Source organism: Brevibacillus sp. NRS-1366 (assembly GCF_050467985.1).
In genome coordinates this window covers 1-110,372 of record NZ_JBITPN010000016.1, presented here as the reverse complement: position 1 = coordinate 110,372, position 110,372 = coordinate 1, and the positions used below count along the sequence as shown (strand labels likewise).

Annotated in this window: 125 protein-coding genes and 16 tRNA genes (1 of these 141 running past the window's edge); 34 read left to right on the top strand and 107 right to left on the bottom strand. The window is 47.5% G+C overall.

Going from position 1 to position 110,372, the window contains the following annotated elements:
* The 7 genes from ACIFQN_RS08655 to ACIFQN_RS08625 all read right to left on the bottom strand — a co-directional run.
* Nucleotides 1-253: the 5' portion of a hypothetical protein gene (locus tag ACIFQN_RS08655; protein ID WP_429832604.1), read on the bottom strand. It extends 26 nt beyond the left edge of the window; only the first 253 of its 279 coding nucleotides appear in the window; its start codon is at nt 251-253; its stop codon lies beyond the left edge, outside the window.
* Nucleotides 254-292: 39 nt separating this feature from the next.
* Complete coding sequence (locus tag ACIFQN_RS08650) at nt 293-802, bottom strand: hypothetical protein (protein ID WP_429832603.1); 510 nt, start codon at nt 800-802, stop codon at nt 293-295.
* Between the two features lie 22 nt (nt 803-824).
* On the bottom strand, nt 825-1,607 hold the full coding sequence (locus tag ACIFQN_RS08645) for a CPBP family intramembrane glutamic endopeptidase (protein WP_429832602.1): 783 nt from the start codon (nt 1,605-1,607) through the stop codon (nt 825-827).
* Nucleotides 1,608-1,628: 21 nt separating this feature from the next.
* Nucleotides 1,629-2,162 (bottom strand): hypothetical protein, encoded by a 534-nt coding sequence (locus ACIFQN_RS08640; RefSeq protein ID WP_429832601.1) that lies wholly within the window; start codon nt 2,160-2,162, stop codon nt 1,629-1,631.
* 41 nt (nt 2,163-2,203) lie between these two features.
* The gene (locus tag ACIFQN_RS08635; protein WP_429832600.1) at nt 2,204-2,398 is read right to left on the bottom strand and encodes a transcription initiation factor TFIIIB; all 195 of its coding nucleotides are present in this window, start codon (nt 2,396-2,398) and stop codon (nt 2,204-2,206) included.
* Nucleotides 2,399-2,432: 34 nt separating this feature from the next.
* Entirely contained in the window at nt 2,433-2,636 is a 204-nt protein-coding gene (locus ACIFQN_RS08630) for a hypothetical protein (protein ID WP_429832599.1), read from the bottom strand.
* Nucleotides 2,637-2,749: 113 nt separating this feature from the next.
* Nucleotides 2,750-3,157 (bottom strand): hypothetical protein, encoded by a 408-nt coding sequence (locus tag ACIFQN_RS08625; RefSeq protein WP_429832598.1) that lies wholly within the window; start codon nt 3,155-3,157, stop codon nt 2,750-2,752.
* Nucleotides 3,158-3,431: 274 nt separating this feature from the next.
* Between ACIFQN_RS08625 and ACIFQN_RS08620 the strand changes: the two genes are divergently transcribed.
* Nucleotides 3,432-4,562, top strand: coding sequence for a tyrosine-type recombinase/integrase (locus ACIFQN_RS08620; RefSeq protein WP_429832597.1), 1,131 nt, complete (start codon nt 3,432-3,434; stop codon nt 4,560-4,562).
* Nucleotides 4,563-4,713: 151 nt separating this feature from the next.
* Here ACIFQN_RS08620 and ACIFQN_RS08615 read toward each other — a convergent pair.
* From ACIFQN_RS08615 to ACIFQN_RS08605, 3 genes are all read right to left on the bottom strand, one after another.
* A tRNA-Val gene (locus ACIFQN_RS08615) sits at nt 4,714-4,789 on the bottom strand.
* A 32-nt stretch (nt 4,790-4,821) separates the two neighbouring features.
* A tRNA-Ile gene (locus ACIFQN_RS08610) sits at nt 4,822-4,898 on the bottom strand.
* A 343-nt stretch (nt 4,899-5,241) separates the two neighbouring features.
* On the bottom strand, nt 5,242-5,835 hold the full coding sequence (locus ACIFQN_RS08605; RefSeq protein ID WP_429832596.1) for a phosphatidylglycerophosphatase A family protein: 594 nt from the start codon (nt 5,833-5,835) through the stop codon (nt 5,242-5,244).
* Nucleotides 5,836-6,006: 171 nt separating this feature from the next.
* On the opposite strand from ACIFQN_RS08605, the gene ACIFQN_RS08600 reads away from it, so the two are divergent.
* Nucleotides 6,007-6,711 carry an alpha/beta hydrolase gene (locus tag ACIFQN_RS08600; RefSeq protein WP_429832595.1) on the top strand — a complete coding sequence of 235 codons (705 nt, stop codon included), beginning with the start codon at nt 6,007-6,009 and terminating at the stop codon, nt 6,709-6,711.
* A 2-nt stretch (nt 6,712-6,713) separates the two neighbouring features.
* Here the strand turns inward: ACIFQN_RS08600 and ACIFQN_RS08595 are convergent, their stop codons facing one another.
* Entirely contained in the window at nt 6,714-6,872 is a 159-nt protein-coding gene (locus ACIFQN_RS08595; RefSeq protein ID WP_429832594.1) for a hypothetical protein, read from the bottom strand.
* Between the two features lie 147 nt (nt 6,873-7,019).
* Here ACIFQN_RS08595 and ACIFQN_RS08590 point away from each other — a divergent pair, with 147 nt between their 5' ends.
* The 4 genes from ACIFQN_RS08590 (at nt 7,020) to ACIFQN_RS08575 (ending at nt 9,264) form a co-directional block, all read left to right on the top strand.
* On the top strand, nt 7,020-7,529 hold the full coding sequence (locus ACIFQN_RS08590) for a 2'-5' RNA ligase family protein (protein WP_429832593.1): 510 nt from the start codon (nt 7,020-7,022) through the stop codon (nt 7,527-7,529).
* Nucleotides 7,530-7,604: 75 nt separating this feature from the next.
* A complete protein-coding gene (locus ACIFQN_RS08585; protein WP_429832592.1) occupies nt 7,605-8,063 on the top strand; it encodes a GNAT family N-acetyltransferase in 459 nt (152 codons plus the stop codon).
* A gap of 93 nt (nt 8,064-8,156) precedes the next feature.
* On the top strand, nt 8,157-8,735 hold the full coding sequence (locus tag ACIFQN_RS08580) for a TetR/AcrR family transcriptional regulator (protein ID WP_429832621.1): 579 nt from the start codon (nt 8,157-8,159) through the stop codon (nt 8,733-8,735).
* 106 nt (nt 8,736-8,841) lie between these two features.
* Entirely contained in the window at nt 8,842-9,264 is a 423-nt protein-coding gene (locus ACIFQN_RS08575; RefSeq protein ID WP_429832591.1) for a DUF3995 domain-containing protein, read from the top strand.
* A gap of 129 nt (nt 9,265-9,393) precedes the next feature.
* Here the strand turns inward: ACIFQN_RS08575 and ACIFQN_RS08570 are convergent, their stop codons facing one another.
* Nucleotides 9,394-10,239, bottom strand: a complete 846-nt coding sequence (locus ACIFQN_RS08570) for a PHP domain-containing protein (RefSeq protein WP_429832590.1) — start codon at nt 10,237-10,239, stop codon at nt 9,394-9,396.
* A gap of 109 nt (nt 10,240-10,348) precedes the next feature.
* On the opposite strand from ACIFQN_RS08570, the gene ACIFQN_RS08565 reads away from it, so the two are divergent.
* Nucleotides 10,349-10,711: a hypothetical protein gene (locus ACIFQN_RS08565; protein WP_429832589.1), complete on the top strand. Its 363-nt coding sequence runs from the start codon at nt 10,349-10,351 to the stop codon at nt 10,709-10,711.
* On the opposite strand, the gene ACIFQN_RS08560 is transcribed toward ACIFQN_RS08565, so the two are convergent.
* Together ACIFQN_RS08560 and ACIFQN_RS08555 are read right to left on the bottom strand one after the other, a co-directional pair.
* Entirely contained in the window at nt 10,681-11,637 is a 957-nt protein-coding gene (locus ACIFQN_RS08560) for an MBL fold metallo-hydrolase (protein ID WP_429832588.1), read from the bottom strand. The two genes, ACIFQN_RS08565 and ACIFQN_RS08560, sit on opposite strands and share 31 nt — an antisense overlap.
* Entirely contained in the window at nt 11,634-12,383 is a 750-nt protein-coding gene (locus tag ACIFQN_RS08555) for a YitT family protein (protein WP_429832587.1), read from the bottom strand. The genes ACIFQN_RS08560 and ACIFQN_RS08555 overlap by 4 nt, the downstream gene beginning before the upstream one ends.
* A gap of 358 nt (nt 12,384-12,741) precedes the next feature.
* On the opposite strand from ACIFQN_RS08555, the gene ACIFQN_RS08550 reads away from it, so the two are divergent.
* On the top strand, nt 12,742-14,061 hold the full coding sequence (locus ACIFQN_RS08550; protein ID WP_429832620.1) for a hemolysin family protein: 1,320 nt from the start codon (nt 12,742-12,744) through the stop codon (nt 14,059-14,061).
* 243 nt (nt 14,062-14,304) lie between these two features.
* On the top strand, nt 14,305-16,770 hold the full coding sequence (locus ACIFQN_RS08545) for a UvrD-helicase domain-containing protein (RefSeq protein WP_429832619.1): 2,466 nt from the start codon (nt 14,305-14,307) through the stop codon (nt 16,768-16,770).
* Between the two features lie 230 nt (nt 16,771-17,000).
* Here ACIFQN_RS08545 and fabI read toward each other — a convergent pair whose 3' ends face one another.
* The 3 genes from fabI to ACIFQN_RS08530 all read right to left on the bottom strand — a co-directional run bounded on the left by fabI (nt 17,001) and on the right by ACIFQN_RS08530 (nt 18,843).
* Complete coding sequence (gene fabI, locus ACIFQN_RS08540) at nt 17,001-17,774, bottom strand: enoyl-ACP reductase FabI (RefSeq protein ID WP_429832586.1); 774 nt, start codon at nt 17,772-17,774, stop codon at nt 17,001-17,003.
* Nucleotides 17,775-17,890: 116 nt separating this feature from the next.
* A complete protein-coding gene (locus tag ACIFQN_RS08535; protein ID WP_429832585.1) occupies nt 17,891-18,046 on the bottom strand; it encodes a hypothetical protein in 156 nt (51 codons plus the stop codon).
* 74 nt (nt 18,047-18,120) lie between these two features.
* Nucleotides 18,121-18,843: a ZIP family metal transporter gene (locus ACIFQN_RS08530; protein ID WP_429832584.1), complete on the bottom strand. Its 723-nt coding sequence runs from the start codon at nt 18,841-18,843 to the stop codon at nt 18,121-18,123.
* A 235-nt stretch (nt 18,844-19,078) separates the two neighbouring features.
* Between ACIFQN_RS08530 and ACIFQN_RS08525 the strand changes: the two genes are divergently transcribed.
* Nucleotides 19,079-19,696, top strand: a complete 618-nt coding sequence (locus tag ACIFQN_RS08525; protein WP_429832583.1) for a MerR family transcriptional regulator — start codon at nt 19,079-19,081, stop codon at nt 19,694-19,696.
* Between the two features lie 304 nt (nt 19,697-20,000).
* Here the strand turns inward: ACIFQN_RS08525 and ACIFQN_RS08520 are convergent, their stop codons facing one another.
* Nucleotides 20,001-20,723 (bottom strand): TerC family protein, encoded by a 723-nt coding sequence (locus ACIFQN_RS08520; RefSeq protein ID WP_429832618.1) that lies wholly within the window; start codon nt 20,721-20,723, stop codon nt 20,001-20,003.
* A gap of 100 nt (nt 20,724-20,823) precedes the next feature.
* Between ACIFQN_RS08520 and ACIFQN_RS08515 the strand changes: the two genes are divergently transcribed.
* From ACIFQN_RS08515 to ACIFQN_RS08505, 3 genes are all read left to right on the top strand, one after another.
* A complete protein-coding gene (locus tag ACIFQN_RS08515) occupies nt 20,824-21,345 on the top strand; it encodes an ADP-heptose synthase (protein WP_429832582.1) in 522 nt (173 codons plus the stop codon).
* Between the two features lie 204 nt (nt 21,346-21,549).
* Nucleotides 21,550-22,029, top strand: a complete 480-nt coding sequence (locus ACIFQN_RS08510) for a chemotaxis protein CheW (RefSeq protein ID WP_429832581.1) — start codon at nt 21,550-21,552, stop codon at nt 22,027-22,029.
* Nucleotides 22,030-22,283: 254 nt separating this feature from the next.
* Nucleotides 22,284-22,514: a M23 family metallopeptidase gene (locus ACIFQN_RS08505; RefSeq protein ID WP_429832580.1), complete on the top strand. Its 231-nt coding sequence runs from the start codon at nt 22,284-22,286 to the stop codon at nt 22,512-22,514.
* Nucleotides 22,515-22,575: 61 nt separating this feature from the next.
* Here the strand turns inward: ACIFQN_RS08505 and ACIFQN_RS08500 are convergent, their stop codons facing one another.
* The 7 genes from ACIFQN_RS08500 to ACIFQN_RS08470 form a co-directional block, all read right to left on the bottom strand.
* Complete coding sequence (locus tag ACIFQN_RS08500; protein ID WP_429832579.1) at nt 22,576-23,244, bottom strand: hypothetical protein; 669 nt, start codon at nt 23,242-23,244, stop codon at nt 22,576-22,578.
* A gap of 49 nt (nt 23,245-23,293) precedes the next feature.
* A complete protein-coding gene (thpR, locus tag ACIFQN_RS08495) occupies nt 23,294-23,890 on the bottom strand; it encodes an RNA 2',3'-cyclic phosphodiesterase (protein WP_429832617.1) in 597 nt (198 codons plus the stop codon).
* Nucleotides 23,891-24,014: 124 nt separating this feature from the next.
* Nucleotides 24,015-24,503: a hypothetical protein gene (locus ACIFQN_RS08490; protein ID WP_429832578.1), complete on the bottom strand. Its 489-nt coding sequence runs from the start codon at nt 24,501-24,503 to the stop codon at nt 24,015-24,017.
* Between the two features lie 150 nt (nt 24,504-24,653).
* Nucleotides 24,654-25,616 carry a hypothetical protein gene (locus ACIFQN_RS08485; RefSeq protein WP_429832577.1) on the bottom strand — a complete coding sequence of 321 codons (963 nt, stop codon included), beginning with the start codon at nt 25,614-25,616 and terminating at the stop codon, nt 24,654-24,656.
* An 82-nt stretch (nt 25,617-25,698) separates the two neighbouring features.
* Nucleotides 25,699-26,499 carry a 5'/3'-nucleotidase SurE gene (gene surE, locus ACIFQN_RS08480; protein WP_429832576.1) on the bottom strand — a complete coding sequence of 267 codons (801 nt, stop codon included), beginning with the start codon at nt 26,497-26,499 and terminating at the stop codon, nt 25,699-25,701.
* A gap of 105 nt (nt 26,500-26,604) precedes the next feature.
* Nucleotides 26,605-27,030: a DUF533 domain-containing protein gene (locus tag ACIFQN_RS08475; RefSeq protein ID WP_429832616.1), complete on the bottom strand. Its 426-nt coding sequence runs from the start codon at nt 27,028-27,030 to the stop codon at nt 26,605-26,607.
* A gap of 108 nt (nt 27,031-27,138) precedes the next feature.
* Nucleotides 27,139-28,956: an ABC transporter substrate-binding protein gene (locus tag ACIFQN_RS08470; RefSeq protein WP_429832575.1), complete on the bottom strand. Its 1,818-nt coding sequence runs from the start codon at nt 28,954-28,956 to the stop codon at nt 27,139-27,141.
* 136 nt (nt 28,957-29,092) lie between these two features.
* Between ACIFQN_RS08470 and ACIFQN_RS08465 the strand changes: the two genes are divergently transcribed.
* Nucleotides 29,093-30,316, top strand: a complete 1,224-nt coding sequence (locus tag ACIFQN_RS08465) for an MDR family MFS transporter (protein WP_429832574.1) — start codon at nt 29,093-29,095, stop codon at nt 30,314-30,316.
* A gap of 7 nt (nt 30,317-30,323) precedes the next feature.
* Here ACIFQN_RS08465 and ACIFQN_RS08460 read toward each other — a convergent pair whose 3' ends face one another.
* The 5 genes from ACIFQN_RS08460 to ACIFQN_RS08440 all read right to left on the bottom strand — a co-directional run bounded on the left by ACIFQN_RS08460 (nt 30,324) and on the right by ACIFQN_RS08440 (nt 35,847).
* Nucleotides 30,324-31,121 (bottom strand): ABC transporter ATP-binding protein, encoded by a 798-nt coding sequence (locus tag ACIFQN_RS08460; RefSeq protein WP_429832573.1) that lies wholly within the window; start codon nt 31,119-31,121, stop codon nt 30,324-30,326.
* Nucleotides 31,114-32,046, bottom strand: a complete 933-nt coding sequence (locus ACIFQN_RS08455; RefSeq protein WP_429832572.1) for an ABC transporter permease — start codon at nt 32,044-32,046, stop codon at nt 31,114-31,116. The genes ACIFQN_RS08460 and ACIFQN_RS08455 overlap by 8 nt, the downstream gene beginning before the upstream one ends.
* Nucleotides 32,047-32,074: 28 nt before the next feature.
* On the bottom strand, nt 32,075-33,124 hold the full coding sequence (locus ACIFQN_RS08450; RefSeq protein ID WP_429832571.1) for an ABC transporter substrate-binding protein: 1,050 nt from the start codon (nt 33,122-33,124) through the stop codon (nt 32,075-32,077).
* A 92-nt stretch (nt 33,125-33,216) separates the two neighbouring features.
* A complete protein-coding gene (locus ACIFQN_RS08445; RefSeq protein ID WP_429832570.1) occupies nt 33,217-34,227 on the bottom strand; it encodes an ABC transporter substrate-binding protein in 1,011 nt (336 codons plus the stop codon).
* A 297-nt stretch (nt 34,228-34,524) separates the two neighbouring features.
* The gene (locus ACIFQN_RS08440) at nt 34,525-35,847 is read right to left on the bottom strand and encodes a hemolysin family protein (RefSeq protein WP_429832569.1); all 1,323 of its coding nucleotides are present in this window, start codon (nt 35,845-35,847) and stop codon (nt 34,525-34,527) included.
* Nucleotides 35,848-35,987: 140 nt separating this feature from the next.
* On the opposite strand from ACIFQN_RS08440, the gene ACIFQN_RS08435 reads away from it, so the two are divergent.
* The 7 genes from ACIFQN_RS08435 (at nt 35,988) to ACIFQN_RS08405 (ending at nt 43,750) form a co-directional block, all read left to right on the top strand.
* Nucleotides 35,988-37,652, top strand: a complete 1,665-nt coding sequence (locus ACIFQN_RS08435) for a DNA repair helicase XPB (protein ID WP_429832568.1) — start codon at nt 35,988-35,990, stop codon at nt 37,650-37,652.
* Between the two features lie 52 nt (nt 37,653-37,704).
* The gene (locus ACIFQN_RS08430; RefSeq protein ID WP_429832567.1) at nt 37,705-38,274 is read left to right on the top strand and encodes an RNA polymerase sigma factor; all 570 of its coding nucleotides are present in this window, start codon (nt 37,705-37,707) and stop codon (nt 38,272-38,274) included.
* Nucleotides 38,255-39,649, top strand: coding sequence for a hypothetical protein (locus ACIFQN_RS08425; RefSeq protein WP_429832565.1), 1,395 nt, complete (start codon nt 38,255-38,257; stop codon nt 39,647-39,649). Before ACIFQN_RS08430 ends, ACIFQN_RS08425 begins: the two co-directional genes overlap by 20 nt.
* A gap of 181 nt (nt 39,650-39,830) precedes the next feature.
* Complete coding sequence (locus ACIFQN_RS08420; RefSeq protein ID WP_429832564.1) at nt 39,831-40,310, top strand: DUF6530 family protein; 480 nt, start codon at nt 39,831-39,833, stop codon at nt 40,308-40,310.
* A gap of 1 nt (nt 40,311) precedes the next feature.
* On the top strand, nt 40,312-41,520 hold the full coding sequence (locus ACIFQN_RS08415; RefSeq protein ID WP_429832563.1) for an MFS transporter: 1,209 nt from the start codon (nt 40,312-40,314) through the stop codon (nt 41,518-41,520).
* A 17-nt stretch (nt 41,521-41,537) separates the two neighbouring features.
* Nucleotides 41,538-42,680, top strand: a complete 1,143-nt coding sequence (locus ACIFQN_RS08410) for an AAA family ATPase (protein ID WP_429832562.1) — start codon at nt 41,538-41,540, stop codon at nt 42,678-42,680.
* Between the two features lie 11 nt (nt 42,681-42,691).
* Complete coding sequence (locus ACIFQN_RS08405; protein WP_429832560.1) at nt 42,692-43,750, top strand: vWA domain-containing protein; 1,059 nt, start codon at nt 42,692-42,694, stop codon at nt 43,748-43,750.
* Between the two features lie 83 nt (nt 43,751-43,833).
* On the opposite strand, the gene ACIFQN_RS08400 is transcribed toward ACIFQN_RS08405, so the two are convergent.
* From ACIFQN_RS08400 to ACIFQN_RS08340, 13 genes are all read right to left on the bottom strand, one after another.
* Entirely contained in the window at nt 43,834-44,094 is a 261-nt protein-coding gene (locus ACIFQN_RS08400; protein WP_429832615.1) for a DUF2573 family protein, read from the bottom strand.
* A gap of 120 nt (nt 44,095-44,214) precedes the next feature.
* Nucleotides 44,215-45,306: a threonine aldolase family protein gene (locus ACIFQN_RS08395; RefSeq protein WP_429832559.1), complete on the bottom strand. Its 1,092-nt coding sequence runs from the start codon at nt 45,304-45,306 to the stop codon at nt 44,215-44,217.
* 266 nt (nt 45,307-45,572) lie between these two features.
* Nucleotides 45,573-46,544, bottom strand: coding sequence for an ABC transporter ATP-binding protein (locus ACIFQN_RS08390; RefSeq protein WP_429832557.1), 972 nt, complete (start codon nt 46,542-46,544; stop codon nt 45,573-45,575).
* Entirely contained in the window at nt 46,516-47,520 is a 1,005-nt protein-coding gene (locus ACIFQN_RS08385) for an ABC transporter ATP-binding protein (RefSeq protein ID WP_429832614.1), read from the bottom strand. The genes ACIFQN_RS08390 and ACIFQN_RS08385 overlap by 29 nt, the downstream gene beginning before the upstream one ends.
* Before the next feature lie 2 nt (nt 47,521-47,522).
* Nucleotides 47,523-48,671 carry a M20 peptidase aminoacylase family protein gene (locus tag ACIFQN_RS08380; RefSeq protein WP_429832556.1) on the bottom strand — a complete coding sequence of 383 codons (1,149 nt, stop codon included), beginning with the start codon at nt 48,669-48,671 and terminating at the stop codon, nt 47,523-47,525.
* 5 nt (nt 48,672-48,676) lie between these two features.
* Nucleotides 48,677-49,792 (bottom strand): o-succinylbenzoate synthase, encoded by a 1,116-nt coding sequence (gene menC, locus ACIFQN_RS08375; RefSeq protein ID WP_429832555.1) that lies wholly within the window; start codon nt 49,790-49,792, stop codon nt 48,677-48,679.
* Nucleotides 49,793-49,829: 37 nt separating this feature from the next.
* Nucleotides 49,830-50,744 carry an ABC transporter permease gene (locus ACIFQN_RS08370; RefSeq protein ID WP_429832554.1) on the bottom strand — a complete coding sequence of 305 codons (915 nt, stop codon included), beginning with the start codon at nt 50,742-50,744 and terminating at the stop codon, nt 49,830-49,832.
* Nucleotides 50,745-50,759: 15 nt separating this feature from the next.
* Nucleotides 50,760-51,674, bottom strand: a complete 915-nt coding sequence (locus ACIFQN_RS08365) for an ABC transporter permease (protein ID WP_429832553.1) — start codon at nt 51,672-51,674, stop codon at nt 50,760-50,762.
* 98 nt (nt 51,675-51,772) lie between these two features.
* The gene (locus ACIFQN_RS08360) at nt 51,773-53,296 is read right to left on the bottom strand and encodes an ABC transporter substrate-binding protein (protein ID WP_429832552.1); all 1,524 of its coding nucleotides are present in this window, start codon (nt 53,294-53,296) and stop codon (nt 51,773-51,775) included.
* A 91-nt stretch (nt 53,297-53,387) separates the two neighbouring features.
* Nucleotides 53,388-54,227 carry a MurR/RpiR family transcriptional regulator gene (locus ACIFQN_RS08355; protein ID WP_429832551.1) on the bottom strand — a complete coding sequence of 280 codons (840 nt, stop codon included), beginning with the start codon at nt 54,225-54,227 and terminating at the stop codon, nt 53,388-53,390.
* 243 nt (nt 54,228-54,470) lie between these two features.
* Nucleotides 54,471-54,902, bottom strand: a complete 432-nt coding sequence (locus ACIFQN_RS08350; RefSeq protein ID WP_429832550.1) for a small multi-drug export protein — start codon at nt 54,900-54,902, stop codon at nt 54,471-54,473.
* Nucleotides 54,903-54,986: 84 nt separating this feature from the next.
* Nucleotides 54,987-55,982: an ABC transporter permease gene (locus ACIFQN_RS08345; RefSeq protein WP_429832549.1), complete on the bottom strand. Its 996-nt coding sequence runs from the start codon at nt 55,980-55,982 to the stop codon at nt 54,987-54,989.
* Nucleotides 55,948-56,907 (bottom strand): ABC transporter ATP-binding protein, encoded by a 960-nt coding sequence (locus tag ACIFQN_RS08340; RefSeq protein WP_429832548.1) that lies wholly within the window; start codon nt 56,905-56,907, stop codon nt 55,948-55,950. The genes ACIFQN_RS08345 and ACIFQN_RS08340 overlap by 35 nt, the downstream gene beginning before the upstream one ends.
* 129 nt (nt 56,908-57,036) lie before the next feature.
* Here ACIFQN_RS08340 and ACIFQN_RS08335 point away from each other — a divergent pair, with 129 nt between their 5' ends.
* Complete coding sequence (locus tag ACIFQN_RS08335; RefSeq protein WP_429832547.1) at nt 57,037-57,825, top strand: GDSL-type esterase/lipase family protein; 789 nt, start codon at nt 57,037-57,039, stop codon at nt 57,823-57,825.
* On the opposite strand, the gene ACIFQN_RS08330 is transcribed toward ACIFQN_RS08335, so the two are convergent.
* The 9 genes from ACIFQN_RS08330 to ACIFQN_RS08290 all read right to left on the bottom strand — a co-directional run bounded on the left by ACIFQN_RS08330 (nt 57,817) and on the right by ACIFQN_RS08290 (nt 66,988).
* A complete protein-coding gene (locus ACIFQN_RS08330; RefSeq protein ID WP_429832546.1) occupies nt 57,817-59,052 on the bottom strand; it encodes an MDR family MFS transporter in 1,236 nt (411 codons plus the stop codon). The two genes, ACIFQN_RS08335 and ACIFQN_RS08330, sit on opposite strands and share 9 nt — an antisense overlap.
* A gap of 346 nt (nt 59,053-59,398) precedes the next feature.
* Entirely contained in the window at nt 59,399-60,247 is an 849-nt protein-coding gene (locus ACIFQN_RS08325; protein WP_429832545.1) for a YtnP family quorum-quenching lactonase, read from the bottom strand.
* A 71-nt stretch (nt 60,248-60,318) separates the two neighbouring features.
* Nucleotides 60,319-60,615 carry a hypothetical protein gene (locus ACIFQN_RS08320; protein ID WP_429832613.1) on the bottom strand — a complete coding sequence of 99 codons (297 nt, stop codon included), beginning with the start codon at nt 60,613-60,615 and terminating at the stop codon, nt 60,319-60,321.
* Nucleotides 60,616-60,783: 168 nt separating this feature from the next.
* Nucleotides 60,784-62,787 carry an FAD-dependent oxidoreductase gene (locus ACIFQN_RS08315; RefSeq protein ID WP_429832544.1) on the bottom strand — a complete coding sequence of 668 codons (2,004 nt, stop codon included), beginning with the start codon at nt 62,785-62,787 and terminating at the stop codon, nt 60,784-60,786.
* Nucleotides 62,788-62,933: 146 nt separating this feature from the next.
* Nucleotides 62,934-63,404: a hypothetical protein gene (locus tag ACIFQN_RS08310; protein WP_429832543.1), complete on the bottom strand. Its 471-nt coding sequence runs from the start codon at nt 63,402-63,404 to the stop codon at nt 62,934-62,936.
* An 81-nt stretch (nt 63,405-63,485) separates the two neighbouring features.
* Nucleotides 63,486-63,800 (bottom strand): hypothetical protein, encoded by a 315-nt coding sequence (locus tag ACIFQN_RS08305; RefSeq protein ID WP_429832542.1) that lies wholly within the window; start codon nt 63,798-63,800, stop codon nt 63,486-63,488.
* 226 nt (nt 63,801-64,026) lie between these two features.
* Complete coding sequence (locus tag ACIFQN_RS08300) at nt 64,027-65,505, bottom strand: LCP family protein (protein ID WP_429832541.1); 1,479 nt, start codon at nt 65,503-65,505, stop codon at nt 64,027-64,029.
* Nucleotides 65,506-65,834: 329 nt separating this feature from the next.
* Nucleotides 65,835-65,972 (bottom strand): hypothetical protein, encoded by a 138-nt coding sequence (locus tag ACIFQN_RS08295; RefSeq protein ID WP_429832540.1) that lies wholly within the window; start codon nt 65,970-65,972, stop codon nt 65,835-65,837.
* A 56-nt stretch (nt 65,973-66,028) separates the two neighbouring features.
* On the bottom strand, nt 66,029-66,988 hold the full coding sequence (locus tag ACIFQN_RS08290) for a carbohydrate kinase family protein (protein ID WP_429832539.1): 960 nt from the start codon (nt 66,986-66,988) through the stop codon (nt 66,029-66,031).
* Between the two features lie 211 nt (nt 66,989-67,199).
* On the opposite strand from ACIFQN_RS08290, the gene ACIFQN_RS08285 reads away from it, so the two are divergent.
* The gene (locus ACIFQN_RS08285; protein ID WP_429832538.1) at nt 67,200-68,420 is read left to right on the top strand and encodes an MFS transporter; all 1,221 of its coding nucleotides are present in this window, start codon (nt 67,200-67,202) and stop codon (nt 68,418-68,420) included.
* A 292-nt stretch (nt 68,421-68,712) separates the two neighbouring features.
* On the opposite strand, the gene ACIFQN_RS08280 is transcribed toward ACIFQN_RS08285, so the two are convergent.
* The 7 genes from ACIFQN_RS08280 to ACIFQN_RS08250 form a co-directional block, all read right to left on the bottom strand.
* On the bottom strand, nt 68,713-70,782 hold the full coding sequence (locus ACIFQN_RS08280) for a YecA family protein (RefSeq protein WP_429832537.1): 2,070 nt from the start codon (nt 70,780-70,782) through the stop codon (nt 68,713-68,715).
* A gap of 81 nt (nt 70,783-70,863) precedes the next feature.
* Nucleotides 70,864-71,136 carry a hypothetical protein gene (locus tag ACIFQN_RS08275; RefSeq protein ID WP_429832536.1) on the bottom strand — a complete coding sequence of 91 codons (273 nt, stop codon included), beginning with the start codon at nt 71,134-71,136 and terminating at the stop codon, nt 70,864-70,866.
* Entirely contained in the window at nt 71,133-72,146 is a 1,014-nt protein-coding gene (locus ACIFQN_RS08270; RefSeq protein ID WP_429832535.1) for a hypothetical protein, read from the bottom strand. Before ACIFQN_RS08270 ends, ACIFQN_RS08275 begins: the two co-directional genes overlap by 4 nt.
* A gap of 252 nt (nt 72,147-72,398) precedes the next feature.
* Nucleotides 72,399-73,958, bottom strand: coding sequence for a YcdB/YcdC domain-containing protein (locus ACIFQN_RS08265; RefSeq protein WP_429832534.1), 1,560 nt, complete (start codon nt 73,956-73,958; stop codon nt 72,399-72,401).
* A 118-nt stretch (nt 73,959-74,076) separates the two neighbouring features.
* Entirely contained in the window at nt 74,077-75,024 is a 948-nt protein-coding gene (locus ACIFQN_RS08260; RefSeq protein WP_429832533.1) for a 3'-5' exoribonuclease YhaM family protein, read from the bottom strand.
* Nucleotides 75,025-75,043: 19 nt separating this feature from the next.
* Entirely contained in the window at nt 75,044-75,574 is a 531-nt protein-coding gene (locus ACIFQN_RS08255; RefSeq protein WP_429832532.1) for a YkvA family protein, read from the bottom strand.
* Nucleotides 75,571-76,197 carry a DedA family protein gene (locus tag ACIFQN_RS08250; protein WP_429832531.1) on the bottom strand — a complete coding sequence of 209 codons (627 nt, stop codon included), beginning with the start codon at nt 76,195-76,197 and terminating at the stop codon, nt 75,571-75,573. The genes ACIFQN_RS08255 and ACIFQN_RS08250 overlap by 4 nt, the downstream gene beginning before the upstream one ends.
* A gap of 273 nt (nt 76,198-76,470) precedes the next feature.
* On the opposite strand from ACIFQN_RS08250, the gene ACIFQN_RS08245 reads away from it, so the two are divergent.
* The gene (locus ACIFQN_RS08245; RefSeq protein WP_429832530.1) at nt 76,471-76,995 is read left to right on the top strand and encodes a DUF2062 domain-containing protein; all 525 of its coding nucleotides are present in this window, start codon (nt 76,471-76,473) and stop codon (nt 76,993-76,995) included.
* Between the two features lie 44 nt (nt 76,996-77,039).
* Here ACIFQN_RS08245 and ACIFQN_RS08240 read toward each other — a convergent pair whose 3' ends face one another.
* Nucleotides 77,040-77,261, bottom strand: coding sequence for a hypothetical protein (locus ACIFQN_RS08240; protein ID WP_429832529.1), 222 nt, complete (start codon nt 77,259-77,261; stop codon nt 77,040-77,042).
* A 91-nt stretch (nt 77,262-77,352) separates the two neighbouring features.
* Complete coding sequence (gene nadE / locus ACIFQN_RS08235) at nt 77,353-78,105, bottom strand: NAD(+) synthase (protein ID WP_429832528.1); 753 nt, start codon at nt 78,103-78,105, stop codon at nt 77,353-77,355.
* Between the two features lie 132 nt (nt 78,106-78,237).
* On the opposite strand from nadE, the gene map reads away from it, so the two are divergent.
* Both map and ACIFQN_RS08225 read left to right on the top strand, forming a co-directional pair.
* On the top strand, nt 78,238-78,984 hold the full coding sequence (gene map, locus ACIFQN_RS08230) for a type I methionyl aminopeptidase (RefSeq protein ID WP_429832527.1): 747 nt from the start codon (nt 78,238-78,240) through the stop codon (nt 78,982-78,984).
* A 364-nt stretch (nt 78,985-79,348) separates the two neighbouring features.
* Nucleotides 79,349-79,495 carry a hypothetical protein gene (locus ACIFQN_RS08225; RefSeq protein ID WP_429832526.1) on the top strand — a complete coding sequence of 49 codons (147 nt, stop codon included), beginning with the start codon at nt 79,349-79,351 and terminating at the stop codon, nt 79,493-79,495.
* Nucleotides 79,496-79,507: 12 nt separating this feature from the next.
* On the opposite strand, the gene ACIFQN_RS08220 is transcribed toward ACIFQN_RS08225, so the two are convergent.
* The 7 genes from ACIFQN_RS08220 to ACIFQN_RS08190 form a co-directional block, all read right to left on the bottom strand.
* Nucleotides 79,508-79,717 carry a hypothetical protein gene (locus ACIFQN_RS08220; protein ID WP_429832525.1) on the bottom strand — a complete coding sequence of 70 codons (210 nt, stop codon included), beginning with the start codon at nt 79,715-79,717 and terminating at the stop codon, nt 79,508-79,510.
* Nucleotides 79,718-79,744: 27 nt separating this feature from the next.
* Nucleotides 79,745-80,134, bottom strand: a complete 390-nt coding sequence (locus ACIFQN_RS08215) for a hypothetical protein (protein WP_429832524.1) — start codon at nt 80,132-80,134, stop codon at nt 79,745-79,747.
* 170 nt (nt 80,135-80,304) lie between these two features.
* A complete protein-coding gene (locus tag ACIFQN_RS08210) occupies nt 80,305-80,472 on the bottom strand; it encodes a hypothetical protein (protein ID WP_429832523.1) in 168 nt (55 codons plus the stop codon).
* A 12-nt stretch (nt 80,473-80,484) separates the two neighbouring features.
* Nucleotides 80,485-80,841, bottom strand: a complete 357-nt coding sequence (locus ACIFQN_RS08205; RefSeq protein ID WP_429832522.1) for a hypothetical protein — start codon at nt 80,839-80,841, stop codon at nt 80,485-80,487.
* Between the two features lie 177 nt (nt 80,842-81,018).
* Nucleotides 81,019-81,228: a hypothetical protein gene (locus ACIFQN_RS08200; protein ID WP_429832521.1), complete on the bottom strand. Its 210-nt coding sequence runs from the start codon at nt 81,226-81,228 to the stop codon at nt 81,019-81,021.
* The gene (locus tag ACIFQN_RS08195; RefSeq protein ID WP_429832520.1) at nt 81,206-81,562 is read right to left on the bottom strand and encodes a hypothetical protein; all 357 of its coding nucleotides are present in this window, start codon (nt 81,560-81,562) and stop codon (nt 81,206-81,208) included. Before ACIFQN_RS08195 ends, ACIFQN_RS08200 begins: the two co-directional genes overlap by 23 nt.
* Entirely contained in the window at nt 81,562-81,798 is a 237-nt protein-coding gene (locus ACIFQN_RS08190; RefSeq protein ID WP_429832519.1) for a hypothetical protein, read from the bottom strand. The genes ACIFQN_RS08195 and ACIFQN_RS08190 overlap by 1 nt, the downstream gene beginning before the upstream one ends.
* Before the next feature lie 149 nt (nt 81,799-81,947).
* On the opposite strand from ACIFQN_RS08190, the gene ACIFQN_RS08185 reads away from it, so the two are divergent.
* The 3 genes from ACIFQN_RS08185 to ACIFQN_RS08175 all read left to right on the top strand — a co-directional run bounded on the left by ACIFQN_RS08185 (nt 81,948) and on the right by ACIFQN_RS08175 (nt 84,775).
* Nucleotides 81,948-82,442 carry a DinB family protein gene (locus ACIFQN_RS08185; RefSeq protein WP_429832518.1) on the top strand — a complete coding sequence of 165 codons (495 nt, stop codon included), beginning with the start codon at nt 81,948-81,950 and terminating at the stop codon, nt 82,440-82,442.
* Between the two features lie 697 nt (nt 82,443-83,139).
* Nucleotides 83,140-84,168 (top strand): LLM class flavin-dependent oxidoreductase, encoded by a 1,029-nt coding sequence (locus tag ACIFQN_RS08180; protein ID WP_429832516.1) that lies wholly within the window; start codon nt 83,140-83,142, stop codon nt 84,166-84,168.
* Nucleotides 84,169-84,181: 13 nt separating this feature from the next.
* Nucleotides 84,182-84,775: a TetR/AcrR family transcriptional regulator gene (locus tag ACIFQN_RS08175; protein ID WP_429832515.1), complete on the top strand. Its 594-nt coding sequence runs from the start codon at nt 84,182-84,184 to the stop codon at nt 84,773-84,775.
* Nucleotides 84,776-84,848: 73 nt separating this feature from the next.
* Here the strand turns inward: ACIFQN_RS08175 and ACIFQN_RS08170 are convergent, their stop codons facing one another.
* A complete protein-coding gene (locus ACIFQN_RS08170) occupies nt 84,849-85,025 on the bottom strand; it encodes a hypothetical protein (protein WP_429832514.1) in 177 nt (58 codons plus the stop codon).
* 148 nt (nt 85,026-85,173) lie between these two features.
* Nucleotides 85,174-85,524, bottom strand: coding sequence for a PspC domain-containing protein (locus ACIFQN_RS08165; protein ID WP_429832513.1), 351 nt, complete (start codon nt 85,522-85,524; stop codon nt 85,174-85,176).
* Between the two features lie 173 nt (nt 85,525-85,697).
* Here ACIFQN_RS08165 and ACIFQN_RS08160 point away from each other — a divergent pair, with 173 nt between their 5' ends.
* Nucleotides 85,698-85,937 (top strand): hypothetical protein, encoded by a 240-nt coding sequence (locus ACIFQN_RS08160; RefSeq protein ID WP_429832512.1) that lies wholly within the window; start codon nt 85,698-85,700, stop codon nt 85,935-85,937.
* Nucleotides 85,938-86,017: 80 nt separating this feature from the next.
* On the opposite strand, the gene ACIFQN_RS08155 is transcribed toward ACIFQN_RS08160, so the two are convergent.
* The 4 genes from ACIFQN_RS08155 to ACIFQN_RS08140 all read right to left on the bottom strand — a co-directional run bounded on the left by ACIFQN_RS08155 (nt 86,018) and on the right by ACIFQN_RS08140 (nt 89,574).
* Complete coding sequence (locus tag ACIFQN_RS08155) at nt 86,018-86,644, bottom strand: flavin reductase family protein (RefSeq protein ID WP_429832511.1); 627 nt, start codon at nt 86,642-86,644, stop codon at nt 86,018-86,020.
* 18 nt (nt 86,645-86,662) lie between these two features.
* Nucleotides 86,663-87,823: a homogentisate 1,2-dioxygenase gene (locus ACIFQN_RS08150; RefSeq protein WP_429832510.1), complete on the bottom strand. Its 1,161-nt coding sequence runs from the start codon at nt 87,821-87,823 to the stop codon at nt 86,663-86,665.
* 308 nt (nt 87,824-88,131) lie between these two features.
* Nucleotides 88,132-89,025, bottom strand: a complete 894-nt coding sequence (locus tag ACIFQN_RS08145) for an RluA family pseudouridine synthase (RefSeq protein WP_429832509.1) — start codon at nt 89,023-89,025, stop codon at nt 88,132-88,134.
* A gap of 51 nt (nt 89,026-89,076) precedes the next feature.
* The gene (locus ACIFQN_RS08140; RefSeq protein ID WP_429832508.1) at nt 89,077-89,574 is read right to left on the bottom strand and encodes a hypothetical protein; all 498 of its coding nucleotides are present in this window, start codon (nt 89,572-89,574) and stop codon (nt 89,077-89,079) included.
* Nucleotides 89,575-89,690: 116 nt separating this feature from the next.
* Here ACIFQN_RS08140 and ACIFQN_RS08135 point away from each other — a divergent pair, with 116 nt between their 5' ends.
* The gene (locus tag ACIFQN_RS08135) at nt 89,691-90,218 is read left to right on the top strand and encodes a GNAT family N-acetyltransferase (RefSeq protein ID WP_429832507.1); all 528 of its coding nucleotides are present in this window, start codon (nt 89,691-89,693) and stop codon (nt 90,216-90,218) included.
* A 26-nt stretch (nt 90,219-90,244) separates the two neighbouring features.
* Here ACIFQN_RS08135 and ACIFQN_RS08130 read toward each other — a convergent pair whose 3' ends face one another.
* From ACIFQN_RS08130 to ACIFQN_RS08110, 5 genes are all read right to left on the bottom strand, one after another.
* Nucleotides 90,245-90,943 (bottom strand): MBL fold metallo-hydrolase, encoded by a 699-nt coding sequence (locus ACIFQN_RS08130; RefSeq protein ID WP_429832506.1) that lies wholly within the window; start codon nt 90,941-90,943, stop codon nt 90,245-90,247.
* Nucleotides 90,940-91,581 carry a TetR/AcrR family transcriptional regulator gene (locus ACIFQN_RS08125; protein WP_429832505.1) on the bottom strand — a complete coding sequence of 214 codons (642 nt, stop codon included), beginning with the start codon at nt 91,579-91,581 and terminating at the stop codon, nt 90,940-90,942. The genes ACIFQN_RS08130 and ACIFQN_RS08125 overlap by 4 nt, the downstream gene beginning before the upstream one ends.
* Nucleotides 91,582-91,760: 179 nt before the next feature.
* The gene (gene tpx / locus ACIFQN_RS08120; RefSeq protein ID WP_103109947.1) at nt 91,761-92,282 is read right to left on the bottom strand and encodes a thiol peroxidase; all 522 of its coding nucleotides are present in this window, start codon (nt 92,280-92,282) and stop codon (nt 91,761-91,763) included.
* 86 nt (nt 92,283-92,368) lie between these two features.
* Nucleotides 92,369-92,902 carry a hypothetical protein gene (locus ACIFQN_RS08115; RefSeq protein ID WP_429832504.1) on the bottom strand — a complete coding sequence of 178 codons (534 nt, stop codon included), beginning with the start codon at nt 92,900-92,902 and terminating at the stop codon, nt 92,369-92,371.
* A gap of 49 nt (nt 92,903-92,951) precedes the next feature.
* Nucleotides 92,952-93,386, bottom strand: coding sequence for a gamma-glutamylcyclotransferase family protein (locus ACIFQN_RS08110; protein ID WP_429832503.1), 435 nt, complete (start codon nt 93,384-93,386; stop codon nt 92,952-92,954).
* 166 nt (nt 93,387-93,552) lie between these two features.
* On the opposite strand from ACIFQN_RS08110, the gene pyc reads away from it, so the two are divergent.
* Both pyc and ACIFQN_RS08100 read left to right on the top strand, forming a co-directional pair.
* The gene (gene pyc / locus ACIFQN_RS08105; RefSeq protein WP_429832502.1) at nt 93,553-96,999 is read left to right on the top strand and encodes a pyruvate carboxylase; all 3,447 of its coding nucleotides are present in this window, start codon (nt 93,553-93,555) and stop codon (nt 96,997-96,999) included.
* Nucleotides 97,000-97,047: 48 nt separating this feature from the next.
* Nucleotides 97,048-97,722, top strand: a complete 675-nt coding sequence (locus ACIFQN_RS08100; RefSeq protein WP_429832501.1) for a hypothetical protein — start codon at nt 97,048-97,050, stop codon at nt 97,720-97,722.
* A gap of 60 nt (nt 97,723-97,782) precedes the next feature.
* Here ACIFQN_RS08100 and ytfJ read toward each other — a convergent pair whose 3' ends face one another.
* The 14 genes from ytfJ to ACIFQN_RS08030 all read right to left on the bottom strand — a co-directional run bounded on the left by ytfJ (nt 97,783) and on the right by ACIFQN_RS08030 (nt 106,844).
* The gene (ytfJ, locus tag ACIFQN_RS08095) at nt 97,783-98,241 is read right to left on the bottom strand and encodes a GerW family sporulation protein (RefSeq protein WP_429832500.1); all 459 of its coding nucleotides are present in this window, start codon (nt 98,239-98,241) and stop codon (nt 97,783-97,785) included.
* 103 nt (nt 98,242-98,344) lie between these two features.
* Nucleotides 98,345-99,010 carry a DUF2953 domain-containing protein gene (locus ACIFQN_RS08090; protein WP_429832499.1) on the bottom strand — a complete coding sequence of 222 codons (666 nt, stop codon included), beginning with the start codon at nt 99,008-99,010 and terminating at the stop codon, nt 98,345-98,347.
* 64 nt (nt 99,011-99,074) lie between these two features.
* Nucleotides 99,075-99,746 carry a 3D domain-containing protein gene (locus tag ACIFQN_RS08085; protein WP_429832498.1) on the bottom strand — a complete coding sequence of 224 codons (672 nt, stop codon included), beginning with the start codon at nt 99,744-99,746 and terminating at the stop codon, nt 99,075-99,077.
* A complete protein-coding gene (locus tag ACIFQN_RS08080) occupies nt 99,747-100,043 on the bottom strand; it encodes an S-layer homology domain-containing protein (protein WP_429832497.1) in 297 nt (98 codons plus the stop codon).
* A gap of 162 nt (nt 100,044-100,205) precedes the next feature.
* Nucleotides 100,206-100,853: a spore cortex-lytic enzyme gene (gene sleB, locus ACIFQN_RS08075; RefSeq protein ID WP_429832496.1), complete on the bottom strand. Its 648-nt coding sequence runs from the start codon at nt 100,851-100,853 to the stop codon at nt 100,206-100,208.
* A 101-nt stretch (nt 100,854-100,954) separates the two neighbouring features.
* Nucleotides 100,955-101,305 (bottom strand): stage V sporulation protein AE, encoded by a 351-nt coding sequence (gene spoVAE / locus ACIFQN_RS08070; protein ID WP_429832495.1) that lies wholly within the window; start codon nt 101,303-101,305, stop codon nt 100,955-100,957.
* A gap of 14 nt (nt 101,306-101,319) precedes the next feature.
* Nucleotides 101,320-102,324 (bottom strand): stage V sporulation protein AD, encoded by a 1,005-nt coding sequence (gene spoVAD, locus ACIFQN_RS08065; RefSeq protein WP_429832494.1) that lies wholly within the window; start codon nt 102,322-102,324, stop codon nt 101,320-101,322.
* Nucleotides 102,325-102,327: 3 nt separating this feature from the next.
* Entirely contained in the window at nt 102,328-102,801 is a 474-nt protein-coding gene (gene spoVAC, locus ACIFQN_RS08060; protein ID WP_429832493.1) for a stage V sporulation protein AC, read from the bottom strand.
* A 16-nt stretch (nt 102,802-102,817) separates the two neighbouring features.
* A complete protein-coding gene (locus ACIFQN_RS08055; protein WP_429832492.1) occupies nt 102,818-103,678 on the bottom strand; it encodes a DUF421 domain-containing protein in 861 nt (286 codons plus the stop codon).
* A 73-nt stretch (nt 103,679-103,751) separates the two neighbouring features.
* Complete coding sequence (locus tag ACIFQN_RS08050; RefSeq protein ID WP_429832491.1) at nt 103,752-103,958, bottom strand: DUF1657 domain-containing protein; 207 nt, start codon at nt 103,956-103,958, stop codon at nt 103,752-103,754.
* A gap of 150 nt (nt 103,959-104,108) precedes the next feature.
* A complete protein-coding gene (locus ACIFQN_RS08045; protein ID WP_429832490.1) occupies nt 104,109-104,315 on the bottom strand; it encodes a small, acid-soluble spore protein, alpha/beta type in 207 nt (68 codons plus the stop codon).
* 95 nt (nt 104,316-104,410) lie between these two features.
* Entirely contained in the window at nt 104,411-105,535 is a 1,125-nt protein-coding gene (locus tag ACIFQN_RS08040; protein WP_429832489.1) for an MGDG synthase family glycosyltransferase, read from the bottom strand.
* Nucleotides 105,535-106,122 carry a YkoP family protein gene (locus tag ACIFQN_RS08035; RefSeq protein ID WP_429832488.1) on the bottom strand — a complete coding sequence of 196 codons (588 nt, stop codon included), beginning with the start codon at nt 106,120-106,122 and terminating at the stop codon, nt 105,535-105,537. The genes ACIFQN_RS08040 and ACIFQN_RS08035 overlap by 1 nt, the downstream gene beginning before the upstream one ends.
* 71 nt (nt 106,123-106,193) lie before the next feature.
* Complete coding sequence (locus tag ACIFQN_RS08030) at nt 106,194-106,844, bottom strand: TerC family protein (RefSeq protein ID WP_429832487.1); 651 nt, start codon at nt 106,842-106,844, stop codon at nt 106,194-106,196.
* Between the two features lie 212 nt (nt 106,845-107,056).
* On the opposite strand from ACIFQN_RS08030, the gene ACIFQN_RS08025 reads away from it, so the two are divergent.
* Nucleotides 107,057-108,223: a sensor histidine kinase gene (locus ACIFQN_RS08025; RefSeq protein ID WP_429832486.1), complete on the top strand. Its 1,167-nt coding sequence runs from the start codon at nt 107,057-107,059 to the stop codon at nt 108,221-108,223.
* Nucleotides 108,224-108,572: 349 nt separating this feature from the next.
* On the opposite strand, the gene ACIFQN_RS08020 is transcribed toward ACIFQN_RS08025, so the two are convergent.
* The 14 genes from ACIFQN_RS08020 to ACIFQN_RS07955 form a co-directional block, all read right to left on the bottom strand.
* Nucleotides 108,573-108,646, bottom strand: a tRNA-Gly gene (locus tag ACIFQN_RS08020).
* A gap of 12 nt (nt 108,647-108,658) precedes the next feature.
* Nucleotides 108,659-108,746 (bottom strand) — tRNA-Leu (locus ACIFQN_RS08015).
* A 26-nt stretch (nt 108,747-108,772) separates the two neighbouring features.
* Nucleotides 108,773-108,849, bottom strand: a tRNA-Pro gene (locus tag ACIFQN_RS08010).
* 50 nt (nt 108,850-108,899) lie between these two features.
* A tRNA-Arg gene (locus tag ACIFQN_RS08005) sits at nt 108,900-108,976 on the bottom strand.
* 6 nt (nt 108,977-108,982) lie between these two features.
* Nucleotides 108,983-109,058: transfer RNA gene (locus ACIFQN_RS08000), tRNA-Gly, on the bottom strand.
* A gap of 15 nt (nt 109,059-109,073) precedes the next feature.
* A tRNA-Leu gene (locus tag ACIFQN_RS07995) sits at nt 109,074-109,160 on the bottom strand.
* A gap of 20 nt (nt 109,161-109,180) precedes the next feature.
* Nucleotides 109,181-109,256 (bottom strand) — tRNA-Lys (locus tag ACIFQN_RS07990).
* A 14-nt stretch (nt 109,257-109,270) separates the two neighbouring features.
* A tRNA-Tyr gene (locus tag ACIFQN_RS07985) sits at nt 109,271-109,355 on the bottom strand.
* 8 nt (nt 109,356-109,363) lie between these two features.
* Nucleotides 109,364-109,439: transfer RNA gene (locus ACIFQN_RS07980), tRNA-Thr, on the bottom strand.
* 107 nt (nt 109,440-109,546) lie between these two features.
* A tRNA-Asp gene (locus ACIFQN_RS07975) sits at nt 109,547-109,623 on the bottom strand.
* Between the two features lie 76 nt (nt 109,624-109,699).
* Nucleotides 109,700-109,776, bottom strand: a tRNA-Met gene (locus ACIFQN_RS07970).
* 143 nt (nt 109,777-109,919) lie between these two features.
* Nucleotides 109,920-109,995 (bottom strand) — tRNA-Val (locus ACIFQN_RS07965).
* A gap of 128 nt (nt 109,996-110,123) precedes the next feature.
* Nucleotides 110,124-110,200 (bottom strand) — tRNA-Glu (locus ACIFQN_RS07960).
* Nucleotides 110,201-110,279: 79 nt separating this feature from the next.
* Nucleotides 110,280-110,352, bottom strand: a tRNA-Thr gene (locus ACIFQN_RS07955).
* Nucleotides 110,353-110,372 lie beyond the last annotated feature (20 nt).

Below are 110,372 nucleotides of genomic sequence, written 5' to 3'. Positions count from 1 at the left end.
CTTCATTTCGGTAGAAGCCATTTCTCTTCTGGACACACTCATGTAAATACTGCTCTCTAAGCTTTTTAATCTCTTCTAATATGTCTTTGTCGCTCAACATCTCAATCTCATTCCAATCAAAGCCAAACACATAATCTGAGTGTGTTTCGTTAAATACGTACAGGCCATATGTGTGACCATCTTGGTCAATGCCAAATTCATCCACCTTGACGATTTTATTATATTCCACATATACAGTCGTAAGCTGCTCCATATGTATTTCTCCTTTCTTCAGATCAAATCGCTGCTTTATTCAAACAGTTACCAGCCAGATTTCATGCTCATCTAAAAGTTTATGCTTTTCTTTTCTATAGAGTTCACGAAAATAGTTTAATCTCCTATGTCCTTCAATTAAATGATATGGCCTGCCCATATCTGAATAGCGATCATTTTGAAGTACTATAATAGGGACATTCCATGTTAAGTTGGTTAGCATGTATTTTTTTAGCCAAGAATTATTATATGGATCATAAAGTTGATAACCCCATCTATCAAGAATCGGATTACCATCAAATGAGTTCACATCATGATAAATCTTATCTATTTTCCATTTTTCTCTAGTAAAAATCATCTTATCAAAACCCAAGAATGAATACCTATCTAAGTCTGTATAGTGTCTATGAATCCAGTTTTCAAAAACACATTCAGGAACGTTTGGAAGATAATCTCGTACACGATCATAATATAGTGGAAATTCTTCTTTATTGAATGTATCGTTATTGATAGGCCTCAATTTCCCTATTAATGAGTAGCTTCTGCTCATGCAAAAATCACATCCAATCAACTTACCTTTTTATTTGGATTCTTAGCTCAACACCCCGTAAAATTTGAATACAGACTATCACTGTCAACATAAAGTAGAATAACGAAGTTATTAAGCTACCTTCAATGCCGTAGACTCCACCATGAATCAAATGGTTCTGAGATAAATCTGTTTTAAACAAAATCATCTCATCACGCCAAATGCCCAAAATTCCAGAAGTGAAATTCCAAGCAAAATGAAAGCCTACTGGAAGCCAGATTGCTCCAGATTTTTCTCTCATGTATGAATACAATAGTCCAGCAAAAAACAATGTAACTATTGCAATTAAGCCAACTCCCGGTCTAGTAAGATGAAATGCAGCGAAAAGGCCAGAGCTAACTATAGAGGATGCTATTTCACCAAACTTATACTTTAGAAGTCCATAAATGTATCCTCTAACAAAAATCTCTTCTGACAAAGCGACAATTAAACATGTGACTGTCCAAATTAGAATTGCTTTAGTATTAAAAGTGATTCCTGTTATTTTATGCCCACCAAAGAAATAAATCATGGTAAAAATAACAATGAGTGCTAGAGATCCTCCCAGCAGTCCTTTTAAGAAATCATAAATCAACCTATTTTTAATTAATCCTATTGACCAGCGCTTTCTTTCAAAAACTAAGTAGCTTACTAAAGAAGCAACTGCAAGACTGATTACCGTCGCGTATTCTAGTTTTTGTAAGGAAAACCCAAATATAACGAGTATTACAATGAACAAACCTGCTTGTTTAAAAATGTTGGGTATTCTATTCGTCAAATTTTTCATCCATCAAATCTCGTTTTCATTTCATTTATTTCCAAAGCGTTCATTTATATCTTCAAGATACTCGTCATCCAATAGTTCAATTTCAACCTTTACAATGCGTCTACCCCATCCCTCAATGTCCTTATAGGTCGCATAAACGTTATATGTCCCATCTCCAAGACCAGAATTAAACGCGACTCCCAATCCCGCATGGCCCATCTTATAGTTTAATTGTCCTCCTTGATCCTCGGTTAATGTGATATCACAAACTTTATCATATGTACTATCGGTATAAGGAACGGCCATTACTTTTTGTTTAATGTCTTCTGAAAGGAATTTAATTCGTTTAATCATTGCTTCGGCATCATTGGTCATGACTCTACACTTACCCCCAATACGTTCTACATGAATCCCATCACCTTTTAGTAAACTTAATATCTTCTCTTGTCCTTGGCCCCAAAAATCAACACCAAGTACTGATTCTTTGCCCTGCCACTCACTTTCAATGTAACAAGGGTCGATGATTACCATTTGCCCAGAATCTACTCCAACTTGACCTAATAATTTTCGCTCCATTTTGTTTTGCTCTCCTTTTCAAATTGAATCAAATCACCGCTTTATTCTTTAAATCTGGAAGGCTTTTCAACATAACTCTCAAGAACATAGCCACAATTCGTACAGATTCTATGAACTATAGTTGACCCAAGAGCAAAAAACTTGTTAAAAGGAAGTACTGCCGCATGCCCAGCTTGCTTCCCTCTTCCGATTTCATAACATCCACATTTCGGGCATTGTTCTTTTTGATTATCCATTTTTGCACCTCGCTTCTATATCGAATCTTTCATTTTATTCCTGTATTCCGTACATCTTTGCCTTCTTTTTAATAAATTGTATATTAGCTTCATCATCCTTGATGACTATTTTCTTTGTTTCGCCTTTGTGTGGTTGAATTTCGTATTTTGCTGCTTTAAACTCCGAGGTGAGGCAATTATCGACAAACATTTCAATATTGCCTTCGATCCCAGTTAATGTTATAGATATCCGTTTCATCTTTTCTCTCTCTTCGTAAAAACCATCTTTTATAGAATGTTAATCCACTGAATGTCTTTCATATGCTCATCAATACTCCATTGGGTTCTCTTTTGATCTGAACAATTGCGTACTCAATTACTTGCTCCCCCAAAATTAAATCCTTGTTTAACAGATATTGAATCGGTCAATGCATCACTTTCCTCTGCCGTCCAGCCTAGATCGCTATCATCATCGACAAATCCATGAATTTCAAGTTCATCCATATCAGGATATAGTTCAATATCGTCCTGCAGGGCTATTTTAAAGACATATACAGTACTATACGGAATTTTCTGCTCAACTAATTTTTTAATTGAACTTAATGCAAAATCCATTCCTTTTTCAATAGTAGTCGAAAGATAAACATAGCCCGATTTCGTTTGCCAATGTCCATCTCCAACACCATAAATAGAATTTTCAGCACTAGTTCTCATTAGTAGTCGATCATTTAATATGCTTAAGCCATTCATTTCATTTGTTCCGTGGTAGTAGATAACCATTTTTTCTATCACCTTTCAATACGTGATACACGTTTCCTTTGACATATTGATTTTGTTCCTAAGCCCCAATGCCATACTAATTATACCAAATATTACTGGTGCTTTGGACATAGTGATGAGACTGTGGCATGACCATCCCTAAACTTGAAAAGAATCAAGAATGGGTGGAAAGACAACTTAGAATTAACAACATCAAATAGGTAATCAATTGATTTCATGCTATAATTTCCTTTGTAAGACCCCGAAACTCACTAACTTTAAAGGAGTGATATTATTGGCGATTGGTTTTGTCAAAAAGGACAAACAAAGGGATTCTTGGTATTACGAAGCAACACTAGGAGTAGATGAGAACGGAAAGAGGATTCGGAAGAAAAAGCGCTTTGAAACCAAGAAAGAGGCTCAACAAGCATTAGCCGATTTATTAAGTGCCGCAAATAAAGGGGATTACGTTGAACCATCTAGAGTACTTTACATGGACTATCTTACAGATTGGCTCGACTCAAAAAAGATCAGCGTAAGAGAAAGCACGTGGAAAAGTTACAACGACTGGGTACGTCTGCATATCATTCCAGCATTGGGCGATCTAGAGATTTCTAAGATTACTCCCCAACGTGTTGAAAAATTCATGCTTGAATTAAGTAAGAACAATTACGCTGGTTCAACTATGCAAAAAATATACACTATCATTAAGGATTCACTAAATAAAGCTGAACGCTGGCAAATGGTATCAAAAAATGTAGTTGATCCTGTAGATAGGCCAAAGGCTACTAAAGAAGAAATGCTTCTGTGGGACAACGAACAGTCATTAACATTTCTGAAACATGCTAAAGCGGATAGACTCTATGTCGCGTTTTTATTGGCTCTTACAACCGGAATGAGACAAGGGGAAATTTTAGGATTGAGGTGGAAGGATGTTGACCTAGAAACAGGGATTCTTTATGTAAAGCAAGCATTATCGCATGATGGACGAAAATTCTCCTCATTACCTAAAACGGCAGCAAGCAGAAGATCTATTACCATTCCAGATAAAGTAATTGGCGATTTAAAAAGACATAAATCAATGATTGCAGAAGAAAAAAGAGCGTGTGGACAAAGCTATAAAGACAACAACCTTGTAGTCTGCACGACTTTGGGAACTCCACAATCACCTAGAAATCTCAACAGGACATTTCAACGTTTACTAAAAACAGTCGATGTCCCAAAAATCCGTTTTCATGACTTGCGTCATACCCATGCTACGCTTCTACTGGTGCAAGGTGTAAATCCCAAAGTAGTTAGCGAAAGGTTGGGACATGCCACCATCAAAATTACACTCGATACTTACACACACGTTTTACCTAGTCTACAAAAAGATGTTGCTGAAGAGTTTGGGAAGAGCTTTTTCAAGTCAACAGTTAATGAATAGTTTTGCCACCCAATCATTAAAAAATGCCACCCAAAAACGAATCCCACCCATTTGCCACCCAAACCTTAGAAATTGGAGGACATGGACTGTGGTTAATCAGAGCATAAAACAAAAAACCCCTGTTTTCTCAAGGGCTTTACGCTTGCTGTTATGGTGATCCGGACTGGGTTCGAACCAGCGACCCCCACCCTGTCAAGATGGTGCTCTCCCAACTGAGCTACCGGATCATGGGACTTGTTATGTAAATGTAATCGGTTAATGGTGGGCCCTGTAGGACTCGAACCTACGACCAATCGGTTATGAGCCGACCGCTCTGACCAACTGAGCTAAGGGCCCGAATCGTCTCGGACGTCGATCACATTTATTACTATACAGCATCTCAATTTCATTTTCAAGAGGAAATAATGCTTTTTTGTAATTTTTTTCACTCGTACCAAAAGAACACTAAAAAACCCAAGTAAAGTACAACCTTAAAGGATACACGATCACAAATCCGAAGGTTTAAACCTTTCTTCCCCTCCCCCACCCCAAACCAAAAAAGCCACCCCTCCACAGCTCCCTCCCCCATACACAAAGCAGCTCACCACCCCAACCGCCTCACATACAAAAAAGCTCCCGCAAAGAAAATGGCTTTTCCCACCAAACACTCATAGATAGTTAGGTAACAATTCCCTCAGCCCTAACCAGCCTGTTCAGACCCTTTCCCTTTCTCCTCGACTCGCAGCTCAGCCTCATGCTGTCCTAGCGCCTCTACCCTCGCCAGCTCGGCCTCCTGCTCATCCCGCATCCGGTGAGCCATCCGACTGGACGCATTAGCAGCCACACTTGCCACCAAATCATCCAAAAACGTATGCACACGGCCCTCAGATGTTTTTGTATCCAATCGTTTAATCACCCCGACCTTGTGCTTATCCAAATGGCCAAAGGTAGTAACCGCGATGCTTCCATATCCAAATACGGAGCCTAGCGCCAATGTTTCGTCGCATCCGAATAGTCCTTCATCTGTTGCGATGATGGATTGGAGCGGCTCGGATAGTAAACCCTTCTCTGCTAACGTATCTAACTCAATGCCAACCAGAATGGCATGCTGCATTTCGCGCTTTTCCAATACGGCTTTTACGCTTTCGACGCACGGTCCCATGGTCAAGTCCGGATGGTACGGGGACTGCATGAGATAGACAATCTCCGCGATATCTTCTACCGTGACGCCGCGTTCTGCCAGGCGTGTCAGGGCAGCGTTTCTGACTTCGATGCTGTGAACTTGCTTCTTCATATAAGAGACAACCCCTTCCGCAAATCGAGTGAAGTCGTTTTCTACCATAGTATCACACGGTGAAAAAAATGCGACAATCTTTCACTTTTCCAAAGCACACGAAACTCTTGGGCAAGTACTCCTCACTCCTGTATAATAATCACCAGAACATCCTATAAGGAGGACTCTGTTGTGGCTCTTGAGGAAATGATCTTGGACAGTCGGCACTTGGGATCCCCGGAAAAACTGATTGTCTATACCCCGAAACGCTACTCGCCGCTCTACTCCTATCCGGTCCTCTACGTACAGGATGGAGACGATTATTTGGCGATGGGCAGAATGGCAACATTGTTGGACAAACTAATTGATGACAAAGAACTGCCTGATCTACTAGCCGTCTTCCTTCCAGTGGACAAAGCGAAACGGCAAATCCGCTACCATCCGGATGGGCAGGAGCATATGGCCTACCGCCGTTTTTTGGCGGAAGAAGTGGTTAGCTACATTGACACGCATTATTCTACACATCCTCTAGGTAATGGACGGACGCTCTTGGGTGAATCACTGGGTGGCGTCGTGTCTTTGTTTACTGCGCTTTCCTACCCGCACACGTTTGGACAGGTGGCATGTCAGTCGATAGCCATGGATGCCGAGTTGAACCAGCGTGTAGCCGATACTGCTTTCTCAGTGCCCCAGAGCTTTTATTTGGAGGTTGGAACAGAAGAAACGGCAGTACAGTCTGCACGCGGAATGCTCGATCTCGTTGCTGCCAATGAGGAGCTTTGCGCTATTTTGCAAAAGAAAATGGCCACCCTGGTCTATGAGACCTTCGAGGGTGACCATACTTGGGGCCACTGGCAAGCCAATTTACCTCGCATGCTGCGCACGCTTTACGGGTAAACTTACCGTGGTTGTTCTTCCTGCGGACCTTCTTCCTTCGCTGCCGGCACGAGTGCCTCTTCGAACTCCACTTTGCGGATGGCCGACAGGATGGTGAAAGTCAGTACAGACAGCAGGAGCAGGACAAGAAAAATGAATGTGATCATCATGGCCATATACATGCTGTACGGCACCTCCTTGCACTACACAGTCTTTCCTGCGGCCTCGGGATTATACGGTCCCACGCATAACATTACACAAATGAAGAATTTTCTGTTAAAATAGTATGATGTAAAAGCATGATAGATAGTGAAGGAGGAGTGGTTCTTATGATGTACAGTATCGTAGTTTTCCCATCCAGCAAGGTGCAAGAAGTGGCCAATTCTTACCGCAAGCGTTACGACCAGACGTATGCCCTGGTTCCTCCGTATATACGCTTAAAAGAAGGCTTCGAACTGGACGAATCCAAGCTGCCAGAGCTGGTTAGCCATCTGGAGCAGGTTGCCTCCTCTACTGATAGCTTCACTGCCCAATTTCATCGTTTTTCTTCTTTCCATCCGACGAACAACGTCATCTACATGGCTGTCCAAAACAAGGAGCCATTTAACGAGCTGCACCAAAAAATCGTTACCCAATGTGTAGCTGAAAAAGAAACCTACGCTTTCGTTCCGCATCTAACCATTGGACGCGACCTGTCCGACGATGAGCTGCGGGATGTAACAGGTCAGCTTAGCATGGCAAAGCTTGATTTAACGAGTGAAGTCGACCGCTTCCACTTGATTTACCAGTTGGAAGACGGCATTTGGAGTGTCTACCAGACCTTCCTATTAAATAAGTAAGCTGCTAATAACTACCTCCCTCCCGTACAATGCGGCAGGGAGGAATCTTTTTGTAGCAAAAGGACGTGTACGTAAATGAACCAGCAAACCTATCAGATTCAATCCGTCAGCTCAGCAAAAGAAATGACCGATGCTCTTTCCGTCCGCAAGGCTGTCTTTATCGAAGAGCAAGAGGTACCTGCGGATATTGAAATGGATGAACACGACGAAGCGAATAGCAAAACGACCCATTTCGTGGTATACAAAGAAGAGCAGCCAGTAGGTGCGAGCCGCCTTCGCCCCTATGCACCAGGTGTAGGAAAAATTGAGCGTGTAGCTGTCACCAAGTCAGAGCGCGGTACAGGTCTGGGACGTCAAATCATGATTGCCATGGAAGAAGCAGCTCGCGCCGAAGGCTACCAAACGTTGAAGCTCAATGCACAGACACACGCACAGCGCTTTTATGAAAAACTCGGTTATGAAGCCCACGGAGATGTTTTTGATGATGCGGGTATCGAGCATATCGCTATGGTAAAAACGATTAGCGAAAAGTAGAGCCCGTATGAGCGAATGAGAGCCCATCTCTTAATAGACACCCTCCTCGTCGTAAAAAATGGCGATGGAAAGGGTGTTTTTTGATTGACGAAAATGGCCGACTGGAATATGCTGGTGGAGTCAAAACATACGCAAGCGTATCTTGGAGGTGAAATGATGCAATACATGCGGGACGACTGGGTAAAGGCAGCACTCGACAAGCTAACGGAGGCAGGCATCGACGGTGTACGTGTGGAAGCACTTGCCCGTCAACTGAACATTAGCAAGGGAAGCTTTTATCATCATTTCCAAGATCGTCAGGAACTTCTTGATTCCATGATTACATACTGGGAGGAGCATGCCACCGAACGAATGATTCAAACGCCGGACTCCTCCAGCCAGACCATAGAGCAACTCTTGGGAGCCATTTTTACGAAAGAGCAAAAACTTGAAGCAACCATGTATACGTGGGCGAAGCAAAACCCTGCTCTGCGTAAACGCCTGATGGAAATCGAAAAGCGCAGAATTGATTACGTGACCACACTGTACCAAAAGAAAGGGATGCCGCTATCTGAGGCAAAATCGCGCGCCCAGCTCGCCTATTTGATGTACGTAGGCTGGTTAGTGCGTACAGAAATCGATGCCGAAATAGATATTCAAAGCGCAATCGCTCATTTTCTTTCTTGGGAGTAAAGGATTCTCTCGGCGACGTTGATGACCACAAAAAACGCAGCCAGGAGATTTCTATATCCCAAACATACGATAGCGTATGTTTCAATAAAAGAGAGGCGGTAATCGTATGATCACTTTTTTCGTTTTATCGTCTGCAGCCATTTTACTCATCATTGCCTTGGTCCATGTGTACTGGGCAGTAGGGGGGCGCTGGGGAGCAGAAGCAGTCATCCCTCGCACGAAAGATGACACCCGCCAACTCTTTACCCCTGGCACTGCCGGAACGATGCTTGTCGCTCTATTGCTTTTGTCGGCCGCTTATTTGCTCATGGCACAGGGCGGCTATCTCTCTCAGCTTTTCCCGCCTGCGCTTTTGTACTTGGGTTGTGCAGTTTGTGCTGCAGTCTTCGTCCTTCGGGCAGTAGGTGATTTCCGCTATATAGGGTTCTTCAAAAAAATGAGACACACCCGATTCGCTCACAACGATACCTGGCTGTACAGTCCGCTGTGCTTGTGGCTCGGCCTTTCATTCGTTCTTGCATTGCTTTGATTCACGTTGTTGTTTTTAAACATATCTCGCGAAAAAACGATCCTTCTATGCTCCTATTTGAAGCACAACACCCCCGTCATAAGCGCTTCTTACACGCTCGAAGACAGGGGGTTGCTGACCAAGTCGAACCTATTTTTTTCTTTCCGCCGCACTCTCCCGCAGCTGCTCTACTGCATCTATCCCTGCTGTATGAGAACCGAGCATGGCGTGAAACGGCTCTTCTCCGCGCCACCCGTGAAAATCGGAGCCGCCTGTCATGACGAGACCATTCTCATTTGCCCACTTGATGTAGAGCAGCTTTTGCTCCTCGGCGTTATCTGGATGATTGACCTCAATTCCGTCCAAGCCAAATGCGATCAGCTCTTGCACCAGCTCGTCATCGTCGTACAGCCCTGGATGTGCAAGCACGGCCACGCCACCCGCGTCCTGAATCAAACGGATCGCTTCCTGCGGTGTAATACGGGGCGGGTTGACGTACGCCGCCCCTTCTTTGCCCAAGTATTTCGCAAACGCCTCTTCAATCGAGGTGACAATACCGAGCTCGATCAGTTCTTCGGCAATATGCGGACGCCCGATATTTTTGTCCGTCCCCTGTTTGCGGCGATAGACGTTCTCTAGCGTAATGGGGATGCCGAGCTCCTGGAGCCTTGCGATCAAAAGCTTGTTGCGTTCATGGCGTGTCTCGCGTAAGCCGACCAAGCGCTCCTGAAATGCCTGGTCCTCGTAGGGAATAAAATAACCGAGCACATGAATATCTTGCCCACGACCAACCGAGCTGACTTCTACACCTGGAATCACTTCGATCCCCAGCTTCTTCGCAGTCTCCATCGCCTCAGGAATTCCGGCTACCGTGTCATGATCCGTAATGGCGAGGGCAGCCAGCCCAGCCTCTTTGGCCAGACGCACGTTTTCCGCTGGTTCACACGTCCCGTCTGACGCTTTTGTGTGGGTATGTAAATCGGCCTGAAGCTTCATCGTACTACCACTCCCTCATTTCTTTTTTCTATAAGTCGTAAATTCGCAATACCGCACATAGGATGGTACCAAACCCGATTTCTTAAAGGTTGAGCCGAGGAGGATGTCCATGCGGTTAAAAAACAAAACCCTGACCGGTGTCGTGCAGCCGCTCTCCTATGTCGACAAGATGCTACGACAGCAGGGCTTTCGCCGATCAGGTGGGGACTCAATGCCCACGTATGATGTCGTCATGTACGACTCCGCAAGCAGCAGTACGTATTTTCTCCGTATCCCGACGAATTTTACCAACACGACGACTGGAAAAGGAGAGCTCACCGTCAAGCTGGGTCATCCGTATTTGGAAGCAAAGTTTTACATGAGTACGGCTACCGAGGAACTCTTCTTCATTCCAAAAGCTGTACGTGAAGCAGCGGAGCACAAGCTCGCAGAAATTGCTGACTACCTCTCGTCCCCCTCAGCTCCATCCTGATTGTTTGCAAGTGTCTTGCTCCACAGCCATCTATTTTGGACAAACCGGTAGACAACTCTCTCTTCTTTTTGCAAGCCCACGAGATAACCCATGAACGCAGTCCGAAACAGGACGAAACTGGAGGCGTTCTCCATTGTAATGTGCAAACGCTCACATAGAAGAGCGAGCGCTTCTTCTAATGTGCCCTCTTCTTCTAAGATCTCTTCGATAACTGAATAGATTCTCCGATGCCATTCGATATTTTTGTTCAGCGTTTCGATCGGGGAGGTGATATATGGTCCATGACCAGGCAGGTATCCCCTGTAGCTTGTGTCCTTCAGCTTGTTTAGACTGAGCAGTGTCTCATGGGCATCCACGAGAAAAGGCAGTTTGTGCTTTTCCAGAACCTCTTCGCCTAAATAACTGTCGGCGGCAAAGCAAATATCGTCACACACGACCCCTGCCTGTTGCCAGCTGTGTCCCGGCAGAGAAAGGATAGAGAATTCTACGCCATCAATCTCGATCGTACCCTCCAGGGGAAGGAGGTGGTCCACCCGCGAAGCTTGACCGAGAAGAAATTTGTTGCGCAAGTCCGCAAGTGGTTCTGCCCCCATGTTCAAGTAAATCGGTTCGAGGATTGGATAGCGAATGATTGCCTCTTCCAGTGGCGGTGCGTATACCTGTGCTTCGGGCCAGCATCCGAGCAGATAGGCGTTGCCCCCGAAGTGGTCGGCATGAGCGTGCGTTTGTATGATGGCACACAAGGGCTGGGCGATGGCGTCCAGTCCTTTCTTGATTTTCTTTGCCGTTTGGGTGTCGAGTCCAGAGTCGATTAGGATTGCCCCACTATTTCCAATGACCATACCAATATTGACATGACCGGGAAAATAGCCGACCCGCTCTGTAATCATTTGCAGTGTATGTGCAGACAAGTTTTTGTCCCTCATTTCATCCTTTTCCTTTTTATTTTCTCCAAAAGAACCGCCTTCCCCTTCCTGCGTTTCCAATCTGTTGATGAATCGGCGGCTAGCTCCTGCTTCTGGCGAGATAAGTGCTGGGTCGACATGATGCGAAAACGGGAAAGAGAGCCAAGTGGCCCAATCACGGTGTACGGAGGCCGCTTTTGCCCCACTCCACTGAACATATGAGTCGTTGCAGCCACCGCCGTAATCGTAAGCAGCGAAAAAACGGTTCGCTCCATTCCGATCGTTTGCAGCGAGCCAGCCACAATCATCCCGTCAATTGCGAGGATCAGCACCGCAATGCGCATTTTGAATCGTCTGGCGAGAAACTGCGCCAGCAGGTCTGTCCCACCCGTATTCGTTTCGTAGGCAAGCATTAGGCCGACCCCCATCCCGATCATCACTCCCCCGGTGACAGCAGAACTGGACGTCGACCACAGATTCCACTGACGTAGATCTGACAGCAGATCAATAAAAAAGGAGGAGATCAACATCCCGTGAAAGCTGTGATAAAACAGCCTTCGGTCATAAAAGAATACGATTACATACACAGGGAGACTGACAAAGATCATCACCAGTCCGGGAGGCAATTGCATGTAGTACGTCGCCAAAAGACCAATGCCAATCATGCCACCATCCATCAGGCGGTGCGGAACGAGAAAAAGGTTGACCCCCACTGCGACCAAAAGGCTACCCGAAAGAATCGCAACGGTTTTGTGCAGCCACTTCACTCTCCTCCCCCCTTTGGACAGTTGCTCGTTTATGTGTATGATTCTCCGCAGTCGGGTATGTCCAGCGACACTTCGAATGCACTTTTGCAAATCGGAACGTTTTGACTCTTCCGTTGACCTATTGGTATACTATCCTGTAACAAGGAAGATACGAATGTTTACGGAATTTGATTCGTACATTGAGAGTACATGATAAAGACCTCTAGCGCAGCTACATACAGACGCAGAGGCCATTGTTATGCAGTTTCATACACGATCATAATAACGGAGGTGAATTCTCCGCCTTTCGCACTGCGGGAGGCTGGAGGTATGCTTGGAGAGTCCGTTAGGGGAGATTACGCTGAATCTGCTGCTCGTGATGTTTTTGGTTCTTTTGAACGGCTTCTTCGTCGCAGCAGAATTCTCGTTGGTAAAAGTTCGCCAAACCCGTCTGGCCCAGCTCGTAAGCGAAGGCAATAACAAAAGTGCCCGTTACGCGCAAAAGGTTACAAAGCAACTAGACGCCTACCTGTCTGCCTGTCAGTTGGGAATCACTCTGGCATCGCTTGGGCTAGGTTGGGTTGGTGAGCCTGCAATCGCCCATTACGTCGAACCCATGATAGCATTTTTCCATTTACCTCAATACTTGGAAAGCCCACTTTCTCTTGCCATTGCTTTTGCCATCATTACTTTTTTGCATATCGTTCTAGGCGAGCTGGCTCCTAAGTCGTTGGCGATTCAAAAAGCGGAAGCAACTTCACTCTGGACAGCTGCTCCGCTCATGTTTTTCTACAAAGTGAGCTATCCGCTCATCTGGTTTTTAAATGGAGCTGCGAATCTTTTCATTAGAAGACTGGGTATTCAGCCAGCTTCGGAAAACGATTCCGCCCATACAGAAGAGGAAATTCGCTTACTCGTCAACCAGAGTCACAAAAGCGGCCATATCGACCAGACGGAAATGGCACTGGTAGACAACGTCTTTGAATTTTCTGAGCGTCTTGCCCGGGAAATTATGATTCCCCGAATTGATATGATTTGTCTATACGATGACAACACCTTTGACGAAAATCTCCAAATCATGAGAGAATCGCGCCATTCACGGTTCCCGGTCGCTCACGAAGATAAAGACAGGCTGATTGGTTTTGTGCACATATCCGATTTTTACCTCTCTGCTCTCAGTACAGGCAAGGCAGAATTGAAAAACTTTCTACGCCCGCTTCTAACTGTGCCAGAGTCGATGGAAATCAGTCATGTGCTGCGTCTGATGCAGAAGCGCCGTTCTCAGCTCGCGATCGTTATCGACGAGTACGGCGGAACCGCAGGTCTGCTTACAATGGAAGACATTCTCGAAGAAATTGTCGGTGATATCCAAGATGAATTCGACGAGAATGAGCGTCCCGAGATTGAAGAAAGCACAAATAACGCTCTCTCGGTCTCTGGCAAGACGCTTTTGACCGAACTAAATGATTACATTACCATTGAAGTCGTTTCGGATGAGGTGGACACGATTGCAGGCTGGCTCTACAGTCAGCTAAATGAAGAAGTAGCGAAAGGCAAAGCTGTCATGTTTCAAGGCTATCTCTTCACCATCAGCGAGCTGGAAAATCATCGGATTACACGGGTGGGCATCACGTATGTGGGCGAAGATGACCCTGCCGCCCTTCCCGACGACACCATACTTTTACACGCCCAATCCTAACGACACAATGTTTATGGCAAGTGTCCCCTGCCGCCAGGGGGCACTTCTTCTTTCAGAACACCGGCCATGTTTCCCGGACTTTTTAACCGTGTAGGAATGTTTAAGTGCTTCACAGTGTAAATACAACCTTGCTTAAACATTCCGGAACGCATAAAAACTTTCCGCAAAACCGCGGTCGCTCCTCCGTGAATTGACCACGGTAAGGTTTTTTTAACATCCTTATCATCTGTTCGAGGTGTCATGATGAACTATGCCTTACTAGACAACAAATCCATCCTGTTGCAACCCGAGACCTACAATCGCATACCGTTTTGGCGTATGGCTGCCCGGCAGGATCAGGTACGGTGTCCAGCCTGCGCATCAGCGCTTCGATTGATTGCAGGAATCAGCTTTGAACCTTATTTTGCCCATCCGGAAGGGGCTGTCTGTCCTATTTTGACGAATGACGGAGCTCTTGCTACGGATTGGTTGCAATCACTTGACGAAACGGCTGCATCATCCATAGAGGCGATTCTCCGTGGAGAGCCCGAGACGGGACAAGCAGACGATGCTAGCCAGCAATCACTCACCACGAGCACACCCCATTCTGACAGCGATGCCCTCGCCTTCCCTGCAGCCGACTCCGATGCAAAAAAAACGGACGAGCCTGCTGAAGATGATGATGACGCCGTTACGATTGGGTCCTTTCGCATTCCTAAAAAAAGAGCGATCGCAAGTAGTGGTGTCACACCTCCTCCACCGGCCCCAAAGCCGCCAATCTTTCGCAAACGTTTGACGCCAAAAAAGAGTATCCAGCATCTACTTGAGCATAGTTGGAACGAGCCGCTTCACCCTGGTCAAAAAAAAGCAGTTCACACGACTGAAGGCCCATTGCTCATCCTCGCCGGAGCGGGCAGCGGCAAAACACGTGTGATGACGGCACGCACCGCCCATCTGATTCGGGAGGTTGGCGTGGAGCCAAAGCAGATCATGGTGGTTACGTTTACGACCAAGGCTGCAGATGAGATTCGTCAGCGCATTGCAAGGCAGCTTCCTCCAGAGCAGGCGCGTGAGCTGATTGCCGGTACGTTTCACAGCATTTTTTATCGAATGCTAATGCATCATCAGCCTGACCGCTGGGATCAGCAGCGCTTGTTGAAAAAGGATTGGCAAAAGTGGCGATTGCTCAGGGAGACAGGGGCACTACTCGGTCATGACGATCTCACTGCCCTCAAGGAAAACGACATTGGGGAAGCCCTCGGGATCGTCAGTCGCTGGAAAAACGAATACATCCTCCCGCATGATGTCGCCTATCGCGAGGCAGACAACGTCGCAGAAAAACGGGCACAAGCGCTTTATCCGATTTACGAGGAGACAAAGAAAAAACAGAATTGGTTCGACTTTGACGATATGCTGCTCGGTTGTTATGAGATGCTGCGGGAAGATACAAAGCTATTGCAGCGCTATCAAAATAGAATTTCTCATGTGATGATTGATGAGTTTCAGGATATTAACCGCATCCAGTATGAAACGGTCAAGCTGCTCGCCGCTCCGCAAAACAATCTTTGCGTCATCGGAGACGACGATCAATCGATTTACGGATTTCGCGGCAGTGATCCTAAGTACATACTGGGCTTCACCAAAGATTTTCCGCAAGCGCAGTCTATTACACTCGAAGTGAATTACCGTTCACACTCCTCCATTGTCAGCCTTGGTTATTCGTTGATCGGTCACAACCGGGCTCGCTGGGCAAAGGAATGCCTCTCCTTTCATCACGAAGAAGGAGATACGTACCTTTTTGAGCCAGACGACGAGGAAGAACAGGCATCGCGCATTGTCGACGAAATCATCCATCGACGTGAGCAGGGAGCGATTCTCGGCGAGTGCGCCATTCTATACCGGACGAATGAATCGGCGCGACCGATTTTGGAGCGACTGAGCGAAGCGGCTATTCCTTTTCATTACACGCAAGAAGAAGATTCCTTTTATCAGCGGCAGACTGTACGCTGGACGCTGAATTACTTGCGGCTCGCCCTCAATCCGGATGATACTGACGCATTGAAAGAAATTTTACCCACTCTCTACATTTCTTCGGACATGTGGAATGTATTACGCAGCCAAGCGATTTTGGAGGATCTTCCGATACTTCACGTGCTCCCTCTCCTCACTCAGTTGAAGCCGTATCAGCGAAAGCACCTGCAGGCGGTTACAGAAATTCTCACCGCGTGTCGGGATTGCCCGCCGGCACAAGCTCTGGAGCTGATTTTTGAGGATGGTAAGCTGCGTGATTATCTGAAAAAACGAGCCCGTGACCGGGAAGATGGCCGGGAACGCTGGAGCGACGAGCTGCAACAAATTCTGGCTGCAGCCAAGCGGCACGCAACAGTCAGCGACTTTTTGGACTACATCCAGCAAATGACGCAAAAGGAAAAGGAGTGGCGCACGCAGAGGCCACTCCCTGATGAAGCCGTACATGTTCTTAGCATTCATCGAGCAAAAGGACTAGAGTATGATCATGTCTTTTTACCCGATCTGGTCGAAGGTGCGCTCCCTCATGAATACACACTGGACGAACTGCGCAAAGGTGGAAACGCAGCGTTGGAGGAGGAGCGCAGGCTTCTATACGTCGCGATTACCCGTGCCCGGCACAGCCTCTGTATCGGAATCCCCCGGGAACGATTCGGCCGAAAGACCAGAACCTCCCGTTTCATCGCCGAAATGGGCAGGTAAATACTGAAATCCACCGCCCATGTAAATTAAAAATTCTTCCATATTCGTAATTAATGGAAACATAAAAACAGGCTCCCTTCCTCGCATTTTTCTGTAAAAAACGTCTCGACGTTTTTCATGAAAGGTGGATGTGACCGCTAAGCGGTCAACACTTTTGTCCCCCGATGAGAGGGGAAAACGGTTATGACCGTTTTGTATAGTATGCGAGGAACAGGAGCCTGGTATTCATTTTAGCCGCCGATGATACTATAACCAGCATCCACGTGCAGGATTTCACCCGTAATCCCTCTGGACAGGTTGCTGAACAAGAACAGAGCCGTGTCGCCCACTTCGGATTGGTCGATCGTACGACGCAATGGAGCCTTTTCCTCGATTTCCTTCAAAACAGAGTTGAAATTACGGATTCCTTTTGCGGCCAAGGTACGAATCGGACCTGCCGAGATCGCATTCACACGGATGTTTTCTTTCCCCAGATCGTTAGCCAGGTAGCGTACGGATGCATCCAGTGCCGCTTTGGCAACACCCATGACATTGTAGTTAGGAACAGCACGCTCGCCGCCCAGGTACGTCATGGTGACAATGCTGCCGCCTTCTGTCATCAATGGACGAGCTGCACGAGCTACCGCCACCAAAGAATACGCACTGATGTCTTGAGCCAGCGCATAGCCGTCGCGTGAAGTGTTGACATACTCGCCTTCCAGCTCCTCCGTTTTGGCAAATGCGATGCAGTGTGCAAGTCCGTGAATGACCCCCACTTTTTCCTTAATCACAGCGAATGCTGCTTCCACATCTTCATCCTTGGTTACATCGCAATTTACCAGAAGCGACTCGGCACCCAATTTCTCTGTCAAGTCAGCCACGTTTTCACGCAGACGCTCTCCTTGATAGGTAAAAATCAGATTAGCTCCCGCTTTATGCAATGATTGAGCAATTCCCCAGGCAATGCTGCGGTGATTCGCAACGCCCATGATCACAATGTTTTTTCCTTGCAACAGTGTATTCATTATGTATCGGCCCCTTCCAACATATTCCCCTGCCATTATAACCGATCTTGTCCGCGGTTTCGAGAGGGACGACGAAGGGTTTTGCGAAAAGAGCCTCCTGCAAGATGGAAAATAGCTTACTCAGTGCTTCCGGGCTGGTCTACCGAGGGCGATTTCTTGTCGAATAACACCCATGATTCTTCTATCGGATTCAGCGGTGTTCCACTTGTCGGGAATTCAGCCTGCATATGCACGATTTCATCTGTGTGCCTTTGCTCATGTGGTTGTTTCATCGTTTTGGTCTCGACTCCTTTTTCGCAGGGTAAATTGTCATTCTTTTCTTTAGACTGGCAAGAGAAGGGAGTGTTTATACATGTACATGGTTTCCTTTCAAATACGCTGTCAGCACGAGATAAACGAGAATCGCCCCCAAAAAATAGGCTCCGAGCTGAGCCCTTCTCGCCTGCTGGATATAGGGAACCAAGTGGGCCGTCGATACGTAGAGAAAGATCCCCGTTGTGATCGCCAGCATTACTTTGGACCAATTCGGAGGAAAAATCAGCTCTACTGCTCCGACACTGCCAGCCCCGATGAGGGTCGCGATTCCAAGTGAGGTCGCTCCCCAAAATGCCTTTCGACGAGAGCGCGTAGCGGCAAGCAAGAGTGAAGCAACCGTAACCCCGTCCGGTATTTTATGCAAAAGCATAGCCAAGAGAACCGACATCCCCACATCTGTATCCAACTGGAAACTGGCGATCAACGACACGCCCTCCACAAATGCATGCAATAAAAAGCCACTCAAAACACCTATAACTCCACTGGAGCCAACCTTTTTCCCCGCTTTCCCGATCAATTCAAGAGCAAACATAATTGCAAAGCCCACCAATACAAAAGGCATAACCCGCTGCCCTTCTTTTTCCAGAACATGCGGGACCAAGTCCAACAGTGTAATTGCCAAAAGCAGCCCCGCTCCAGCACTAATCATGGCAAATAAAGCCTGCGAAGACCATGCACGCAAGCATAACAACAGCCCACCGACACTGCTCGCGACAGCCGCAGACACCAAAACGATCCAAAAGTCAGGTTGCATACGAACGGTCCTCTCCTCACCGATGGGTATGGACGTGTATTCCTTCCATATGTACGCGCCTGTCCGGGTCATTATGATTTCACATCTGCTTTTTGACAAAATACGCATGTCTGTCCGAATCGGACGAAACATCACTAGTTTTTAGAACCTTTGTCGATTTTGCCTTTCCCGGAAAAAAATGGTGCTATAATGAGTCCACCGGGAATACTGAGGGGAAAAAAAGGAGTGATTCGGGATGGATGTACAAGTTTGGATGGCTTCGAAAGAGGTAGCTGATCGCCTTGACGTACATGTTCGTACGCTGCGTAACTGGCTGGACTTGTTTGTACCCGTACAGGAACGACTGAAAAATCCGCAGGGTCACTATTTGATCAGTGAGAAAGGCTTTATCTTACTAAAAGAAGTAAAGGAACGAAAAGATAGCGGAAACAGCTCCCTCAAGGAAATTCAGCGGCAATTCATCGAAGAAGGAAAAATTTCTGAAGAGATGCTATTTTCCGAGGAGCTTTCTCTTACCGAAGAAACAGCTGTCACGGTAGGCTCGCCGAATCAGCTTACGACTGGCATGCGTGAGATGGAACTGACCGTTCATGAGACGCTGATGCAATTTCAGAACGAACTGACCCAGCTCTCTTCTCTAAATCATATGCAATCAACCATTTTGCAAAAAATCGCGGATATCGAAGAAATGCAAGAGTCACTTCGTTTAGAGATGCGCCGTGTTACCTTTGAAATGGATCTGATGCAGCAACGCTTGACTCGGCGCAAAGAGCGCTATGCTCGCTACGAGCCGCGTTGGTCGCTCAATCCATTCCGCTGGTTCACGCGATCAGACCGCACCGCAGAGCAGTAAATAAACACTATCGTCGAAATAGCCAAAGGCAGTCTCTCTCCTTCACTTGTAAATCTAATTGCACTAGGTAAGTTCATACTAAACAGGACTAATCGCATTCAAAAAGGACAGGGGCTTTCGTTGTGAAAAAATGCATATTCCTTCAGTCAAGCCGGGAGATGTTGTAGCCAAAAGCGTGTTTCCAAAAAACGGAGACACCCTCTTGGACTCAGGGGTACAATGGATGCCCCGTTACATCAAACGGCTTGTTCGCTTGGGAATGGACACCCTATTGACCTGTACGAAAAAGAATGGCTGCGTGTACTTATGGATGCTGCTCCTCTCGTCTCGCGTGTGTGCGCTGCCATACACCTAAGAAAAGGACGAGGGCTACGATCACAATCTTTACAGTAACCTCTAGCCAGCCTTGCCCGGAGATCCATTCGCTTACCACTTTCTCCGTTAAAATCATGTCGGCTGCAGCCAACGCGAGAACGGCAGAACCGGCATACACTAGCCACGTGTAGCGCTCCATCGCTTTGAGGATCAGTTGGCTGCCAAAGACCATGAGCGGTATACTGATGAAAAGGCCGAGGATGATCAAAAGGATATTGCCCTTGGCTGCTCCCGCAATCGCCAGTACATTGTCCAACCCCATCATGACGTCCGCCACCACGATGGTTTTGACAGCTTGGACGAGGTCATCACTGGCGTTTATTTGCTCGCTTTCCTCCTCTTCGCGCAGCAGTTTGTAGCTGATCCACAGAAGAATGATGCCCCCCGCCAAATACAGGTAGGGGATCTGGAGCAAATAGACAGCAAGGATCGTGGCAATGACCCGAACAATGACGGCGAAAAAAGTCCCCCATAAAATCGCTTTTTTGCGTTGATCCGCAAGAAGCTTGCGACAAGCGACAGCAATCACCACCGCATTATCCCCACTGAGCACAATATTAATCGTAATAATGAGTAGCAGTGATGAAAAGAAAGCTGATTCAAACACTCTATATACCCTCCTGTTTCCGCTGGTTCGGTTGACGAGCTTCATCTGGTTGATCAATCGGTTACAGCCCTGCACTCCCCTACCTGTCTGGGGTTGTTGTCCATCGCAGATATTTAGTATGATGGTAACGAGGAGGGTTGTCGAAATGTCGAAACCATTCGTTATTGAAGCGATTATGCTGGCTATCTACGGGGAGCTGATGGCACCATCGCAGCCAGTAGAATACCTGATACCCGCGTCGACAATCTATGAATTAGACGAATTTATCCAAAGCCCAGAACCTATCATGCCCTACTCAGGCGACGATCAGTATGTGCGCCGGATTATGCAGGAAATGAGCCAGTTTTTTTCCGACCCATTCAACCGCAAGCGACTGGAAAAAGGATTGATTGCCCCTTGGTCCAAGGTGCCTTTTACTTTCCCGAATGGAGTGACCCTCACGATCATCAAGGTCGAGGACAACGCCATGTGGGGAGAGATTTTTGATCCTGTCGAGACACAGCTCCTGCTCACGTCCGTACGATTTGAGGTCCCGCTGATTACCGATCAGCCGGATTATCAGGATCGGATTTTGGAATATATCGTGCCCGTTCAATTTTACGATGTCGACGATTTTGACTTTGCCTTGGAGCAAGGAATCTCGCTAAACGAGCTGCGTGAGCCCTAAACCTCCTGGCTGCTGGGAAAATGAATAAGGACCAATGGACAGACTGACTGGCAGAGCTTGTCGGTCTGTTACCTATTATGGCTTTTTTATCAAAAGAAAATGGCTCATGCTGATCGCCAAACATGAGAAAAACCTAACTGGGCAGGTTTGTCCATGGTACAATATGGGTATAGAATGGTAAGTGGTCCGGGGAGGAATGTTTGAATGGAACTGACAAGGAGAAGCAATGCCACAGAATGGGACACGGAAGGTGCGTCTGCCCAATCCATCCTGTTTAAAATGGGGAACGAGTATTACGGACTCTCAATCGCTTTAGTACGTGAAATTATTAAGCCTCTGCCAGTTACCCGTTTTCCTAAATCTCCTCCGTTTGTCGAGGGAGTCATTGATTTGCGCGGACGGATTTTGCCGATTATCAGCTTGCGCAAGATGTTTGGCTTGGAACCATTAGCAGAAACGGATGATACGCGTTTCGTCGATCTGCAACTGGAAGGATTGAATATCGGGATTATCGTTGATGCCGTGTCGGAGGTCATGAATATTCCCCAGCAGTTGATTGAACCGGCACCGCCAATCATCGCCGGAGTCGAAGGGAAGTACTTACAAGGGATCGCCCGTATGAACGAGAAGCTGATTATGCTCCTTGATGTCGATGAGATTTTTGGACAGTGGAAAAAAGGATAGGTACTTGTGTACAATTGAAGACCAAATGAAACCCAGGCCAACCATGGTCTGGGTTTTTCTTCCTTTTATCGTAACAGACAGAAACCTCCTGCCGAGTCATCCGTACTACCATTACGAATACGAAAACCAGCGATACGCCTTTGATTTTATCATGCTGAAAAACGGACAAGCATTCGCTGGAGATTCACTCATAAATGAGAGCTACTTCGCCTTTGGCGGGCCAATCCTGGCTCCTTGTGCTGGCACTGTAATTCGTGTGGAGAACACCAATTCTGACAACCTTGATGAACACAGAGCAGCCCGCAGGCAACTTCGTCGAGATTGACCATGGTCATGGAGAGTTCAGCATGCTTGCCCATTTAAAGCAAGCTTCTGTCACAGTTGCTCCCGGAGATCGTGTAGGAACGGGTGATGTGATCGGTTTATGCGGAAACTCTGGCAATTCTAGCGAGCCAATGCAAGGAATGTCCGTTGAGGGCAAGTAAGCACACCGGAATACATAGACATAGCAAAAAGGCGGAGCATTTCCGCCCTTTTTCATGCTATTCACTCCCTTCCTCCGCTGGCCAAATACGAGTAATTGACCCATACCATTTCTTCGATTCCCAGAATCTCCTTAAACAGGTCTACTGAGTCGTATAACAAAGAAGCCCCCGTCTCGTCGTCTACGTCAGTCAGCAGTTGCAAATCAAAGAGCGAGCGCAGTTGTTGCACCTGTTTTGGTCCCGTGATCCGGTTAAAGGATTGCGGCTTGATCCGGGTAATCCCTTTACCTACCTCTCGCCGATACAACTCCGAACGCACTACCCGATCCAGTATTTCTTCATACTTTTGGCGAACGTCCTCGCTGTCTGCGATGCCTTCCTGCAGGTTCGTCTCCGGATACAGCCGGCCAAATTCCTCCTCCGCCATCTCGACATCCAGTGAGTAGCTGATCGTCGCAGAGGATACCTCGTAGCCGGCATCAAACAGCCGAAACCCCCAGCCGTTGTCTTCCGCATCATGAAACCAAAGGAGTGGCACGAATTGCTTCGACAGTTGCAGTAAAAATTGCAAGGTCGATGAGGTCTGCAGCCACTCATCCTGCAGGAAAAAAGCATTCCAGTCGCCGTTTACGTTTCTGTGGAAGTATGATTGGTCGATTTTGGACAAGGCAATCAGTACTTTCGGTTCGTATTTGCGTGGATAAAGAATGCCGGTCGTGAACTCACCCATTCGTTTTCCACCGCTTTCTGGAAGGCTTTCCCTGAACACTCTTCATAGTCTATTCAGGCACCGCTTGTTTTTTGCTGTGATCTTTATCAAACGTACTCGTATGAATTACGGTATGTACGGCTCCAGCACGCAAAAGCTCAGAACGGTACAAATGGAAGTGTCTGGCTTTCCACTGTGGCGGTTCCTCTGCTAGATAGCGTTCGTTCCACTCATCGAGCGGCAGACCATTTCCTCGCACTTCGGGTCCACGTGCCAACGTAATATGCGGCCTATACAGCTTGCGATCATAAGAAAGCCCCTGATGCAGATCAAATCGTTTGCCCAGTAAGAGATGCAGCTGTTTCAACGGGTTCGTCTGCCCACGCAGACCCAGCCACAGAACTCTTGGATGGTCGGCATGAGGAAAAGCCCCGAACCCTGCGACTTGCAAGGAAAACGGATTGATAATCGCGCTGACGATATCCATGTCCTCACAAATCGCTGGCACCAGTTCATCTTGCACATCCCCTAAAAAATGGAGAGTCAGATGCAAATTAGTCAGGGATTGCCAGCGGTCAGCGCCGATTTCGGATTTGAGTCTCGCTTGGATGTCAGCTATGTATTCTGCAGCTTCCTTTGGTATGTCTAAAGCTACGAATAAACGCATCAATTATAATTTCCTCCTTTGTCAGCCGATCCGATTACAAAACTTGGCGCAGGCAGGGCCTTAGTTGCGCTTCATACAAAATAGCCCTCCTTTGACGGAGAGCCATTGTGCCTACCTCGCGCTTTTACGCCGCCATCATCTTTCCGGTTACAATACCCAAAACACTGCGAACGTATTCACTTAGCCTGCCTGAACCAGGCTGATACATAAATCGAATCGTAAGCTCAACGTGACCGATATGTCCGGCAGGCGGGATATTCCAGAAGAGATCCACTTCTCCGTAAAGAATTTCTTCTATGCGCTGTTTCTTCGCTTCTATATCGAGAGCAGGATCGTGAGACAAAGAAAATTTCATCATAATGGAAAAAGAATCCGTTTGTACGCTAGCCTCATCACGCAAGTTTAATTTGCCATGGATGGCAACAACTCCTGATTCCCCCCACAAATTGTACTCCAACAGTGCTTGAAATTGTGGATGAACTTGCAGTTCCAAAGCTGGAAATCCCCTCTCGATTGTGAGCGCATGACGCCCTGCCAAAAGTTCAATCTCCTCTTGAAAACGGTGGGCGCAATCGGAAACAACCTGGAACACATCGGGTTTAACAGCGTACATCGTCGTCACCTCTCCCCAGCGGATTATCTGTCTTACCTACTTCGTAATCCTCTTTGTCGTATCCTTTGTTGAAAAATGACTTATTTACCCTTATTTCATCGAAGCGAAAAAGATTCCTATGAAAAACGGTTTTCCTTTTTATTTCAATGATCACTTGTAGGGATTCGAAGCTCCTGGAAACGCTTGCCTAGACAGGTGGGCGAGATGCTCCTGCAGCTCTTCGTCCAGTTCCAAATGATAGAGCTGCCCGCTTTCATAGCGTAAAAGAGGGAATGCGCCGAGACGCAGAGGAGCAGCATCCTCTGTTTGTACATAATCCGGTAATGTCATGAGGAAGCGGGAAAAAGGATTGGCCTCATCCTCGGACATATGGACCACTTCAAATAGATGCGAGAGAGATGGTGTCACGACCAGATAAAGTTGTTCCCCTTGTTCCGCTGCCCAGACAGTAAAGGAGGAATCCCTCACTTCGCTGCGCGTATGGCGTCGCATGACCCACACCGCCTGCTTGACTGTGCTCATCAAAAGATGCTGCGCCTCTTCCTCACCATGTGTGGCCAGCATCCTTTTGTACTGCAAAATGAAGGCCATCCCCATCTCCTGCAGAACGGAATCGGGAAGTGACATCGCAGGTATCGTCTGTGTCTCTTCTTCGCGGACCTCCGCTGCTTTTGGCATGGAAGCGGGGTTTCCATCGTATAAGGAGCGGACCATGTCCTTCGCACGACTGACCTCTTCAGCCGAAAAATGAATCGCTTCGGAATAAATGTGAGTTAATTGCCCTTCTTCAAAAGCGAGATAGTGAAGAACAGTGAACGGCTGCTGCAAAATCGTGAGGGCAACGTAGCGTTCTTCTGCTGATCGAATGTCAAAGCTAAGGGGAAATCCTAATGGCTGCAGCGGATCGGAGAGCGTCCAGATGACAGCGAGCAATTTGTTCTGGTAGGTCTTGAATTCAATGGAAACGGCATCTCTTGTCTGTTCGCTAAAGGCATCCACGGTTTCGAATACGAGGTAAAGCTCTACTTCCGCGCGTCCATTCAAACGAGCAAAATACGGAAGCCCCTCTGCTTCTACCAGTTGGTACAGATCATGGTATCGCACCCGGTCCATAACCCCTCCCTGCGTGCTCGTATCCGGGGAGTGCAGGGAGTCATTTGGTATGAGCTGTGGAAAAAACTCCTTGTCCATCCCGTTAATCCTCACGCTTTCCCCACGCCTTAACCAGTGGCCATTCTTCCATTTGCTGCAAAAGAGTACGGTCTGTTGCATCAATGTGTACAGGAGTGACCGCGATGTATCCGTGCTTTAACAAATCGTAGTCCAAGGGCTCAGCAAGTGGCATGACTTCGGGATATTCCCGTGTCAGGAAGTATCCTTCTGCCTCCTGATTGTACTTGTCCTCGTAATGATAAAGGGACAGTGTTGCAGGTGCAATTCCCTTTACTTCTGCTTGCGGGACGTGGGGGATGTTGATGTTCCAGAAAACGTTTGGTGGCAGTTCACCCTTTTGGGCTTTTTCACTAAACTCTTTCATTAATGGTTGCACCATCTCGACGACTTCCCCATAGTTGTCCTGGTCAAGCCAATTGTCGTAAGAAAGAGCAACACCGGGAACACCCAAGAGAACAGCCTCGCGGGCACCGCTGCACGTACCTGAGTAGTAAATGTCTCGTCCAAGGTTTGTTCCTACGTTTATCCCAGAAAAGACGATATCCGGCTTATGGCCGTCTTCAAACAACAAATAATACGCAGATTTTACGCAATCCGCCGGGTTACCATTAATCGCCCATGCCTTGACTGGCAGGCCGTAAAAATCACGTTTTTCCGGAGCGAGTGCACTGCGATACGTAACCCCGTGCCCTACTCCGCTTTTTTCCTCTACAGGGGCAACCACATAGATTTCTGCCCCCTCCAAGGTGAGCAACGCTTCCGTTAGACGCTTGATCCCCAGTGCATCAATGCCGTCGTCATTCGTAACTAAGATTCGAAACATACGTCTCCTCCTTCATCGTGGCACAAGACCCACGTATTCGTTGCTCCTGCTTATCCCTATTGTACCAAAAAAATGAAAGGACCCCAATTCAATTGGGGTCCTTCATCAATCTCCCACGATTTCTTTCCAACGTTCGCGCCAAGCGATTCCTTCTCGAATCCACTCTTCTACCTGCGCTTGTTTCTCCTGGGAAATACCGATCAGGGAAGCGATCCGGGCAATTTCCTTCGTCTCCATTGGTGAGAGCTTACGGTCGATCAGCGCCATATGATACAGCTTGCGCATCATGACGAGCTTTTCGCTCTGCGTCAGATCCACCAAATCTTCGACGATCACTTCCGGACGTTTCGGATAATCCATGTCATCCATCAGAATTTGCCGTTCCTTCAAGGTAAAATGCTCAGCATTCACGATATCATGAATTTGGTCGACTTCTTTATTGCCTATATAACCGTCGGCATGTCCGACGCAAATCATTAAGCGAATGGAAGCAAACAAAATATGTTTGTCCTTTTCCGTTTTTGTATACAACACGCAGTTCCTCCTCCGAACGTGGTCGTTTCTAATGAGAATATCTTTATAATTAATTATACGATGAAAGAGGAAAGCGGTTTCACACTAAAATGTGACAACTTTTTGCTATGCCCTAACAAAAACGCGGAAAAAGTCAATCCACCCGTATGCATCGAGGCTGACTCCGGATAGACGGGGATGTGCGAGCATTTCTACTCGATTCGAATACAACGGAACAAACGCGTACATATCACCGAGCAGCTCCATTATGCTTGCCATATATCCCTGACGCTCCCTTCGTGTTTTGGCTAGCCCCATCTTTCGTACCAATCGATTCAACGCTGCTTTTTGATCCGAGGGGAGATGATGCGAAATGCTCAAAGCATCTGCATGCAAAAATTCTCGCAAGGAAAGCTCGCTCCGCTCGTCCACATTGGCGCTATCTACAACCAGATCGGCAGCTTCAAGCAAAGCAGGCTTCGCGAGCTCCTCAGGATCAGCATACACAATCTCTATATTGATCCCAAATTGCCCACACTTTTCCTTGATCCATTCGGCGTCCTCTACGTGATCCAAATCAGGGTACGTGTAAAGAAGCAGTGTCTCTCCCTTGTATCCACAAGCTTGTAGGTGCATCGTTACTGCCAGATGATCCGATTTTTCGTCCCGTTCACGGAAAGGTCCGCTTTCTCCCCACACCACAGCCCGCTCCCTGGTTCCCTTTAGATCCTTGCGCAGCTCCACCGGTGAAATGATCCCCGACAGCATTTTGCGAAAAGCTGGATCACGTAGCGGTCCCACTTTTGCCCCATTTAGACTGACATACTGAAAGCACTGCTCTTGCCCCGTAAAACCTTGCCATGATATTTCGTTTGGTTCCGGTTTGCGCCATGCACTTGTTACGGCCAGTAGCAACTGGGTGGGATCCGCGCTGTGATTCATTTTGGCCCCCTCAGGAAGCTCAGGCACACACCATATTTCGATTCGATCCAAAAACGGCCGTCCGCCAAAATACGGTTGAAACGCCTCCAGGACGATCATCGAATCATCATTGCGGACAACCCGAAACGGTCCTGTTCCGACTGGCATCTGTGCGAACTGCTCACCCATCTCCTCTACATAATCGTGCGGAACGATCCCTACATACTCCTTGCTGAGCGCATGTAAAAAAAACGGATCCGGCTCATCTAATGTGATGACAACAATATGCTCTTCCCTTGCGATGATGGACTTGATCGAGGCGGTCAGCCAGCGATGCTTGGACTGCTTTTCCTTCAATCGCTGCAAGGAATAACAGACGTCATTTGCTGTAAGCACGCGTCCGTGATGGAACATGACACCTTTGCGCAGGAAAAATGTCCATTCGGTCCCCGAATCGTTTGAATCCCAATAAAAGCTCAGATGTGGCTCGATTCTCTTTGCGACTGGATCAAACCGGACAAGACAATCGAACAGATGCTTAGCCAAGTGCGTTTGAGACCGCAGGAGGACGTGGATCGGATCTAACCCATGAAACGGTCTATCAAAGAACAGTCGCAGCGTATCCACTCTGCTATTCCCTTTTTCCCTCGTAACGTGAAGTCCAAACTGGCTGCTCATCCAGCGTGAGAAATCTTCTGCAAGAGCTGGCCACTCATCCTGATACTGCTCGATCAACTCCCGCGAAGTCCGAATATCTCCTTTTTGCACCATCTCTTTGGCAACGGACAGGATCAGATCTACCGGTGCGAGAACGCATGTGAGGACAGAGCGGTTCCCTCGCCCTCTTCCCGGCTGCCAGATGAGCCAGCCTTGGCTCTGCATTTTCTTTACTGTTAATGTCGCATTGCGAAGCGTACAAAACAGGATTGCTGCCACTTCCGCAAGCGCTATTTCCTGCGGCTGCCCAAGCGATCCTTTTGCACAACCCGCGCATAAGCGCATGTATTGTTCGACTAACTGCATAAACCCACCGCCAATCACTCGATAAAACATGAAAAAATGATACGTCTAATCGTACGCTTTTTCTCCGATTCTCGCCACCTTACAATTCAATGAAACAACATCCTATCAAAAAAATGTAATAGAAAGGACTCTTCAAATGACAAACCCTATTCACTCAATCCGCCGCTTTATTGCAACGTATCCGCCCATTTTGTGGGTTCGCTTGTTTGGAGAAATGCTCACATCGCTCTCCAGCACGATGATTGCTCCTTTTTTAGTGCTGTATTTGAGCGAGAACATCGGAAGTTCCATCACAATGACCATGATCATCATCGGCATGCAACCCCTCTCTGAAATACTTCTGACGCTCGTTGCAGGTGGAGTGACAGACCGCTTTCGCCGGAAGTCGATCATGCTGCTCGCCTTATTTATACAAGGCTTGGCTATGCTGGGAATGGCCTTCGCCGATTCCATGATCGCCTTTGCCCTGTTGTACCTCCTCAATGGAGCAGGACGCTCGCTGTTCATTCCCGTCAGCCGTGCTCATCTTGCCGACACCATTCCCGCTGGTCAAATGGCTAGTGCATTTGCATTATTAAGTACAGCAAGCAGCATTGGAGCCGCGATTGGGCCATTGGTCGGTGTGCTCATTTATCAGTTTGATCCTTCCTTGGCCTTTTTGTTCACAGCGACCTCCCTTCTTCTTTATGCGATTGCCGTCTGGTGGAAAATTCCTCAAACGGAGCTACCTCAAATTTCGGAGACGGAAGAGATGAGCAATCACCCTAAAGGTTCGCTGAAAGCATATCGACCTGCACTGGCAATCATGATGCTATCCTTGCCGATCAGCCTGTTCTACGCACAAACAGAAACAAATCTACAGCTCCATCTGAAGAATACGCTGCCTAATTACTTGCAAACATTGGCGCTGCTCATATCGGTTAAAGGAATCATGCTGCTCCTTTTTGAATACATGCTCGTCAAGTGGACACAGCATCTGAATACTCGCCTCTTAATTACAAGCTCATATCTCTGCTTTTTCGTTGTTGCGCTAGGGTATGCCTTCCTGGATAGCGCTCCTGCGCTCATCGCTCTCCAAGTGCTGCTCGTTCTCGGAGAGAGCATCGGTCTGACGCAACTATTAGCCTTTATCACACGGATTGCCCCTACGTCTATGCGCGGAAGATATTTTGCTATTACCGGTACGCATTGGGACATTTCTCGCTCATGCGGTCCTATTTTGGGCAGTCTCGTCATGATTCATTTTGGCGGGACCATGCTATTTACGATTGTAGCGGTCATTTTGCTGGTAGGTGCCTGGGCTATGCACACCTATCTGTGGAGCAAAGAAAAAGCCCTCCTGTTAGAACAGGAAGGCTGATACGGATTTAAGTCAAAAGGAAGCGGTCTTCGTTGAAGCTTTCTCCACCGCGGGCTATTTCAAACGCTCGCAGTAAATCCTGTGGTTTCATCGTTCGTTTTTTCTCATCGGGAATATCGAGAATGATACCGCCATCGTGCAGCATCAGGAGCCTGTTCCCCATGTTCAGTGCTTGTTCCATATTGTGCGTAACCATGATCGTCGTCAGCTTGAATTGCTCGACGACTTTCTGGGTCAAATCGACAATCAGTTGCGCACGTTTGGGATCAAGCGCCGCTGTATGCTCATCAAGAAGCAAGATTTTCGGTTCCGTGAAGGTAGCCATCAAAAGGCTGAGCGCTTGACGCTGTCCACCTGAGAGAAAGCCAACCTTGGTTTTCAAACGATTTTCCAGTCCTTGATCCAACTGCTTGAGCTGCTCGCGGAACAGCTCCCGCTTATGATTGTTTACCCCAAATGACAGCGAACGCCTTTTTCCCCGAGCCAAAGCGATTGCCAGATTTTCCTCAATCGTCATGTTCGGTGCGGTACCTGCCATCGGGTCTTGGAACACGCGGCCGATCAATCCGGCACGCTGATGCTCACCCATGCGCGTCACATCTTTCCCGTCAATGGCGATCGTGCCCCAATCAGGAATCATGCCCCCGGAGATAATGTTCATCATCGTGGACTTACCAGCACCGTTACTACCGATCACGGTGATGAATTCGCCGGATTTGACAACCAGATTCACGTTTCGTAGTGCGATCTTCTCATTGACGGTTCCTGCATTAAATACTTTATTTACTCCAGAAATCTTAAGCATCGCTACTTCCTCCCTTTACCGCGCGCACTGCTGGTTTTTTCCATATCCCCTTGGCAATGGTCGGAACGGTCAGGGCGATAATAACGATCAAGGCAGTGATCAGCTTCATGTCAGACGGATTCAATCCCGCCTGCAGTGCCATTGCGATGACTAAGCGGTACACAATCGAACCGAGAATAACGGCAAGCGTCACACGGAAAATAGAGGAGCTTCCAAACAATACTTCACCGACAATAACAGAAGCAAGACCAATTACGATCATACCGATCCCCATACCTACGTCTGCAAAGCCCTGGTACTGGGCTACCCATGCACCAGATACAGCCACCAAGCCGTTAGACAATGCCAAGCCGATGATTGTCGTCGTATCTGTATTTACACCAAAGCTGCGAATCATCTTCGGATTATCACCTGTCGCACGCAAATCCAGACCAAGATCTGTATGAAGGAACCAATCAATTACCAGTTTCAGAACCATAACACCGAGCAAGAAAACGATGGCAACTCCAGTCAAGAAGGTTACCCCACCAATTGTTACGTTCGGAATGCTCAAGCCCTGAACGTAGGTAAAGAGAGTATCTTCACGCAGCAGCGGCAAATTGGCCTTGCCCATAACGCGCAGATTGATTGAGTACAGCGCGATCATAGTCAAAATCCCTGCCAAAAGTGCGTTGACTTTCCCTTTGGTATGCAAGATGCCGGTAAAAGCTCCAGCCAGCCCGCCGACGAAGAATGCCAGCAGGGTAGCCAGGAATGGATTGGTTCCATCAATGATAAACTTAGCTGCAATTGCGCCGCCCAAGGCAAAGCTACCGTCAACGGTCAAGTCAGGAACGTTTAATACACGGAAGGTAAGATAGACGCCCAGGGCCAAAATACCAAATAACAAGCCCTGTTCGATTGCTCCCATTATTGCCAAATTCATAGAAGAAGTCCTCCTGTTGCTGCGTTTATTACTCTACCACTTCTCCCGCGCGGTCGAGCATAGCTTGCGGAATAGTCACACCCATTTTTTCCGCTGCTTTTTTGTTCAATACGAGTTTCATTTCAGCTTGCATTTCTACTGGCATATCCGCAGGCTTCGCTTCGCCTTTCAGAATTTTAGTAGCCATGTCAGCCGTTTGCTCACCCAGCTTGGTGTAGTCGATACCGTAAGTAGCAATCGCACCGCTCTTCACAGAGTTTTCTTCACCTGCGATGACCGGGATTTTTTGTGACTCAGCTACACCGAGTACTGCTGCGATCGAGGACACTACCATGTTATCTGTTGGTACATAGAAAGCGTCTACTTTACCTACCATTGACTCCGCTGCTTGTTTCACTTCTGTAGCGCTCGTGATGGCGGCTTCACGGATGGTCAGACCCAGCTTGTCAGCAACAGCTTTTGCAGCGTCTACCTGAACTTTGGAGTTTACTTCACCAGAGCTATAAATCACGCCAACCGATTTTGCATCAGCTTTCAATTCCTTGATCAGCTTCAATTGCTCTTCGACAGGGTTCATGTCAGACGTGCCCGTTACGTTTGCGCCTGGCTTACCCATTGCTTTTACCAACCCCGCTTCCACAGGGTCCGTTACGGCTGTGAAAAGAATGGGGATCTCTTTGCTCGTTTGAGCTGCAGCCTGTGCGGTTGGCGTGGCAATAGCTAGCACCAGGTCAACCTTGTCAGCTTCGAACTTTTGAGCAATCGAGATCGCTGTATCCATGCTCGCTTGTGCGGACTTCACATCAATTTTAACTTGCTTGCCATCTTCATATCCATTTTTCGCCAATTGCGCGACAAAGCCTTCTCGTGCAGCATCCAAAGCCGGATGTTCCACGAACTGGGAAATTCCGATGGTCAGTTGCTTGGCTTCAGGTGCAGGAGCCGGAGCGGAAGTAGCAGGAGCTGGCTGATTGTTCGCCGGAGCAGTAGTCTGCTGTCCACATGCTGTGACGGACAAAAGCACCAAAGGAAATAAAATACTCTGAATAATTTTGACAGGCTTTTTTTGTTTGAACATCTGATAAATTTCCCCCTTGAAAAATTTTTTTCTAATCTTACCATGTTTAAAAAACTTTTAAAAGAATAAAAAGAGAGCAAGAAGCTCTCTTTTTACTTGATGATTTCTTTCGCCTGCTGTTTGAGTGCCTCGGATACAGTGAGACCAAACTTGGCAGCTGCTGTTTCGTTGATGTATAAGTCGGCCTGCTTGGAAACTTCTACAGGTGTTTCGGCTACAGATTGACCTTTCAGTACACGTGCAGCCATCTCGCCTGTTTGCTTCCCAATTTGATAGTAATCAATACCATATGTGGCAACAGCACCGCGCTTTACCGTATCGGTGTCAGAAGCGAAAACAGGAATCTTGTTCTGCTCTGCTACCCCCAAGACAGCTTCAAAGGACGAAACTACCGTATTGTCGATCGGGATAAACATGGCATCTGTTTTTCCAACGAGTCCCTGAGCTGCCAGCTGCACCTCAGACAGTTGGGAAATACCAGCTTTGACGATCTCTACGCCTTCTTTGCTAGCTGCTTCTTCCAAATCCTTGACCTGCACCTCCGAATTGACTTCGGATGTCGTATAAATCACACCAAGCTTTTTAAGCTCGGGCAGGAAGGTCTTGATGAGCTTCAATTGCTGTTCCATTGATACTTTGTCTGATGTACCTGTCACGTTTTTGTCCGGTTTTTCCAGACTGGTGACCAGTTGAGCTGAGATTGGGTCTGTAACGGCGCTGAAAAGAACAGGTGCATCTGTGATCGCCTTGGCTGCTGCTTGTGCGGACGGCGTAGCAATAGCTATTACCATGTCCTTTTTATCGCCAGCATACTTTTGGGCGATCGAGACAGTGTTATTCATATCACCGTGGGCATTCTGGGAATCTACTTCCAGATTTTTGCCCTCTTCGTAACCGGAGTCTTTCAGCCCATCCAAAATGCCTTTATGGATTGCATCCAGCGCCGGGTGTTCTACGAATTGCGTCAATCCCAATTTGACAGTTTGCTGCTGCCCGGAATTCGCTGCTGTCGAATCTGTCTTTTCACCTGTTGCCTGATTGCCACATGCTGCCAAAGTAAATGCCAGCAATGCGGTCAGTCCCATACTAACTACTCGTCTCATCTCTACTTCCTCCTCTAGGCTCAGCTTTGCTAAATGCTCTCGTTACCCTGGGTAACAAGGCTTCATTCACCCTTTTTGGGCAACGACTCTTTTCATTGCGCAAAGGCAACTTGTGTCCAATTATAGCATATTATTTCGCCTTGAATAGTTCTTTTCCTCAATATTTTGTGCCACTCGCCCATGATTAGAAAACCTGGCTATGCCTTTGGCGGAGCCGCGGTTGCACTTATACTGGATATAATTTTATATCTGTAAAAAAACGCCAGTCTGGTTCTTTTCACCTAGAAGATAAAAAGGCTACCCCCCTTTCTCGATTTTTGCCTCCTCTTCTGCCCGTTTTTTCACCACTACGCGCGTTATTCGATAATGATCGACTTCGTCAACGAGGAATTCATAATTCCCCTCCCGAACGAGATCCCCAACGCGTGGCGGATGATCGATTTGCATGTAAATCCACCCTGCCAAGGTGTCCACTTCACTCGACTCCAGATCGATATCGAGATATTCGCTCACTTCCTCCAGAAGCATACGTCCATCCAGGGATAGCAAGTCGTCCCTTTGCTCCACTTCTGGACGCTCGTCATCAAACTCGTCCTGAATGTCTCCTACGATTTCTTCCATTATATCTTCCAGTGTAACCAGACCTGCTGTGCCTCCATATTCGTCAATGATAATGGCCATCTGTCCTCGCTGTTTTTGCAGCATCGTCAACAAACGGCTGATCGAAATCGTTTCAGGCACGGTCAAAATCGAGCGCATCAATGTTTCCAGATCGCTGCGCTCTCCTTCGAGCAGTCCAGTCAGCATGTCCTTAATGTGCAGACTCCCCACTACGTGATCTTTGTCACCGTCTACCACCGGATAGCGTGTAAACCGTCCATTTTGGACCAGCTTGACGTTTTCCTCAAATGGATCGCGCAGATTCAGAACCACCATGTCGGTACGCGGAACCATGATTTCTCTGGCCATCGTCTCGGAAAAGTCAAAGATATTGTCCACCAGCATCAGCTCGGTATTGTCAATTAGTCCGCTCTTGTGACTCTCGTTGACCAGAATACGAATCTCTTCCTCTGTATGCGCCTCTTGGTGTGGCTCCATAGAAATATGAAAAAGGGCAAGAAAACGGCTAGCCGACCAGTTGAGAAGAGTGATGAATGGATACATGATTTTATGAAACAGTGAAATCGGCTTGGCAATGGCAAGCACCACCATTTCCGTGCGCTGGATCGCCAGCGACTTCGGTGCCAGTTCCCCCAGTACGATATGCAAAAAGGTAATGACAGAAAACGCTATGATGAAGGAAATGCTCGTGACCAGCGTATCATTCAGGCCAAAATAGCGAAAAACCGGGTGCAATAGATGAGCAATCGCAGGCTCCCCTAACCAACCTAGCCCCAGCGAAGCAAGGGTGATTCCCAACTGACAGGCTGACAAATACGCATCCAGATTGGAAATGACCTGCTCTACATGAACGGCTCTTTGGTTCCCCTCCGCCACCAGTTGAGCGATACGTGATTCCCTCACCTTGACCACGGCAAATTCCGTTGCTACGAAAAATCCGTTGAGGAGGACGAGGATCACGACCAGCACCAGATTGAACAAACTGCCCCACATTGCCATGTCCCGCGTTCATCCTTTCCGTCAGTCTTTGGGTTATTCTTTCCCATCGCGCTTGGAATGTTACCTCTTCGTTTTTCTTTCTTTTCCGGATTGTGATACCATAGTTCTGATTCCTTATGCCTTTTGACGAGGTGAGTCTCTTGTCTTACCGTCCAGATCTGCCAATGATTGTACAAAGCGATCGAACGATTTTACTGGAAACGCAGCATCCATTATTTGCAGAAGCAAGACAGGCCATCCATGGATTTGCCGAGCTGATGAAAAGCCCGGAGTACATTCATACCTATCGCATTACCCCGCTGTCGCTTTGGAATGCAGCAGCAAGTGGCTTGATGCCTGAGCAGGTAATAGAATTGCTGGGGTCGTACAGTAAATATGGAGTTCCGCCTACCATTGTCAAAGAGATTGCCGAGACGATGCGAAAGTACGGTCTGATCAAACTCGAACGATCAGAGGATGCCCTGATTTTGACTTGTGATGATCCACTTTTGCTCGCCGAACTTATGGCTTATAAATCGATCACCCAGCTATTTGACGAAGGGCATATACTTAAACCTTACGCACGGGGACTAATCAAGCAAGAATTGATCAGACTCGGGTATCCTGTGCAAGATTTGGCTGGATATACACAAGGTGAACCCTGTTCGATAAGCATGCGCCAGATGACCTCACAAGGCAGACCGTTTTCTCTACGTCCCTATCAACAAGAAGCTGTCAGCGCCTTTTATTCAGACGGTGCTGCTATGGGTGGAAGCGGCGTGCTTGTGCTTCCATGTGGAGCGGGAAAAACAGTAATCGGAATTGGCGCGATTTGCCAATTGCAGACAGCCACTCTTATCCTGACAACCAATACGACATCTGTTCGTCAATGGATACAGGAATTGCTGGACAAAACTGGACTTGATCCCGCTTTGGTTGGCGAATATACCGGTGATTGCAAGGAAGTCAAGCCAATTACCGTGGCAACTTATCAAATTTTGACGTACCGCCCTACCTCTGAAGATGAATTTCCTCATATGAGACTCTTTTCAGAGCGCGATTGGGGGCTTATTATTTACGATGAGGTTCATTTATTGCCCGCTCCTGTTTTTCGGGTGACTTCGGGTATTCAGGCAACACGCAGGCTCGGTCTGACCGCCACTCTTGTTCGCGAGGATGGCAGGGAAGAAGATGCCTTTACCCTGATCGGTCCCAAAAAATACGAGATTCCGTGGAAAACCATGGAGGAACAAGGCTGGATCGCCGAAGCGCACTGCCGGGAAATCAGGCTTCCTTTTGATCCAAAATGGCGCGAAGCATACGCGCACGCCACTGCCCGGCAAAAGTTTCGGATTGCCGCTGAAAACCCGCGAAAGCTGGAGGTCGTCCAGCAACTTCTGGAGCGCCATGCTGACGATCGTGTACTGATCATCGGTCAATACGTGGATCAACTGGACCAGATGGCTGCAGCTTTGCAATTGCCGGTGATTACGGGGAAAGTACCAGAAAAAGAACGAGAGCTTTTGTACAGTCAGTTTAAAAAAGGGGAAATCACGCGCCTCATCGTCTCCAAAGTGGCCAACTTCGCCGTAGATTTGCCGGATGCCAATGTTGCGATTCAAATATCCGGGACATACGGTTCCAGACAAGAAGAGGCCCAGCGTCTGGGACGCATTCTCAGACCAAAGGCAGACGACAACAAAGCGCATTTTTATACGTTGGTCACACGTGATACGAGAGAGCAGGAATTTTCACTTCATCGCCAGCTTTTTCTCGTAGAACAAGGCTATCCATACGATATTATAGAAATGGAAACGCTGGTCTGAAACGTTTTAAAAAACCCAGCGTCTCATAGAGGGAAGGGAGGCCGGAGATTCAATGCAATCCGACGCCGAAATCATTCAGCGGATTCTTCAAGGCGACATCGAAGGATATCGCGACCTCATCCAGCGATATCAGCATATGATTTACGTTTTCATCTACAAAATGGTGAATAATCGCTCCGATGCAGAGGATCTTACACAGGAAGTATTTGTGAAGGCGTATGAAAAGCTTTCTACCTTTCGTGGAGACAGCCAGTTCTCTTCCTGGTTACATACGCTTGCCAGAAACAAGAGCATCGACTTCCTGCGTCGCCGGAAATTTCACGACTCCGATGAACAGCTTGCTTACGTACCGTCCAATACTCGTGACGAATCTCCACAAGAATCGCTCATGAATAAAGAACAGCGTCGTGAAATCGAAGAGGCGTTCTCTTTGTTATCGGATTCCTATCGTGAAGTTATCGTGCTTCGTTGCACGCATGAATATCCGTTCGAAAAAATCGCGACGCTTCTCGGCATTGCCGAGTCTACCGCCCGCGTCCGCTACCTTCGCGCTCGCCAGGAACTCGCAAAATTGTTAACCCGCAAGGAAGGGGGGCTCGTACATGAACTGCCAGGCATTTAGAAAAGCATGGCTAGATCTAGATGACACGGATAGCGAATTGCTTTCCCACATTGAAACCTGTGAGGATTGCATCGTCTGGATTGAAACACAAATGACAACAGAAGAGGAGGTGCAGTTCTTGAAAGAGGTTCCTTTACCACAAGCGAACCTGGAAGAGAGAATCATGCAGGCTATCTACCAATCAGCCGGGCAAAACACGCCCCCTCACGCTGCTGCGGTATCTTTGCAACCGCCAACTACCAGAGGGCGCCGGACAAAAGGCTTCCCTTCATTTGCCTGGGTCAGCGCAGCTGCTGTGTTGCTTGCAATAGGCTTTATGAGCTATCAGCAGCTCAATTCAGATCAACTAGAAACGGCTTCGCAGTCTGCGAGCAACCAAGCTGCTGGAAGCAACCCAGCCGTGGCCTACAGTACATCGGAGCAAGCTCCGGCACCTACTGCATCACCTGAAACTGCTTCTCAGCGGAGCACCGTGCAAAGCGATACGCCTGCCCTGCAAGCTCCGGTGGAAAATCAGGAAAAAGTACTCGCCCAAGCCGAGCCGCAAGCAGCGCCAGTGCAATCAAAAGCAGCCGTTGCTCCACTGGACGGAGCAATTGCCATGGAGAAGCCGCAGACCAAAGTGGCGCCACCGGAAGCTGCTCGTGCCATCAGCAAAGAAGAACGGACACCGATGGCAGCTCGTGGCGGCTCTGAAAAACCCGCTGCAGACACCACTGCAAATAAGCAGACTGCTTTGTCTGTTGAATCAAAAGATAAACAAAGTGTCGAAACGTCTACTCATGCAGACAGTTCACAAACGATTAGCGATCAACCTGTTTTTGGAATAACGGCATCAAGTGTTCCTGAAGCAGACGCAAATGCGAATGCCTCTAAAGAGAATGCGTTGGTAGGTCCGACGCTTCCGATGGCAGCCAAACAGCAGATTACACTCTCCACCTTCACGGATGTGGAAACAGCTGTACAAGCATCCGACATGCCTGTACCTGTACTGGCGACAGCCACGAACGGTTTTACGATGGGTGATATTTCTATTCAGTATGAATCGGAAACCAGTCAAAAAGTAGCCCACTTGTCTGCCGATTACAAACGAAACAAGGACTGGATCAAAGTTGAAGTCGTTCGCAATACACAAGGGAAACGCAGCCTCTCCATTCCAGGAACGTTTTCTGCTACTCAGTTGTTCAGTATCAACGGAGAACAGGCTATCGCCGTTTCCTATGATCAACATGGCACCAAAGATTCAACCGTCCAGCATGCTGTTCATTTCAATGCAAACGCGAATAATCAATCTCTATATGTGGTACTAACCGCGCATGGCGTTCAATTGGATGAGTTGATTGACGCTTCCAAACAATTGACCTGGAAGCCGTAATAGAATGGATTGAAAAAAGGCACAACCTGTTTATGCAGGTTTGTGTCTTTTTTGTTTGTTCTTCAAAATTGAACCTTCATCGATCTAAAGAAAAAATACGTTGACTTTTATAGATGATTAATTAAAATGTTTGTTATATGGCAAACTTATTTTAAAAACGTTTATTTAGGAGGAAGAAAAAATGAAAACACCGACTACTACAAGCCATAAACCTGTTATCATATCTGAAAACTATGATAAGGTTGACGGCCGATTCGCCCAAAGCTCGGATGCGAAAAGCCTTTCTTTAGGGTTGACCCAATGGAACGATCAGGGGAAATTCGCTCTTTCAGCCAAAGTATGGGGAAATACGGGAGAACAACGCACAAGACAATTGGAGGAGCTGCCTCTCCATCGCTTTCTTGATTTGTCCATTATGATTTGCCGGTCGATCGCACACTTTCGTGATGCCTACAGATATGAGCATTTCTATGATCCGCAGAAGCCTGTAATCGACCGGATTGGCCTACAAGGGGCTGCCATGACCGTGGCAGTAAATACAGACAATGAGAGAATCAATGAAGATATGAAGCTGTTCAGCCAGGCTCTGAGCGCTGATGATGAGTTGATCGGGGAAAGGCTGCGTGCTTTATCGAGAATGCTAAAGGAAATGGGGTATTAGTTTGTTTTCCAATCGATACGTTCGGACGATTATCCTCTCCAGGGTGCTGCTGCAGCTTGGCGTATGGATCCGAAATTATGCCGTCCTACTTTATATAACGGAAGTAACAAATAACAATCCTGTCTATGTATCGCTTATTTCGGTCGCGGAATTCTCGCCGATCTTTCTCTTTGCCATTATTGGTGGGACCTTTGCCGACCGATGGCGACCGAAGCAGACAATGGTATGGAGCGATTCTCTGTCTGCCTTGTCCGTAGTGGCTGTGCTGCTTGCCATTATGAACGGCGGCTGGATTGCGCTTCTCATCGGATCGTTTGTTTCCGCCAGCCTGTCTCAATTCTCCCAACCTTCGGCCATGAAACTGTACAAGCGACATGTGCCAGGCGAACAACTGCAGGGTGTGATGGCAATGTCTCAATCCCTTGTGGCCGTCTTTACGGTTTTGGGTCCGGTCATTGGCACGTTTATTTTTATTCAGTTTGGAATTGAAGTTCCCCTCGTCCTGACGACAGTTCTGTTCCTAGGGTCTTCCCTTGTCTTGTCGTCGCTTCCCCGGGACGCAGAGGAACCGAGGTCTGGCGAAGCCGACAGCTTCATACAGGAGCTAACGGCCGGGATGCGGTACATCGGGTCCAATCAACAATTACGAACACTCAGTCTGACTTTTGCGGTTGTCGGATTGGCGGCAGGACTGACACAGCCGCTTCAAATTTTCATCGCCATCGAGCAATTGGGACAGGACAAACAATTTCTGCAGTGGTTGGTTATGACTAATGGGGCAGCCATGCTGGTAGGTGGAATCGCCATCATCGGGATAGCCAAAAAGGTGAAGCCACAGCTGTTGCTCATGGTAGGCCTGTTTGTCAGCGCCATCTGTACCATCGGAATAGGCGCGTCTACGATGATTTTGCTGACCATCGTCTTTTTGGTGATCAGCGGTTTGTTCTACCCTTGCATTCAAGGGGGAATCCAAACGCTTATTGTACGGAATACGGAAGGGGCATTTATAGGCCGGGTATCGGGAGCAATCACTCCTGTTTTTATGGGGATGATGGTGATCGGCATGTTCCTATCCGGCTATCTGAAGGATACCTTCTCCCTACTTACGGTTTATGTATTCAGCGGCAGTTTGATCGTCATCGGCGCGCTATTGTTGACCCCCATTATTGCCCAAAAAAGAAGCGAAGCAACGAGAGGCCCGGCATCATAACGGAGAGGAGAAAGGTCATGAATGAGCATGAGAAATACTTTCTGTCACCTGCTAGACAACTGACCGATGCAGAAAAAGAGCTTGTCTGGAAAAAGCCGTTATCACATAAGGTCAGCGAAGCAGAACAGCGTATTAGTGAAGAAGTATGTCGCAACTGGAATCGCGGGGAAATGAAAATCGCCACTATCCTGTTAGAGGGTGACGCCGGTTCCGGTAAAACACAACTAGCCAAAGCCTTATCGGCCAATTTTGGGCTGCCGTATACGAAAGTGACCTGTTTTGCCGATATGGATAAATCGGATATTATCGGTGCTATTTTGCCGGTCATTTCCTCCGAGCGTTTAGAAAGGATGGAGCCTGCGGATAGAAACGCTTTGAAAGCTTTGTATGAAAGTGACCGTTTTCATAGCGCAACGGAAATATTGATGGACGTCATGGGGATTACGCAGGAGACTGCCTCCATAAAAATGAAGCAATTGTTGAAGCTGGCTGTGGAAAACACGGGCAGCGATGCTATCGAGTATCGGTTCTACCCCTCCGAAATCGTGAGGGCCTATCAAAAAGGCTATCTCCTGGAAATACAAGAACCAAATGTCATTCGGGATGCTGCGGTGTTAATGGCACTTAATTCTGCCTTGGAGCCGGATGGAAGCATCAATCTGCCAACAGAAATGGTACGCAGGCATCCGGACTTCATAGCGGTCATCACTACAAACCGCAGCTATGCAGGGTCCAGACCGCTTAACGAAGCGCTCCGCGACAGGGTTCAGCACGCGGAAAAGATGGACCTTCCAACCAAAGACATCATGATTGAACGGGCCATGTCCAAAACGGGTTATAGGGATGAAAAGGTATTGGATGTGTTGGCGGATATCATAATTGTTTTGGACAAAACAACCCGGGCCAATGCGATTAAAGGTGTGGCCGGAATGCGTTCCTATTTCTACTGGACCGATGCCATTGCAAGTGGTGCTTCTGCAAAAGGATCACTTTATCATAAAGTCATCTACAAAATAACTACCGATTCCGAAGAAATCAACCTATTGGAAGAAGCACTTAAAAACGATGGTTTATTGGCCAGCTTAGAGGAAGTCTTGAAGGACGTAAAAAAAAACGAAATAGTGACGATGCAATCGAAATCAGAACATGGGGAGAGATAGCTGACACCGATTTGGACGAAATCAACCATGGTGAGAAAAAAGGCATCGCATTAAAGAAGTCTGCTGATAGCGACGTTGGCTCTTCTTTTGCTATTGACGATTCTACGAATATGGAAAGCTCCCATTCTGAAGAAAATGGCTCTCCCGGCTATCATCAGTTAAATCCTGGGCCAATGTCAGAGGCTGCGAAACAAAAAGAACGTGATTTCCGCAAAAAGCTGAACCAGGCAGCAAGAGCGATTGTATCCGACTCTATTCATAAAAATGTGAAACTCATTGTTCACCGTCCAGATTATGATCAGAAAAACCAACAGGAATACGTCAGTCTAAGCAAGAGCCTCATGCCGATTGTGCTGGAAATTGCCAGAAAAACACTTCCGCTTCTGGAGCATGAGATATCTTCTGAATTTGCCAGGAACCATTACTATGGCAGCAAATTTCAGGCAGACAGCGTCGCTTACAAGGATTTCAGGTATTTTACCAAGAAGCGTCCCCCGACTGAATCCCCTTCCCTTGTAGTGGGACTCCGGGTCGATGAATCAGCCTCCATGTCAGCTTTTGGGAGATTGGAAGCAGCAAAACGAGCCATAATCGCGGTCTATGAATTTTGTCAGCTTTGTCATATTCCCATCCTGATCTACGGTGATACTGCCGATGTTTCCAAGATGGAACAAATGTCGATCTTTGCCTATGCCGACTTTGATAAAGCGGATTCCCATGATCGATTCAGGCTTATGCGGATTTCTGCTAGAAGTAATAATCGTGATGGAATGGCTCTTAGAATTATGGCGGAAAGGTTAGCAGCTATGCCGGAAGAGACAAAGCTTTTAATCAGCATAAGTGACGGACAACCAAAAGCAATGGACGACTATACTGGTAGCTATGCTGCTTTTGACATGCAGCAGACCATACAGGAATATGAACGGAAGGGAATTACATTTCTCGCAGCTGCAATCGGTCAAGATAAGGATGTCATTGGTAAAATCTACGGGAATGAGAGATTTTTGGATATTACCGATCTAAATGAGTTCCCCTCCAAGCTAGTTCGGCTAATCGCTCGTTATTTGTGATTCCCCTCACAATCTCCATGAAAAGACGAATAAACCAGTCCATAACAAAATCATTGGACTGGTTTTTCTAATGCTGGCACGTATTAATGCTTTTGATTTTTCGTCTGATTCCACTGCTTAATCTGCTCAATGATTTCCTTAATTTGGTTTCGTGCTTCCTGATGCTCCGGCTCGCTCGCCCAATGTTGAATCAGTGGCGGCATCGCTTTGGACATATGCGTATATAAGCACCATATTTTCACCATTTCGACTCGTTCAGGAGTGGCTTCCCCCGTCAACAGTTCCGTAAACTTGTAAAGCAATTCGTCTAGTTCAGGTACCAGCGCTTCTTTTTTATCTTCCATCGCAAATCCCTCACTTTCAGGCACATCAATTCCTTCTTGTATATTCTACGCAAAATTTGCCAATCCGAAAAGGAATGTAATGAATTGGTTTTGCTGTCAACAATAAGGAGAGCGCTCTTCCTATGCTTCTTTCATTTTCTGATCCAGCAATTGAAATGCTTTTGTTAACACTTCTTTCGGAACGCTCGCATATTGATCCCCGATGTTCACTTCACAATAGCTCGATGCCTCATCCTTGTCTCTGAGGCGCATAATCATGCCAACTCCTGTTTCCTCATAAATGGAGAGCAAAATGGGCTCAAGCTTCTTTGTTGGTAATGGAAAATGAATATGAAACATGTTGGATACGGGAACGACCGGTCGGGTCACAATGCCATGACATTGGTTATAAAGACTGGCAAGCTCTTTAGCGCCTTCATAGTACTTGTTAAACTGATCCTGCCTCGTGGTGAAAAAATGATCTGCTGCTAAAATATAAGGGTACAAGCTGATTAAATCCCCACCGTAACGCCTTTTCCATACGACTGACTCATCTAGAAACGGTTTGTCCCCTGCCAAAATAGCCCCGGCAATTCCCCCGATTCCTTTATAGAAAGAAAGATAGACACTATCAAACAGCTGACAAATTTCTTCTGCCGTCTTTTGATAGTAAGGAAGCGCTTCTAACAGTCGGGCTCCGTCTAGGTGCAGTACGATCCCCTTTTCATGGCAAAAGGCAGAGATTGCTTCCAGATCTTCATAATCTGGCAACTCCCCGCCGAGTTCGCGCTGAGGCAGCTCCAATAGCAGGCAGGAAACATTCGTACCCATGTTCAGCACGTCTTCGAGCTGAATTTGTCTCGTTTCATCCGCCAGCAGCACCGCTTCGATCCCGTGCAGTTCTTTCAAACCATCTTCTTCGTGAATCTCCAAATGACTCAGCGGATGATAGGCGACTCTTTTTAAGCCCTTTTTATCACACCAAATGCGCATCGCGATTTGCTGTGCCATCGTTCCACTTGGAAAGAAAATCGCTGCTTCTTTTCCTAAAAACGTTGCTATCTTCTTTTGGAATTCCTCGATGACCTCTCCCGTACCGTATACATCGCTCTCCCTATTACCATCCAGCTCAATTACTACGTCTTTCAATACTTGCAAGTTCCTTTTTCCGTGACCAATTAATGGGTAAGCTGTGCGATTATAGGCTGCTAGCAATTGATTGGTTTCATTCATGCCTGTAGGTTAACTCCTCTCAATTTGTACAGACTTTTTGCAACCGAATGAAAAGAAAGAACACGTTTCTTCTATTATACATGAATGATGAAACAGGTATCTTAACGAAAAGAAATTAGAAAACCTGGCTACGCCATGCCTTTTGGCGGAGTCGCGGTTGCCCTTATACTGGATAGGAATTTTATAAATTCTCTGTACAAAAAAACCAGCCAAAACGAATACTCGTTTTGAACTGGTTTGATACATGCGCAAAAGTCCCTGGTAGTTTACTGATGGTGAAGGTGGCACGCACTCCAATGCCCTTGGCTATCGACAGGCGCCAATTCCGGCCGGACAGTCTTGCAAATATCCATGACATAGGGGCAACGTGTATGAAACGTGCATCCGCTAGGGGGATTCGCTGGACTGGGCACATCTCCTTTCAAAATAATCCGTTGCGGTTTGACATCCGGATTGGCTATGGGCGCGGCGGAAAGAAGTGCCTGCGTATAAGGATGGGCAGGAGCGGCATACAGCGTTTCTTTCGGGGCAAATTCCACCAGCCTGCCTAAATACATGACTCCAACCCGGTTGCAAATGTGCTTTACTACACTCAGATCGTGCGAGATAAACAGATATGTCAGATCAAACTGTTCCTGCAAATCCTGAAGTAAATTGAGAATCTGCGACTGAATGGAGACGTCCAGTGCAGAAACCGGCTCGTCTGCTACGATCAAGGACGGACGTAAAATTAATGAACGGGCAATGCCAATACGCTGACGCTGTCCCCCGCTGAACTCATGAGGATATCGATTGGCATAGTGACCGCCCAAACCGACGATCTCCAAAATCTCTTCTACCTTTTTCAGTCGTTCGTGCTTGCTCCCAATGCCGTGTATTTCCAATGGCTCTAGGAGGACGTCCCGGATCTTCATGCGCGGATCAAGAGATGCATACGGGTCCTGGAAAACGATTTGCAGTTCTTTTCGAAGAAGCCGCAGTTCGCTCGCTGACAGCTTGGTCAAGTCCCTCCCCTGATAGCGCACCTCTCCCCCGCTCGGCGGCAATAGATGCAACAGCGCCCTGCCTGTCGTCGATTTTCCACAACCGCTCTCACCGACAAGCCCGACTGTTTCCCCTTTTTTTATCGAAAAAGAGACGCCGTCCACCGCCTTGATATGGGTCGTCGGCTGTAACCATTTTCCCTTGACCGGAAAGTACTTTTTTAAATCACGAACCGTAAGCAAAGCCTCCTCCATGAACGTCACCTCCTTCTTTCACTAACCAACAGCGGCATTTGTGCTCATCTCCGATATCAATAAGCGGCGGAATTTCTTTGCATGTGTCCCGGACATGGTCGCAACGCGAAGCGAATCTGCAGCCTGTTGGCATGGCTGATGGGTGTGGCACCGTTCCGCGTATGGAGTTTAACCTGCGCTGCTGCTGATCTAGTGACGGGATGGAGGCGATCAAGCCTTTCGTATAAGGGTGCTGCGGATTATGGAACAACTCCTTCACAGTCGCTTCCTCGATCACTTGTCCCGCATACATCACTAGGACACGGTCACACATCTCCGCCACAACGCCCAGGTCATGCGTAATGAAGACAATGGATGTACCCTTCTCTTCCTTCAATTCCCGCATTAGATCCAAGATTTGAGCCTGAATGGTCACATCCAAAGCAGTCGTTGGCTCATCGGCAATCAATACTTTTGGATCGCACGACATTGCCATAGCGATCATGACACGCTGCCTCATCCCCCCTGACAACTGATGAGGGTACTCCTTCACGATCTCTTCTGCGCGGGGAATGCCAACCACCCTAAGCATATCGACTGCTTTTTGACGGGCCTCCCGTTTACCTAGCCTTAAGTGCAGACGTATCTGCTCCCCCAATTGTTCACCAATCGTATAGACCGGATTGAGCGACGTCATTGGTTCCTGGAAAATCATTGCGATCTCATTGCCCCGAATCTTTTGCAGATCTATTTGCGACATATCCGTAATACATTTGTCTTGGAACAGGATTCGCCCACCGCTGACGCGGCCAATCCCTTTTGGCAGAAGACCCATGATCGCCAGGGAGGTAACACTCTTGCCACAACCCGATTCCCCGACAATACCCAGCGTCTCTCCCGCATGGACACGAAAATTGATTCCACTGACAGGGTGGAAGTCACCATCTTCCCCGCGGAAGGAAATTCGCAAGTCCTCAATCTGGAGGATGGGTTCCATCTTCATACGTCACCTCCATTGGCTGATAATAGCACCGCCGTCGCCAGGATTTGTGCTCCTGTTATGAGCGCCTTTGTGTCAAAGGACATGTCGGGATGATGCAAACCTGGAGAGAGACCGCAGCCTAATCCCAGCATGGTCCCTGCCATCTCTGGTTTGTGATAGGTGTAAAAGTGAAAGTCCTCTCCCCCAGGTGAAACACAAGGCTCCTTCACGTTGTCTTTTCCTAGTACATGGGCAATCGCTTCTCGCATGATTGCCGACGCTCTATCATTTAGTGTTGCGGCAGGAACTGCTCCCGGTATGCTCCATTCGATTGGGGCCCCCATCAGACTCCCCACGTGGTAGAAGACGTGTTTAAGCTTTTCTTGCAATTCGTCCATTCCCTCATTGGTCTGCGCCCTCACATCCAATTTGAAGGTAGCCCGGTCAGGAATGACATTGGAAGTTTCTCCTCCGGCTGAAAACTGTGTCATTTTCACTGAGAATGGACAGCCTGCTTCCAAACGAATGTTGGAAAGCACCTGCACCAATAATGCTGCCGTTTCTATCACGTTTTTGCCCCGCTCAGGGCGCGAAGCATGAGCCTGCAGCCCGGAGATGGTGCCGTGGACTGTCGCACTGGCCCCGTGCGAAATGGCGGGAGCAGCCGTACCATTTGCCAATTCCATCACTGGTCTAAGATGCACACCGAACAGAACATCGACGTCTTCCAGCGCACCATCCTTCAACATCTGCAAGGCCCCACCCACTTTTTCTTCTGCCGGCTGGAATAGAAAACGGATCGTCTTCTTCGGTTGCACGCCGGTTGCAGCAAATGCCAAGGCCGTATACAAGGCCATTGTGCTGTGTCCATCGTGCCCACAAGAATGATTCGGCTTCACAACGCCATTCACTTCCTGTACCAGTGCATCCATGTCGGCTCTAAGGGCGACGATCTGTTTTTCTTCTCCGGGAATATCTATTGTCAAACCGAAATGACCTTGATATGTACGCACAGTCAGCCCTGCTTGACGCAGTCGTTGCGCGAGATAATGCGACGTTTTTTCTTCCTGCCAGCTCGGCTCTGCCAACTGATGAAGCTCCTCGTAAGTCCGAATGATTTCATTTTGGTTCTCTTTCAGATAGTCACAAACCATTTTTACATTCATGTGCCCTACCCTCTCATGACAACCTTGCTGGCTGTAGTGTATTTTTCTATCAGCTCTGGTACGGGTGTATAGCCGATTCCTGGTGCATCCGGTACCGTAATCGTTCCGTCCGCCGCTACTTCCACATAGGGAGAGATGATGTCTTCCTTCCAGTAACGAGATGAGCCTGCTGTATCTCCAGGAAGCGTGAAGTTGGGTAAAGTCGTGATTGCGACATTGTGCGCCCGACCGATTCCAGACTCCAGCATCCCTCCACACCATAGCGGGATTCCTTTTTCCTGACACAAATCATGGATTCGCTTAGCCTCTGTAAGTCCCCCGACTCGTCCGACCTTCACGTTAATAATACGGGTGCTGCCCAACTCGATGGCTTTGCGGGCATCTTCATAAGAATGAATACTCTCATCGAGACAAATCGGCGTCTTTAACTCTTTTTGCAGCGCGGCATGGTCGATAATGTCATCGTGAGCCAAAGGCTGCTCGATCATCATAAGATCGAACTCATCCAATTGTTTCAACATTTCCAGATCATCCAATGTATAGGCGGAGTTGGCGTCTGCCATCATCGGGATATTGCCGAAGCGCTCGCGCAAGGCGCGAATAACATGGACGTCCTTGCCCGGCGCGATCTTGATCTTCATCCGGCGGTACCCTTGCTCCAAATACTTTTCAACATTGCGGAATAAATCATTGATGTCGGCTTCGATCCCCAGACTAATGCCTACTTCAATCTTGTCTTTGGTCCCGCCCAATGCTTTTGCGAGAGTAATCCCTTTTTGTTTTGCATACAAATCCCAATAAGCTGCATCCAGTGCTGCTTTCGCCATATTATTGCGACGAATCGGGGCAAACATGGCTGCGATGTCATCAGGATGACTGATCGATTCCTTTTCGAAGATCATCGGAACCAAAAATTCTTCCAGCATGTGCCAAGCCGTGCCCACTGTTTCTTCACTATAGAATGGCAGACCGGAAACAACACACTCGCCGTAACCGACGAAATCCTTGGTGTGAACTTCTACTAACATAAAATCACGGACAAGTTGTGTGCCAAAGCTGGTTTGGAATGGCGATTTCATGGTCATGCTCATTTTACGTAGAACGATTTTTTCTGCTTTCATCTTTATCTCGACCCTTTCTCGTTTATATACCAACCGATTAATCTACTTTCGGATCCAACATGTCACGAATCCGGTCACCTGCCAGATTGATCCCTAGGACTGTTATCAGAATTGCGATACCCGGGAGTGTTGCAAGCCACCACGCTGTTGCGATGTACGGGCGGCCAGTACTCATCATGAAGCCCCAACTCGGTGTAGGAGAGCTGACACCCAGGCCGAGAAAACTAAGTGATGATTCCATCAAGATCGCCCTTGCCATGGCTAACGTGGCTAGCACGATTACAGACGGAAGACAGTTGGGCAACAGATGCCGCCAAATAATTCGCCAATGCCTGCTTCCCAAGGCGTAGCCAGCCTGGATGAATTCCTGCTCGCGTAGACTGATCACTTCTCCACGAACAAGCCTTGCGTACTGTGTCCAGTCAGTCAAGCCAAGGACGAGGATCATGTTGGGAAGACTCGGCCCCATGACAGCAATCGTGGCAAGAGCCAACAAGATGAATGGAAAAGCCATCATGATGTCAACCACTGTTGATATGGCAAAATCCGTCTTGCCACGAAAATATCCCGCCAAGATCCCCAGTGCCGTACCCAGTGAGAGGGAAATCACGACTGCAAAGAATCCGACTGACAAAGAAACCCGTGAACCGTATACGAGACGCGCCCAGACATCTCGTCCTACTTCATCCGTTCCCAGCCAGTGGTCCCATGTTCCGCCAACCTGCCAGACCGGTGGCATTAATTTATGATCGAGATTGACTTCAATCGGATCATGACTGGTTAAAAGCGGTGCCGCTATCGAAATAAATGTAATCAGCAGAACCATAGCGAGTCCTATTATACCGATAGGATTTTTAACAAATTTACGGTACTTCCGCTTCCATTCGGGAACAGCCTGTTTGGGGGCCTCCACAACTGGCTGTACAGCGGTTTGCAACCCTGCATTACTCATTGAAACTCACCTCTACTAGCCAGATTTGATTTTGGGATTGAGGTAACGGTACATAGAGTCGACACCAAAGTTCATCGCGGCTACAATGATTGCCAGGATCACGACACAGGCCTGCACCAATGGATAGTCTGCCGTATAAATCGCCTTGACGACGAGCTGTCCTACCCCTGGCCAAGCAAATACAGTCTCCGTCACGACTGCTCCACCCAGAAGTTTGCCGATCTGAAAGCCTACGACTGTAATGATCGGGATCGCTGCATTTTTCAATGCATGCTTGTAAATGACGACTTTCTCCCCTAATCCTTTGGAGCGCGCTGTACGGATGTAATCTTGCTGCAGTACCTCAAGCATGCTCGATCGAACGATCCGAAGAGTGGTCGGGGCAACCCACACCGCGAGTGTAAAAGCTGGCATAATCAAATGCTCCCAGCTCCCTCTTCCTGAAACAGGCAACCAGTGCAGCTTTACTCCAAACAAAAGCATGAGCATAATTCCGGTCCAAAAGATTGGCATCGACTGTCCCAAAAAAACTGCAACGGTCACCAAATTTTCCGAGACGGAATTTCGGTTTACAGCCGAGTAGATCCCCAGTGGAATGGCGATGACAATACTCAAAACAGTTGCAAGCAGCGTTAGTTCCAATGTGGCTGGTATTCGTTCCAACACGACATCCAGGGACGGCTGATGAAACTTGAGAGAATCACCGAAATCTCCTTGGACTGCCTGTACCAGAAAGTGGACGTACTGTTCTGATAAAGGCTTGTCAAATCCCATCTGATGTCGAAAAGCGTCAATTTCCTCCTGAGTAGCTTCCGGCGGCAGCATCAAGAGCACAGGGTCCCCCGATAAATGGATGAGAAAAAATGCAATAGACGAAATCCCAAACAACACGAGGACAATTCGCAAGCATTGCTTCAACAGTGCTCCCACATAGGTTTCCTCCTTTCAGGTATTGAGGGGAGAAGCTCTCCTTTTCACGCATGGCGTATGCTCCTCCCCTTACTTTCTAATTCTGCATTCTCGGGTAGTTACGGATTGATATCAATCTCATAAGCAAAAATGCGTTCATCCGCCCTTGCTTGGAATTGCAGCTTGGTGTTGTATGCCTGATTGTCCATAGGCGAGAACAAGAATATCCATGGCGCTTCCTTGTGTAACAATTGTTGGGCCTGGCTATAAAGCGCTTTTCGTTTTTCCTGATCGACGGACGAACGCGCCTCGTTAATCAATGCATCCAGCTCTGGCGTGTTAAAGTACCTGCCATACACTCCCTTACTGTCGAACATCGGCTGGAGAATCGCATCTGCATCATAGACGGAATAACTGCCCCAATGTCCCAAACGGAACGGTAGATCGCCTGCGCGCTGTTTTTCTACAAACGAGCTGGACTCTGGATAAAATTTTGCTTTCGCTTTGATCCCAATCTTGTTCAAATCGGAAATAACAGCATCTGTGATCTGCTGGCCAATCCCCGGTGTAAAATAATGGATTTCGGTTTCAAAGCCGTCAGCATATCCTGCCTCTTTCAATAACGTTTTTGCTTTCTGGGGATCGAATGCATACGGCTTAATCCCTTCATCAAATCCAAAGTGATTCGGGTTTACTCCCGTAGGAGTACGAACAGCTTTGTTACCCAATACTTTTTCAACGATTTTATCAATGTCAACTGCGTGGTTCATCGCCTGCCGTACGCGAATATCGTCAAACGGCTTTTTCTGCGTGTCAAAGGCGATGTAATACACACGCAACAACGGTGTTGAAGCAACCTTGATTTGTTGATTCCCCTCAATCTGAGCTAGCATATCAGGCGGAACCATGCGAATAATATCTACCCCGCCACTTTGCAGTTCGGCAATTTGGGTCGCTACCTCAGGAATGATACGGAAGCTTACCTTGCTGATTTTTGGCGCACCTTTATAATATTTGTCATTAGCTTCCAGAACGATTTTGTCCCCTTTCACCCACTCAACAAACTTGTAAGGCCCAGTTCCCACCGGCTTTTGTGCGAATTCCTGGTCCCCAACCTCTTGCACGTATTTGGGTGGGACGATGCTGAGATAGAACAAGCGGTGCGGCAGTAGGTTATATGGTTCCTTTGTCTTGATTTCTACCGTGTAAGGATCCAGTACGTTCACAGCTGAAATCGCACTGATATTACCACGCTGCGGGCTCTTTTGTTTCTCATTCAACACCCGTTCCAAAGAAAACTTGACAGCATCTGCATTGAATTCCTCACCATTATGAAAGGTGACGCCTTGGCGGAGCTTGAAGACCCATGTCAGGTCGTCTTTTCGTTCGTAGCTCTCTGCTAAACCCGGCTCGATTTTCAGATCACGCGACAGGAAGAGCAGCGAATCAAAAATATGCCAGTTCGTCGTGATCGCATTCGGCTCATTATGCATGTGCGGATCCATGGTAGGAACATCAGAGTCGAACGCCACAACCAACTCTTTGTTCCCTCCTGAACTGGATGAGGACTGGGAACAGCCACTCAGTCCAACCGCAAATGCCAACATGGAAATCCAAAGACTTAGTAACCATTTTTTCTTCATGTAGACCCCTCTTTCTTTTTGACTGTTTCCAATTGGCAGTTAATTCAATTTAAACAAAGAAACAAAAATCCCCCCTTTCATAGGCCTCCAACTATTCCACAAAAGTGCTCCAACTGGAATAGAGCTGCTCGAATTTTTTCATCCTCGTTTCGGTCTGCGTGCTGTTTTTTTCTTCGATACCTGCAAGCAACAAATTCAATAGATTGATGACGGAAGCATTGGAGTAGTGACCCGACTCGATGTTAATTTCAGTGGTAAAGGCGATGTCGGACAGACGGCTGACAGGAGACAATAGTCGGTCTGTAGCGGCGATGATTCTCGCACCCATTTGCTTGCTGGCTTCTACTACCCGTATCGTATCTTTGGTATAGCGCGGGAAGGAGACAGCGACGACGACAGACTTGTCCGTCAAACTGACGATCCTCTCTTCTATTTCGCCATTGAATGGAATGAGCAGCACATTCTTGCGGATCATGCTGAGGTAATAAGTAAACCAATGAGCTGCCGCATAAGAAGCGCGATACCCAATAATGAGTACCTGATCCGCCTCCATCAGCCAATCCACCGCTTTCCATACGTCCTGCTGGTTCAACTGGTGCAAGGTTTGCCGCAAGATCGCAAAGTCCCGCTCGATCACCCTCGTAAAAATGCTCGACTCTTCTCCTGCGAGTGGTGCACTTTCTGTAAAACGGGACGTACTGCTTTCCAGGACATGTTGCTGGATCGAAGCCTGCATGTCAGAAAACCCTCTAAAACCTAGTGCATAGGCAAGGCGGATCACAGTCGTTTCACTAACATCTGCTTCCCTGCCTATCTGAACAGCAGTAAAAAAAGCGACTTTTTCAATGTTTTCCAACAAATACTCAGCTACTTTTTTCTGTCCTGACGACAACTGTGTAAAAGATTCCTTGACAAGCAGCTCAAACGACATTTATTTACTCCTTTTCTCATAATGGTTAAATGCAGAATCAACTGCTTCATAATAACAATATTGACGCAGGAAAACCTTCTTTAACATAACCTATTTATACCACAAAACACAAAGGCGTCAACAATATAAAATAAATTTTCTGAATCATCTCCAAAATGAATTATCGCCATCTAGTGACCAGCGTCCTTATTCAACACACAAAAACCGCCTTTGCACGAAGCAAAAGCGGTTTTTGTCAGTACTTCATGGCGTCATGAATTGGAGCAGACCGTATGCAACAGCAATCGTCAAAATCACACTCCAAATGACGATTCCGATAGCCATCCACCCCATCAGCTTACCCGTCGGTGCACCAAGTGAGATACCGAGCGCGGCACCGAGTGGCGCTCCGGTCAAAAGTGGAGAGGCTAGGCCCAAACCAATGACACCGTATTTATCCCAAATGCGCGCCATGCGCCCTTGTTTTTTCCCTTTTTTCTCAATTCGCTTGAGCAGCCAGCTTCGCAGCGAGCCGCCCAAAAAGATCACGATTCCTGCACTTGCAACCGCCCCAATCGCACTGAGAATTCCGATCATGACTGGAGGCAGTTGCAAGGCAAATCCAAGCGGAATCGCTGCCCATAACTCCAACATGCTCGTAGCCACTACACTACCCCATTTCCACAGCATTTCCATCGTAAAGGGTTAATCTCCTCTCGTTGTTACGTATCTACATATGCTATACGTACAGAAACAGAAAAAGTAACCATTTTTGCCAAATCAGGACGTCACATCTCTGCGGATAAAAGCCGTATAAGCTACAATCAGTGCTGCAATCGCCCAGATCGAAAGGACAGCAAGCGAGAAGGGCAGGGTCATTCCTTTGATTGGCGGCAAGGTTCCATTCAGATAATCAGTCAATTGCAGATTCACGACAAACAAATACTTGGAGGACTCCCACGAGGACGCCATCTGGGTTAAGATCGTTCCACTGATGAGCGCTGCCATCATAATCCCCATCCCGGCTGCTGCACTGCGAACAAGTACGGAAACCATGAAGGTAACAGTGCCTACCACCATGCATACAAACCAGCCGAGCCCGTACTGCATGAGCAAAAACTGCCACTGTGGGAGCATGAACGCCCCTGCCGTCGAAAGCTCCCCTCCTGTCACCTCGAAGCCGGTCAGTATCGGGAGATCCCAGCCCGAGTAACCAAAAACCACACCAGACATCAGATAAGCCAGGATCAGCGTCATCAACACGGTGAGCGAAGTAAATAGCAGCAACGTAATGTACTTGCTGGTTAGCACCTTCCAGCGCCTGACTGGACGGGTCAAAAGCAGCTTGATTGTCCCTTCGCTAAACTCCGCTGACACCAGATCAACTGCCAGTACTACGATGATCATCGGCAAAAACATCGAGATAGCCTGATCCATGAAGCCGCGGGCAAACGTAGGTCCGCCAGGTGCCATCGGATTAATATCATGATCGAGGTAATACTGCTGCTGCTGAATCCGGATTTTAATGAAATCCCGCCACTCCTCGGGAAGGCGGCTCGACGCCAGCCTGTTTTGCATGTCAACGATTTGCTGGGTTAGCAGTGGGCGCCAATCCGTTGTCCCCATTCGTTCCTGAGCAGTAACTACGGAACGGTACTGCGCGTATGTAAAGATCGGAATCAGGATAGCCAGAATGAGCACCACGACGAGAAAACGCCGGCGGCGAAGCAGTTTTACCGTCTCATTTTGTACGAGTCCCAGCATGCTCTGTCCCATGTTTCCCACCCCCTCCCGTCAAGGTAAGGAACAGATCCTCTAATGTAACCGTCTTGGTTGCGATACCCGTCACAGGAACTCCCGCGTTTACCAGTGCCTGGTTCACTGCACTCACTTGCTCTACATCCATGCGGGTTTTCAACCGTTCTTCCCCGCTTTGCCATACTTCCGTGACCGCTTTTATTCCACCCAGAACACGAGACGCTTGCTCCAGATGAGCGGGCGGGATTGTCCAATCTACCTGATTGGCAAACTGCTCCATCAGTTCCTTCACGACGCCTACCGATATCACGTTTCCTTGGCTGATGATCGCCACACGGTCACACATCATCTCTATCTCGCTGAGCAAGTGGCTGGAGATAAAAACAGCTAGCCCCTCTTCCTCGGCAAGGCGGCGGATAAACTGACGCAGCTCACGGATACCAGCCGGGTCAAGACCGTTTGTCGGTTCATCTAAAATCAGGATTTTAGGTCGATGAAGCAGTGCTTGAGCAATACCGAGTCTTTGGCGCATACCAAGCGAATACGTTTTTACCTTGTCGTCGACGGCTCTCTCCAAATCCACGAAGCGGACGATTTCTTCCATACGCGCCGCAGATATACCGCCGCTCATACGTGCAAATTGCTCCAAATTCTCCCTGCCTGTCAAAAACTTGTACAGCTCTGGATTTTCGACGATACAACCTACTTGTGAGATCGCCTTTGGAAAATCTTCCTGCAACGAGATGTCCCCGATGCGAATATCGCCACCATCTGCTTTCGCCAAGCCAACTAACATGCGGATCGTCGTCGTTTTACCAGCGCCATTGGGGCCTAGAAAACCAAACACCTCGCCAGCGTTGACATCAAACGTAATATCATGAATGATCGGTTTTCCCCCGATCGCTTTTTTCAAGCCTTTTACCGTGAGGACTGTATCGGCCAAAGTGCGCCCTCCTATCCATATGTCGTCCCATCGCCTGACGGAGACGTTCTGTTTATGGTACACTGACAAAAGATGTCCATCCACATTATACCATGCAAAACCATCCAACATCGAATAGGAGGGTACCCGATGCGCACATCCGGCCAACTCCTTTGGCGCACGGCAGGTCTTCTGTCTTTTCTTTCCTTTTTGCTTTTTGCTATAGGCTTTGTGCTCGCCATGAATCCGCAGCAGCTAGCGCCGTCAAATGCTGCTCCCCCTGCCCACACTGCCAAACCGGCAACGCCTTTGCCAGCTGCGGGTGTTCACAAGGTCGTCGCTTTGGGGGATTCTCTCACACGAGGAGCGGGTGACGCAAACGGTCAGGGCTATGTAGGTCTCGTGCGCCAAGCACTGGAAAAGCAAAACGGTCAATCGATTACCTTTACGAACCTGGCGATCAACGGCCAAGAGTCGTCCGATTTACTTACTCAAATATCCCAGCAGCAAGTAAAAACACTGCTGACTGAAGCCGATCTGATCTTGTTTACGATTGGCGGCAACGACTTGTTCAAGCAAACAGGCGGCCTGTATTCCATCGACAAAGAAAAAGTGGCCGCAGCCATCAAAGGACTTACGACCAACTACGAAGAAATTATTCGGCAAATTCGTTTGTTAAACAAAAACGCTACCATTGTCTATACATCGCTTTACAATCCATTCGGAGATACCGAGACAGGTCTCGAAACGATCAAGCCCGTACTCGACTGGAATAATACTTCTTCCCAGATTGCTGCTCGTTATCCACATGTGATCGTGGTGCCAACCTACGATTTGTTCCTCCGCAAGGAACAGACTTATTTGTACGCGGACCACTTCCATCCGAATGAAAAAGGCTATGCGCGCATTGCCGAGCGCATTATGCAAGCCTTACAGTGAATCTACACGCGAATAATTGAGCGATTTGCCATGACTCGCCAGGTATACTCGCTGACCTGCCCATTGGAATGCGGTGCTCATCATCGAGAACGCAGCGACAACCAGGAATAGTGTCGTCCCTCCATAAGAAGCGAGCAGGATCCCGCCCATCCAGGGACCGATGAATTGCCCCAGATTACTGAAGCTTTTCGCGCCGTAATAGCTGCCGCGCATACCTTCTGGCGCCATCCGGTCAATCAGGACATCCCCTGCTGTAAAGGTCAATATTTCACCAAATGTGAACAGGACCATCGCTACAATAAACACCAACCAAGAGCTGGCAAAGGCGTATCCCACATCTCCTAGGGCATACATGACGTTTCCCACCATAATCGCGGTGAGAGGCGTCTTTTTTTCTGCCCAACTGGTTAGCGGCAATTGCATCAGCACCACCACAATCGCATTTACACTCATGAGGATCGCAAATAGCTCTGTCCCGTTAGTGACTGTCATCTCCGCGAATTTGGCCAGTGTAGAGGACATTTGCGAATAACCAATCGCTCCGAGTACGCCGGCAATCATATATAGACGGAACGCTTTGTCCTGCACAACTACCCGAAAGGCGCGTCCGAATGTCACGGTCTCTTTTTTCTGTCCCTCAATTTGTTTAATGCCAAACTTGTTGAGCAAGCCTTGCAAGCTAATCACATAAAAGAGGTAGATGATCGCTGTAATCATGAAGGGCAGGGCGACCGATGTCTTCGCTAGCACTGCGCCTGCAATCGGTCCCACCGCAACCCCGACGTTGATAGCTGTGTAGCGCAAACTAAACACGCGGAAACGCTTTTCTGGCGGCGTCACATCGGCCATCAACGCTTGTGAAACCGGCTCGTAAAACGACCTACAGAGCCCGCCGGCCATGTTGAGCAACAGCAGAATCATCGGATTTTTACTTAGGGCAAAGCCGACAAACACAAACGTCCATACATACAAGGCACCCAGCATGACTCGTCTGCGGCCAATTTTGTCAGACAAGGTGCCGGCAATGAATCCACCCAGCGTTCCTGCCAGTGGACCAGCTCCTATCGTCAGCCCGATCGTCGCCAAATCCATATCCGTATTATTGGATAAGTATAAAAACAAAAACGGCATGCTCATTGAGCTGGCAGCCCTGACGAACACCGTCCCGACCACCAAAGACCAGACAATCGGGTGAAACTCCTGCAAACGTGTCTTCAACCAACTCATGTTTTCGCTCTCCTCGCAACTGTTCTGTCTCTCGCTGTCTGCTATTAGAAAACTTGGCGATGCCGAGCCTTTAGGCGACAGCAGAGCCGTAGTTGCACTTATACTGGATAAGAATGGTTATAAATTCTTATCTGTATTAGAAAACTTGGGTTCGCCAAGCCTCTGGTGCAGGCGAGTACTTTCCGATAGTAGAACAGACGCTCTACGATGTTCTCATTGTAGTGAGCAAACAAAGGTTCGTCAATCATCATTCAAAATTTTTCGATTATGAAAAATTTCTATGAGACTTATCAAAAATTCGATAAGATGCTTACACGTAAACAAAAAAACCGGGATCCCCCGGTTTTTACAACGCTACATCAATATGCTCGATGATTTCGCCTTTTTCACTCCATTTAACGACTCGATAGAGCGCGTCATGGTAAAACGTAAACCAGGCGCCTTGCCGCATTCCTTCCTTGATCCATTCTTCCTTGGCATAGATAGAGGTCATCGGATAGTCGTCGTAAGCCATCACCCACAAAGAATTTTGATGAGCATGGGTCGGCATAATATCAGCGAGGTGGAGAATGAGCTGGCCTTCGCTTTCCATCCGCACGACAGCATGTCCATGACTGTGGCCGCCCGTGTGATGCAAGGAGATGCCTGGCAATACCTCATAAGTGTCTGCGTACGTCTGTACCTGGTGCTCAATAGGGCGCCAGTTTTCCTCCCAATACGTATTGCGGGACCTGATATTCGGCTCTCTCATTTCTGCCCATTCCAGCTCCTGCACATAAATCACCGCTTTTGAAAATGTAGAGACGAGCTGACCATCCTGCCAGGATACCAGTCCATTCGCGTGGTCGTAGTGCATATGCGTCATGATGACGATGTCGATGTCCGCCGGAGTCAGTCCCTTTACCGCCAGTGATGGAATGATCTGGGACTCTTCCTCAAGGCCAAAATTACGCTTCTGCTTCTCCGTCAATCGATCATTCCCCATGCCTGATTCGATCAAAATTCGTTTTCCATGCGCCTCTACCAAAATCGGGTCCGCCCGAAGCGGGATTTGATTGAGTTCATTCGAAGGGTAGCGTTTGCTCCAGAGCGGCTTGGGCACAACCCCAAACATTGCTCCTCCGTCCAGCTGAGTCAGACCGCCTTTCAACCATGTCAGGTGAAACTCACCTGCTTTCCATTCGTTCAATTGCATATCCTTCTGCCCCCTAGCCTCATTTGTATAATGGTATATTTTTAAAGTGAAAAGCACCCATTCCGGGTGCCTTACAGCTTTTCTGCCACACTTACGGTTCGGGTCGCCGGAGCGATTTCCAACAGTAAATCACTAGAGACTGCCTGCACGGTAACATCCGAATCGCTGCGTCTATGATGAAGCACGAGCTGGGCTACTTTTTCATTTTCACAATAAATGCTGATTAATGTTTGTAGTGGGTTTGCGCTGCCGCCTGCAATCACCTTAAACCCTGGGGCAATCGTAAACGTCCACCCTTCCACCTCTATTATTGGAGCAGAAGAGTACAGGAAGTAACGTTTCCCCAAAAGAATGCCATTATGATTCATCAAGGCGAGTGCCCCCAATCAAATGAATTTGAACAGTATGACCCTATTTTGCAAGAAGATACGTACGATGAAAAGTGTTTCGACAAAACTTCTTAAAAGATGACACACTCCATTCATCATACACCACGGCTTCTTTTTTCGGAATAGAAAATCTCTTTGCTGTTTACGCTAGATGATTCTTCCTACTTCGGAGCCCTCCAGAATGGCACGTTTGGCATCCAGCTCCCCAGCTTCCCTCGCTCCGCCAATCACATGAACAGGCAAACGGCCCTTTAGGTCTTGAAACAGCCTGTCATTAGAGGTTGCTCCGGCGGCGACGATCACTGTATCAGCGGGGATCAGCCGTTCTTCGTCCTTTTGACTCACGAGCACACCTTCCACAGTAATTTTATTGTAATCAATCTGTGTGATCATCTCGACTCCATGCCGCGCCAAACTAGCGAGAACCGCCCAGCGCGTCGTTTTTCCAAGCCCTGTCCCAACATGCTTTCCTCGCCGGAGCATGTAGACCTTGCGCTTGCCATCCTGCATTCGGTTTACTTCTTGTTGATTGAGAACCTGATATTCGAGCAAATATTGCGCCACTTTTGGCGAGAGCGCCTCCTCCTGCATCAATAAATGGGACAAATCACAGGCAATGCCTCCAGCACCCACAATAGCGACACGCCGCCCCACTTTCACCTTTCGTTCAAAAACCTGATCGTAACTGACAACATGAGGGAGATCCACCCCTGGAATCTCAGGGCGTCGGGGAATCACTCCTGTAGCAATGACGACCTCTGCAAAGCCTTCCGCCTCCAAAGCCTCTACCGTCGCAGTGAATCCTAGTCTGATTTCTACTCCCAGCCTATTCAATTGAGTTTGATAGTAGCGGAGAGTTTCGTTGAATTCTTCCTTGCCAGGGACCTGACGGGCAAAATTGAGCTGTCCACCAATTTGATTCTGCTTTTCCATCATGACGACGTGATGGCCTCGTTCTGCTAAAACTCTTGCTGCTTCTAATCCTGCCGGCCCAGCGCCGACCACCGCCACCTTTTTTCGGATATCCGTCGGGATCAGTGCCCACTCCTTCTCTCTGCCTACTTCCGGATTCACAAGACAGGAGGCGACTTTCCCATCAAAAATATGATCGAGACAAGCCTGATTACAGGCGATACATGTATTCACTTCATCAAATCGCGATTGTTTGCTTTTGACGACAATCAGGGCATCAGCCAAAAAGGGGCGCGCCATGGAAACGATATCACTTTGCCCGCTTTTCAAGATCGACTCAGCCTGGCGCAAATCATTGATTCGATTGCTGGCGATCACAGGGATACTCACTGCTTCCTTTACCCGCTTTGCTACCCATACGTAGGCTCCGCGCGGTACCATCATCGCAATCGTCGGCACGCGTGACTCATGCCAGCCTATCCCGATATTGAGAGCATCCATCCCGGCCCTCTCCAGCATGCTCGCAAATAACAACGTCTCCTCCATCGTAGTGCTGTCAGGAATCAAGTCCACTCCAGACATGCGAAAAATAATCGGATAATCAGGGCCTACCGCATGGCGTACCCGTTTGGCTACCTCCAATCCAAATCGCGCACGCCTGGTAAAGTCCCCTCCCCACTCGTCTTCCCGCTTATTTGTTACAGGTGACAAGAACTGGTTTATCAAATAGCCTTCTGATCCCATAATTTCGATCGCATCGAACCCGGCCTTTTGCGCTCGTACGGCTCCGTCAGCAAAGGCTTTAATTGTTGTTTCGATCTCGTCTGCAGTAAACTCGCGCGGCTGCCAGCGGTTTATGGGTGCCTGCAATGGTGATGGTGCGACAGGATCAATGCCCGTTTGATCTTTGTTTGCATACCGGCCCGCATGGAATAGCTGCAGGGCAATCCTGCCATTTTCTTGATGCACCTGTGTTGTAAGAAGCCGCAACTGTTCAATATCCTCATCCCGATATACATTGCAATACTCCTCACCCATGCCTCCTTCCGGGAGCACAGATGCCCCGCCCGTTACGATTAAACCTGCTTCTCCACGGGCCCGCTCAGCGTAAAAGGTTGCGAGACGATTGACACCGTCCTCCAGCTTTTCAAACCCTACATGCATGGAGCCCATCATGATTCGATTTGGTAGTGTCAGTGATCCGATCTGAATAGGTTCAAACACTTTTGAAAGTACCATTGCATGATCCCCCACTCTTCGCGAATGAATGCTCATTCATTTTTCTTTCTTACATCATTCTATGTACCTTCTACAAAATCCTTCTAACTTACCACTTGCCAATACGCAAAAAAGCCCGAGAAAACATCCCGGGCTCGCTTCCTTTTTTATTCCCCTATATTGACCAGCTTTCCCAGATCCTTGGCGAATTGCTCCATCGTTTTTGCAAATTGCGCTTCCTCGTCATCTGTGACTGGTTGTTCCACGACGAAGTGGTAATCGAGCAAAAACGAAGCTTCCGCCATTTTTTCCGGCTCCAGATAGCGTCGTTTTTCGGTAAGGGAAATCTCTGGAATCATCGTTCTCGCCCTCTCCCATTGACGAACTACCTGTGCTTCCTCCAGATTCCCTGGGTACGCAACCTCTACTTCCACTTCACAGCTCCCTTGTTCTTGCATTAAAAAAAGGTGAATGGACGCCATGGGCACATTTTCTTCTTCAGATGCAGCAAAGGAAATGATAACCTCTTGCAGTTCCTCTTCAGCAAGCAAGGAATGATCCGAACGCAAAACGATATCGGTTATCACTCCATGTACAGATAATTGATCGCTAAGTTTTTCTACCATAAATTGCAACACGTGCTTGGCTCCCCCTGTCTTTCGTTGTACTCTGCAAGCAGTATATCACGAGCGCAGGAACATGGAAAATGAACAACCCCTTCACGCAGAAGGGGTTGGAGTATTGTTGATATTTTTTTGATTCATGAATTCGGATAGCCACGCTCGACGTACTTCCTTATTCGGACAGTACCCCAAAATATAGCTCTCTCCGCGCATATATTTTTCCTTGATCCACTCTTTGTGTTTGCGGAAAAAGGCGTGTTGGAAATCAATCGGCATTTGCTGATATTCTTCCAAAGCTGAGGGGTTCTGGAGGAAAAAATCTTCATCATACACAAATTCTTCATTTTGTTGGCGGCTGATCAGGTACACGAAAGCAATCACCAGAAACAGGTTCACCAAGAAAATAGTCATCCAAATCCCTCCAGTCAGGCTTTTAATTATCTGATTACTCTGTCTTATCAGCATATTATTATTGTACCACGCTTTTGGTGTTTTCTAAACCTCTCCGAGCGTTAATTTACAAAAAAACTTTTTGAAAAGTGAGTATATTGAACCAGTTCATTTTTTTCGATAGCTGCTCATAGAAAAAAACACCCGTTCTTGGAGAACGGGTGCCTTCTTAATTATTTATGCTTCGTCATGAATTGCTATTGGAGTTCCCCTGACTAGGCGATGATCCTGCTTCTTGAGCAGATGGCTGAATAATATCAGGGGGCGGTGCTGCGCCTCCATTTGTCGCTGGCGGCACTGAAGGAGGGGTTGTTTGCTCTTTTTGTGGAGTCTGTCTTGTTTGTCCATTTTGTCCATTTTGTCCAGCTTGCCCTTGCTGTTCAGTGCCTACGATATCCGGCGGTGGTGCACCCTGATCGGAGGTTTCCCCAGGATCTACTGCATCTGCTGGAGGCTCCATCTCTTGCTCTTCCTCTTCAGGTGTTTTTTTCTTAGTTGGAGGCGGAGCTGCTGCTTCTGTTGTTTTCTTTTTCTTTGTCGTCTGGTTGCTGGATGCCGCTACTGCAGCCTCACCCGAGCCCAGGACAGGCGAGTTGTTTATTTGAGCGACTACACTTCCTGACAAGCCCATCTCGGCTTGCAGAGAATTGCGGATTTCCTCCAGCTTTTCTTTCTCCAGATAAGTGTATCCGCCCTGCCAATACGCGCCATTTTCCAGAGAAGAGACAGTCGAGGCACTAAAGCCTTTGAAATCGAAAGCCAAGCCTTTGATTTGATCCTTAGAAAGATCGGTATGTATATTCTTCGCGCCTACATCCATGATGTTAAAGACTTTGGTTAATCCTTCTACGGAAGCAACCTTATCCACAATCGCTTTGATGACTTCTTGTTGACGTCTGTTGCGGTCAAAGTCGCTCGAGTAGTATTTGGTTCCCCGGTTGTCGTGGCGATGACGCACATAGCCTAACGCTTGCTCGCCATTCAGCTTTTGGAGTCCCGGACTGAGGTTAATATGGGTATCATCGGTCGGATCGTCATAAATTAGCTTGCGGTCTACGTTTACCTCTACACCGCCCAATTCGTCTATGACAGCCTTGAACCCATCAAAGTCAATCGCAACGTAATGCTCAATCGGAATCCCCAAAATTTCGTTGAGTGTCTTTTTGGTCAGCGAAATTCCGTCCTCGGTCGGAACCTTGTTGTTGCGCTCTGCCTGGCGACGCTCAGCTTCGCCGTTTGCGTAAACAGAGTTAATTTTATGATAATCCCGATAGCCTGGAATCTTTACTCGCGTATCACGCGGGATGGAGACCATCGTCACTTTTTTCGTTTTCGGGTTGGCGACCGCTACAATCATAACATCTGTGTTCATGGAACCTGTCTCTGGACGGCTGTCCGAACCAAGAACAATGAAGGACATCGGCTTGTCTGAATGATAAACAGGGTCAACATTTTGTGAGACGGGCGAAGTAAAGCCATTGTTTCCTGCATTTGTCACTTCATTCAGAGTGTCATCAATTTTCCAATAAATAGCTCCAGCAACACCGCCAACCAAAAGAAGTGCAATCAAGCTAAAGAAAACCAAGAATCGACGTACTTTGCGATTACGGCTCGGTTGTTTTTTGCGGGGAGCAGAAGCGCGTGTTTTTGCAACAGTTTCTGGCATATGTATCAGTCTCCTTGTTCGCGCACGCTTTTTAAACGTATAAGAATGTTCTGTAGAACATTCCGGTACGCATGGTAACTTTCCGCTAAAACGCGGTCGCTCAATCTCGAGCAGGCCTCGATCGAGGTTTTTTGACAAACAGAAAGGGAGGCACAATTGTGAACAGTGCCACTCGACAAGATGCACTAATATTTTCTTCAGATGGTAATACTCTGATTCAGGTATTGTAACATATGATTGTCTGCATTTGTAGAAAAATGTTCCTGTCACAAAAAATCCCCCATCTATTTGTCGATGGGGGAAACCGTTGATTTTGCTTTTATGATGCCTTATTGCAGCCCACGAGGTGCCTGACTGAATCCTTGTACGGGACCATCGTTTTTCTTGTTTTTGGAACGGTGGGAGTCGCCTCCTTGTCGCACGTGGCTCTCCTGTTTTCCGTTTACATCGTTTGATTTCTTTTCCATGTACACTCCTCCTAAGGTGCGAGACTCGCAAGTAGTGTACGTCAATGTATGTAATCTCATCCTCGCTCCCGATCACCTATCTGCAACTGACTTGTAGCATAAAATTCTTTGCGCTGCAAAAATTGCTCTATATCGTACATCCCTTTCTGCTTCCCAGACAACTCCGCGAGTGCGATCCCGTATGCCGCTTGCTCCACAAGTGAGCTCGCTTTGTTTTGTGCATATATTACACCTGCTGCAAATGCATCTCCCGCCGTCTCCCGAATTGGGTTAGGTGGTGCTTGCATCCAGATGGAGTCCTTTTGATCGCATAGGCAAATGCCGGCATCTCCGCAATTAACCATGATCTGCCGGATCCCCTCATCAACCAGCTTGCGGGCGCACCGCTCCACGTCATAAAACGAATAAAGAGATTGACCGCTCAACGTTTCTATTTCATCGATACTGGAAATAAGCAAATGAACACCATCCAGCATTCCTCGCCATTTTTCTGCTTTTTTGACAGAGACCGGGTCGACGATGACCATTTTATCCAGACGTTTGGCTTCATCGAGAAATTGTTGCATCACCGCTTGGGGCAGATTGGCATCCATAAACAAACCCGCTGCTTGTGGGAAACGTCTTAGCGTACTTTGGACAAGCGTTTCAGTCCACGCGTCGTTCACATCCATATCAGCAACACCAGAGTACAGCTCGCCGTCCAAATCCCGGATAGCCAAGTACCGGCCTGTCGACTTCCCTGGTATGAGAAACATTCCATGTGTAGCCACACCACTTTTGGCCGTTGTCTGTCTCAACCATTCACCGTCTGGATCTTCGCCAACGAGGGCAAATAGTTGTACTTCCTGTCCCAACCACCCCAGGTTTTCCGCCACATTTCGAGCTACTCCGCCTGCCGCTTGCTGGACATGACCAGGATTACTCGTTCCAGGCAACAATCTGGCATGAGTGACTCCTTGCACATCCACATTGGCTCCACCTACACATAGCCAATATTCTGACATCCCTTCCAGCATTACAGCACCCCTCTTCGCCTTTTGCTCTTGGTCTAGTCCATCATCATCCTCTCTTTTTCGACAATGGAGGTTCGTTTACCTACCTGTGCAAAAATCTTCATGAGGATCATTGCTTCATTCCTTATACCCCATCTCTATATTCCACTTATACAGTAATGACGCCCCACGCTATCCATGCTACAGTGAAAAAAAAAGACGGAGATGAAACCTTATGAGCGCTTCAGCAACACCAATTCAGGCTCCACCCGCGGGGAGTGCAGCGCCTACTGTTTATCGCATGTTGTTTGCGATCAGTGTGGTACATTTGCTCAATGACAGTTTACAGGCGGTCATCCCTGCCTTACTTCCCATCGTGGAAAAGAACCTTTTACTAAGTTTTACGCAAGTCGGCATGATCTTATTGGTGATGAACTTAACTTCCTCTGTTCTTCAACCGGTGGTCGGCTACTTTTCCGATCGCAAATCACGGCCATTCCTTCCTCCGATTGCCTTGCTCGTATCCGGGCTCGGCATGCTGGCACTCGCTTTTGCTGGGAACTATTATGTTGTTCTCTTGGCAGTAGCTTGTGTGGGAATTGGTTCCGCAGTCTTTCACCCCGAAGCATCTCGTTTCGCACATCTGGCATCGGGGCCACGCCGAGGGTTGGGACAGTCCATCTTCCAGGTGGGAGGCAACGCAGGCCAAGCTCTCGCCCCATTAATGACGATATTGGTTTTTGCCAATCTCGGCCAAACAGGAGCGATGTGGTTCTTGTTGCCCGCTCTCATTGCCAGCACGGTTCTTCTTTACGTTGCCCTGTGGTACCGTGGACAACAGCGCCTGAAAAAAGCCGCCGCAGCTCCTGCAGCGTATTCCCATCGAGATAAGCGATTAATTGCCATAGGTCTTTTGGTGCTAATTGTAAGTGTCCGATCCTGGATGAATGCCGGATACCAGAGTTTTTATCAGTTTTACTTGATGTATGTCAAGGATATGGAGTACGCCAGCGCACAGCTAGTCATTTTTGGCTTTTTGCTGGCAGGCGCTATCGGTACGTTTCTAGGTGGCCCTCTCTCGGATCGTTTTGGAAAGCGCAACCTGCTGATTCTCTCCACATTGGGTTCACTCCCATTGACTCTCCTGACGCCTTATGTTTCAGGTTTTTGGACGTTTCCGCTGCTTTTTTTGAGCGGGCTGATCATGCTTTCCAGTTTTTCTGTAACGGTTGTTTACGCACAGGAGCTGCTTCCAGGCAGAATCGGCACTGTATCAGGTCTCATTATTGGTCTGGCTTTTGGAATGGGGGGGATGGGCGCCCTCGTCTTTGGGTCCCTCGCAGATACGTTCAGCCTCTCGTTTGTCATTACACTATGCTCCTGGTTGCCCTTGATTGGTATGTTAGGCTTCTTATTGCCCAAGGACGAAACCGTTCGCAACTGGGGACGCACCTAATCTCATGCTTTTCATAAGAAAAACGCGGGAAGTTCAATGAAGTGCACCCGCGCCTTTTGGGTAGGTGGTCGGTGAGGCTGTGGCGGAGAAGAGGAAAAGGGAGAAAACGCTCCAGCTTCTTGGATCCCCTGCTGAGGGGTCATCCCTGCACAGTTCCATGAAAAAAGGGAAACCGCGTGGGGTCACCACAAGAACGACACTCTTCTACTTCCTTTAAGACTGAGGAACGAATTCGTTTACCATACAAAACCCCGAGGAAGTAAGATTCCTCGGGGTTTGTCATTTCATCTGTTTATACCAGTACACTCGTCGGCGCGCCCAACAAATGAGCTACAACAGGTGGATACAGCTCTGGTGTACCATACAGTCGCCAATTGCCGTCCTCACCTTTACCGAACAAGCCTGCAATGATCCAATCAGAAGCCAGTACTTGTCCAGCGTCTGCTTCGATCACAAGGTTGATCTTCTCGCCATTTGGCCTTAGAGCCACCCAGCCGTTCGCCTTCATCTCTTGAAGCAATAGCGGTTCTTCGGAGATTTCTGCGAGCGAAGCAGAGGTATTCAGTACATTCTGGTTGGCTTCCTTCTCCAGAAGACTTCTCATTCGATACGTCTCTGGCAAGGTTTCTTTCAGTTCATTAAACAATGGCTGCATTACCATATGCAGAGAAGCTGCCCCTTGCTTGTCCAGCCACTTGAAAAAAGCAGAGAGTACAGACAAGAGGTTCGTTGCCAGCGTCTTTGTGGTCGCATCCGCACGAGTATAGATGTCGTGAATTAGGAAGTAGGCCATATTCTCTCGGCGCAGTTGATCCCATGTAAAAGCAGGACCAAATGCCCCTCTAACGAAGGAACGGAAGTTATTCATCACTTCATCGTACTTTTTGACAGTCGCTTCTGACTTGCCGTCTGTCATTTCCTGTACGAAGCGATTGATGTCCGCCAACCTCTCCGGATGAACGGTATACACGCTCTCAGGCAATCCCTCAATCAAAGGACGTTCCAGCAGATTGTTCACATGAAGGCTGTCATTTGCAAGGGTCAAACGCGGCCGGAGCATGTCCATGCGGATAAAGCGAGCCAAGCCCTGTCCGATCTTGCTGTCTTGCTCCATTTGTTCCATCAGCGCTTTGAGTTTGCTGCACAGCTCTTCATTATCCGTTGCAGCCACTAATATTGGAGCCAGATCGTCCAGCTGTTCATGCGGGGTTACCAGCCATTTTTCTGCGAAGTACGTTTGAACAGCCCACTGCAGGACCTTTGGCGGAAGCATAGGTTGACTCGTGATAAACAGTGTTCCTCTTGACAGCTTAGAGTTTGTGGACGTCAGAACGCGAATCTCCTCTTCGCTTTCGTACGCCAGTAGTTCCAGCAGACGTGCTACTTCATCCAGCTGGGGAGCATATCCTTCCAGCAGGAGCTTATCCTCTTGCACCAGCACCTCTGCTTGTACCTCATAAAGCTCAAGCAACGCATTTTTTAGCATCGGAAACAGGTGCTCTTCTTTGCGTGTGGCATACACCCAAATCTCACGTGACCCATCCCGTTTTTTCAGTTCAAAGGCTCTGTTTGCCTCTATGCTCTTGCGCAATTGCTCGCGATTGGCCAAGGCATACGTACGGCGGAGCAAAGCATCTTCTTTTGTCGCCTGCCCCTCTTCTGCAGCTTCACCAAACTGAACAATGAAACGATACAGCTCTGTCGTATATACGCGTTTGCCAGTATCGTCAGCCGCATCCGCCACTTCAGGATGCCCGTTCAACCAATCCAGCAACTGTGTTTTCACATGCGGCTGCAAAATGATACTGCCCGAAAAGAGCATATCGCGCAGCCCCAAATTCAGAAGACGTCCAACGATAAATTGACCTGGCCGTACGTTCAAGTTATTGGATCGAAGCATGTAGTGCATTTCTTTTGTGATCGGCTGTTGAATCGTCAGGACATCACGTTCCACTTCAACGATCTCATACACATTTAGGTGCAACCGGGCAAAAGCACGACGAAGATCTGGTTCCATCCGACGGCCATGCTGCTTTACATAGTTCTCCAGCAGTGTGCTTCCGCTTGTTTTCACGTCCAGAACACACCAGTTGAAGAAATGAGCCGCCCATTCTGGACGAATAACGCTCTCTTCCGAAAGACCGACCTCATCGGCAAAACGGCTTCGAGCTTCCTGAATTACTTCGCTGGTCACATTTCCACCGACAAAATGGTTCAATCTTTCAACCCAGCCAGCGTATTCTTTTTGTAATTTTTGTTCGTGGCGGCTACGCAGCTCCGTTATCGGCGTGACTACCCCGCAGCATTTTTTGTATTTTTTCCCGCTCCCGCAGGGGCACAATTCGTTTCTTCCTACTGACATAGAGGGTTTGGATCTCCTTTCCATCCCACGCGGCATGCGCGGGGAATCCTGCACAATCCCCCTATATTACCGCATTTTTCATCATGTGTTCAAGTTTTCTCGTTTTGGTTCATGCGCGATTCCCACATCACTGTTGCTTTCCCACTGGACAATGAATTGTTCCAGCCGGTTCATCAATCTAACGATGCGCTGCTTCTCGCCCATACATGCAGAAATAGCAGAGAGCTGGTTTGCGGTGAATAATTCCACTACTTCCTGCTCCATTTCCTGAAGGCGAATCCGATAGCCCGCGATTACTTCGCGCAGCAAGGCAAATCTCTGCTCCAACCGGATCGTAGCCCCAAGTTTACTCATTGTTGTTCACTAGTCGCCAGCACTTGTTGAATGCCAAGTACGATCTGCTCATGTTTATGTTTCTCTTTCATCAGCACTTCTATAGCTTGCATGTTGCTTTGTTGAAAATGATTGACGACCTCCTGAGACATATCTAGTTGGCGAGCTTCCAAACGGCTAATTGCCTGTTGCAAAAGCTGTTGTACTTCCTCAAGAACTTGTTGGTTAGTTGCGATGCTCATCGTATTATCCTCCTTGGTAAATGGTAGTTCTTGCTGCTTCTCTTGCTGCGATAGCTGAGCTGATTCGGATACGACTGCTTCTGATACGGATACGGTCTTCGATATCGTTTCAGAAGTGGCGGTCACAGCAATCTCAGTTACCGCCAGCTCTTCGGTTTGTTCCTCAAGTTGTTCTTCATTCTCATCCTCATTGCGTACGATGATGTACAATGTCTCTCCATCGATTCGGAAGCGATCATCAAGAACGGGTAGAAAAGCCGCTTCTGCTGCAATGCCTACTTCTTGTTCCAAAAAATGTACCAGGGAACGAGAAGACACCTGTGTGATGCTGTTATTACGGCAAAAGTCGTACACTTGGTCATTTCCCAGTGTCCACTCAGCTAGGAACCAGCGAATATCCCCCTGGTACTGCACGAAGCGAGTGTCACGCTCCATTTGCAGCAAGCGTAGGATTTGGTTCCAGCCAAACTGCGTTTGGCGACGAAGCTCTGCGACAATTTGCTCAATCTTCTTAGGTGTTTGGGTATCGCGCAGAAAACGGTACGCCAGATCATATAGTTGATGTGGCTGATAGGTTAGTTCCACGATTGCTTCAGAACTGGCAACCCGCACTGGTGACTGATCCATCTGCAGCACTTTATCTAATAGTGCCGTGCTGTCCAGATCCAAAAAAGCATTCAGCTCATTCGCTTCCATCCGGGAGCAAATCTCCGTCCGGGGGAGGGAGCGCTCACCAGACCGGAATACCTTCTTGACAATACTTGGTAGGGTAAAGGTTGGCCGTTTCATGCACTTTCTCCTTCTCGTGATCGGCATTGTCTGCCAAATCAAATGGGAATCAAAGAGATATTCTACAAAAAGAAAAAAAATCCTACCGCTTGCAAAGTGTTTATCAATTTCGATAATAAGAAAACCTCTATCAAGGCCTCCTCAAGGAGGAGCGACCGCGTTTTAGTGGAAGGTTATTCTTGCTGAATCAGGAAGCGGATGCGCGAGGTTTATACTTTCTGATTCAGTAAAAAGGGAAAACCCGGCAAGGGCTCACCCGCCTGCCGGGTCCTTCCATTCAAGCCAAGTCTCTTGGGCTTCTCCGGTAGCAGCATGAATCTGTGTCGATAACGTCTCAGACGAAGGCAAATAAACAAGCTGCGGCAATGCAGCTGTCTGCGTATCAACCTTGGGGTACCAATAAGCTAATGACACCTTCGCCTGCCCTAGAAATGCCTGTTTTGCTTGTGCTTCGTCGACTAGCTTTTGCTGTTCCAGCTTAGTTGGCAAGCTCGGTAAGGTCGACGCCTCCGCTCGGACAACTATGCCTTTTTGGGCATCCACATCGATGGAATACACAGGTTCTTTCGTCGGAATTCCTTCCACTTGCGGATGAAAACGATAGCTATAAATGGTATGGACGCGATTTTGATCCACCCACCCCGGCAGATTTTCTATAAGCCGTGATTTTTTAACCACAAACGACTTTTCCGCAGGCAGCAAGTATTTCTCTACAAACTGCACCGCCAGTCCTTCTGACTCTGCTTCATCTAACGTTCGCTTGCTTTCGCCACTCTTCGTTCCTTCTACCTTCACTTCTATAGGCAGACCTGTCTTGCGGTCTAGGATAAATGATGCACTCTGGTACATGCGTGAAGTCCATTCATATACATCTATGTCACTATTTTTGTTTTTTTCAGTCACATGATCATACTTCAAAGTATTCGCCAAAAGCCCAAATTCCTTTTCCAGCATTTGCTCGAGTTTCGTTTCATTTTTCCAGCTCAAGCCATCAGACGATCCCTTGAGATTCATTGTTTTGCTGCTCTCCACCGTAACGGAAGGAATTATCTCTCCCGTTACTGCATCAATGACTGCCAAATGTTTCGGCTGATAGACAAGCCCTCCTGCAGCTGTATCGTAGACCAGTTCCATCTCAAGCTCGCCTGCGAACGCTTGCTTGGCCTTGTCCTCTGCGATCGCTTGCTTTGGGTTCGTTACCGCTGACGCAAGTGGTACTTTTTCATTTGTTTGCTGAAAAAGAACGATCTGCCCATCGGCGTCGACCATTGCCTGCCCCATTTCCTTGGTTACCCGCACATCATTCAACACAGGATAAAAAGGGACAACGACCAGATTCTCATAGGCTGATCCGCGCTTTTTAGTGAGCATGGCTTGGCTTGATACAAGATGGCTTTCAGAGAAATGATCACGGATGAAGTCTATCGCTTTCTTATAACTTTGCTGTTTATTCGGTCTTTTCTTTTTGTCTCTACCTTCGTCTGTAAACTTTAATAATGAAATATTTTCGCTTCCGTCCATAACCAGCTTCAGGGAGATATTTTCCGTGATGATGCTTTTTCTGTCCGAGAGATTGAGTATATACGAGCTACCTCTATTCCCGAATGAGTCTACATGCAAATTTTCTACTGCCGGTAAGTAGCTTTCTTTTAGGTGCTCAAGCATATCAATGACTTCGGACGGCAGCTCTATCGGTTCCAAGCTTGATTTCCCATCGTAAGCGATAACAGGCACGGGCTGCACAACCAATCCTGGAGTCGTAAAGGCGCTGGCTGCCAGCAGAAGAATAACCGCTTTGCTTCTCTTTTTCACTGATTTTCCTCCTTATTTAGCCATTAATAAAAAGACGGACATCGGGAGGAAAACGTTACGCAACAAACCAAAAAGGCCGCCGCACATCGTGCAGCAGACCTCATCTGTTGTAAAATATCTAAAAGCCACGCCAAACCTTCCGTTTGAGGACACCTGCATAGGCCCATTCTTCGTCCTCACCCATGTCAGCGAGGGTTTGTCCCAATGCATTCATTTTGCTGTCGATCTGGTCGAGGTAGTGGAACAAAACCGCAGTCGGCGTTTTTCCGGAAACGGCACTGCCCCAACCATTCTCGACTTCACCATGATGACTTAAAATACAATGCTTCAAGTGAAGCACTTCTGCGTCTCCCAACGGAATATCCAGCTTACGGCAAATGCCACTCACCATCTCTACTCCCATGACCAAATGCCCGATCAATTGTCCAGGCGTCGTATAATCTGGAGCCACCGGATCAGACAACTCATAAAGCTTGCCGATGTCATGCATGATGCAGGTAGCATACAGCACATCCCGGTCTACTTGGGGATATAATGGCAACAGTCTTTCAGCGGCTGTAAGCAAGGAGACAATATGCTCCAACAAGCCGTGAAAGTAGTTATGATGCATCCGAACACCAGCCGGGTACTGGCGGATTCGCTCCCGAACCTCTTCATTTAGCAGCGCTTCCGTAATAATCGCCTTTAGCGTCTGGCTTTGCAGGCTGTGGATCGTCTGCTCCAGCTTTTCCCACAATTCATCCACCGGAACGGGAGAAACAGGAATAAGTGATTCCATCAGGACCTCATCTGACGCCGACGCAGGCCGAATTCGTTGGATGACTAACTGCTTCTTCCCTCGGTACATTTGCACCGCCGCATCAATTTTGACAACTGACTTGACGGTGATGGCTTCTTTCATTTCGGCACTGACATCCCACAGCTTTGCCGTGAGCGTACCAGACCGATCTCCCAGCTCTAGATTGAGATACTCACTTTGATTGCTCGCCACGCCAGCTTCTTTGTTTTTTACCAGACAAAACGCGACAACCCGCTCTCCCTCTTGATAATCCATGAGATATTTCATCTACTCGTCCCATCCTAGCTTATTTTTTTCGAAACAGGATCTCTTCCAGCTTTTTCACGATTTTTTTACCGACCAGATCGTCAGCCGACTTGATCACTTTTGTAATGACTCCAAGCAAGTCCTCTTCCCCGTTCCAATGCTCGCGAACAATCGCCGCGTCGACATCAACAAGAATACGGCGCAGGGCATACACTGCTAAAATAACATCATCTAAAAGCCCGAAGCCGCCGACAAGCGCCTCTGGGATAAAGTCGATCGGGGCAATAAAGTAGGCCACCGCTATTCCAGCGAATGCTTTGGACTGAACGCCTACCCGCTTGTCCAGCAGCAATCGTGCAAGCAGTACGAACAGATCCGGTGCGAGCAGAATATAATTAGCGACGGTCTCATTTACCCCCTTGTCTTTAATGAAGCTCTCGATTTTGGCCCGCAGCTTGTCATAAAAACGCTGGTGTGTTTCAGGAAGCTCTACCGGAACCAGCTCGGCAGGCACTCTTACGGCAGGCAAGTTTTCATTCTGCATCTCCGCATTGCGCTCTTCCTCGTTCATTGTGATTCCCCCCGTTTTACTTTTTTCATGTTCATCTTGTGGCGGATGTACGACCAGCCAGCAATAATGAGCAGCAAACATATGAAAAAGATAGCAAGATTGCGGGAAATGAGATCAAACACATCTTCCCATCGCTCACCCAACTGCCACCCCAGTGTCACAAACAACACACTCCAAAAGAGCCCGCCCGAGTATGTATACAGCATGAAGGTGGGAAAAGGCAGCCTTGTGATCCCGGCAAAATAAGCGGTAAACTGCCGAACACCAGGGATAAAATACCCGAGGGGGAGCGCCCACTTGCCTACTCGATTAAACCAGTCTTCTGTTTTTTTATACAACGTATAGCCCATTCCCAATCGTTTCCCATATCGCTCCAGAAAAGCAAATCCCAGAGTTCTTCCGATCCAATAAGCAGCCGTCATCGCCGTAACTGAACCGAAAAAGCAAGCCAATAAGGTAGGAAAGTACGCCAGCTTGCCCGTAGAGACGAGGTAGCCTGAGAATACGAGCAGTGTCTCTTCCGGCAAGGGCATACCCAGTATTCCCAGAAAAAACAATCCAAATAAGGCTCCGTAACCATATTGCGAAATCGAGTCGCCGATGGTTGCCATCACTTCAGTCACGTATGTCACCACTTTTCCGGCATGTCTGCCCCCTCCATTATGCCAAAAGATAAAAGTATTCACAAATCGTCAGTTTGGTTGACAATCTATCGGCGTCGGTGTACGTTTACCTAGGTAATACTTTCTATGATAATTAATTGAAATGATTGCAAGAATAACAAATCGTTATTTTTTAGATGAATTGCATTTCATGCTTGTAATTTTGATGACTATTAAAACCACCTTTGGTTATAATGAAAAAAATGGCTACGGGACAAACGAGGGACAGACCAGATGTGGAGAAAAATCTATCGTAAGCTAAAATACGAGTACTTCAAGCTGATTCGCATGAAAGGGGCGCCGTCCTTTGTCGCCAGGGGCTTCAGCGTTGGGATTTTTGTAGAATTCATCACGCTTCCCACCTTTGGTCTAGCGTTTCTATTGCTCTTTCCACTGGTCAAGCTCTTTCGCGCCAGTTTACCCGCTGCGTTGATTGCATTCGTAATCGGCAAGCTGGTCCTTCCTATTTTTATGGTCATCAACTACAATCTGGGCTACGCAATCGTCGGTAAACCGCTCCAAGAACACCTGATTCACAATAACGAGCCTTGGCAAAAATGGTTGATTTGGATGAAGGAAAAGGGGCTTGCCTATTTTACAGGCAGCGCCGTCATGGGGCTGATTGTTGCGGTTGCCAGTTATTTTCTCGTCTCTGCAGCTCTGCAGTTTTATCGTCGAAAAAAGATGCGCCGAAATGTGTCATCGGGACGTATCTCTTACGAGGGGATGACACCCCTTCAAAACAAAAAAGACCGGTGATTGACAAATCCATTGTCATACCGGTCTTTTTTCTGCTCACAAAGTTATGCGAAGTAGCCTTTATCCCGCAGTTGCTCCATGATTTCGGCAACAGTATTCTCTTGCTTCAATAATTCCAAGGTAACTTCCACTTGTTCTGGGGACAGGCCGTTCGCTCCCAGGCTTTCGCTTACCAACACGTAGTTGGGGCGACGGAAATACGTTTGCAAGGTACGCTTCACACGTCCTTCCAGACTTGTTCTCAGCATCAATTCAGTCGTCGACATCTGTTCCACCTCTTTCTAGAGAGATCTGTGCATAACCTCTATTATCGTACAAAATTGCCCAAGAATCAACCTCTATTAACAGTATACATCTTTAAATTCCCGGCATGAGGTTACGCTTGTGCTCTGAAATCCGGTGCAAATAATCGATGCGTTCTTTGGCCTCTGGTCTGGTCTCACCTGTAATGAGATAGCGGTCGAGATCCTCGTAGGTAAAGCCCATTTCCTGCTCATCTGTCTGCCCTTCCCAGAGGTCAGCAGATGGTGGCTTGGTAATGATCGAATCTGGAACTCCAAGCTCTGCGGCAAGAATGCGCATCTCATGCTTTGTCAGGCTAGCAACAGGGTTGAAGTCAGCCAGACCATCTCCACCTTTGGTCATATAGCCGACGTGGACCTCACTGAGATTGCACGTATCTGCAACCAGATATCCTTTTTGATTCGCGATCGCGTATAGAGTCGTCATACGAAGTCGCGCTTTTGTGTTGCCCCTCGTTTTGTCATCAAGCGGCAATACGCCTTCAATAACAGGAACGAGTGCATCGTAAGCCGGGCCTACATCAACGGTAACCAAATGAAGATCAATAGCCTTTGCCAGGCGCTTTGAATCTTCTTCATGAACGCCGAGAGAATACGCCGGCAGCCATACACCAATCACTCGATCACGCCCGAGGGCACGGACACATAACGCCGCAGTCACTGCACTATCAATACCGCCGGAGATCCCTACAACGGCTCCACCGAGTTTTTGCCCATCAATTTGTTCGCGTATAAAAGCCACGCGTTTTTCCACGTCTTCTTTCACATGTATCTGGTAGTTCGCCAGATGCTCTTGAAACTTGTCCACGCTACCTACCCCCAGGTTGTTTACTTCTTCCTCATCCTACCATGCTGTTTTGGCTGTGGCAATTGGCCGAAAACCAGTCTACACTATATACTGTAGAGAGAAGAGAACTATTCGAGGACAAGGAGAGAAGCGATGATTATCCTCAAGACACCTGAAGAAATTGAACTTATGCGGGCAGCAGGCAAAATCCTGGCAGCTTGCCATCGTGAAATTGCGACTATCATCCGCCCCGGTATTTCCACCTGGGAAATTGATCAATTCGTAGAAGAGTTTTTGGCAAAACACAACGCTACTCCAGAGCAAAAGGGCTTTCACGGTTACCCGTACGCCACCTGCGGCTCTGTCAATGACGTGATCTGCCACGGTTTTCCGAAAAAAGAGCCACTTCGTGACGGAGATATCGTGACGATTGATATGGTAGTGCGTAAAGATGACTGGCTGGCTGATTCGGCCTGGTCGTATGAGGTAGGCAACGTTTCACCGGAAGCGAAGAAACTGTTGAAAGTGACTGAAAAGTCCTTGTATCTAGGCATTGAGCAAGCTGTCGTCGGAAACCGAATCGGAGACATCTCCCACGCGATCCAGACGTACGCGCAAGGCGAAGGTTACTCAGTAGTTCGGGATTTTACCGGTCACGGGATCGGCCAAGAGATGCATGAAGAGCCATACGTTCCTCATTTTGGTCCAGCAGGACGCGGCCAGCGCCTTAAAGAAGGTATGGTCATCACCATCGAGCCGATGTTAAATATCGGCACGTACCACGTATCCATTGACGAAGATGGCTGGACAGCCCGCACGCGGGACGGAAAGCTTTCTGCCCAATACGAGCATACCATCGCGATCACGGCGGATGGTCCTGTCATTTTGACCAAACAATAGGAAGAGCAAAGAAAAGCCTTGTACGAAATGTACAGGGCTTTTCTTTTATCCAATGTTGTAAGCGTTCATCAAGTTTGAGACACCTATCGCCCAAAACCCTTTCACCTCAACAGGCAAGCGCGTATTTCGAGAAGGCTTACAAGTAGAAGCACTGCAAAAAGTGATTGATTCAAAATGTAGAGATATTACTCACCTTCACGCTAGAGCTAAGTATTTGGGAGATTTAGAAACTGGTGCGTACAGTTAGCTTTAGAAAAGACGAATTTTTGATAAAGATAGTGAGATACAGGGGGATTAATACAGCAAGTGTCTTGGAGCTGCGATTATGAAGCGGGACCATTCTTTACAGGCACAGGAATGAATTATGACTACATTAATCAAATGGGCTGGGAAAAACAATTGGCTGTTTGCCTGCCATGTGGCCATGTTGTTGCCAATGCGGCGAACGATCGAAGAATTAGAAAAGCGAATCGAAGCATTGGAAAACGAAAAAAAGCGTCCCAAGCAGTAATGGACGCTTTTGTTATTTTGTCTTTTTCTCTTTCACAATCTGATAAATTGCCAAGGACAAAAAACCTATTCCCCCGATAAATGATGCGGACGATTGGAGCCAAACACGAGCCATGTTCGGACCATCTCCAATCGGACCTGTCTTTGGCATATACGCATAGATGAGTTCCCATACGGTAAGAACAATCATGAGACTCGATGTAACCAAAACATACTTACGCATGACATAACCCCCGTTTCACGTTCTTTTCTATGATGCTTCTTTTTTCAAACGTTGTTTTATTAAATAGATGAATACGAACAAGAAAAGAACTCCGACTATATACGGTAAAAAACCTCGCCAATCATACTTGCTGCCAGCATACTCGCCTTGAAAATTCGCTTTGATAAATTGTCCCTCATTTTCCTTAACAGCAATTGCTTCATGTAGGTCATTTCCAATTATTTCATAGTATTCAGTACCTTTCGGATATCGATTTGAAAAATTCCCTGAGTAAGTACTTTCTTGATCAGAATATTTAGTAACCTCACCTACCTTCGAACCAATTTGTTTTAGATCAACTTGACTATCCGAAACGATATATATTTTTCCGTCATTGACAACAAACATATATGCCCAATTTGCATAGGTTGTACCCATGAAAAAAACACACCCTACCAGAAAAGCGAACACGACGCTGAGTAGTTTTTTCAATTTTCATCACTCTACACTTTCTCTTTGCTGTCGTTCTCGGCTTGTTGCAAACGCTCAATGAAGTCCTCGTCATCTTGTATAACAGCTTTTGCAGCTTTCAAACGAGACCAGAATAATTATTTCTCTTCAATCCAATGCAAGCAAATCGAATTTACGCGTAGTTCGGACTTCGGAATCATTCCACTTTCGGTTTTGATTTCTCCCGTTTCGCAAAATCGTCGGACCAATTGTATCGATACACCACAATGATCAGCCAATTCTTTTGCAGGAAGTCTTTCGTTCATGCTTGCATCCCCTTACAACTGAAAGAACTTCTTCAATTCCTCTTCATCACTGGTTTGTAGGACAATTCCTTTGTCATCCAATACAACGTATGTTGGGTACGTATTTATGCCCAGTATGTTCGCATCTTTTCGGTAATCGTCAACATATGCAAAGGTTAATTTCTTTGTTTTCCCTTCATAACGAGCATCAACCATTTCCTCAATTTGTTGCGTATTTATATTTGTTTCCCTTTTAACATAAACATGAACAAAATATTTGCCCTGTTCATCAGACAAGATCCCCTGAATCAGTTCGTTCTTTTCACCGTTCCTTTCCCCGCATGCAACCAAAAATAAGATAATCACTGAAAACAACAGCACTCGTTTCATGATGTACTTCCTCCGAAGTCTGTAGTGATTCATTCAAGATAACAGATTACTCCCTTTCAATGCAGCTTTGCGGTTCTCTAACATTATTATCATCGCCACTTACTTCTATTTTTTCGAAAACTTTTTCCTATTCGTTAAATACAGCCGCCATTTGTGGGACTATTTATGTTCAAGAGGTTATTTCGTAAGAGCAGAAAAAACCAGTAGCGCGATCAAAGCGAAAAATATGATTATGAAAGTAATCCCGAACTTCTGCAACCACTTCGGCAATGCTCCCCAAACCACTTTTTTGGGTGCGCCTCCTTCAACTCTTTGGATGCTTTCCAAGTTCGGATCTACCCATGGAGAGGCATTCGGATCCACATCATGTTGAGGATTTTGTTTCATCAGCGTCTCCTCCATCCCCCTTTCGATTCGATAGCAGGCGCGATAGACCAAAAAGCATACAAAATACGCTGAATGACCACAAAATCCCCGACATGCCAATGCTGGCGGATGCATTTTCAGAACCCATCGGATGTTTCATTTCAAACGTATTGATCGCTTCTAACAGTTTGTACCCCGCCAATGCAAAGGAAACAAGGTAAGCAAGTAACCAGCCGAACACTTCGTTGTTGAATTTGTATTGTATCTTCAAAGAAACGACCCAAATCAATTGGATCACCATTACGACGGCAAATCCCCAATTTAACATTCCGTAAGCCTCTTCCTCTAAATACATCAGGTTCGCCTCCTTTTCTTTTTCCAGTAGAAAACAACGGCTAACACGACATGAATCAGTGGAAACAATCCAATGAGCTGAATGGCATTTCCAGCTCCACCAAAATAAGACGCCACAGGAAGAATCAATGCCGCGCTAATAAGCGCCAACACCGACGACTGTGCCACGATTGCGAAAAATAAAACACCAAAGGAGAGAATCCCTGACATCCACCACAAGAAAACAATGAGATTCACTGTTATCACCCCCATATTCATTTTACCATACCCTTCCTCTCCTCCTCTGAGTAGCCTCAGAATCCTGACCCAAGGAAAGAACACACGTTTCTATCCAGAGATTTTATGATAAAATTTGGTAAGTTTATTTTCTAAGTAGGGGGATTTTTGTGAAAGATCAAAATGACATTCTAAGTTTCAAAGAATTTGCTTCTTGGGTGGCTACACTAAAGAAAGTGGATACTGATACGTGGTTCAAACCCATTTCCACTGGAAAATGGTCGATAAGCGAGATTGTTGCCCACATTATGAATTGGGACAACTACTTGATTTCGAAGATACTCCCTTCAATAAGAAAAGGAGAAGGAATGGTCTTCCCTGATTTTGATACGTATAATCAAAGGGCATCAGTTTATTCAAGGTCAGGTGTTTCACAAGCAGGATTGATTGCGGAAGTGATTCAAATCAGAGAACAACTTGTTACTCAGCTTTGGGACATGCCCGATACCGAATTGCATGAGCACTTGACTGCCAATGGCGTTTCACATTGTCCACACACTGGAACCCCCTACTCTCTTTCATATATTTTGAAAGAATTTGTTGCCCACGATAATCATCATAAGCAACAGATCATATATTTTTTACGTGAAAACGGTTTGGCATAGAGCCAAACCGTTTTTCTTATAGAACCTAATAATATTGAACAAAATACTATGTTCTCTTTTCTTCACATTGGATGACCTTGATTTCGCATACCCTCTTTGTTTCCTCATCCACATGAACGACCAATTCAATGATTTTCTTGGAATATTGGGTCAAGCACCTCCATGAACAGAAATGCCAGACCATAGTTTTTGATGAATTAGTTAATATTAGTTCTTCCAGATCTTCTTCGAAATAACAGTTACAGTGATCACATCTGCCAAATCCATCTTCATCGATCATTGTCTTATCCTCTCCCCCTAATATGTTTCTTAATCTGGCAAGTATTATAGGCCGAATGGGGATAAGTATAAACAATGAACAAATGGAAATTCGATATGATAACCTCAAATAATAGCTAAAAAATATTTTACTGTGAATTCAAACTCACTTTTTATCCGTCTCACACATTATGAAATTGCACCTTGATATGACGCGGATTTCAAATGATACTTGTCTCAACCTTTGTGGATTTGTCTCACACTTTGTGATACGTTTCTCAAACTTGGTGAAGGATTACATCAAATGTGCTGCAAAGAACATCGGAACCTTGACATAGATCTTGCTGGTACGTATCATGCAATTACATTTGTTACCGAGTAGTAACAAAAAATGCATCAAGCACGTCCCCGCTCATCGTCAAAGGAGGGTCACCCAAACATGCCAGAAACAAATACATCTAAATCACTTAGTGATGTACCATTGTCCGTCTTGGATCTTGCCCCTATCATTCAGGGAGGGACTGCGGCCGATTCCTTCCGCAACAGCCTGGATCTGGCTGTACATGTGGAAAAGTGGGGCTTTTTGCGCTATTGGCTCGCAGAACATCATTCGATGCCGAGTGTAGCCAGCTCCGCCACCTCCGTGCTGATTGGTCATATCGCTGGCGGAACAACAAAGCTGCGGGTCGGCTCCGGTGGGATCATGCTCCCCAATCATGCTCCACTGGTCATCGCGGAACAATTCGGTACGCTTGAATCTCTTTATCCCGGACGTATTGATCTAGGTCTTGGACGAGCTCCCGGTGCCGATCAACGTACGGCTCGTGCCTTGCGCCGTGATATGCGAATCGGCGGAGAAGATTTCCCGGAGCTTCTGGAAGAGCTGCGCGAATATCTGCGTCCACCCGCAAACGACGGCACCTCTACGGGTGTGCGTGCCATTCCGGGCGAAGGGTTGAATATTCCCATTTGGCTGCTCGGCTCAAGCGACTTCTCAGCGCGCCTGGCTGGCTTGCTTGGCCTTCCGTTTGCATTTGCGGGTCATTTTTCACCGAATTACACGTTGACTGCACTGCAAACATACCGTCACTGCTTCCGTCCATCAGAGGTGCTGCACAAACCGTATGCGATGGTCGGCGTCAATGTGATGGCTGCGGATTCAGATGAAAAAGCGCAGCGTCTGGCTACTTCCCACTTCCAGGCATTTTTGAACATCATCCGTGGCGACCTTAAGCCTATCCAGCCGCCGGTAGACAATATGGATGAAATTTGGAGTGAATTCGAAAAGCTCTCCGTTCAATCCCAGCTGCGCTCTTCGGTCATCGGTAACCCTGATACCGTGAAACACGAGCTAGAGCAATTGTTGAATGCAACGCAAGCCGATGAACTCATGATCACGACTCAAATGTTCCATCATGAGGATCGCATCCGCTCATTTGAGATCGTTGCAGACATCTGGAAATCATAGGCGGGCTTTGTCTATGACTGCAAACAAGCGCACCCGGATTCCTCGCAAAAAGGCACAAGAAATCATTTTAAATGCTGCCGAAGAACTGTTCTACCAGGAAGGGATTCATGCCGTTAGTGTAGACGCTGTCGTCGAGCGAGCAGGAATCAACAAAATGAGCGTCTATCGCCAGTTTTCATCCAAGACTGACCTGATTCTGGCTTACATGAGTAGAAAGCAGCAAGCTTTTTGGCAGGAATGGGAAGAGGGCCTCAGCTGGCATCCCGAAAAGCCTCGTGAGCAATTGATCCAATTCTTTTCGGATCTGGCTGCGAGGGCCTCAAGTGATCAATTTCGCGGATGCTGTTTTATCAATGTAGCGGTCGAATTTCCCGATACCACTCATCCTGTCCGTGAAATGGTGTGTGCTCATCAAAAGCGCATTCAGGATGCCTTTCTCGAAAAGACGACATTACTTGGTGCAGCCAATCCTACAGAGCTCGCTTATACCTTGATCCTGCTGATGGAGGGAACCTACGCCGACAGCCAAACCTACGGAACGAACAGCGTAGCGATTCGGATGCTCCCCTCCATTGTGGAGAAATTGCTCGACTCTGCTATCCGATAGCTAGATCGCATGAATAGAAAAAGTGGCATATCTGCACATTATCGCAGTTGCCACTTTTTTTGGGTTTTCGTTTTTACCGTTGAGAACTTGTTGCGAGTTTGTTTTTGTCTGTCATCGCTTCTAGATCTTTTACGTCTTTTTCTAATGCTTGGATGTCTTCTTCAATCAGCTTTTTCAGATGTTGCTTCTCCCGCAGCACTTTACGGGTTTGCTCCAAACGCTGATTCAAATCAAAAACGCCGAGATACACTGCTTTTCCCTCCCTATGTACGTTATCCACCTTACATGTTATGCGCAAAGTTCCAATAGTTGACGACCATTTTGAGTCAATGGGCCCCAAAACAAAAAAGCACCAAAAAGAGACTCCACCCACAAGGGTAAAAAGTCTCCTTTTTAGGTTATATTCCTTTGTATTTCCCCAGCTCTTCACGGAGGCGATAGACTTCCTGCACCAGCGCACGCTTTTCCAAACGATCGATTTCGGAATCCAAATCGTTCATTCGGGTTTGCGCATGATACGGTGAGTCATATGGGTCAAAGCCTTCGGGAGTGTACGACCAGCGAGGTTCTTTGGGCATGATCATCGCCAAAAGCAAATAAATCAAAATGGGTATCCCCGTACAAACCGTTAAAATGACAACCCCCACGCGAACCAGCGTAGAGTCAATTCCTAGAAAACGTGCAATTCCACCACAGATTCCAAATAACCGTTTATCTTGCTGTGAACGGTATAAACGTCTTTCCATCATAGCATTCCTTCCTCTCTACAGTATCCGTTTGCCTTGTATATACTAAGATACCTTGATAATGCAAATGACAAAATGGTCCACAGAGGGATTTGCCCTCCGTCTTTGGACGGATATTGGCCAAGCTTGCATGAAACATCGGCATCCGGTTCACGCTACTGGTGAGGTGATCAGCGATGCCGCTTCTCGCGTTCTTAACGATTTTCCTGCTCGCAGGCTGTACTCCGAATGATCAGGTGGATCGTTCCTTTATCCAGAGTGACCGTCAGTATTACTACCAGCAAAACGTAGTTCATCCCCTTGGCTGGGAGCCCAACGCGACTCCCTACGGCCCGCCAGTCAATGCCAGCACATCTGGAGAGTACAACCGCTGGATCAGACCTGATGCCGTCTCTCGTTATCCTGGCTTGGAGTAACGAAGACGCGAGGTGCTTTTCACAGAAAAAGACCGTCCCCCCAGAATAGCGGGAACGGTCTTTTTTGTAGTGTCTCCTATTTACTTGTTTTCGGCATCAGGTGTATATACTGGTCGTGGATGGTCGAACAACTCGCCCAGGGTCGCATACGAATGTCCGGCCAGCCTGCTGACAGGTGAAAAGGCTTTTGCGTCTATTTTTCCATCCTCATACAATTCATCAGCCACATGGACGTGTACAACCTCGCCCAGTATCAAGTCACTTGTCGTGGGGGTGCCCAGCTCTACAATCTGATGCAGTTTGCATTCGAAGTGAATGCGCGATGCTGCGAGACGCGGTACTTTGACCAGAGCAGATGGTTGTAGATCTAGCCCGAGGGCTTCCACTTCGCTGACATCCGGCGGATAATTGGCTGACGTTTGATTCATGTCATCTACATTATGGACATCGACCATGTTGACTACGAATTGTCCGATTGTCAGGATATTCCGTGCTGTATCTTTCATGACGCCCTCTGGTTTTCTCATGATCGCGATGGACACCATCATCGGCTCGATGCTCGCCACATTAAAATAACTGAACGGCGCGGCATTAATAACTCCGTCCTCTCCAAGAGACGTCACCCAGGCGATTGGTCTCGGTACAATACATCCAATCAACAGCTTGTATTTTTCCTGAAAGGCTATATCACTTATTGCGATTTCCATACAGGCTACCCCTCTTCTTTACTCTCGTGGCGGCAACCAGCTCGACATGTACGCCCCGTCCTCCACTTGCAGCGCTTGTCGGGTGACGCGCAGCGGGTGGAACGTATCCAGCATGACGGCCAGTTCCTTCGTTTCTTTTTTGCCGATGCTAGCCTCTACCTTGCCTGGATGCGGGCCGTGTGGAATCCCCATCGGGTGCAAGGTGATCGACCCCTCATAGACGCCTTTTCTGCTCATGAAGTTGCCATCTACGTAGTATAACACTTCATCACTTTCTACATTGCTATGAAAATACGGCGCCGGGATCGCCTGCGGGTGGTAATCGTACATACGCGGAACGAACGAGCAGATGACAAAGTTTTGTCCCGCAAAGGTCTGATGGACTGGAGGCGGCTGATGAACGCGCCCAGTGATTGGTTCAAAGTCGTGAATGCTTAATGCATATGGATACAAATGCCCATCCCACCCTACGACATCAAATGGATGGAAGTCAAAAAAGTAACTGTACACAATCGACTGCCGCTTGACCCGGACCTCGAAATCGCCGCTTTCGACATGCGTTTCCAGCTTTTCCGGGACCCTGATATCGCGTTCGCAAAATGGCGAATGCTCCAGTAATTGCCCGTGCTCGTTGCGATACCGCTTGGGAGGAACAATTTCATTTTGCGACTCGATGACCAAAAACCGGCTTTGCGCGGAAGGGACGATCCGGTATGTGGTTCCGATGGGAATGACCAAATAATCACCCGGTCTGTATGTGAGTGTGCCGAAAATGGTTTGCAGTTCACCTGTGCCTTGATGCACAAAAATAACTTCATCCCCATCGGCATTGCGATAAAAGTAATTCATCGCCTCGGTCGGCGCACATACTCCGAGGACGACGTCGTTGTTGCCCATTAAATAACGGCGGCCAAAAACAGGGTCCCCCTCAGGCTCAAATTGAAAGGTTTGAAAATGCTGGTGCACAAGCCCTTCTTGCTCCACAAATTCGAGCCCTACATCCGCATACTTGCGTGTTTCACGGACTTGTGTAGGCGGATTGTGATGATACAAAATGGACTGTATCCCGGAAAACCCTTTTGTACCCATGACCTGCTCCCGGTACAGCTCCCCGTCAGGCTTGTAAAAGGTAGTATGCCGTTTGTGTGGAACCTCTCCCATTCGATAGTAAAAAGCCATTTTCGTTCCTCCCCTTTTCTTTATGCAACAAAAAACCCAGCTCACCCCCAAGCCGAATCGGTTGCATGACAAATACGAGGGGCACCCCATTGTCAAACGTTCCGAAACATGCATCAGGCGCAAGCTGGGCTTTGTCTGCTACCGAAAAAAATCTTGCGGGATTTTTCCCCGCAGACAACCAGCTCTCGTCCCAGTGTTTCCACTGTTCATCGTTTGTTTCATTGCTCTTATCATATCGAAAACGCTTTCGAATTACCAGAGGAAAATGACGAAATTTTTCGCCTCTGTCATTCCTACGACATGTTTCCCTAGAAAAATCTTGCTGCCAGTTGCTGCATGTCCAGGGGCATCGGTTCCGTGAAATCCATCAAGAGACCGTTTCGAGGATGGAAAAAGCTGAGGCGTGCTGCGTGCAGCGCCTGTCTTCCAATATAAGTCCGGCTTCCCCCATACAGATCATCCCCCGCCAATGGATGCCCCAGATGGCTCATGTGCACACGTATTTGGTGGGTGCGCCCCGTATCGAGCTTTACCTCCAGGTGGCTCATGCCCTCCCCTCGCGCTATAACACGGAAATGAGTGACAGCTGCTTGTCCATCGGGGCGTACTTGCCTGGTAATAAAAGAATCATCGGCGAGTCCAATTGGACCATCCAGAGTGCCCTCATCGGCTTTGACTTCCCCTTCTGCGATCGCGTGATAGGTGCGGTGCAAGGTTCTTTCTTGCTGCATCCTGCTAAACTGTTCATGCGCCCACTGATTTTTAGCCACAATCAACAGACCCGAGGTATCTTTATCTAAACGATTAACCGCGCGGAATCTGCGCCGTTCCCCCTTGCTTTTCCAATACGCAATCACGCCATTGGCAAGCGTACCGCTCGCATGATTCCCTGTAGGGTGAATGACCAGCCCTGCCGGCTTTGCGATCACCATCAGATCATCGTCTTCATAGCGGATTGAAAGCGGCATTTCCTCGGGAGCTACCGTCTCTTCGGCATCCTCTTCCACCATGACCGCAATTTCATCTCCCGCCTGCAGCTTTTCGTTAACAAATACCAGCAGGCCGTTACGGGTGATTCGCCCTTTAAATTTGGCCCGAATCAATAGGCGTCTAGAGACTCCGTAACGTTTTTGCAATACATCCCTTACTGTATGTCCTGCGTCCGCTTCATCAGCGGTAAAGCGAATCAACTCTTCTAACATGCTGTCTCTCCTTTTGGCCATACCTCTCGGATCAGTATACCAAAAAGATCTTTATAGAGGCGACATCTGCAGGCTATCCCGGACTTCAATCACAAAGGCGTGCCCTGCATCCCCTTGCATCCATTGACCGCGAACATCAAACAAGTACCAGCCCGGCTGATCCGGCGCCTTCCATTGGTTGCCGTTCGTAAGCGATTGCTCGATCTGTTTCGTTCCAATCCACTGGGTCACACGCAAAGAGTTCTCTGTCGGTGCTTCTGCATACGTTACTGACAATGTGGCACCCGGTTTGACTTGCAGGGGTTTTGGCTTCATCTCACCAACAATTTCAGGTGGTGCAGCTTTATCTGTGCAATGCGCTTCGTTTTCATAGCTCCAACAAGATGCTGTCGGCACAGTCGCGGCCAACTTTCCCTTCCAAGCGATAACCGGCTCAGGTGGTTGGGCGAGCTCCTGCGATTTTGCTTGATTGATGAAGCTATTCTGGCAACCGGTCAACAATAATGCTGCTGTCAGATAGAGCTGGGCAGCGATTCCTACCTTTTTCATCCAATCACCTCTCTAATAAGACGAGAAAAAAGCCGGTACGTTTCATCCGGCTTCGACAATTCGTGCTATACTATCAGAATTTACAAAATCGTAATACAGAAAAGGAGCGAATGACCATGCCAGATACGCACATCCCTCTAACTAGCCTTCACATTCGAGATTTTGACTCTCAAACAGATTCTATTGAAGAATTGACCCGCTTGCTCAACAAATCATATCAAACTCTGGCTGAGATGGGATTTCGATTCGTTGCCTCTCACCAAGACGCCCCGATGACTCTTAAAAGGATGGAAAACGCCCACTGCCTGGTCGGCTTACAGAATGGGAAGATAATCGCTACCATCTTGTACTACCCACCCGCTTCTGCAAAAGGAGCACCATGGTACGACCAGCCCAACGTAGCCAAATTCGGACAATTCGCTGTCGATCCCGAATATCGCAGACAAGGAATCGGTGACGAGCTGATTCGTCGCGTCGAGGAGATGGCCGTCCAAGATGACGCAAAAGAACTGGCGCTGGATACTGCCGAAGGTGCACATCACTTGATCCGTTACTACACGGCACGCGGCTATCGGTTAGTCGCATACACACAATGGAACCAGACCAATTACCGGAGTGTTCTGATGAGCAAAAAACTGACCTGACCTTCTTAACTTTCCCTAGCTTACCTCTACTGCCAAGTACCAGCTGGAATGGAGTAGGAAGTGGCTGTTTCCTGTAAATAGGCATCGAGCTGTTCGGCTGGGTTTTTCACGGAGTTGCCGTGGCATACTTCGAGATGCTTCGGCTGTAGTTTTCGAATAATCAAACTGCTCTTCAATGCGCCAGCCATATCAGCGGTGAACATCGGCATCGGCCGGTAAAGTCTGCCTCGTTTTGACGTGAACAGATCTCCTGCCAAAAGTACGCGATCCTTCTCGTGATAATAGACGACATGCCCTGGAGAATGTCCTGGTGTGAGATAAGGGCGCAAGCCTGCGATTGACGCCAGTTCTTTGTCCTCTGTTTCAGGCAACGGCTTTGCAAGCCCTGGCTGCACATTCCTTTCTCGTTTTTTGCGACCAGGATACAGCTGTTCTCCTTCCATATACGGGATTTCTATTCGATGCGCATATAGTGGAGTTGACTTCCTTTCCATGATCTTTTGGACCGCCCCTACGTGGTCGGAATGACCGTGGGTTAAGAGGATTTGCTTCAACGGTCCAGCTCCCAGCCCGTCGATTGCTTTCAGAATTCCTATTGCCATAAAGGGCATCCCGGCATCAACCAAAGTGACACCATCTTGCTCAATTACTACCCAGACACGCACCGGTATCAGCAGCCACGAACGAATGCACCAGATATGCTCAGAGACTTGTTCTACTTTCATTTCTTTTCCTCTCCTCTGCTCGCGTTTTGTTTACATCCGGCAAGCATGACCTCTACTGCCAACTCAAATGTAGGGGTCAGCCTTTCCATCAAGCTCTCGAGCGGTTCCTCCGAATGCGTGTACGTTCCTACGATTCCTTGCAAGGTATAAAAATAGATCCGCGCGTACGCCAGAGCCTCCTCTTCCTTCAGGCTCGCTGGCAAACACTCCGACACGGCCTGCCTTAAAAGTCGGAACAGATGAGTCCGCAGCTTTTGCAACTGGCTTGTAGAAGACTCTTCATCAATACGTGACGCCTTGGTCATAAAAAATAGCGTGTACATGTTTTGGTTCTTAAGCGAAAACCAGATAAATAACAAACTGACTTTGCGTAATTTATCTTCGGGAGATTGGACGTCGCTTTCGAGAGTGGTTTCGATCTGCTGCGCTAATCCCTGCAATGGCCCCTCGGCTAATTGGTGCAGGAGCGCTTCCTTGTCTTTAAAGTAAATGTAAAGCGTAGTATGAGAACAGCCTGCTGCTTTCGCGATCTCTCGTATAGACACCGTATCAAAGCCCCTTTTGGCGAAAAGTTCACCCGCTGCCGTCAAAATGGCCCGTTTCGTTTCCTCTGATCGCAATTCCTGTTTGCTGACCATAAAGCTATGTCCTCCTCGATACAGCCTTCGTTATCTTTTGTAACCACTGGTTACTAACCGGTGGTTATAATATAACCAGTGGTTACTTTTAATGTCAAGGGAATTTCCCCAAATAAAAAAACCTCTTTTCGCAACTCGTACGAAAAAAGGTTTGGTTCTGTTTGGAGCTGTTTTGTTGCTTACTTCGCAGCTTGTGCAGCAGCAATTGCAGCTTCGTAGTTTGGATGCTCACCAGCAGCAGCCACATACTCAGCGTGTACTACTTTGTCATTTGCGTCCACAACGAATACGGCACGGGACAGCAGACGGTATTCCTTGATTGCTACGCCGTATGCTGTACCAAAAGACAGATCTTTGTGGTCAGAAACGGTTTTTACTTTGTCGATACCAGCAGCACCGCACCAACGGTTTTGGGCGAATGGCAGGTCAACGGAAACCGTCAGGACAGTTACCCCATCCAATTTCGCAGCCTCTTCGTTGAAACGACGAGTTTGAGCGTCGCATACACCAGTGTCAATAGAAGGGATTACGGAGATGATGCGAACCGTTCCTTTGGAATCTTGCAGAGTTACAGGAGACAGGTCACCACCTACTACTGTGAAATCAGGAGCAGTATCTCCTACTTTGATTTCAGGACCGAGCAGAGTAACTGGTGCTCCTTTGAAAGCAAATGCGCCTTGGCGCTCTACAGCTGTTGTCATGATTTCTTCCTCCTCACCAATCATTCATATGTACCTATTTATCATACCCTATCATTCACTTTTTTTCACTATGCCAATAGTAGAAATTACAGATTCACTTGCACTTTTCCAGCCGCGCTAGAATCTACCTTAACAATTCGCTTCACTTCGTGCTCATATTCCCAATCGGTTTTCGCATTGAGCTCATGACAACGCATCAGTGCATGATAAAGCGCGAACACAAAGTGAACATTTTTCAATTCATAGCGGGTTCCATGCGCTTTGGGCAACGCTGTGTTGATAATTTCAATTTGATACGTCGCTTTTTCGCGTTTTTCTTTAACCGGTACGATGTAACCCATTCGCTTTAATACAAACCCAAAATCGAATTCTCCCTCATCATCAAAGTCAACCGTATCATCAGAAGTGGCCAGGTACTCAAGCAGTGTACCCAAATCTAACAGATCGAAACAGGCTGGCTTTGGCATCGCTAAAACAGAGCCATCGTTGTTCACGAAATAGATATGGTCACGATAATGAAAGATCAGTTCGTCATCAGGCACTTGGTCCGGATACATCCAATAACTCTCTGGAATTAGCAGGCGCCAAATCTGTGCTGGATCTTTCTGAAGCATTTCCATGGCAGGGCCCCCTCCTTTTCCCTACCAGTTTTGGCAAAAGCGTCATTGCCTATTCAGTTTGCCGCTCGTGCATAAAGCGGCGCCAATCCCCATGAGCAAGCCTTATCCCTTTCCATTTGACGTACGCTTCATTCAAATAGCGATAAACGTAAGCCATGACTTCCTTGTTTGCCGTACCGATCAGTCTCGCCGGTACGATGATCCGTTCATACTCATTACGCAAATCGCCCGCTCCGTAATAGTCCTCCAACTCATCCAAGCCTGCCAGTGCGCTTTCGTACTCATCGGTGGCGAAGTAGAGGACAGTACCTGTAATTTCGTTCGTACCTTGTAGTAAACCAGGATATCCCGGTGGCAAATGATACAATTCTCCCTTTATAATTGCAGGGAATGCATCGTGCCTATAAGGTCGGACGTACCGTTCGTAGTTTGGAAATCCTTCCAAAAGAGTGCCGTATACAAAAACCGGTAGCTTTTGTTTCATCTTTCCCACTCCATTCTGATGCTTTAGAATCGTGTGTTATCCTCCAAAAGCACCTTAATGATGCAATTTCGCAAAAAATAGTGTCTTGTGTAGAGAAAATTTTGTATATTTATACTATATATAATTTTTATGCGTCGCTTATTTAGAGACCTAGGGGGAGAGAAACATGTTAAAGAGAAAGATTAATCGATTGCTCGTAGCGAACCGCGGAGAGATTGCGATTCGGATCTTCCGTGCTGCTACTGAGCTGGGCATCCGCACCGTGGCCGTTTACTCTGAGCAGGACAACGTTTCGATTCATCGTTTTAAGGCGGACGAGTCCTATTTGGTAGGCGCAGGGAAAGGTCCCATTGAGGCTTACCTGGATATCGACAGCATTATTGAGATTGCCAAGCGCAACGACATCGATGCGATTCACCCAGGGTATGGCTTCCTTGCCGAAAATGCCGAATTCGCACAACGCTGTCAAGAAGAAGGCATCATCTTTATCGGTCCATCTCCTGAACTAATTGACAAGTTCGGAGATAAGGTGGAAGCACGCCGTCTTGCCATTGAAGCGGAAATCCCTATCATTCCTGGGACACCAGAACCGATTGAGAGCTTGCAAGAGGCGCTCCTTTTTGCAAAAGAATACGGTTATCCCATCATCATCAAGGGAGTTTCCGGCGGTGGCGGCCGAGGTATGCGCATTGTACGCAGCCAGGATGAATTACAAGATTCATTGGATCGGGCACGATCTGAAGCCCGCTCTTCCTTTGGCAATGCCAAAGTATATCTCGAGCGTTACCTGGAACAGCCCAAACATATTGAAGTACAAATTCTCGGTGACAACCACGGCAACATCGTTCATTTGTACGAACGGGATTGCTCCGTGCAAAGGCGTCACCAAAAAGTCGTTGAGGTTGCACCTAGCCTTTCCCTCGATGACAAGCTGCGCGAAGAAATTTGCCAATCTGCCCTGACGCTCATGCAAAAAGCAGGCTATTCCAACGCGGGTACCGTTGAATTTTTGCTGACACCGGACAAACGCTTTTACTTTATTGAAGTCAATCCGCGGATTCAGGTGGAGCACACCATTACGGAGCTCATTACCGGGATCGACATTGTCCAAGCCCAAATCCGTATTGCAGAAGGACACGCTCTGTCCGATATGGAAATCGGCATTGCCAGTCAAAACCAGATCCAGATGAGCGGATTTGCTATCCAATGCCGTGTGACGACAGAAGATGCCGAGAACAACTTCCTTCCTGATGCAGGACGTTTATCCGCATGGCGTTCCGGCGGCGGCTTTGGTGTACGTCTGGATGGCGGAAACGGTTATCCAGGAGCGATCATTACACCGTTCTACGACTCGCTTCTGGTTAAAATCTCAACGTATGGAACCAGCTTTGATCAGGCAGCAGGAAAAATGCTCAGGACTTTGCGTGAATTCCGGATTCGTGGCGTAAAGACCAACCTGCCGTTTTTGGAAAATGTGGTGACTCACCCCGATTTTCTCAGCGGCAGCTACGACACTTCGTTCATTGATACCAAACCAGAATTGTTCATCTTCCCTGGCCGTCAGGATCGGGGTACCAAATTAATATCTTACATCGGTAACACCATTGTCAATGGCTACCCAGGGCTTGAAAAGCTGGATAAAAAGCCACATTTCGACTCACCTCGCATCCCGCGTACACCCTTTACTCAGCCTTATCCAGATGGAACCAAGCAAATTCTGGATAAAGAAGGGGCAGATGGTCTCGTTCGTTGGATTCAAGATCAGAAGCAAGTGCTTGTCACAGATACAACTTTCCGCGATGCCCATCAGTCTTTGTTTGCCACACGCGTGCGCACCTACGATCTCGCTTCCGTAGCTGAAGCAACTGGCAAGCTGGGAGCAGGACTATTCTCCCTGGAAATGTGGGGCGGAGCCACCTTTGACACGACTATGCGCTTTTTGCAGGAGTCGCCGTGGGAAAGACTTCAGATTTTGCGTCAGCGCATTCCGAATGTGCTGTTCCAGATGCTGCTCCGCGGGGCAAACGGCGTAGGCTACACAAATTATCCCGACAACGTCATCCACTCGTTCGTCAAAGCTTCCGCACAGAATGGTATTGATGTATTCCGTATTTTTGACAGCCTCAACTGGCTTCCAGGCATGCAGACCGCGATCGAAGCCGTACGTAATAATGGCAAGGTAGCAGAAGCCGCGATTTGCTACACAGGCGATATTCTCGATCCGGCCAAAACGAAATACACGCTGGCCTATTATGTTGAGCTGGCCAAGGAATTGGAGAAAGCAGGAGCTCATATCCTGGCTATCAAGGATATGGCCGGTTTGCTCAAGCCATACGCTGCTTACGAACTGATCCGTGCCCTGAGACAGGAAATCGGAATCCCGATCCACCTGCATACGCACGACACATCTGGGAACGGCGCAGCTATGCTGCTAAAAGCGATCGAGGCAGGCGTAGACATCGTGGATGCATGCGTCAGCTCCATGTCCGGCCTCACTTCTCAGCCAAGCCTCAACGGTTTGATTGCCAGCTTGGCTCATACGGAGCGCGATACAGGACTTTCTCTCGAATCGTTTAACAAATTGTCCGATTACTGGGAAGACGTACGCCCATTCTATCAAGGCTTTGAAAGCGGCATGAAAGCAAGCAATACCGAAGTTTATGTGCATGAAATGCCAGGCGGTCAATATACGAATCTGGAGCAGCAAGCCAAAGCTGTCGGATTAGAAGGCCGCTGGGAAGAAGTCAAGCATATGTATGCAGTAGTAAACCAGATGTGCGGGGATATCGTAAAAGTTACCCCTTCCTCCAAAGTGGTCGGAGACCTGGCTCTGTTTATGGTGCAAAACAACTTGAACGAAGAAAACATCTGGGAAAAAGGTACACGCCTCGACTTCCCTGATTCTGTCATTCAGTTCTTCCAAGGCTATTTGGGTCAACCACCGGGAGGCTTCCCTAAGCAATTACAAGAGCTGGTGTTAAAAGGACGCGATGCCTTTACCGCTCGCCCAGGAGAACTGCTCGCTCCTGTTGATTTTGACGCGGTCGCTTCTGAACTGGAAGAAAAGATCGGTCGTGAACCAAGTGAACTGGACGTCCTTTCTTACATCATGTACCCGCAGGTTTACCTGCAATTCGATCAACGGATGAAGGAATACGGCGATCTCTCTGTTCTGAACACATCCACGTTCTTTTACGGACTGCGTCCTGGTGAAGAGACGGCGATCACGATTGAACGAGGCAAGACATTAATCATCAAGCTCGTAGCCATTGGCGAGCTGCACCCAGATGGACGACGCATCATTTATTTCGAATTAAATGGTCAGCCGCGTGAAATTTTCGTCCGCGATCAATCGGCTATCGTATCAGAGTTGGTACGACGCAAAGCTGACTCACAAAACGCAGCCCATCTTGGCGCATCGATGCCGGGCAAAGTACTTAAAGTGTTAGTCTCGGAAGGCGACAAGGTGCGTAAAGGCGAGCACTTGCTGGTTAGCGAAGCGATGAAAATGGAAACGACCATCCAAGCTCCTATGGACGGAAAAATCAAAGCCGTATACGTGAAAGCAGGCGAAGCAATCGAAACTGGTGATCTGTTGATTGAAATGGAGTAAGCATCGTCTATAATGGAGAGTAGTTGATTGCACGCGAGGTGAAACGGTATGAAAGTAAATCGAGTCAGTTATGTCCCATACATCCAACGGGTAGGGCGTTATCATTTTCAAATGGTTCAGGCAAAATTAAATACGCCAGTGGAACCCATTTCAACTTATAACCTACAGCCTTACTACACCCGTCAGCAGCAATGGATGACAGAGCTGTCGGATTCACTGTCGCGACTCTACCGCTACTCTGCCGACTTGGACGAGGCTGCCAAAGCATTTGACTCCACACGCCCAAACACTGAAACGGATCGATTATTGCGGCAGACTCGCTTGCTCGTAGACCGTTTTAATCGACTGCATCATTTTTTGCAAGAAAATGAGCACACATTGGCCACCCAAAAGCTGGTTACGTTTGAGCGAGTCGCAAAAACTGCTGATACCGGGTTGCAACCATTTGGGATCAGTCTCCTTGCAACTGGCGAGCTGGAACTGGACGAACAAATATGGCTGAAAGCTGTGGAGGCTCGTTCCACTGACTTTGCGGATGCTATGCAAGGATTGTCTCTCCAATTCCGTGAAGAGGTGCTGCAGCTTCAAAACAAGCCGTTAAGTACCTTTTCGCGATACTATGACGAGGTAGCCGGATTGCATCCGTATTCATTTACCTCGATCTCCAGCTTGCAGTACCAACACATTACGAAAACTGGATTGTTTTTGAATGTACTGTGGTAAGTAAAAAGAAGAACAGGTATGCCTCTAGCAACAACTGGCATACCTGTTTTATTTCATACATCAATCCCGCTCCATCAAACGTTCTAAATCGTGATCGTCCGCAGTAGCGATAATCGTGTTGGATTCGATGTGCGGTTCCTCGTGTTTGCCAAACATCCCTTGCATCTTTTCCACAAACTGTGGAACCGAATCCAAAATACGATCGTAGAGGTGCGTAGTATTTTCCAGCGGAATCGAACGAATTCCTTGCTTGCCAACAACCAGAAACGCTACTGGCGTAATGGAAACGCCACCCCCACTCCCCCCACCAAAAGGATAGCCAATCGTTCCTTGGTGGTGGTGTTCATATTGAAATTCACTGCCCCCAGCCGCAAAACCAAAGCCTACCTTGGAAATGGGAAGAATGATGCTACCATCCGGTGTCTCTACAGGATCTCCGATGATTGTATTGACATCGACCATTTGCTTTAAATTTTCCATTGCCGTACGCATCAAGCCTTGAATCGGGTGGTCTGCCATGTTTGTTCCTCCTTTCGATCATACTCATCTGTTAACATACCCACAACAAATTCGGAGCATGTACACGTGAGCATTTATTTATGAGGAGGTTTTTCTTTTCACTTCATGCCCCGGAAGGTGTTGTTTGCCATTTGCGTTGTCTACCTTTTCTCAAGCGCAGCACCATTTTCACGACTGTAATCAATACATAGCCCAAGTAAAAATGAAGAACGCAGCGAAATTGCGTTTGGATGATTGCTTGATTCCAAACTGGCTGCACACTCATCCGCGGTATGGCGTGCAACGTAATCGTATGAGAAACGAAACCGATGAGCATGCTTTTTACGCCCCAGATGATCCCTGTCAGCGCCCCTGTGTCTGAAGCTTGTCCCGTCCCCATCAGTGTATGCCATTCTAGATTCGTACAGCGAATGTGTCTGCACAATTGGTTAAACAACGGTTGTAAATCACGTACTTTTTCCAGTATTTCACGATAGTTGTGATACCACTTTTTTACCTGCTTACGTGTAAAGTCCTGAACTTTATCTTTTACCTTGTTCCCACGCTGAATCGTTTCTACCTTGGCTACTACCTGTGGTCCGCCTTCTGTCTCCTTCAAAAAAAGGATTGGTATTTCATATTTTCTGCGTATCAGGCCAAACCAGGCAACCAGTGTCAGGACGAGATGATCATTTTCCTCCGATCGGTTGTAATCAAATGTCGCTTGTATCGGTGTGATCATCAACAAGATAAGTAACACAAGCACTGCAATAACCAACCAGCCCCACAAAAAAATCCCACCCTTTCCCCATTAGTATGAGTGGAAAGAGTAGGAAATATGTTTCTGCCTTCTATTAATCAAGCAAAAAGACTTTGACACCTTGTTTCATCCCGTAATTTTGTGCATCATTTACGGTTGGGAGGAACAGATCGACGTGGTGCTCCTTCACTGCTCCACCGATGTCTGCAGCCACTGCATATCCGTACCCTTCGATGTACAAATGGCTTCCCAAAGGAATGACCTTGGGATCTACAGCGACTACTCCTTTTCTAAGCGGATATTCCAAGTAAGAAAGAATCTGATCGTTTGGATAGCTGTAGGCAGTCGTTTGGACAGTCATCATTTGACGAAAAGCTGTCCCGTTTGCCAGTGTCTTTTGTTCGCTGACTTTGCCCGGTAACAGATGGAGCGCTGCATAGGTCGCTGCTTCAGCTCGTGTCATCTGCTTTTGTGGCTGTAGGCTTCCATCCGCGTATGGACTCATCAGACGTTGCTGCATCGCGTATACGAATGGGCGCTGATAAGCTTCCCCCACACGGCTACCATCTAAATAATGAGCCAAAGATTGAATGGTAGTGGACCATTTCAGTTGATTCACTACCCCACTATCCCCCATAGAACGAATCAGTATGGAGGCTAGCTCTTCCCTTAGAACAGGTTCATCCGGATTTAAGTAGATCTGATTCCCACGTTTTTGTCCGTGCACGATGCCCAATCGGTAAGCGGTTTCGGCATACGGCGTCATTCAAATGCTTGCGGGTATGTCAGCAAAGGACGAGTGTTTCGTTTCAACGGGCTCGATCCCTTTTGCCTTGACGAACATCGTCAGTAATTCTATGCGTGTCACAGCATCATCCGGTCGAAACTCTTCTGTCCGACCAACTACACCCGCTATGTAACATTTTTCAATTTCTTTTTCTGCCCAATGACCAGCAATGTCGCTATACGGTGCTGCGGTGTCGGTGTTGTCTTTAGCCTCTGCTACTGGTGTACCCATAATCGTGATGGCTACCAGCGAGGCCAGGATCAGCATCTTCTTCATCATCAACCTCCGTGCAACTATTTTGAATCTGTAACTCTCTTGAAACCTTTGTTTTATTTTTAACGAAACCCAACTTGAAAACAATGCACAATTCTTCCCAATACGCCAAAAAAACCCTGAACCTTCCTCAATCGGCTGGTTCAGGGGGTGTAGTTCCTTTAGTTAACGAGCGAATATGTGCTTTCCAATCTGCTTGATTTGCGGACGCGACCAGATCCAGCTAGAAGTCGCGGTGTCAGGGTTGAAGTAGTAGAGAGCACCATTGGTCGGATCCCATCCACGTACAGCGTCCCAAGCTGCCTGATAAGCTGTTTTGTTGGGAGTCAACCAGTACTGCCCATCGTCAATGGCCGTAAACGCATACGGTTCAAAAATGACGCTTTGAAGCGTATTTGGGAAGTCTTTTGATTGTAAACGGTTCATGGCTACAGCAGCTACTGCTACCTGCCCCTTATATTCCTCACCGCGTGCTTCCGAATAAACCAGTTGAGCTAACATCTGCATCTCTGATCGGTTCACAGATACTTTTTTGAGCTTACTCCATGTCTGCGTGCCGGCAATGCCATCAACGGTCAATCCGTATGTTTTCTGAAACTGTCTGACGGCTTGATAGGTGTTTCCTCCATAGCTGCCATCCAGATCATCCTGATAGAAGCCAAGTATCTGCAAACGATACTGTAGATCCCATACGTCCCCGCTCTCACTTCCCCTTTGCAATAAAGGTGCTGCAAGTGAGTTCGTTGGCAGTACAATCCCTATTGTCATCATTGCCATCAGCAGGGTAGTCAGCGTTTTTTTGTGGAACCACATGAACATCCCCTCCTTAAGCACCCATTCTACAAGCTGGTGAAAGCAGGTTCAATTCAAGGTTTTTGGCATTTTAGGTAATAAATAGGGATTTCTTATGCATTTTACCCTTTTGGACGGAACAGAAGTGCCATAAAAAATCCGAATACAATTGCAGCGGAGATCCCCGCACTGGTCACTTCAAAAATTCCTGTGACGATGCCGATTACACCATGCCGCTCGGCCTCAGCCATCGCCCCGTGGACGAGGGCATTGCCAAAACTTGTGATAGGTACTGTAGCGCCTGCTCCAGCAAAATGAATCAGTGGCTCATATAACCCGAAACCATCGAGCACGGCTCCGGCGACAACCAGAGACGACATCGTATGTGCTGGCGTCAGCTTTACGACGTCCATGAGAAATTGTCCGATCAGACATATGATCCCCCCGACAAGAAATGCCCATAAAAACGTCATGATGTCACCTCCAATTACTCCGACTCAATAGCTACGGCATGGGCAATACAGGGAATGCTCTCTCCTTGCTGGTAAGAAATGGGGGACAAGAGCGCCCCGGTCGCTACCACCAAAATACGTTTCCACTCACCTGCACCAAGCCGATTCAGCAGATGTCCGTAAGTGACTGTAGCGACACATCCACAGCCGCTTCCACCTGACCATACATTGGGATTCTCTCCATAAATGAGCTTTCCACAATCCGTATACCGTTCCAAAGGGATATGTATGTTATGTTTGGGAAGCAATTCAGACAAGATCGAATGTCCTGTACGTCCCAAGTCCCCTGTTACTACCAAATCATAATGATCATGTGCCAGATTCAGTTCTCGAAAGTGTGTCTCAATGGTCGATAATGCGGCTGGAGCCATGGCTGCTCCCATGTTGAATGGATCTGTCATTCCCATATCCACTACATGACCGATAGTCGCAGACTGGATGCGAAGCCCCGTTCCCTTTTTGCCTACAACTGCAGCGCCTGCCCCCGTAACCGTCCATTGAGCTGTCGGTGGCTTCTGGGAGCCGTACTCTGTCGGATACCGGTATTGTTTCTCTGCTGCCCCATTGTGACTGCCTGTCGCTGCCAGCACGTAATCAGCAGCCCCGCTTTCGACCATCAATGCAGCCATCGCCAAACCTTCCATCGCCGTTGAGCAAGCTCCAAACAATCCGAGAAATGGAATGGAGAGCGTTCGTGCTGAGAAGCTGGCAGAAATGATCTGATTCATTAAATCTCCGGCAAGGAGGAAGTGGATTTGTTCTTTTTGGAGTCCGGCTTTTTCCACTGCTTTTGTACAAGCTTCCTCCATCAGTGTACGTTCAGCTTTCTCCCAACTATCCTGACCCAGCATCAAGTCCCCGTGCAGCGTATCAAAATCCTCTGCCAACGGGCCCTGAGCCTCGAACGGCCCACCAATCGCCGCTCTACCGACTATGACTGGCTTTGAGGCAAACAGCCAAGATTGATGACCCTGGCGCATCCCTTACCCTCCCATCAAGAACAACGATTTGATCAAACCGATGACGAATGCCGCCACAACCCCAAACACGATGACTGATCCTGCTAGCTTAAACATATTCCCGCCAACCCCCAAAACCAGCCCCTCACTTCGATGCTCGATCGCTGCTGACGCAATAGAATTGGCGAATCCGGTTACCGGTACGGCTGTTCCTGCCCCGGCCCATTGAGCAATCCGATCATAGAGTCCAAGGCCTGTCAAAAGAGCGGAAATGAGGATCAGGACTGCAACTGTAGGGTTGCCAGCCGTTTTTTCAGTAAAATCGAAGTATCGAATGAACAATTCTTGTATCGCCTGCCCAATGAAACAGATGACGCCTCCTACTAAAAAAGCACGTATAAAATTGCGTAAAAGGGGACGAGGAGGTTCATGACGTTTGGCCAGTTGCTGGTACTCCTGTTGTACAGGTGTTAATTTTTTCTTTTTCTGGTCCGCCAAATCCGTTCACTCCCGGTTACCGTATCATAAACGGTTTTACTTGGTCGATCACTTGCTGCAGCTCTTCAGAGTCTCTTTGGTAGCATTGCTTCATTCGTTCATTTTTCGTGTCCAGTGCGAACAGCTCCAGATCCGCCTGACATTTTTTTAGCGTGGCAAAAGTTTGCTTCATTGCTTGTGGCTGTGGTACCTTAATTTTGTCGTCGTACAGGTCGAGGTAAAGTTCGCCACCTTTGTCTACCTGACCGAGAAAGACGTTTTCGAGGGCTACTCCAGCTTTTTGCAGCTCTGTTCTGACCCATCTGCGGTTAAGACCGGCTGTCGCCAGAGGCTCGTCCATGATAACCCCATCTAAAATAATAACTTGGCCCTCTTCACTAGGAGCCACGGCTAGTTCCAAATGCTTAGGGGTAACAGGCTGACTTTGCGATTTAAGCAAAACGCTTATTTCTCCACTCGTCTCCATGAGCGCAAATTCTACGTCAGCAACTTTGTACACGTTTTTGATGCGCAGTTGTTCCATTAAATCTTCTGCAGTCAAACGTTCCTTTTTCAAGTTATCCTCTAAAATTTTGCCTTCTTTGATAAGAACAGTTGATTTGCCTTCAAAAAAATCGCGGAGAACCTTGCTTTTGAGGGAAAGCCACTCCATTATGACCGGAAAAATCGCAAAGATACCCATTGCAATCAAGCTGTGATACACGGGTCCATCCATTTCCGTAGCCATAAAGCCTGCAATGGAACCAACGGTAATACCAACAATATACTCGATGTATGTAAGCTGCTTGATCTGCCTTTTTCCGATTATTTTCGTGAGTATAAACAAGTACGCTAGTGCACCGATTGAGCGCAACGTTATATTTAGCCAGTCTGGCATAATCCACCTCCGTCAACCATGGGGAAAAAGCGAAGAGAGAGGGGAGATCCTCTCCCCTTTTCAAACCAGTTCCCTAGAATCCTTTGTACTGCGGCTCTTCATTTTCCAGTTCTGTTACCCGTTGTTGCAAGTTGGTAACAATGCTTTGGGTCTGTTCAGCCGCTTGTGTATACAATTGCTTCGCTTGCTGATTTTGAGTACTGAGTGCGAACGTTTCCAAGTCTGCTTGTGCACCTTTCAAGCTGGCAAGAGCTTGCTTCACTTGTGCTGATACTGTCATATCCCTTCACCTCCTGACACATATAGATTCGGCCGTTGACCGTAAATTATTCGAGTTAATTTACAAACTCCACTTGAAATTTCTTCCACATTAAACCAAAAATAAAAGGAAAGACACCCGCAGGTGCCTTTCCCCATCCAGCTTATGCAATTAGCCACGACCAGCCAATTGTTGTTCAGCGAAGGAGACAAGGCGTTTCGTAATCTCTCCCCCAACCGAACCGTTTTGACGGGAAGTGGTGTCCGCTCCAAGCTGAACGCCGAATTCAGAAGCGATTTCGTATTTCAGCTGGTCCAGTGCTTGGTTTGCTTGAGGTACCAAAAGATTGTTACTAGAACCGGTGTTGTTGTTAGCCATCTTTATCACCTCCTCGTCGTTGGTAAGTTTAATATGTGTGAAGCTTGGACAGTTCATTCCTGCTTTTTATCGTTTTCTTGTTTCCAAATTTAGTATTACAATTGCAGCAAATACTCGGCAATTTGCTGAGCAGCTTCAGGTCGACGCACCTGTTCCATCCGATCTGTGATCTTGTCCTCCTGTTGTTCATATCTCCTCTGCTTAACCATTGCGCAAATCTCTTCCGGATCTTTTGCGAACAGCGCTGCCTGCTGGTTAAGCAAAAATGAACAGTTATTCTTTTCCTGGCCTGGCAGTGGCTGATACATAATGAGTGGCGTCCTCAGTGCTAGCGCTTCGGCACAGCTAATTCCACCCGGCTTGGATATAAACACATCAGCTGCCCCCATCCATTGCCACATCTGTGGTTCAAACCCTTTCAATCTAATTTCATGAAAGGAAGGATTATTGATCAGCCAATGATGGAGGTGGGTGTACAGATCACTGTTTTTCCCCGTGATGACAATGATCTGCATCGGCTCTTTTTCTTTTGCCAATGCTTGTACGACCTTTGCAATTCCTCCGTAGCCACCTTCTCCCCCGCAAACAAGCACTGTAAACTGATCTTCTGCCAACCCCAGTTGTTTTTTCCAGCTCACCTTATCCGTTTTGGCCGCCATGCCAAATGCAGGACGAATAGGAATTCCTAGCACTTGTATCTTGCTCGTATCCACCTGGTAGTAGCGAATAAGCTTTTCAGCCACTTGTTCATGGGCGACCATATAGGTATCAATCTGAGGATGCACCCAGAAGCCGTTAATATGAAAATCAGTCGGTATGCTGACTAAATGAAAGGGCTTGTCCAGCTTTTGTTTAGCCAGTGCCAAAGCAGATAAGCAGTACGCGTGGGTTGCAATGACCACATCAGGCTTTTCTTCAACTAGAAGTGAGTCCATCAGACGTTGGGAGAGCCACCATCCTAAAGGTTTTTTCAATGCTCTGCCCCATAGTTGATCTTGTTCATAAACACGCTGCCAGAACGGTTGGGCGTAGCGTAGCATACTTGCATAAAAAAAACGGGACAGTTCCCGTAATGCGGGACTGGCCGTCATTAATCCTCCTACCACCCGGGTTGATTCCGTCCCCGCTTTGGCTCCTAGTACCTCATGCAGCGCCATGGCAGCCATTTGATGACCGCTGCCTGCCCACTCTTCTGTAACCAACAGGAATCGTTTGGCCATTAGAATAATTCTCCTGTAGGTTCTTGGCTGCTTCGGCCATAGCGGTTCAGTAACAAATCCTTTGACATGTAAACGCGTTTTAGCGGCATTTCCTGGTTCCACGTTCTCACCCGCCGCTTCCCATCCGGATGAACAATTCGAAGCAGCAGACGCAAATACCAGCGCTTGTATCGAAAAAACCAAGTCATGGGAACATCCGAAACCGAAAAGCCCAAGGGCTGAACTCCCTTATGAAGCATGGTTGTTCCGACAATCCCTTTGATCTCTTCGCTGCTCTGCATCGACTCTAAGTAGGTGGCCAATTTCGGCAGAGAAAGCATGATATGACGCCTGAGCAGTAAGGCCATCCTGAGTTCATCCTTTACTCCCCTGCACAAGGTAGCAAAGTAGTAATTGTGGATATGTATTTTTACGATAAGATCACCGTTATGAATCATGTGACCATCTGTAGTGACAAGCGATTCACCTCGATAACGCAAGGGGACAATTCGAAAAATGTTATTTCCTTTTTCAATATACTTGAGCCGGGTACAGCGCTGATAGATTTCATCCCAGTATCCCCATAGTAGTAAAAGGCTTGTATTCATCTGCAACCGGATCCTTTCTTGCCGTGTTTTCCTTGTAGTATGCCCCAGAACAGTGTCCCCTCATTACATGTTCAGGTTCTTTTCATTCGCCCCCACAGCATGACTAAAGCCGCAACGATGACCGGCAACCACATATGATTTAACATGAACGGATTGATCCACTTCCACACATACGGATCCTCCAGACACATATCAACAGCCGTAAAGGCAAGCAGACCGCCCCCAATGATCACAAGGCTTGTATAGCGATTCATGAGTCGTGCAACCCAAGTACTTCCCCACATTAAGAGTGGAATACTCATCGCCAATCCGAGTATGACCAGCAGCAAATCTCCATGTGCGGCACCACCAACCGCAAGTACATTATCAAGACTCATTACAAAGTCCGCCATCAAAATCGTTCGAACGGCTTGGCCCACTGTTTGATTGTGTGAGACATCTGCCAGTTCTTCCTGCTCTCCCATCATCAGTTTGCAAGCGATCCAGAGCAACAGCATCCCGCCTATTGCTTTTACCATTGGAATATCCAACATCCACGTCGTCATAGAAGTTAGTAGAATTCTGAGTACAACAGCAAGCAACGTTCCATATAAAACAGCCCGGCCGCGTTCCCTCTGCGGTAACCCTCGGCAGGCCATGCCAATCACGATGGCGTTATCACTACTTAGCACCAAATCAATCAAAAAAATATGTACCAGTCCCAGCCAAAAATGCTCCTCCATCCCTGCCTCCCTGGTCCAACAATGTCTGTCCATTCTACTTTATGCGACTAGAATCGGACTCATGATTAAATAATTTTCCGAAAAAAGGCGTTTTTAAGCGGATTTTGTAGATAAAAACTTCCGCAAAAAAACATTTTATTGCTAAAACGGGCAATTTATACCTTGTCTTATCTATCCATTATCCCTTACGATTTTAGTGGGGTGGATAAGAGATGGTGGAGACTGTGACGCTGAACCTATTAAACGTTTCTAGGAAAATATTAGATTTGGCACCGGATATTACCAACGTTTGGATGCAGGAAATTATTCGAATTATGGAAATCCCTGTAACAATCCCCCGCGATTTTGCGGAGAAACGAACAGTGCTCTTAGCTCGTTATCTGGTGGAAAATGTGGATCAAGACATGCAAGCCTGGTCACTGGATATGGGAGAGTGGCTGCGTTCGCAGGAATACCCCTTCTCCTCCATTTTGCGTACATATCAGTTGTATCGTAATGTATTCTGGCGGGTACTCCAACCTGAACTGCAAAAATGGAAACTCTCCTCGCAAGACATGCTTTATCTAGAAACACAACTTGGGAAAGCTATAGATGAAAGTGTATTTTGGGCTGTATATCATTTCGAACAAATGATGAACCGAGAATTGGTCCAGAAAGAAGAAACCATTTCTTTTCTACACAATGACAAATTGACAATGCTAGGAAAAATTGCTGCAAACATGGCCCATGAGCTTCGAAATCCACTCTGCGCCATTGAGGGGTTTCTGAAGCTGATTGGAGAGTCAACCAAGGAACAGGCCAAGCTTCAATCGTATATTCAAGTCGTCATGCATGAGTTTGAAAATTTGCATCGGCAAATCACGGGGTTTCTCAGCTTTTCTAAAAAACCGATTCTGGACGAAATTTTTAAAAACATCCAAATGGAAAGTTTACTTGAAGAAGTAGAGATGCTCATTACTCCTCGTTTGCTAGGAGAAAACATACGATTTGAAAAACAAATCCACCCCTGCTCACTTGCTGGATATGAAGAAGGATTGAAACAAGTCGTCGTCAACCTCTTGAATAATGCTATTGACGCTGTGCAGGATCGTTCAGACAAATGCATCCATGTCATTTCCACTTCTTCTGATGGATGGCTTCATTTAAGCGTCGAGAACAATGGAGAGATGATTCCTCCTGAGATTGTAGAAATATTATTTCAGCCTTTTTTCACGACAAAACAAAATGGAACAGGCATTGGACTGTCCATCTGTAAAAATATTATTGAAAAGCATAACGGAACGATTCACTGTGATTCAAACAAGAAGCGTACTCGCTTCGTTGTATCGTTGCCCATCGGAGATGCAGACCAAACCTTTCAGGACCCGCCCCAGTATTAATGAACTCGAAAATTTGACTACGCCAGCCTGTTGACGTAGACTACTATATCCCTGCAACAAAAAAAGCCTCCTGAAGACCAGGAGGCAAAGCAAGAGATCCGTTACCTGTTTTTGGGTAAGCGATCTTAGCCTTACTCTACACGAAAACATATGTTTCTACCACAAAAATGATCAGACACGCTTCGACAATGTTATCAGCAAACAGCGTGTCTAAAAAAAGAAGATCTATGCAGTCGAGGATCGTGGGCTGCATAAGATCTTTTTTTCTTGGTTACTGTTTCATTCGCTCTTTGCTGGCTTTTGGACAACAAAAAAGCAGATTGGCAAATTACCATTCTGCTTACTAATATGGAGCGGGTGATGGGAATCGAACCCACGCGACCAGCTTGGAAGGCTGGGGTTCTACCATTGAACTACACCCGCATATAATCGATATGGTGCCGAGGACCGGACTTGAACCGGTACGGGAGAAACTCCCGACAGATTTTAAGTCTGTTGCGTCTGCCCATTCCGCCACCCCGGCATACAAGCAAAACAAAGGGCAAATAATGGTCGGGAAGACAGGATTCGAACCTGCGACCCCTTGGTCCCAAGCCAAGTACTCTACCAAGCTGAGCTACTTCCCGATTATATATTTTTTAGCTACAATGCTTCACTTCACTTCTTGGGATTGAAGTGGCGTGCCCTGAGAGATTCGAACTCCCGACCTTTTGATTCGTAGTCAAACGCTCTATCCAGCTGAGCTAAGGGCACATGTTATGGAGCGGACGAAGGGTCTCGAACCCTCGACCTTCGCCTTGGCAAGGCGACGCTCTACCAATTGAGCTACGTCCGCATATTTTTGGGGTAATGGTGCGGTCAAGAGGACTTGAACCTCCACGGTGTTGCCACCACTAGAACCTGAATCTAGCGCGTCTGCCAATTCCGCCATGACCGCATAACAAGCTGAATAAATACTGGTGAGCCATGAAGGACTCGAACCTTCGACCCTCTGATTAAAAGTCAGATGCTCTACCAACTGAGCTAATGGCTCATAAAAATGAGAAGTGGTGGGGAGAGACGGATTCGAACCGCCGAACCCGGAGGGAGCAGATTTACAGTCTGCCGTGTTTAGCCACTTCACTATCTCCCCAAAGTACATGGTGCCGGCAATAGGACTTGAACCCACAACCCCCTGATTACAAGTCAGGTGCTCTACCAATTGAGCTATACCGGCGCACTTTTTTATTATAGTATATCTTTCAAGAGAAATCAAGTTGTTTTTACTAAAAGTAAACTTTTTCATTCCCGTGAATGATTTGCCATCTGTTATTTGAGTAAAGATGGCGGAGCTGACGGGACTCGAACCCGCGACCTCCGGTGTGACAGACCGGCGTGAACTCCAACTTCACCACAGCTCCATATTTGGTTGCACCCAAGGGCACTCCCATCTCACTTGAGCAAGAAGAACATTCGACGTCATTCAAGTGAAAAATTTGGTTGCGGGAGCAGGATTTGAACCTGCGACCTTCGGGTTATGAGCCCGACGAGCTACCGAGCTGCTCCATCCCGCGACAATTCAGGACGATCGAGTGTCAGTGTTGCGACGCACACGATGTGCTAGTGTCGGCGTTGTCAACAGGACGTTGACGTTTTTAGCCGACCCACTAAGGACGTGGCGCTTTTAGCTGACCTTCCTTATCCCTTTTGAAATAAGTGGTGGAGGCTGACGGGATCGAACCGCCGACCCTCTGCTTGTAAGGCAGATGCTCTCCCAGCTGAGCTAAGCCTCCAATATTCCCCAACTGTCGTTGGGCCCCACAAAGTGACGCGTATGCTTTGAAGCATATTCCGAGTACTTTACGGGGGCCCCGACAACTTTAATGATGATAAAGATCATCAACTACTTTGTGGGGTAATATGGTGACCCGTAGGGGATTCGAACCCCTGTATGACAGCGTGAAAGGCTGCTGTGTTAAACCGCTTCACCAACGGGCCATATAATTTGTGGGTTCCTCGAAAAGTACTAGGACTAATCTGCGAAGAATATCTTCACTTTTTGGGGATTAATTTCTGATGCTCCCGACAGGAATCGAACCTGCGACCTCTTCCTTACCATGGAAACGCTCTACCGACTGAGCTACAGGAGCATATATGGCTCCTCGGGACG

Bases quoted from the DNA above. Each gene is read 5' to 3' on its own strand.
- ACIFQN_RS08650 (WP_429832603.1), bottom strand. From the start codon at position 802: ATGAGCAGAAGCTACTCATTAATAGGGAAATTGAGGCCTATCAATAAC.
- ACIFQN_RS08645 (WP_429832602.1), bottom strand. From the start codon at position 1,607: ATGAAAAATTTGACGAATAGAATACCCAACATTTTTAAACAAGCAGGT.
- ACIFQN_RS08640 (WP_429832601.1), bottom strand. From the start codon at position 2,162: ATGGAGCGAAAATTATTAGGTCAAGTTGGAGTAGATTCTGGGCAAATG.
- ACIFQN_RS08635 (WP_429832600.1), bottom strand. From the start codon at position 2,398: ATGGATAATCAAAAAGAACAATGCCCGAAATGTGGATGTTATGAAATC.
- ACIFQN_RS08630 (WP_429832599.1), bottom strand. From the start codon at position 2,636: ATGAAACGGATATCTATAACATTAACTGGGATCGAAGGCAATATTGAA.
- ACIFQN_RS08625 (WP_429832598.1), bottom strand. From the start codon at position 3,157: ATGGTTATCTACTACCACGGAACAAATGAAATGAATGGCTTAAGCATA.
- ACIFQN_RS08605 (WP_429832596.1), bottom strand. From the start codon at position 5,835: ATGAAGAAGCAAGTTCACAGCATCGAAGTCAGAAACGCTGCCCTGACA.
- ACIFQN_RS08595 (WP_429832594.1), bottom strand. From the start codon at position 6,872: ATGTATATGGCCATGATGATCACATTCATTTTTCTTGTCCTGCTCCTG.
- ACIFQN_RS08590 (WP_429832593.1), top strand. From the start codon at position 7,020: ATGATGTACAGTATCGTAGTTTTCCCATCCAGCAAGGTGCAAGAAGTG.
- ACIFQN_RS08585 (WP_429832592.1), top strand. From the start codon at position 7,605: ATGAACCAGCAAACCTATCAGATTCAATCCGTCAGCTCAGCAAAAGAA.
- ACIFQN_RS08580 (WP_429832621.1), top strand. From the start codon at position 8,157: ATGGCCGACTGGAATATGCTGGTGGAGTCAAAACATACGCAAGCGTAT.
- ACIFQN_RS08575 (WP_429832591.1), top strand. From the start codon at position 8,842: ATGATCACTTTTTTCGTTTTATCGTCTGCAGCCATTTTACTCATCATT.
- ACIFQN_RS08570 (WP_429832590.1), bottom strand. From the start codon at position 10,239: ATGAAGCTTCAGGCCGATTTACATACCCACACAAAAGCGTCAGACGGG.
- ACIFQN_RS08565 (WP_429832589.1), top strand. From the start codon at position 10,349: ATGCGGTTAAAAAACAAAACCCTGACCGGTGTCGTGCAGCCGCTCTCC.
- ACIFQN_RS08560 (WP_429832588.1), bottom strand. From the start codon at position 11,637: ATGAGGGACAAAAACTTGTCTGCACATACACTGCAAATGATTACAGAG.
- ACIFQN_RS08550 (WP_429832620.1), top strand. From the start codon at position 12,742: ATGTTTTTGGTTCTTTTGAACGGCTTCTTCGTCGCAGCAGAATTCTCG.
- ACIFQN_RS08545 (WP_429832619.1), top strand. From the start codon at position 14,305: ATGAACTATGCCTTACTAGACAACAAATCCATCCTGTTGCAACCCGAG.
- fabI (WP_429832586.1), bottom strand. From the start codon at position 17,774: ATGAATACACTGTTGCAAGGAAAAAACATTGTGATCATGGGCGTTGCG.
- ACIFQN_RS08535 (WP_429832585.1), bottom strand. From the start codon at position 18,046: ATGAAACAACCACATGAGCAAAGGCACACAGATGAAATCGTGCATATG.
- ACIFQN_RS08530 (WP_429832584.1), bottom strand. From the start codon at position 18,843: ATGCAACCTGACTTTTGGATCGTTTTGGTGTCTGCGGCTGTCGCGAGC.
- ACIFQN_RS08525 (WP_429832583.1), top strand. From the start codon at position 19,079: ATGGATGTACAAGTTTGGATGGCTTCGAAAGAGGTAGCTGATCGCCTT.
- ACIFQN_RS08520 (WP_429832618.1), bottom strand. From the start codon at position 20,723: ATGAAGCTCGTCAACCGAACCAGCGGAAACAGGAGGGTATATAGAGTG.
- ACIFQN_RS08515 (WP_429832582.1), top strand. From the start codon at position 20,824: ATGTCGAAACCATTCGTTATTGAAGCGATTATGCTGGCTATCTACGGG.
- ACIFQN_RS08510 (WP_429832581.1), top strand. From the start codon at position 21,550: ATGGAACTGACAAGGAGAAGCAATGCCACAGAATGGGACACGGAAGGT.
- ACIFQN_RS08500 (WP_429832579.1), bottom strand. From the start codon at position 23,244: ATGGGTGAGTTCACGACCGGCATTCTTTATCCACGCAAATACGAACCG.
- thpR (WP_429832617.1), bottom strand. From the start codon at position 23,890: ATGCGTTTATTCGTAGCTTTAGACATACCAAAGGAAGCTGCAGAATAC.
- ACIFQN_RS08490 (WP_429832578.1), bottom strand. From the start codon at position 24,503: ATGTACGCTGTTAAACCCGATGTGTTCCAGGTTGTTTCCGATTGCGCC.
- ACIFQN_RS08485 (WP_429832577.1), bottom strand. From the start codon at position 25,616: ATGGACCGGGTGCGATACCATGATCTGTACCAACTGGTAGAAGCAGAG.
- surE (WP_429832576.1), bottom strand. From the start codon at position 26,499: ATGTTTCGAATCTTAGTTACGAATGACGACGGCATTGATGCACTGGGG.
- ACIFQN_RS08470 (WP_429832575.1), bottom strand. From the start codon at position 28,956: ATGCAGTTAGTCGAACAATACATGCGCTTATGCGCGGGTTGTGCAAAA.
- ACIFQN_RS08465 (WP_429832574.1), top strand. From the start codon at position 29,093: ATGACAAACCCTATTCACTCAATCCGCCGCTTTATTGCAACGTATCCG.
- ACIFQN_RS08460 (WP_429832573.1), bottom strand. From the start codon at position 31,121: ATGCTTAAGATTTCTGGAGTAAATAAAGTATTTAATGCAGGAACCGTC.
- ACIFQN_RS08455 (WP_429832572.1), bottom strand. From the start codon at position 32,046: ATGAATTTGGCAATAATGGGAGCAATCGAACAGGGCTTGTTATTTGGT.
- ACIFQN_RS08450 (WP_429832571.1), bottom strand. From the start codon at position 33,124: ATGTTCAAACAAAAAAAGCCTGTCAAAATTATTCAGAGTATTTTATTT.
- ACIFQN_RS08445 (WP_429832570.1), bottom strand. From the start codon at position 34,227: ATGAGACGAGTAGTTAGTATGGGACTGACCGCATTGCTGGCATTTACT.
- ACIFQN_RS08440 (WP_429832569.1), bottom strand. From the start codon at position 35,847: ATGGCAATGTGGGGCAGTTTGTTCAATCTGGTGCTGGTCGTGATCCTC.
- ACIFQN_RS08430 (WP_429832567.1), top strand. From the start codon at position 37,705: ATGCAATCCGACGCCGAAATCATTCAGCGGATTCTTCAAGGCGACATC.
- ACIFQN_RS08425 (WP_429832565.1), top strand. From the start codon at position 38,255: ATGAACTGCCAGGCATTTAGAAAAGCATGGCTAGATCTAGATGACACG.
- ACIFQN_RS08420 (WP_429832564.1), top strand. From the start codon at position 39,831: ATGAAAACACCGACTACTACAAGCCATAAACCTGTTATCATATCTGAA.
- ACIFQN_RS08410 (WP_429832562.1), top strand. From the start codon at position 41,538: ATGAATGAGCATGAGAAATACTTTCTGTCACCTGCTAGACAACTGACC.
- ACIFQN_RS08400 (WP_429832615.1), bottom strand. From the start codon at position 44,094: ATGGAAGATAAAAAAGAAGCGCTGGTACCTGAACTAGACGAATTGCTT.
- ACIFQN_RS08395 (WP_429832559.1), bottom strand. From the start codon at position 45,306: ATGAATGAAACCAATCAATTGCTAGCAGCCTATAATCGCACAGCTTAC.
- ACIFQN_RS08390 (WP_429832557.1), bottom strand. From the start codon at position 46,544: ATGGAGGAGGCTTTGCTTACGGTTCGTGATTTAAAAAAGTACTTTCCG.
- ACIFQN_RS08385 (WP_429832614.1), bottom strand. From the start codon at position 47,520: ATGGAACCCATCCTCCAGATTGAGGACTTGCGAATTTCCTTCCGCGGG.
- ACIFQN_RS08380 (WP_429832556.1), bottom strand. From the start codon at position 48,671: ATGAATGTAAAAATGGTTTGTGACTATCTGAAAGAGAACCAAAATGAA.
- menC (WP_429832555.1), bottom strand. From the start codon at position 49,792: ATGAAAGCAGAAAAAATCGTTCTACGTAAAATGAGCATGACCATGAAA.
- ACIFQN_RS08370 (WP_429832554.1), bottom strand. From the start codon at position 50,744: ATGAGTAATGCAGGGTTGCAAACCGCTGTACAGCCAGTTGTGGAGGCC.
- ACIFQN_RS08360 (WP_429832552.1), bottom strand. From the start codon at position 53,296: ATGAAGAAAAAATGGTTACTAAGTCTTTGGATTTCCATGTTGGCATTT.
- ACIFQN_RS08355 (WP_429832551.1), bottom strand. From the start codon at position 54,227: ATGTCGTTTGAGCTGCTTGTCAAGGAATCTTTTACACAGTTGTCGTCA.
- ACIFQN_RS08350 (WP_429832550.1), bottom strand. From the start codon at position 54,902: ATGGAAATGCTGTGGAAATGGGGTAGTGTAGTGGCTACGAGCATGTTG.
- ACIFQN_RS08345 (WP_429832549.1), bottom strand. From the start codon at position 55,982: ATGGGACAGAGCATGCTGGGACTCGTACAAAATGAGACGGTAAAACTG.
- ACIFQN_RS08335 (WP_429832547.1), top strand. From the start codon at position 57,037: ATGCGCACATCCGGCCAACTCCTTTGGCGCACGGCAGGTCTTCTGTCT.
- ACIFQN_RS08330 (WP_429832546.1), bottom strand. From the start codon at position 59,052: ATGAGTTGGTTGAAGACACGTTTGCAGGAGTTTCACCCGATTGTCTGG.
- ACIFQN_RS08325 (WP_429832545.1), bottom strand. From the start codon at position 60,247: ATGCAATTGAACGAATGGAAAGCAGGTGAGTTTCACCTGACATGGTTG.
- ACIFQN_RS08320 (WP_429832613.1), bottom strand. From the start codon at position 60,615: ATGAATCATAATGGCATTCTTTTGGGGAAACGTTACTTCCTGTACTCT.
- ACIFQN_RS08315 (WP_429832544.1), bottom strand. From the start codon at position 62,787: ATGGTACTTTCAAAAGTGTTTGAACCTATTCAGATCGGATCACTGACA.
- ACIFQN_RS08305 (WP_429832542.1), bottom strand. From the start codon at position 63,800: ATGACTATTTTCTTGGTGAACCTGTTTCTGGTGATTGCTTTCGTGTAC.
- ACIFQN_RS08300 (WP_429832541.1), bottom strand. From the start codon at position 65,505: ATGCCAGAAACTGTTGCAAAAACACGCGCTTCTGCTCCCCGCAAAAAA.
- ACIFQN_RS08295 (WP_429832540.1), bottom strand. From the start codon at position 65,972: ATGGAAAAGAAATCAAACGATGTAAACGGAAAACAGGAGAGCCACGTG.
- ACIFQN_RS08290 (WP_429832539.1), bottom strand. From the start codon at position 66,988: ATGCTGGAAGGGATGTCAGAATATTGGCTATGTGTAGGTGGAGCCAAT.
- ACIFQN_RS08285 (WP_429832538.1), top strand. From the start codon at position 67,200: ATGAGCGCTTCAGCAACACCAATTCAGGCTCCACCCGCGGGGAGTGCA.
- ACIFQN_RS08280 (WP_429832537.1), bottom strand. From the start codon at position 70,782: ATGTCAGTAGGAAGAAACGAATTGTGCCCCTGCGGGAGCGGGAAAAAA.
- ACIFQN_RS08275 (WP_429832536.1), bottom strand. From the start codon at position 71,136: ATGAGTAAACTTGGGGCTACGATCCGGTTGGAGCAGAGATTTGCCTTG.
- ACIFQN_RS08270 (WP_429832535.1), bottom strand. From the start codon at position 72,146: ATGAAACGGCCAACCTTTACCCTACCAAGTATTGTCAAGAAGGTATTC.
- ACIFQN_RS08260 (WP_429832533.1), bottom strand. From the start codon at position 75,024: ATGAAATATCTCATGGATTATCAAGAGGGAGAGCGGGTTGTCGCGTTT.
- ACIFQN_RS08255 (WP_429832532.1), bottom strand. From the start codon at position 75,574: ATGAACGAGGAAGAGCGCAATGCGGAGATGCAGAATGAAAACTTGCCT.
- ACIFQN_RS08245 (WP_429832530.1), top strand. From the start codon at position 76,471: ATGTGGAGAAAAATCTATCGTAAGCTAAAATACGAGTACTTCAAGCTG.
- ACIFQN_RS08240 (WP_429832529.1), bottom strand. From the start codon at position 77,261: ATGTCGACGACTGAATTGATGCTGAGAACAAGTCTGGAAGGACGTGTG.
- map (WP_429832527.1), top strand. From the start codon at position 78,238: ATGATTATCCTCAAGACACCTGAAGAAATTGAACTTATGCGGGCAGCA.
- ACIFQN_RS08225 (WP_429832526.1), top strand. From the start codon at position 79,349: ATGACTACATTAATCAAATGGGCTGGGAAAAACAATTGGCTGTTTGCC.
- ACIFQN_RS08220 (WP_429832525.1), bottom strand. From the start codon at position 79,717: ATGCGTAAGTATGTTTTGGTTACATCGAGTCTCATGATTGTTCTTACC.
- ACIFQN_RS08215 (WP_429832524.1), bottom strand. From the start codon at position 80,134: ATGGGTACAACCTATGCAAATTGGGCATATATGTTTGTTGTCAATGAC.
- ACIFQN_RS08210 (WP_429832523.1), bottom strand. From the start codon at position 80,472: ATGAACGAAAGACTTCCTGCAAAAGAATTGGCTGATCATTGTGGTGTA.
- ACIFQN_RS08205 (WP_429832522.1), bottom strand. From the start codon at position 80,841: ATGAAACGAGTGCTGTTGTTTTCAGTGATTATCTTATTTTTGGTTGCA.
- ACIFQN_RS08200 (WP_429832521.1), bottom strand. From the start codon at position 81,228: ATGAAACAAAATCCTCAACATGATGTGGATCCGAATGCCTCTCCATGG.
- ACIFQN_RS08195 (WP_429832520.1), bottom strand. From the start codon at position 81,562: ATGTATTTAGAGGAAGAGGCTTACGGAATGTTAAATTGGGGATTTGCC.
- ACIFQN_RS08180 (WP_429832516.1), top strand. From the start codon at position 83,140: ATGCCAGAAACAAATACATCTAAATCACTTAGTGATGTACCATTGTCC.
- ACIFQN_RS08175 (WP_429832515.1), top strand. From the start codon at position 84,182: ATGACTGCAAACAAGCGCACCCGGATTCCTCGCAAAAAGGCACAAGAA.
- ACIFQN_RS08165 (WP_429832513.1), bottom strand. From the start codon at position 85,524: ATGATGGAAAGACGTTTATACCGTTCACAGCAAGATAAACGGTTATTT.
- ACIFQN_RS08160 (WP_429832512.1), top strand. From the start codon at position 85,698: ATGCCGCTTCTCGCGTTCTTAACGATTTTCCTGCTCGCAGGCTGTACT.
- ACIFQN_RS08155 (WP_429832511.1), bottom strand. From the start codon at position 86,644: ATGGAAATCGCAATAAGTGATATAGCCTTTCAGGAAAAATACAAGCTG.
- ACIFQN_RS08150 (WP_429832510.1), bottom strand. From the start codon at position 87,823: ATGGCTTTTTACTATCGAATGGGAGAGGTTCCACACAAACGGCATACT.
- ACIFQN_RS08145 (WP_429832509.1), bottom strand. From the start codon at position 89,025: ATGTTAGAAGAGTTGATTCGCTTTACCGCTGATGAAGCGGACGCAGGA.
- ACIFQN_RS08140 (WP_429832508.1), bottom strand. From the start codon at position 89,574: ATGAAAAAGGTAGGAATCGCTGCCCAGCTCTATCTGACAGCAGCATTA.
- ACIFQN_RS08135 (WP_429832507.1), top strand. From the start codon at position 89,691: ATGCCAGATACGCACATCCCTCTAACTAGCCTTCACATTCGAGATTTT.
- ACIFQN_RS08130 (WP_429832506.1), bottom strand. From the start codon at position 90,943: ATGAAAGTAGAACAAGTCTCTGAGCATATCTGGTGCATTCGTTCGTGG.
- ACIFQN_RS08125 (WP_429832505.1), bottom strand. From the start codon at position 91,581: ATGGTCAGCAAACAGGAATTGCGATCAGAGGAAACGAAACGGGCCATT.
- tpx (WP_103109947.1), bottom strand. From the start codon at position 92,282: ATGACAACAGCTGTAGAGCGCCAAGGCGCATTTGCTTTCAAAGGAGCA.
- ACIFQN_RS08115 (WP_429832504.1), bottom strand. From the start codon at position 92,902: ATGGAAATGCTTCAGAAAGATCCAGCACAGATTTGGCGCCTGCTAATT.
- ACIFQN_RS08110 (WP_429832503.1), bottom strand. From the start codon at position 93,386: ATGAAACAAAAGCTACCGGTTTTTGTATACGGCACTCTTTTGGAAGGA.
- pyc (WP_429832502.1), top strand. From the start codon at position 93,553: ATGTTAAAGAGAAAGATTAATCGATTGCTCGTAGCGAACCGCGGAGAG.
- ACIFQN_RS08100 (WP_429832501.1), top strand. From the start codon at position 97,048: ATGAAAGTAAATCGAGTCAGTTATGTCCCATACATCCAACGGGTAGGG.
- ytfJ (WP_429832500.1), bottom strand. From the start codon at position 98,241: ATGGCAGACCACCCGATTCAAGGCTTGATGCGTACGGCAATGGAAAAT.
- ACIFQN_RS08085 (WP_429832498.1), bottom strand. From the start codon at position 99,746: ATGACGCCGTATGCCGAAACCGCTTACCGATTGGGCATCGTGCACGGA.
- ACIFQN_RS08080 (WP_429832497.1), bottom strand. From the start codon at position 100,043: ATGAAGAAGATGCTGATCCTGGCCTCGCTGGTAGCCATCACGATTATG.
- sleB (WP_429832496.1), bottom strand. From the start codon at position 100,853: ATGTGGTTCCACAAAAAAACGCTGACTACCCTGCTGATGGCAATGATG.
- spoVAE (WP_429832495.1), bottom strand. From the start codon at position 101,305: ATGACGTTTTTATGGGCATTTCTTGTCGGGGGGATCATATGTCTGATC.
- spoVAD (WP_429832494.1), bottom strand. From the start codon at position 102,324: ATGCGCCAGGGTCATCAATCTTGGCTGTTTGCCTCAAAGCCAGTCATA.
- ACIFQN_RS08055 (WP_429832492.1), bottom strand. From the start codon at position 103,678: ATGCCAGACTGGCTAAATATAACGTTGCGCTCAATCGGTGCACTAGCG.
- ACIFQN_RS08050 (WP_429832491.1), bottom strand. From the start codon at position 103,958: ATGACAGTATCAGCACAAGTGAAGCAAGCTCTTGCCAGCTTGAAAGGT.
- ACIFQN_RS08045 (WP_429832490.1), bottom strand. From the start codon at position 104,315: ATGGCTAACAACAACACCGGTTCTAGTAACAATCTTTTGGTACCTCAA.
- ACIFQN_RS08040 (WP_429832489.1), bottom strand. From the start codon at position 105,535: ATGGCCAAACGATTCCTGTTGGTTACAGAAGAGTGGGCAGGCAGCGGT.
- ACIFQN_RS08035 (WP_429832488.1), bottom strand. From the start codon at position 106,122: ATGAATACAAGCCTTTTACTACTATGGGGATACTGGGATGAAATCTAT.
- ACIFQN_RS08030 (WP_429832487.1), bottom strand. From the start codon at position 106,844: ATGGAGGAGCATTTTTGGCTGGGACTGGTACATATTTTTTTGATTGAT.
- ACIFQN_RS08025 (WP_429832486.1), top strand. From the start codon at position 107,057: ATGGTGGAGACTGTGACGCTGAACCTATTAAACGTTTCTAGGAAAATA.